The sequence below is a fragment of the Phytoamicus setariae genome (assembly GCF_016722925.1).
Classification (GTDB): Bacteria; Pseudomonadota; Alphaproteobacteria; order Rhizobiales; family Rhizobiaceae; genus Rhizobium_E; species Rhizobium_E setariae.
Genome location: NZ_JAEQNC010000009.1, coordinates 173015 through 260192, shown reverse-complemented (window position 1 = coordinate 260192; position 87178 = coordinate 173015). Strand labels below are relative to the sequence as shown.

General features: G+C 59.6%; 72 protein-coding genes and 3 pseudogenes (1 of these 75 only partly in view). 31 read left to right on the top strand and 44 right to left on the bottom strand.

Features of this window, described 5'->3' with window-relative positions; all coding sequences use genetic code 11:
• Window positions 1-175 precede the first annotated feature (175 nt).
• Complete coding sequence (locus JJB09_RS17495; protein WP_201660933.1) at window positions 176-1579, bottom strand: efflux transporter outer membrane subunit; 1404 nt, start codon at window positions 1577-1579, stop codon at window positions 176-178.
• Between the two features lie 448 nt (window positions 1580-2027).
• Window positions 2028-2777 (bottom strand): helix-turn-helix domain-containing protein, encoded by a 750-nt coding sequence (locus JJB09_RS17490; RefSeq protein ID WP_425523739.1) that lies wholly within the window; start codon window positions 2775-2777, stop codon window positions 2028-2030.
• A gap of 517 nt (window positions 2778-3294) precedes the next feature.
• On the opposite strand from JJB09_RS17490, the gene JJB09_RS17485 reads away from it, so the two are divergent.
• Together JJB09_RS17485 and JJB09_RS17480 are read left to right on the top strand one after the other, a co-directional pair.
• On the top strand, window positions 3295-4617 hold the full coding sequence (locus JJB09_RS17485) for a polysaccharide biosynthesis/export family protein (protein WP_201660930.1): 1323 nt from the start codon (window positions 3295-3297) through the stop codon (window positions 4615-4617).
• Window positions 4618-4738: 121 nt separating this feature from the next.
• Window positions 4739-6247 carry an O-antigen translocase gene (locus tag JJB09_RS17480; RefSeq protein WP_201660927.1) on the top strand — a complete coding sequence of 503 codons (1509 nt, stop codon included), beginning with the start codon at window positions 4739-4741 and terminating at the stop codon, window positions 6245-6247.
• Here the strand turns inward: JJB09_RS17480 and JJB09_RS17475 are convergent.
• From JJB09_RS17475 to JJB09_RS17450, 6 genes are read right to left on the bottom strand one after another with little or no spacing between them, the layout of a single operon-like run.
• Window positions 6163-7449 (bottom strand): DegT/DnrJ/EryC1/StrS family aminotransferase, encoded by a 1287-nt coding sequence (locus tag JJB09_RS17475; RefSeq protein ID WP_201660924.1) that lies wholly within the window; start codon window positions 7447-7449, stop codon window positions 6163-6165. The two genes, JJB09_RS17480 and JJB09_RS17475, sit on opposite strands and share 85 nt — an antisense overlap.
• Window positions 7446-8417 (bottom strand): NAD-dependent epimerase/dehydratase family protein, encoded by a 972-nt coding sequence (locus tag JJB09_RS17470; protein WP_201660921.1) that lies wholly within the window; start codon window positions 8415-8417, stop codon window positions 7446-7448. The genes JJB09_RS17475 and JJB09_RS17470 overlap by 4 nt, the downstream gene beginning before the upstream one ends.
• Before the next feature lie 16 nt (window positions 8418-8433).
• Window positions 8434-9129, bottom strand: coding sequence for an acyltransferase (locus JJB09_RS17465; protein WP_201660918.1), 696 nt, complete (start codon window positions 9127-9129; stop codon window positions 8434-8436).
• Window positions 9119-10225: a DegT/DnrJ/EryC1/StrS family aminotransferase gene (locus JJB09_RS17460; RefSeq protein ID WP_201660915.1), complete on the bottom strand. Its 1107-nt coding sequence runs from the start codon at window positions 10223-10225 to the stop codon at window positions 9119-9121. The genes JJB09_RS17465 and JJB09_RS17460 overlap by 11 nt, the downstream gene beginning before the upstream one ends.
• Window positions 10222-11259 (bottom strand): Gfo/Idh/MocA family protein, encoded by a 1038-nt coding sequence (locus JJB09_RS17455; RefSeq protein WP_201660912.1) that lies wholly within the window; start codon window positions 11257-11259, stop codon window positions 10222-10224. Before JJB09_RS17455 ends, JJB09_RS17460 begins: the two co-directional genes overlap by 4 nt.
• On the bottom strand, window positions 11256-11762 hold the full coding sequence (locus tag JJB09_RS17450; RefSeq protein ID WP_201660910.1) for an acyltransferase: 507 nt from the start codon (window positions 11760-11762) through the stop codon (window positions 11256-11258). The genes JJB09_RS17455 and JJB09_RS17450 overlap by 4 nt, the downstream gene beginning before the upstream one ends.
• Before the next feature lie 481 nt (window positions 11763-12243).
• Between JJB09_RS17450 and JJB09_RS17445 the strand changes: the two are divergent.
• A pseudogene (locus JJB09_RS17445) lies at window positions 12244-12429 on the top strand (IS3 family transposase); the annotation flags it as partial.
• Between the two features lie 201 nt (window positions 12430-12630).
• Here JJB09_RS17445 and JJB09_RS17440 read toward each other — a convergent pair.
• From JJB09_RS17440 to JJB09_RS17420, 5 genes are all read right to left on the bottom strand, one after another.
• Window positions 12631-13617, bottom strand: a complete 987-nt coding sequence (locus JJB09_RS17440) for a glycosyltransferase family 2 protein (RefSeq protein ID WP_201660907.1) — start codon at window positions 13615-13617, stop codon at window positions 12631-12633.
• Window positions 13618-13809: 192 nt separating this feature from the next.
• Window positions 13810-14619, bottom strand: coding sequence for a glycosyltransferase family 2 protein (locus JJB09_RS17435; protein WP_201660904.1), 810 nt, complete (start codon window positions 14617-14619; stop codon window positions 13810-13812).
• 130 nt (window positions 14620-14749) lie between these two features.
• Window positions 14750-15790, bottom strand: coding sequence for a UDP-glucuronic acid decarboxylase family protein (locus JJB09_RS17430; RefSeq protein ID WP_201660901.1), 1041 nt, complete (start codon window positions 15788-15790; stop codon window positions 14750-14752).
• A gap of 42 nt (window positions 15791-15832) precedes the next feature.
• On the bottom strand, window positions 15833-17332 hold the full coding sequence (locus tag JJB09_RS17425; RefSeq protein WP_201660899.1) for a sugar transferase: 1500 nt from the start codon (window positions 17330-17332) through the stop codon (window positions 15833-15835).
• A gap of 15 nt (window positions 17333-17347) precedes the next feature.
• A complete protein-coding gene (locus tag JJB09_RS17420) occupies window positions 17348-18205 on the bottom strand; it encodes a WecB/TagA/CpsF family glycosyltransferase (RefSeq protein ID WP_201660896.1) in 858 nt (285 codons plus the stop codon).
• 499 nt (window positions 18206-18704) lie between these two features.
• On the opposite strand from JJB09_RS17420, the gene JJB09_RS17415 reads away from it, so the two are divergent.
• The 10 genes from JJB09_RS17415 (at window position 18705) to JJB09_RS27140 (ending at window position 27714) form a co-directional block, all read left to right on the top strand.
• Window positions 18705-19106, top strand: a complete 402-nt coding sequence (locus JJB09_RS17415) for a hypothetical protein (RefSeq protein WP_201660893.1) — start codon at window positions 18705-18707, stop codon at window positions 19104-19106.
• Between the two features lie 759 nt (window positions 19107-19865).
• Window positions 19866-20561: a class I SAM-dependent methyltransferase gene (locus JJB09_RS17410; protein ID WP_201660890.1), complete on the top strand. Its 696-nt coding sequence runs from the start codon at window positions 19866-19868 to the stop codon at window positions 20559-20561.
• A gap of 484 nt (window positions 20562-21045) precedes the next feature.
• Window positions 21046-21642 carry a polysaccharide biosynthesis/export family protein gene (locus JJB09_RS17405; protein ID WP_201660887.1) on the top strand — a complete coding sequence of 199 codons (597 nt, stop codon included), beginning with the start codon at window positions 21046-21048 and terminating at the stop codon, window positions 21640-21642.
• Window positions 21643-21748: 106 nt separating this feature from the next.
• The gene (locus tag JJB09_RS17400) at window positions 21749-22699 is read left to right on the top strand and encodes a glycosyltransferase family 2 protein (RefSeq protein ID WP_201660990.1); all 951 of its coding nucleotides are present in this window, start codon (window positions 21749-21751) and stop codon (window positions 22697-22699) included.
• Window positions 22696-23799: a glycosyltransferase family 4 protein gene (locus JJB09_RS17395; protein WP_201660884.1), complete on the top strand. Its 1104-nt coding sequence runs from the start codon at window positions 22696-22698 to the stop codon at window positions 23797-23799. Before JJB09_RS17400 ends, JJB09_RS17395 begins: the two co-directional genes overlap by 4 nt.
• Entirely contained in the window at window positions 23790-24932 is a 1143-nt protein-coding gene (locus JJB09_RS17390; protein WP_201660880.1) for a glycosyltransferase family 4 protein, read from the top strand. Before JJB09_RS17395 ends, JJB09_RS17390 begins: the two co-directional genes overlap by 10 nt.
• Window positions 24929-27139 (top strand): GumC family protein, encoded by a 2211-nt coding sequence (locus tag JJB09_RS17385; protein WP_201660876.1) that lies wholly within the window; start codon window positions 24929-24931, stop codon window positions 27137-27139. The genes JJB09_RS17390 and JJB09_RS17385 overlap by 4 nt, the downstream gene beginning before the upstream one ends.
• Before the next feature lie 132 nt (window positions 27140-27271).
• Complete coding sequence (locus JJB09_RS26945) at window positions 27272-27394, top strand: hypothetical protein (RefSeq protein WP_281431839.1); 123 nt, start codon at window positions 27272-27274, stop codon at window positions 27392-27394.
• The gene (locus tag JJB09_RS17380; protein WP_201660873.1) at window positions 27391-27582 is read left to right on the top strand and encodes a hypothetical protein; all 192 of its coding nucleotides are present in this window, start codon (window positions 27391-27393) and stop codon (window positions 27580-27582) included. Before JJB09_RS26945 ends, JJB09_RS17380 begins: the two co-directional genes overlap by 4 nt.
• 6 nt (window positions 27583-27588) lie before the next feature.
• Window positions 27589-27714, top strand: a complete 126-nt coding sequence (locus JJB09_RS27140; RefSeq protein ID WP_201660987.1) for a right-handed parallel beta-helix repeat-containing protein — start codon at window positions 27589-27591, stop codon at window positions 27712-27714.
• 81 nt (window positions 27715-27795) lie between these two features.
• Here JJB09_RS27140 and JJB09_RS27135 read toward each other — a convergent pair whose 3' ends face one another.
• From JJB09_RS27135 to JJB09_RS17360, 3 genes are all read right to left on the bottom strand, one after another.
• Window positions 27796-28158 (bottom strand): GtrA family protein, encoded by a 363-nt coding sequence (locus JJB09_RS27135; RefSeq protein ID WP_201660870.1) that lies wholly within the window; start codon window positions 28156-28158, stop codon window positions 27796-27798.
• Window positions 28151-28882: a class I SAM-dependent methyltransferase gene (locus tag JJB09_RS17365; protein ID WP_201660867.1), complete on the bottom strand. Its 732-nt coding sequence runs from the start codon at window positions 28880-28882 to the stop codon at window positions 28151-28153. Before JJB09_RS17365 ends, JJB09_RS27135 begins: the two co-directional genes overlap by 8 nt.
• Window positions 28883-28952: 70 nt before the next feature.
• Window positions 28953-30545 (bottom strand): hypothetical protein, encoded by a 1593-nt coding sequence (locus JJB09_RS17360; protein ID WP_201660864.1) that lies wholly within the window; start codon window positions 30543-30545, stop codon window positions 28953-28955.
• A gap of 666 nt (window positions 30546-31211) precedes the next feature.
• On the opposite strand from JJB09_RS17360, the gene JJB09_RS17355 reads away from it, so the two are divergent.
• The 3 genes and pseudogenes from JJB09_RS17355 to JJB09_RS17350 all read left to right on the top strand — a co-directional run.
• Complete coding sequence (locus tag JJB09_RS17355; RefSeq protein WP_246748764.1) at window positions 31212-32306, top strand: glycosyltransferase family 2 protein; 1095 nt, start codon at window positions 31212-31214, stop codon at window positions 32304-32306.
• Between the two features lies 1 nt (window position 32307).
• A pseudogene (locus tag JJB09_RS27045) lies at window positions 32308-33351 on the top strand (O-antigen ligase family protein); the annotation flags it as partial.
• A gap of 198 nt (window positions 33352-33549) precedes the next feature.
• Window positions 33550-35685, top strand: a pseudogene (locus JJB09_RS17350) (GumC family protein); the annotation flags it as partial.
• A 539-nt stretch (window positions 35686-36224) separates the two neighbouring features.
• On the opposite strand, the gene JJB09_RS17345 reads toward JJB09_RS17350, so the two are convergent.
• From JJB09_RS17345 to JJB09_RS17305, 9 genes are all read right to left on the bottom strand, one after another.
• A complete protein-coding gene (locus tag JJB09_RS17345; RefSeq protein WP_201660855.1) occupies window positions 36225-37025 on the bottom strand; it encodes a response regulator transcription factor in 801 nt (266 codons plus the stop codon).
• Between the two features lie 660 nt (window positions 37026-37685).
• Entirely contained in the window at window positions 37686-39191 is a 1506-nt protein-coding gene (locus tag JJB09_RS17340; protein ID WP_201660852.1) for an aldehyde dehydrogenase, read from the bottom strand.
• A gap of 18 nt (window positions 39192-39209) precedes the next feature.
• Window positions 39210-39995: an ABC transporter permease gene (locus tag JJB09_RS17335; protein WP_201660850.1), complete on the bottom strand. Its 786-nt coding sequence runs from the start codon at window positions 39993-39995 to the stop codon at window positions 39210-39212.
• Window positions 39996-40007: 12 nt separating this feature from the next.
• Entirely contained in the window at window positions 40008-40877 is an 870-nt protein-coding gene (locus JJB09_RS17330; RefSeq protein ID WP_201660847.1) for an ABC transporter permease, read from the bottom strand.
• Entirely contained in the window at window positions 40874-41986 is a 1113-nt protein-coding gene (locus JJB09_RS17325) for an ABC transporter ATP-binding protein (protein WP_201660844.1), read from the bottom strand. The genes JJB09_RS17330 and JJB09_RS17325 overlap by 4 nt, the downstream gene beginning before the upstream one ends.
• A 79-nt stretch (window positions 41987-42065) precedes the next feature.
• Window positions 42066-43124: an ABC transporter substrate-binding protein gene (locus tag JJB09_RS17320; protein ID WP_201660841.1), complete on the bottom strand. Its 1059-nt coding sequence runs from the start codon at window positions 43122-43124 to the stop codon at window positions 42066-42068.
• Between the two features lie 29 nt (window positions 43125-43153).
• The gene (locus tag JJB09_RS17315; RefSeq protein WP_201660837.1) at window positions 43154-44566 is read right to left on the bottom strand and encodes a sigma 54-interacting transcriptional regulator; all 1413 of its coding nucleotides are present in this window, start codon (window positions 44564-44566) and stop codon (window positions 43154-43156) included.
• Complete coding sequence (locus tag JJB09_RS17310; protein ID WP_201660834.1) at window positions 44563-45744, bottom strand: PAS domain-containing protein; 1182 nt, start codon at window positions 45742-45744, stop codon at window positions 44563-44565. Before JJB09_RS17310 ends, JJB09_RS17315 begins: the two co-directional genes overlap by 4 nt.
• A gap of 392 nt (window positions 45745-46136) precedes the next feature.
• Window positions 46137-46763, bottom strand: a complete 627-nt coding sequence (locus JJB09_RS17305) for a TetR family transcriptional regulator C-terminal domain-containing protein (protein WP_201660830.1) — start codon at window positions 46761-46763, stop codon at window positions 46137-46139.
• A gap of 259 nt (window positions 46764-47022) precedes the next feature.
• Here JJB09_RS17305 and JJB09_RS17300 point away from each other — a divergent pair, with 259 nt between their 5' ends.
• From JJB09_RS17300 to JJB09_RS17255, 10 genes are all read left to right on the top strand, one after another.
• Window positions 47023-47850, top strand: a complete 828-nt coding sequence (locus tag JJB09_RS17300; RefSeq protein WP_201660984.1) for a uracil-DNA glycosylase family protein — start codon at window positions 47023-47025, stop codon at window positions 47848-47850.
• A gap of 2 nt (window positions 47851-47852) precedes the next feature.
• Window positions 47853-49475, top strand: a complete 1623-nt coding sequence (locus tag JJB09_RS17295) for a GMC family oxidoreductase (protein WP_201660828.1) — start codon at window positions 47853-47855, stop codon at window positions 49473-49475.
• Between the two features lie 12 nt (window positions 49476-49487).
• Window positions 49488-49808, top strand: coding sequence for an NIPSNAP family protein (locus JJB09_RS17290; protein WP_201660826.1), 321 nt, complete (start codon window positions 49488-49490; stop codon window positions 49806-49808).
• Window positions 49809-49936: 128 nt separating this feature from the next.
• Window positions 49937-50959: a BMP family ABC transporter substrate-binding protein gene (locus tag JJB09_RS17285; RefSeq protein ID WP_201660981.1), complete on the top strand. Its 1023-nt coding sequence runs from the start codon at window positions 49937-49939 to the stop codon at window positions 50957-50959.
• 159 nt (window positions 50960-51118) lie between these two features.
• Window positions 51119-52726, top strand: coding sequence for an ABC transporter ATP-binding protein (locus JJB09_RS17280; protein ID WP_201660824.1), 1608 nt, complete (start codon window positions 51119-51121; stop codon window positions 52724-52726).
• Window positions 52723-53760, top strand: a complete 1038-nt coding sequence (locus JJB09_RS17275; RefSeq protein ID WP_201660822.1) for an ABC transporter permease — start codon at window positions 52723-52725, stop codon at window positions 53758-53760. The genes JJB09_RS17280 and JJB09_RS17275 overlap by 4 nt, the downstream gene beginning before the upstream one ends.
• On the top strand, window positions 53757-54650 hold the full coding sequence (locus JJB09_RS17270) for an ABC transporter permease (RefSeq protein WP_201660820.1): 894 nt from the start codon (window positions 53757-53759) through the stop codon (window positions 54648-54650). The genes JJB09_RS17275 and JJB09_RS17270 overlap by 4 nt, the downstream gene beginning before the upstream one ends.
• Before the next feature lie 18 nt (window positions 54651-54668).
• Window positions 54669-55103: a VOC family protein gene (locus tag JJB09_RS17265; protein WP_201660817.1), complete on the top strand. Its 435-nt coding sequence runs from the start codon at window positions 54669-54671 to the stop codon at window positions 55101-55103.
• Window positions 55100-56041: a nucleoside hydrolase gene (locus tag JJB09_RS17260; RefSeq protein ID WP_201660814.1), complete on the top strand. Its 942-nt coding sequence runs from the start codon at window positions 55100-55102 to the stop codon at window positions 56039-56041. Before JJB09_RS17265 ends, JJB09_RS17260 begins: the two co-directional genes overlap by 4 nt.
• Window positions 56038-57564: an amidohydrolase gene (locus JJB09_RS17255; protein ID WP_201660811.1), complete on the top strand. Its 1527-nt coding sequence runs from the start codon at window positions 56038-56040 to the stop codon at window positions 57562-57564. Before JJB09_RS17260 ends, JJB09_RS17255 begins: the two co-directional genes overlap by 4 nt.
• Window positions 57565-57614: 50 nt before the next feature.
• Here the strand turns inward: JJB09_RS17255 and putA are convergent, their stop codons facing one another.
• Window positions 57615-61298, bottom strand: coding sequence for a trifunctional transcriptional regulator/proline dehydrogenase/L-glutamate gamma-semialdehyde dehydrogenase (putA, locus tag JJB09_RS17250; protein WP_201660808.1), 3684 nt, complete (start codon window positions 61296-61298; stop codon window positions 57615-57617).
• 233 nt (window positions 61299-61531) lie between these two features.
• On the opposite strand from putA, the gene JJB09_RS17245 reads away from it, so the two are divergent.
• Window positions 61532-62011 (top strand): Lrp/AsnC family transcriptional regulator, encoded by a 480-nt coding sequence (locus JJB09_RS17245; protein WP_201660978.1) that lies wholly within the window; start codon window positions 61532-61534, stop codon window positions 62009-62011.
• Window positions 62012-62031: 20 nt separating this feature from the next.
• On the opposite strand, the gene JJB09_RS17240 is transcribed toward JJB09_RS17245, so the two are convergent.
• The 3 genes from JJB09_RS17240 to JJB09_RS17230 all read right to left on the bottom strand — a co-directional run bounded on the left by JJB09_RS17240 (window position 62032) and on the right by JJB09_RS17230 (window position 67661).
• Entirely contained in the window at window positions 62032-62805 is a 774-nt protein-coding gene (locus tag JJB09_RS17240; protein WP_201660805.1) for an alpha/beta fold hydrolase, read from the bottom strand.
• Between the two features lie 99 nt (window positions 62806-62904).
• The gene (locus JJB09_RS17235; RefSeq protein ID WP_201660802.1) at window positions 62905-66396 is read right to left on the bottom strand and encodes an AAA family ATPase; all 3492 of its coding nucleotides are present in this window, start codon (window positions 66394-66396) and stop codon (window positions 62905-62907) included.
• Window positions 66396-67661: a metallophosphoesterase family protein gene (locus JJB09_RS17230; RefSeq protein WP_201660799.1), complete on the bottom strand. Its 1266-nt coding sequence runs from the start codon at window positions 67659-67661 to the stop codon at window positions 66396-66398. The genes JJB09_RS17235 and JJB09_RS17230 overlap by 1 nt, the downstream gene beginning before the upstream one ends.
• Window positions 67662-67777: 116 nt before the next feature.
• On the opposite strand from JJB09_RS17230, the gene JJB09_RS17225 reads away from it, so the two are divergent.
• Window positions 67778-68890: an RHE_PE00001 family protein gene (locus JJB09_RS17225; RefSeq protein WP_201660796.1), complete on the top strand. Its 1113-nt coding sequence runs from the start codon at window positions 67778-67780 to the stop codon at window positions 68888-68890.
• Window positions 68891-68902: 12 nt separating this feature from the next.
• Here JJB09_RS17225 and JJB09_RS17220 read toward each other — a convergent pair whose 3' ends face one another.
• The 5 genes from JJB09_RS17220 to JJB09_RS17200 all read right to left on the bottom strand — a co-directional run bounded on the left by JJB09_RS17220 (window position 68903) and on the right by JJB09_RS17200 (window position 73808).
• Window positions 68903-69664, bottom strand: coding sequence for an SDR family NAD(P)-dependent oxidoreductase (locus tag JJB09_RS17220; RefSeq protein WP_201660794.1), 762 nt, complete (start codon window positions 69662-69664; stop codon window positions 68903-68905).
• 1 nt (window position 69665) lies between these two features.
• A complete protein-coding gene (locus tag JJB09_RS17215; RefSeq protein ID WP_201660791.1) occupies window positions 69666-70490 on the bottom strand; it encodes an ABC transporter permease in 825 nt (274 codons plus the stop codon).
• The gene (locus tag JJB09_RS17210; protein WP_201660788.1) at window positions 70490-71359 is read right to left on the bottom strand and encodes an ABC transporter permease; all 870 of its coding nucleotides are present in this window, start codon (window positions 71357-71359) and stop codon (window positions 70490-70492) included. The genes JJB09_RS17215 and JJB09_RS17210 overlap by 1 nt, the downstream gene beginning before the upstream one ends.
• Window positions 71360-71518: 159 nt before the next feature.
• Complete coding sequence (locus JJB09_RS17205) at window positions 71519-72676, bottom strand: ABC transporter substrate-binding protein (protein ID WP_201660785.1); 1158 nt, start codon at window positions 72674-72676, stop codon at window positions 71519-71521.
• Between the two features lie 31 nt (window positions 72677-72707).
• Window positions 72708-73808, bottom strand: coding sequence for an ABC transporter ATP-binding protein (locus JJB09_RS17200; protein ID WP_425523737.1), 1101 nt, complete (start codon window positions 73806-73808; stop codon window positions 72708-72710).
• Between the two features lie 170 nt (window positions 73809-73978).
• Here JJB09_RS17200 and JJB09_RS17195 point away from each other — a divergent pair, with 170 nt between their 5' ends.
• A complete protein-coding gene (locus JJB09_RS17195; RefSeq protein WP_201660779.1) occupies window positions 73979-74782 on the top strand; it encodes a helix-turn-helix domain-containing protein in 804 nt (267 codons plus the stop codon).
• On the opposite strand, the gene JJB09_RS17190 is transcribed toward JJB09_RS17195, so the two are convergent.
• The 8 genes from JJB09_RS17190 to JJB09_RS17155 form a co-directional block, all read right to left on the bottom strand.
• Window positions 74779-75786, bottom strand: a complete 1008-nt coding sequence (locus JJB09_RS17190) for an Ldh family oxidoreductase (RefSeq protein WP_201660777.1) — start codon at window positions 75784-75786, stop codon at window positions 74779-74781. The two genes, JJB09_RS17195 and JJB09_RS17190, sit on opposite strands and share 4 nt — an antisense overlap.
• On the bottom strand, window positions 75786-77804 hold the full coding sequence (locus JJB09_RS17185; RefSeq protein WP_201660773.1) for an ABC transporter ATP-binding protein: 2019 nt from the start codon (window positions 77802-77804) through the stop codon (window positions 75786-75788). Before JJB09_RS17185 ends, JJB09_RS17190 begins: the two co-directional genes overlap by 1 nt.
• Window positions 77797-78663, bottom strand: a complete 867-nt coding sequence (locus tag JJB09_RS17180; protein WP_201660770.1) for an ABC transporter permease — start codon at window positions 78661-78663, stop codon at window positions 77797-77799. The genes JJB09_RS17185 and JJB09_RS17180 overlap by 8 nt, the downstream gene beginning before the upstream one ends.
• Window positions 78660-79613, bottom strand: a complete 954-nt coding sequence (locus JJB09_RS17175) for an ABC transporter permease (RefSeq protein WP_343229044.1) — start codon at window positions 79611-79613, stop codon at window positions 78660-78662. Before JJB09_RS17175 ends, JJB09_RS17180 begins: the two co-directional genes overlap by 4 nt.
• 77 nt (window positions 79614-79690) lie before the next feature.
• Window positions 79691-81352, bottom strand: coding sequence for an ABC transporter substrate-binding protein (locus tag JJB09_RS17170; protein ID WP_201660764.1), 1662 nt, complete (start codon window positions 81350-81352; stop codon window positions 79691-79693).
• A 179-nt stretch (window positions 81353-81531) separates the two neighbouring features.
• On the bottom strand, window positions 81532-82716 hold the full coding sequence (locus JJB09_RS17165; RefSeq protein ID WP_201660761.1) for a mandelate racemase/muconate lactonizing enzyme family protein: 1185 nt from the start codon (window positions 82714-82716) through the stop codon (window positions 81532-81534).
• A gap of 3 nt (window positions 82717-82719) precedes the next feature.
• Entirely contained in the window at window positions 82720-83826 is a 1107-nt protein-coding gene (locus tag JJB09_RS17160; RefSeq protein ID WP_201660758.1) for a mandelate racemase/muconate lactonizing enzyme family protein, read from the bottom strand.
• Window positions 83823-84512: a GntR family transcriptional regulator gene (locus tag JJB09_RS17155; RefSeq protein ID WP_201660755.1), complete on the bottom strand. Its 690-nt coding sequence runs from the start codon at window positions 84510-84512 to the stop codon at window positions 83823-83825. The genes JJB09_RS17160 and JJB09_RS17155 overlap by 4 nt, the downstream gene beginning before the upstream one ends.
• A 160-nt stretch (window positions 84513-84672) precedes the next feature.
• Here JJB09_RS17155 and JJB09_RS17150 point away from each other — a divergent pair, with 160 nt between their 5' ends.
• Both JJB09_RS17150 and JJB09_RS17145 read left to right on the top strand, forming a co-directional pair.
• Window positions 84673-85380: a TenA family protein gene (locus tag JJB09_RS17150; protein WP_201660753.1), complete on the top strand. Its 708-nt coding sequence runs from the start codon at window positions 84673-84675 to the stop codon at window positions 85378-85380.
• A 216-nt stretch (window positions 85381-85596) separates the two neighbouring features.
• Window positions 85597-85935 (top strand): hypothetical protein, encoded by a 339-nt coding sequence (locus tag JJB09_RS17145; protein WP_201660750.1) that lies wholly within the window; start codon window positions 85597-85599, stop codon window positions 85933-85935.
• A gap of 51 nt (window positions 85936-85986) precedes the next feature.
• Here JJB09_RS17145 and JJB09_RS17140 read toward each other — a convergent pair whose 3' ends face one another.
• Together JJB09_RS17140 and JJB09_RS17135 are read right to left on the bottom strand one after the other, a co-directional pair.
• Entirely contained in the window at window positions 85987-86694 is a 708-nt protein-coding gene (locus JJB09_RS17140) for a response regulator (protein ID WP_201660748.1), read from the bottom strand.
• Window positions 86694-87178, bottom strand: partial view of a PAS domain S-box protein gene (locus JJB09_RS17135; protein ID WP_201660745.1) — the 3' portion only. It continues 3088 nt past the right edge of the window; 485 of the gene's 3573 nt are visible here — the last part of the coding sequence; its start codon lies off the right edge, out of view — the gene reads right to left on this strand; the stop codon is at window positions 86694-86696. The genes JJB09_RS17140 and JJB09_RS17135 overlap by 1 nt, the downstream gene beginning before the upstream one ends.

Here is an 87178-nt window from a genome sequence, read left to right as displayed (position 1 = left end):
AGGTCGACAAAGCTTCCGACTTTGCCGACCTCTTTAATCGTAGCTACTAATCTATAGCAAAACCGCTTCTAGCGGTTCAAGCGCAGCGTTTCAAACCTCCACCTTTGGTGGAGGTCATGACTTTGGTGAGTATAAGTCAACGAAGTTCATAAGTCGGGTTATCCCGCCTGGAACTTCACTGGGTCTTGATCGGGCTGCCGATGTCGGAGCCGCCGCCGATTGCGACATTGAGCGCAATGTAGTCGCGGGCAAGGTTCCTGATGGACGTTGCGAGCGTCAAACGGCCGTTGGCAACATTCCGTTCGGCATCGAGAATGTCCAGCACGGTTGCAGTGCCGCCCTTGTAGCTTTCACGCGCCAGCGACAAGGCCTCTTCATAGGAAACGACGAGCCGGCGAAGTGCATAGACGGTCTGGTAGTCGCGATGCAATGCAATCTGGGCGTCCTCGACTTCCTCGATTGCATTGAGTACGACCTGTTTCCAGGCAATATACTGCTGTCTGGCAACGGAGTTAGCAATGTCCACTTCCGCCTTCAGAGCGCCGCCGTTGAAGATCGGCACGACCACTGTAGGTCCAAAAGACCAGGACAAAAGCCCGCCTGAGCCAACGCGTGTGGAAAAGCGCGAGCCGTCGATCGAGCCGCCAAGCGAAATGCTGGGATAAAGTTGCGATTCGGCTACGCCGATGCTTGCCGTTGACGCTGCAAGCAGGCGTTCAGCCTGGCGGATATCCGGACGATTGCGGATAAGATCTGCTGGAATGCCGGTCTTAGTGGCATTACGAGGCATCGGCTGGCCACTACCACGCGCAAAGCTCGCAGTCATCGTCGCCGCCGGCACCGCAAGCAGGGTCGCGATGTGGTTTGCTGCCAGATGGTAGCCGGTTTCCAGCGTCGGAATTTCCGCAAGTGTCTGGTTAACCAGGCCCTCTGCCTGAACGACGTCAAGACGCGAAGCGGAGCCCGCTTCCTTGATGTCGTTGATCAGTTTCAATGTCACCCGGCGGGAAGCCAGGTTCTCGCGGGTAAGCGCAAGGGATTCCTGATAGTAGCGCAAGTCGACATATGTCACGGCCAGATCGGAAAAATAGGCAAGCCGGGCGACATTGACGTTATCGTAGGCGGCATCGAGCGAGTAGTTGGCCGCTTCGGTGGAGCGCTTGTACTGTCCGAAGAAATCGAGCAGCCAAGAAGCCGTCAAACCGGCTGATGCAGTCTTGTTGGTGGTATGCTTGGCATTTGTCGAGTTTTCGCCATTGATGATGGCGCCAGCTGAACCATTGACCTGCGGCAGTGCACCCGCACCTGCCGCAACGACATTGGCCTGCGCTTCGACAATGCGTTCCAGCGAGCCCAATACGCTGAGATTCTCATTCATGCCTTCTGCGACAAGTGCATTGAGGCGCTTGTCTTTGAAGCGTTCCCACCAGGGATTAAGGCGCACGTTCTCAGCGGACTTGTCTTTCGCTTCCGAGTACTTGGCAGGCAATTCCGCGATCGGTGGCTTGTAGTTAGGGCCAACGACACAACCTGAGAGGATCAGCGCTATTGTGGGCGCGAGTAAAGTCTTTTGTCTCATCGTGTTCCTTGATCGCCTGTCAGTCTAGTGATTTGCTGCTTTGGGATTCGTCAATCACGCCAAACTGCCACGCCGACACAATTGCTTTGCGCTACGCATCCTCAAAAACTCAAATTCACACATTTCTAGTTCATCCCGCTCGCGTATCTGGGTGCCCTGATGCGGTCGGACTTCGCTTAGTTTGTCAGACTAGGTGTGGAATCACTGATTTGTCTAGCTAAGATTTGAGGTTGCATCCGCTAAGATATGATAAAAGTATTAACTGTTACATATTTCTCATAGCCTGCCGGGCAGCTTTTATCATCTCCCGTACAGATCCCAGGAGGTCGTCTGATACCGAGGAGTTTCGGGCGGAACCTGCCGGCGAGTGGTAGGGAAGTGAACCCCGGCGCCTGACCGCGCACGCCGCTATAAGGCAAGGCGGCTGGCTCTTCGACGAGCTTTTCGGCTATAAAGCGCCAGCGGTGGCCGTGAAGTTGCGGAACCTGGCCGCGGCTTCAGTTCGATTGTGGACGCCGAGCTTTCGGATGATGTTGTGCAGATGAACCTTGACGGTGTGCTCCGACAACCCGAATTCGACAGCAATCAGTTTGTTTTGCAAGCCGCGAGCCACCATTTCGAGGATCTGTGTCTCGCGCATGGTCAACTCCGCCATATTGCGTTCACGTTGAACGGGTGACGCATAACGGTGGTATGTTGAAAGGGTGTCGTCGTTGTTGTTGCCCCTGGATTGCAGAGGGGTCCCTGGCGGGAAATACTCGCCACCGCAAAGCATGAGGCGGATGATCGACAGCCAGATATCCAGTCTGAAATCCATCGGTAAAACGCTGCGAAACAGCGGCGAGGCAGCGACTGCGGCGAGAGGTGCGGCCAGAACCTTGTCATTGGGCTGAATCACCGCAGCCAGCGCATTTGGATGGCTTCGCAGGATCCTGCCGGAAGCTTCCTCCGCTTCCTTCACCAATGCGATATCGACGAGGATCAAGGCGACGGGATGTTGAAATGTGGTACACGCAGCCGCAACGCGATCGACCTGTTCGACGACGATCCAGGGAAATTCCCGTTCGACCGCATCGATCAACCGATCCGACACGCTTCCTGAACTGGTCACGATCACCAAGACGCGTTGAGGTTCAAGCCGTCGTTTGGCGCCGCCTGTCCCCGCAGTGATTTCGCTACACTCGTTCCCGTCCAACAAAGCCGTGTCCTCTATCCGGGAGATACAGCCGATCGGTAACACTCACCGTTGGCCGCAAGCCACTCCACCCCATCACCGCCGCGACTTTACCGTACGTCGGCAGCGTCCGCGACGGCGTAAAACGGTTGATGTACGGATCGAAGGTCAACGACCGTGGAGGCGACATGCACCTGCTTATCCACCGAATGAACGATGTGCCAAGTGGATTCTCCTTCCAAATGAGGATGCGGGCTAGAGTTACTCTCCTCCCTAAACTGGCAGCAACCATCCATCGGGCGGGAGAATCACGGCAGTCGGCATGGATTTTCCTGCCGTGTAAGCATGCTTATTCCCATATCACCCATATTGATGAGGTGGCTCTCCGACCGTTCCTCTTTCTCTATCGGTCAATAATTTGCAAACTGCGATCGGTGTCCAGTGTTGAACCGAGCCAGAGCAGGGCAAGCCGCGGTATTCCAGTGTCGCCGAACTTGCGTCGCCTGAAACAATGCCTGGGGTATCAGGTCCGGAGAATTACATGCTCGCCGCTGTACGTTCCAAACGCAAATCAATCCCCACGACCATTATCACTTTGGCATTCGTCGTATTTGTCAGTCTGTGGCCGGGAACGTCTGCTTTTGCCGAGACGACACCGCTGCCGCCGCACACGAAAATCAGGCTGACGATTGTGCTCTGGATGCCCACCAAGGGCGCTTATGACAAATGGGACGCGCTGGGCGGCGATTTCGAAGTTTCTGACAGAGGTATCCTGTCGCTTCCGGTCGCTGGAGAGCTTACGGTCGGCAATCTCGACGCCACCCGGCTTTCCATTGAGATTGCCGGCCGGCTGAAGGCAAAGATCGGGCTTGTGGAAATGCCGGAGGTCACCGTCGCGATCGTCGAATATCCTCCGGTCTATGTCGTCGGAGATGTCGCAACACCGGGTGAATACAAGTTCCACGTCGGACTGACCGTGTTGCAGTCACTGGCGATGAGTGGTGGCCGGCTTCGCTCCGAGAGTGGGAAGAGTCAGGAAAAGCTGGCTGTTGTCGGCACGTTAAGGGGACTTGAGAACTCCATCCTGCGTAGCGAGGTCAAAATCGCACGGCTTTTGGCGGAAATGTCTGGCGCAACGGAGATCCCCGCCGGCTCGTGGGTTGGACGCGACGATAAGCTTGCAGCTGCGGTCTATGGGCAGGAGAAGGAAATATTCGTCGCGCGTGCGAACCTCCTGAAGCGGCAGGTGAAGTCTTACACGGAATTGCGCGACCTACTGTCCACGGAAATCACGAACCTGGACAAAAAGGCCGCCGGCTCGGATGCGGACATCGCATCCGTGGAAGGGGAAATGCGCAACATGAAATCAATGGTCGAAAAAGGCATAGCGCTTCCGTCTCGTCTGGCAGAACTTGAACGATTGCAGAGAGGATACTACGCGGGGCGGCTGGACCTGTCGACGGCAGCCATGCGAGCCCGTCAGGGCCTGGCTGAAGCGTCGCGCAACATAGAAGGCCTTTACGACAGGCGGCGAACGGACGTCGCTACGGAATTGCAGGCCGAGCAGGCCAGCCTGGATCAACTCAAGCTGAAACGCGATATTACGCAGAGGCAATTGCTGGATACGCTCGCCCAAAGCCCTGATGTGGAGGGCTCTGATGACGCGGATGCTCTTGTGTTTACGGTCGACCGACTGGCCAACGGCAGCGTCCAGCAGTTGCCTGCATCCGAAAATACACTCCTGCAACCCGGCGATGTCGTGCGCGTCGTCCGCAGGTCCAGCCAGCAGGTGCCGGAGACATCGGCTGCTGCCACGGTGTTGCCAGACAAAGCGGATCCGCAAACTGAGCAAACCGGCCAATGAGCACAAGCAACTACCGAGCCCGACGGTCTGGCAATCGGCAGCGGGTGCCCGACCGATCTGATGCCTGCAGCGATAAGATTCAGTGCCACAAGCGGATCGCCGGCACTAAATTGGGTGCCAAATGAAGCGAGACGAAACCCCGGCGGACGGGCACTCCATCGCCCAAATCCTCAAGTCGACGCTGCTTATCGGTGGCTCATCGGTCGTCAATGTTGCGTTCTCAATCTTCCGCAACAAGGCGGTAGCGGTGATGCTGGGGCCGGAAGGCATAGGCCTAATGGGCCTCTACAATTCCGTGATCGATATCGCGCAAACGCTGGCTGGCCTTGGCGTTCAGTCGAGCGGCGTGCGCCAGATTGCCGAGGCGACCGGAACGGGGGAGCCTGACAGGATTGCGCGCACTGCCAGAATTGTCGGTCGGCTTTCCATTGTTCTCGCTGTCCTGGGTACGCTACTTCTTGCTGCGCTTGCTGTTCCGGTTGCAACTCTGACATTTGGCGATCATCAGCATGCGGTGGGGGTTATCCTGCTATCGGTCGCAGTCTTCTTTCGGTTGGCAGCGGGGGGCCAGCAGGCGCTGATCCAGGGGATGCGCGATATTTCCAGTCTCGCGCGCATCAATGTGCTTTCAGCGCTCTTCAGTACCGTGCTGACGATCCCTCTGGTTTACTTCTTCGGTACTGGGGGCATTGTGCCCTCCATCGTCGCTGTCGCGGCCGCCATGCTGCTTGTGTCCTGGTGGTACGGCAGGAAGATCGGCCTCACCGATCCGGCGAACGCGACAGGCCTGTACGGTCCGGAAGCTGTGGCTCTGCTTAGGCTTGGCTTCGTGTTCATGGTCAGCGGTGTTCTGACCTTCGGAAGCGCCTATGCTATCCGCATCATCATAATGCACGCGAACGGCGTGGTGGCCGCAGGGCTCTACCAGGCGGCTTGGGCACTCGGCGGGCTTTATGCCGGATTCATCCTGCAGGCCATGGGCACGGACTTTTATCCGCGTCTGACGGCTATTTCGCGGGACAACACTGCGTGCAACCAATTGGTCAACGAGCAGGCGCAGATCAGTATGCTGCTCGCTGGTCCTGGCGTGCTTGCGACATTGACCTTTGCGCCCCTAGCGATGTGGCTGTTCTATTCCCCGGAATTCCACCCGGCAGTCAACCTGTTGCGCTGGATCAGCCTTGGCATGATGCTCAGAATCATTTCGTGGCCGATGGGTTTTATCGTGCTGGCGAAGGGCGCAAATTGGACATTCTTCTGGACGGACATCGCAGCAACAGTCGTGCATGTCGGGTTGGCGTGGCTGTTGGTGGACAGGTTCGGCGCAATTGGAGCCGGAGCCGCGTTTTTTGGGCTCTACGTCTGGCACAGCATTCTGATCTACATTCTCGTGCGGCGTCTTAGCGGATTTCGCTGGTCTCTGGCCAATCGCAACCTCTGTCTGATCTTCCTGACATTGTCCGCGTTGATCTTTTGCGCGACCCAGTTCCTGCCGCTTTGGCTGGCAACGGTACTGGGTTCGCTCGCCGTGCTCGGCACGGGGCTCTACTCACTGAAGATGTTGGCTGGGCTTGTGCCGCTAGCGTCCCTGCCGGCGCCTATCCGGACGTGGATATCACGGTTTGCCTGAAGGACAGTCCATGCTTTGCCGTCAGGCCATCTTGGCTGGTGCGATGCAACGTCGTGCAAGGCGTCGACCACGTCCGAAAGGTCTTCGTCGGTCATTTGCGCATAGAGGGGCAGGATGATCGTTTCTTCCTGTGCCGCGACGCTGTGGCCAAGACTCGATGCGACAAGATGTGTGTCACTACTTGCGTAAGCTTGTTCGCGGTGGATATTCATCACGCCCCGCCGGGTCGAGATTCCACGATCCAGCAGCGTTTGCATCACGGTTCGTTGGTCAAGCCAGTCGGGCAGCCTGACGCAGTAGCTCTGCCAGTTGCTGCGTGCCCAGGCGGGTTCGAGTGGCGCCTCCAGACCGGAGATTTCTGACAGACGTTGCCGATAGAGCTCGGCGAGTGCTCTGCGTCGCATGACAAGTTCGGGAAGCCGGCGCAGTTGCACCCGCCCGAGCGCTGCCTGAAGGTCTGTCATGCGGTAATTGTAGCCGATTTCGGGGTAGCTTTCGTAAATCACTTGCTTCGAGCCGTGACGCACCGTGTCGGCTACGCTCATGGCATGCTGACGCCACAGGCGTAACTTCTTGTCGTATTCGGCATTGGCCGTGGTCAGCATTCCGCCGTCGCCTGTCGTGACGACCTTGCGGGGATGGAAAGAAAAGCAAGCGATATCCCCATGCGGTTTGCCGATCTTCTGCCATTCGCCTTGCCAGAGGATTTCGCTGCCAGAAGCGCAGGCGGCGTCTTCAATGACCGGAATGGCGTGCCGGCGTCCGATATCCATGATGGCACGGAGATCACATGGCATGCCCAGCTGGTGCACACATAATATTGCCCGGGTGCATGGGGTAATAGCCGCCTCGATCAGTGCTGGATCGATGTTGAACCCATGCGCTTCTATGTCGATGAAAACCGGAACCGCCCCGCAATAGCGGATGGCATTTGCGGTGGCGATGAACGAGTGGCTGACCGTGATCACCTCGTCGCCGCTGCTGACGCCGATCGCTCTCAGCGCAAGGTGGAGCGCAGTGGTGCAGTTGGAGACTGCGCAGGCATGCGGCGCACCGACGAACGCGGCAAACTCGCTTTCGAACGCGGCTACCTCTGGTCCCTGGGTAACCCAGCCCGACAAGATGACGCGCCGTACGGCATCGACTTCCTCTTCATCAAGGACGGGTTTGGCGACCGGGATCTGGCGAAGGGGCGTGCTCATGCTGCCTGTCCCCCCACCGCCTTCTCCTGCCTCCACCAGGCGACGAGATCTCGGAGCCCCTGTTCGAGCGTCACTTCGGTCCGGAAACCCAGAAGGCGCTCTGCCTTGGCCATCGACGCGAGCCTGCGGGACACGGCGTTGACCTTGCGTGCCGGGGCGTATTCCGGCTCCAGCGACGATCCCATGATGCCAGACAAAAGGCGGGCGAGTTCGTTGAGGCTGGTTTCCGTGCCGCTGGCGACATTGAACACTTCGTCCGTGACTTCGGATTTGGCGGCGAGCAGATTGATGCGCGCGATGTCGTGAATATGGACGAAATCCAGGGTCTGGGTACCGTCGCCCTGGATGATCGGCGGCTGCCCGGCCGCGATCCGTTCCATCCACCGGATCAACACTTCGGTGTAGACCCCGTGCACATCCATTCTCGGACCGTAGACGTTGAAATACCTGAGGGCGACATATTTCAGCCCGTACATTTCCGCAAAGCTGCGCAGCAGCCCCTCGTTGAACGTCTTGGCTGCACCGTAGATGGTGCGGTTGTTGTAGGGGTGGTGCTCCTCTGTGGTCGGAAAACTGTCGGCCTGCCCGAGTACCGAAGCAGAGGATGCCGCGACGACCTTCGAGACGCCTGCTTTGACCGCAGCCTCCAGCACATCGAAGGTACCGCCGGCCAGCACATCGAAGGCAAGCCTCGGTTCCTCTGCACATTGCGTGATGCGGATGGCGGCCTGGTGGAAGACGACGTCCACACCCTCGAAGCATTTCGCCAGCAGCGCGCGATCACGGATGTCTCCTTCGATGATCGTCACCGGTGCGGCGCCTGTGGCCTGGATCAGGTTTTCCCGACGGCCGCGGACGAAATTGTCGAGGATCAGGATTTCGCGCGGCCGTTCCTGTGCCACGAGATCTGCGATATGCGAGCCAACCAGGCCTGCGCCGCCGGTAATCAGAATGCGCTTGTTTTTCATGGCCTATCACCGTTCACTAGGTTGCCGGGGTGGGTTCGTCCCGCCACCGCAAGAATTTCGCCGGTACGCCGGCGACCACCGAGAAAGGTTCGACATCGGCGATGACGACCGCGCCCGCACCGACGATCGCACCCTTGCCGATCGAAACACCCGGAAGGATCGTCGCGTTGGTGCCGATATCGGCCCATGCGCCCACGCGGACGGGCTTGATTTCCAGATCGGTTCGGATGATCGGCACATCCACGGGCAGGGCAGTGTGGCTAGAACCCAGGACCTTGGCGCCCGGTCCCCAGCCGACATGGTCCTCCAGGATCAGGTCGCGCGCATCGAAATAAGCCTGCGGCCCGATCCAGACATTGTCGCCGATCCGGCAGGTCCCATCATAGCGGCCCTGTATGTAGGCCTGCGCGCCGATGAAAACCCCGCTGCCGATCTCGAATGTCTCGGGGTGTTTGAAGCCCGCGCCGCTACCGACCTGCAGTCCAGGCCCGCAACGACGCGCGATGGCCTGCCAGATCGTCTTGCGCATCAAGCCATCGATGAACCCGTCGCCGGTCGCAAAGCGACCGTAGAGCTCCATCAGGCCGCCATTGCCGTAGGCACAACGCAATTCCTCGACAAGCCCACTCTGATAATCTGGATCAGTCGGACTTTGCCTACGACCATGCACCGCTTGCACAATTCTGGTGATGGGGCTTGCTTCAAGCGACATAGGCATCCTGCTCCACCGAGGCTGCGACCTGCTCGACCTGCCGTGCCGTCATTTCCGGGTAGATCGGCAGCGAGAGGACTTCCCGCGCCGCCCGTTCCGCCGCCGGGAAATCACCGGATTGATAGCCGAGGTCGGCATGGGCTTTCTGGAGATGCACGGGAATCGGGTAGTGCAGGCCGGTCTGTATGCCCGCGCTGTGCAACGTTCGCGCCAAGCTGTCGCGGTCTCGGCTTCTGACGGCGTAGACATGATAGACATGACGTCGGCCCGGAGCTTCGACAGGGGGCACCAGATCGACCAATCCCTTCAGCAGGTGAGAGTATCGCGCGGCATGCGCACGACGGGCATTTGTCCAGTCCTCCAGATGTCTGAGCTTGACCCTGAGGATCGCTCCCTGGATTCCATCCATGCGATAGTTGAACCCTTTCAGGACGTGGTGATATCGCTGTTCCTGGCCCCAGTCGCGCAGTATCCGCAGCATCGTTGCGTGGTCGTCATTGTCGGTGACTGCGATGCCGCCCTCGCCGCAAGCGCCAAGATTCTTGCCGGGGTAGAAACTGAAGCAGCCGAGAGCGCCAATGCTACCCGCCCGCTGCCCGCGATATTCCGCACCGTGCGCCTGGCAGGCATCCTCTATGACCGGGATGCCGTGGCGGGCGGCAATCGCTGCGATCTCGCCCATGTCTGCCATCTGCCCATAAAGGTGGACAGGCACGATCGCCTTCGTGCGTGGCGTAATCGCCGCCTCCAGCTTTTCAGGGGCCATGGTCAGCGTTATCGGCTCGACATCGACAAATACAGGGCGCGCTCCAACATAGCAGACCGCCGAGGCAGTGGCCACGAATGTGAATGGAACCGTAATAACCTCGTCGCCCGGCCCGACGCCGGCGGCAATCAGTGCCAGATGCAGCGCACTCGTGCCTGTATTGACGGCAACGGCGTGCTTCGTTCCGCAATAGGCGGCAAATTCCCGTTCGAATTCGGCAACCTCCTCGCCAAGCACATATTGCGCAGAGGCGAGCACGCCCAGCACCGCCGCATCCACTTCATCCTTTATCGAAGCGTATTGAGCCTTGAGGTCGAGAAACGGGATCATGCTATCCGCCTTGCCTGTTCGAGCTCGACGACACGCCCGCGCTGTGCAAGCGACTGCGTTGCGGCTTCGAGGATTCGCACGACCCGTAGGCCCGCATGCCCATCGGCGATCGGCTGCGTACTGGACTCAACGCAGTCGATGAACTGCCGCAACTCCCGGCCCAATGCCTCTGTCATGTCCAACTGCGGGGCATACATGTCGCCGGTGCGGTAGCCGACCAGCATCTGATAGACCTTCTCGCCGTTCTTTTGCGGATTACCGTTGAGCGTGATGCCCTTGTCGTAGACCTTGATTTTCTCGCTGGGTTCCAGATCGTCATAGACGATCATCTTGCTGCTGCCGCCGATCAGCGTGCGGCGTACCTTGACCGGTGCCAGCCAGTTGACATGAATATGCGCGATCAACTTGCTTTCGAAAAACAGGGTGAGATAGGCGATGTTCTCCGGTTCACCCATGACATGGCTCATCCCGGTTGCGGAAACTGCGACCGGCTTTTCCGGCAGGACATAATCCATGATCGACAGATCATGCACGGCAAGATCCCAGATGACGCTGACATCATGCTGGAACAGGCCGAGATTGACCCGCACTGAGTCATAGTAATACATCTCGCCGAGGCCGTTTTCGACGATCTCGCGCATCTTGCGGACAGCGCCGGTGTGAATGAAGGTGTGATCGACCGCGAGTACGAGCCGGCGGCGTGCGGCTTCGTCCACCATGCGCCGGGCTTCTTCGGCCGTTGACGCCATCGGCTTTTCGACGAACACGTGCTTGCCGGCCATCATGGCCTTCATTGCGAGACTGAAATGGGCGGAAACCGGTGTCGCTATGGCGATGGCATCGACCCTTGGGTCGCGCAGAACTTCGTCAAAGTCGTCGGTGATGTCAACGGCCGGATAGCGCGCCTTGACGCTGGCCAGCCTTTCCATCTTCAGATCGCAAACGGAAACCAGCCTGGCGCCCGAGATTTCCGCGATGTTTCGAACCAGGTTCGGACCCCAGTAGCCATACCCGATGACGGCGATCCCGATCATTGCGTTCTCCCGGAAAATAAGGGTTCAGCAGGCGTGTCCTTGGTGCGCCCGACGATCCGCGCCGGAACGCCGGCCACGACCGCATGGTTCGGGACATCCCGTGTCACCACGGCCCCAGCCCCCACCTGCGCACCTTCGCCGATGATGACGCCTGGCAGTATGGTGGCGTTGCTGCCGATCGAGGCATGGCGCTTGACGCGCGTCGGCATCATCTGCCAGTCGCTGTCGGATTGCAGGCTGCCGTCGGCGTTGACGGCGCGTGGATACATGTCGTTGGTGAACATCACGCCATGGCCGATGAATACGCCGTCCTCGATCGTCACGCCCTCGCAGATGAACGAATGACTGGAGATCTTGCAATTCCGCCCGATGATCGCGTTTCGCTGTATCTCCACGAAAGTGCCGATCCGAGTACCGCCGCCCACCGTGCAACCGTACAGATTGACCAGATCCGGGTGGTGGATAACGACGCCGTCATCCAGTTTGACGCTCGTTGCGATCATGTCGCGAAGTCCTCTGTTTTTGGTCGTCGCAGTTTTGGGATCAGCCTGTCGTTATGCGCATCCCTGTTGATTGTACTGTCAGGACTTCACAGCAATTCTTCAGTACTTAAGGGAACTCTTTTCGCTCGCTCCGTAAAGGAAACAAAATGTAGTACCGCGTGCATCGAAAGGCGTATGTTCTTGCGCGGTATCAATGTTTCCCTCCTGCGAATACCGTTCCGGTTGGCGGATCGCGGTATTGCTTCGGGGAAAAGATGTTGTTCAACTGGCTTTCTGGTGGCTTTGCTGGGTCGATAGTTGTGCAGCCAGCGCACCTTCGCTCCGCCTCACCATGCCCCGGGGCAAATCCCGGTGTCGTCGCATCGACACGCGAGCGGAGCTTCCGTATTGGTCAACCGGTGCCCCCGAGGGCGCCGATGCGTCGGCTGTGAACTGCACCGGGTTTGCCGGAGGCTCCGACTCGTGAGAAAGTAGAGCTGAGATGAGCAAGACGACCACCCCAGAAGTCAGCGAGCGCGCTATGCGGATGGTTCTGGACCACCAAGCCGAACATCCCTCTCGTTGGGCTTAGGTCTCCTCGATAGCCGCCAAGATCGGCTGCTCAGCGCACACGCTCAATGAATGGGTGAAGAAGGCCGAAGTGTATAGCGACCATGGCGGCGGCCTTGTCCATTATTCCGATCGCGGCAGTCAAGGCAGTTTCAAACGGTCGTCGCAACACTATAGAAATGGAGGTTGCAATGACGGTTCACAAGCGCGCTTCGGATCGGTGCACTCGAGAAAGGCTGCGTTCGCCCGGGCGGGCGGCCGCCTGGCAGCATAACCTAAACCAGACGACCTCTAGCAAATGCGGGCCGGTTCAGTCACTTTACCCAGCAGATCGTCGACAGATAGAATTCAAGGCATACCAACATTTTGGCCCGATGGCTTGCTTGAAAACTAACTTGATCCAAGGCAATGAATTTCGTACTTCGGGGGAGACCTCCAGCGCAAAGCGCTGAATTGCCTCGGCTGCCGCAATGTCGAATTTGTTGAACGCCACGCTGGCCTGTCGAAGTGCCTCTCTTCCGAGATCTTCTGTAAGAAAGCGTCGTAACTTCTCATCCTCTTTGAGATTATCCGCGCCGTGGCGAAACAGAATCTCGAAAGCCTTTTTTCTTTGCTGGAGGTCCGGAAGAATGCTTTCTGTATAGTAGTCTAGCGACATGTTCGATGCATGCCGGCGGTATATAGCTTGATCTTCACTGATAAAGCCTACTCCCGCATGTGATGCGAGCCGCAGCCACATTTCCATGTCGCCAGCATGTGGCAGTTCTATATGGTAGCCACCTACCTGTTTCTGTAGCGCCGTTCTCACGACGGCCGTCGGTGTCGGAACTATGTTGGTCGCCCCGCTCAATCGAATGAATTCTGAACCGGGCAGAACTTGCAAATGGGGCACATTGCCACCGAGAGGATTGAAGCGCCGGGTCGTGCCATCCGGCTCAGCTATAAGCGCGTTGCCGAAAGTGAATCCCAAATTCGGCATTCTACGCATCAACTGCGACGACCTACTTAACGCGCCCGGCAAAAGATAATCGTCCGCGGATAGAAGAAGGAACAAGTCGCCGCTCGCCCACTCAATACCCTCGTTATAGGTGGCGATGTGGCCCTTGTTTGCCTCGTGACGCCGGTACGCGACTCTCGCATCCCGAGATGCCAAGGCCGTTCCGATTTCCGGTGTATTATCTGGCGAAGCATCGTCCAGAATGAGCACTCGTACATCGACATCCGCTTGCGAAAGAACGCTTTCAACACATTCTTGCAGGAAATGAGCATATTTGTAGCAGGGGATCACGACATCGATACGCTGCAAGTTTGTTCCTCCGCAGGCTACCGCACAATTCAGGGGCACCTCATACATTTTCCGCACACCGCATCGCATTGCCCGTCCGTGGCATTACCTGTCGTCCCATCGAGCTAACCGGCCGAGTAGTGAAGGAAATATCCTTCGTCTCTGCGGATTGATGGGGATGTTAAATCGTATCTGTGGCATGGCTTTCGGTATTCATGTTTTGGCGCTGAGATAAGAGTAGGGCGAAAGCCTTGACAGCGCATATTGGACGACCAGCTTTGCCACCGTGCGCCGCCTGAGCGGAAAGCCGAAATCCTGCCAGATACGCCAGCGATCCCGAGCCGGGAGCGATTTGAACCAGTAGTATGGCTGGTCGGTGAACGCGAGGGGCTTGCTGCCGGCGGGGACAGGTTCCCCCATTCGCTTGTAGTCGGATTCCCAAGTCGTACGGTAGCATACCGTCGCTGTCGGCTCATGAGAGCACGATAGCCGAGAGGCCCGTATCGAACTCCAATAGACAGAATCTCCCACCGGATAGAGTTCCCGCGGCATGTAAGCCCAGCGCGCGATGATCGGCAGGGACGGTCGCGTGAGAAACAAGCAATTCGTATCCACGTGGGTGCGGCCGTCGCTCTTTGAGTCGTCGAACATGTAGCTGCCGTCCGTGCGGTGCATCGAGCGTCTCGATGTGCAAACCGCAGCACCGGTACGGCCTTGAAGCTCAAGCAGGCGCTGGATGTGGTCGGATCGGTACCAGTTGTCCGCATCGAGAAACGCCACGGCATCATAGCCCTGGGTAAAGGCGCTGAGGCTGCCGATCACGCGAGCCATGTTGCCCGCGTCGCCGTGGGCATTAGGCAGGATGAAATGCTTCGCGTGCCAGCGACCGACGGCAGCATTCGGAAACCCGTCGGCAACAAAGACATGGTCGCATGCAAAGGTTTGGTCGAGAACGCTCGCGTGGCACTGCTCAAGGAACTCGCTGGGTTCCTTGTAGTACGGTGTAATAACGGCAACGCGCATGATCCATGTCCTCAATTTTTTTGGTGGTGATCTGCACGTCCCACGGTAGCCGCCTTCTTTGCAAATCTCGATTTGGGCTTGCGGTCCATTGAAAAAGCGAGATTCGAGACGCGATGGTTGATGTAGCTAGTCATGCCCCTATCTTGGGAGCCAGGCCGAGATTCGACGCCGTCACATGCGGATAAGGCGCCTGAGTGGACCTGGCGTTGATCAAGTTCCTGACGCCGCCGGAAAGCGCCCACTCGAAATAGGCGATCGTTTTCGCGAGCCCTTCACGCAGGCCCACCGTCGGCTGCCAGCCCAGTTCATGTTTTGCACGGCTGATATCCGGCTTCCGCTGTGTCGGGTCGTCGGCCGGGAGGGGCTTGAAGACGATGCCCGATCTCGATCCCGTCATTTCGATCACCATTTCGGCCAGTTCACCGACCTGGAATTCGCCGGGGTTGCCGAGGTTGATTGGGCCAGTAACGCCAGAAGGTGCACCCATGAGGCGGATAAAGCCGTCGATCAGGTCGTCCACGTAGCAGAACGATCGCGTTTGCGTGCCGTTGCCGAAAATGGTGATCGGCTCGTTCCGAAGCGACTGAACGATGAAGTTGGAGACGACCCGGCCGTCGTTGGGATGCATGCGCGGCCCGTAGGTGTTGAAGATCCGCGCCACCCGGATGTCTACGCCATATTGACGGTGGTAATCGAAGAACAGCGTTTCGGCGCATCGCTTGCCTTCGTCATAGCACGCCCGCGGGCCAATCGGGTTGACGCTGCCTCGATACTCCTCGGGTTGAGGATGGACTGCGGGATCGCCGTAGACTTCGCTCGTCGATGCCTGGAAGATCTTCGCCCTGGTTCGTTTGGCCAAGCCGAGCATGTTGATGGCCCCGTGCACATTGGTCTTCACGGTCTGCACCGGGTCGACCTGGTAGTGGACCGGTGATGCCGGGCAGGCGAGATTGTAGATCTCGTCGATCTCAACATAAAGCGGGAAAGTGATGTCGTGACGAATGATCTCGAAATGGGGATCGTCAAGAAGCTGCATCACGTTGTCGCGCGAACCGGTATAGTAATTGTCCACGCAGAGGACGTCATTGCCTTCTCTCAGAAGCCTTTCGCACAGGAAGGACCCCAGGAACCCGGCGCCACCGGTAACCATAACTCGCTTATGTCCGTGCATTATGAACTCCGTTGTTGATGCTGCCGCAGAACGCGCAACAGGCTAGTAAGCTCCATTGCGCTTGAAGGCCGCTGGAATTGTGCTCAGGAGGATATGCCAGTCGAACCACAATGACCTGTTGTCGATGTAGAACTCGTCAAGTTGTTGCTGCAGGCAGATATCCGCATCGCTTCGTTCGGATATCTGCCAGAGGCCTGTAAGTCCCGGCGTCACCGAACGCCGCTTGTCGCGAAACTCGCCATCCATCGCCAGGAGGTGGTATTCCGGAAAAGGGCGCGGTCCGACGATTGCCATTTCCCCCGCTATGATGTTCGCCAATTGCGGGAGTTCGTCGAAACTTGTCGAACGAAGAAGATTCCCGATCACAGGCAGGACGCGCGGATCCTGCCGAAGCTTGAAGTGCGTGGTCCACTCGTTCTGTATGGCCGGATTTTCCCGGAACAACGCTTCGAGGCGCTGTTCCGCATCCCTGTACATTGTTCTCAGTTTCAGGACGTGGACCGGCTTGCCCGCCAAACCTTCCCTGGCATGCCTGAAGAAAACGGGACCGGGATCGATGGCATAGATCGCGGCTGCCGCAACAAGAATAAATGGTGTAGCCAGTAGCGTCGCAGGGATCGCGATCGCGAGATCGACGGCCCGTCGTACCATGTTCGAGTTTGTCGAGCTCCTGCTTGCGGCCAAGCGAATGCCGATCTCTCCGCCTACGTCCGCAGGCCGCAATCCGGTTATTTTGAAGTTCGGCGTGTCGCACAGAAGAATGACTTCGGCGAACTTTTGACGCATTGTCGCCAACTCGGCGCTTAGAGGCCCCGTATCCCCGGCTATCAAGGCAATCGATGCCGGGTTTTCTGAGGATATTTCCCGAGCATCGGGTGAAAAGGGTTCTGGCCGAATGCCGTACTGCCAGTGCTCGGTGAAATATGTCATGAGCGCGGGGATGCGATTGCGACGCGCTATGATTACCGCCCGTTCTCCCCAGATTCCAAGTTTCCGGCACAGGCCCCGTGCAACCCAATGCATGACGGGCTGAATAATCAGTCCCAGGGCAAGGAAGGCAACAGTGGCAAGCAGCAGCCCAGACGCTTCCGGCAGGAAAACCACAACAAGCACTGCAAGGGCCGCCACTTTGACGGAAGCTATCGTGCGCCGGCGCAAGTGCTCGTGATTGTGAAGCCTGTATCCTGGATAGAGCGCTTTCGATGCATAAAGAAACAAGGCAGCCACTGCCGCGAGGGCGAAAACACGCACCATAACCGTGCTGTCCCCTCCGACCGGAAGAATATGCAGGAGAAGGAAATAAGCCGCCAAATAGGCAATGATGTCGCCGGCAATCAAGAGTGACGACGTAGCCAGCCGCGAGAAGTGGCGTTTTAGTAGGCCCGATATCCTCAGTTCCTGCTGCTCGCTGAGCTTGGCGGTTGGTTCCGGAGGGGTCAAAGGTGGGACCGAGTTTGGCGGAATCGTCCGCGCCGACACACCATTTGAGGCGCTGGCCTTTGACCGGCCGGATTTTACTGCTGACGGCGCGAATGAAGCCATGCTGGGTTTGCTCCTCTACGGACTTTGCCTCGACGCGCTCGATTCAAAACGCTCGTCTTCGATCGGAAATTTCCGCAGACCCAGTCTCTGTAGTGCAGTCAGTGAGATGTAGGTCGGTACGACATATGCATATCGTCGCCACAGCCGTCGCGGCTCGCACATAAGGCGAAACGCCCATTCGAAGCCGCTTCTCTGGATTAACCTCGGAGCCTGGCGCTTGAGGCCGGCATGGAAGTCGACCGCCGCCCCGACGCCGATGAGCATCGAAGCCTCCAGACGATCGCGCATCCGCGCCATCCAGAGCTCCTGTTTTGGGCTGCTCAGTCCGACCCACACGATATCGGCGCCAGACCGATTGATCCGGTCGGCAATATCCGCTTCTTCCTGCGACGACAGTTCATGAAAGGGCGGTGCATAGGATCCGACTATCTTCGCTTCCGGGAATTTTCCAAGAAGTCTGGCCTGCAACAACTCCAGCGTCTTGGTCGTTGCACCATAAAGGAAGTGACGTAAGCCTTTGGATCTGCCAGCCTCGAAAACAGACAGCATCAAGTCAGGTCCGTAGACCCTGTCGCTTTCCGGGTGACCATCATGCTTCAATGCCCATACCAACGGCATGCCGTCGGGGGTCACGAGGAAGGCGCGGTTGTGTATGGATCGAAGCTCGGGATCCTTTTGACATCGGACGACGCCATGGGCATCGCGAACGCACACATATCCCCTCTTGCCACCTTCAATCGCCGCTTGAATAAGTCCGGTCGCGCTTTTGAGATTGACTGCCGAGACGCGTACACCAAGGACATTGGTCCATTCCAAGGAGCCTATCGGATGGAGAGCCAAAGTTTGGCTGCTGTCTGCTGGTGGCTTTCTCATGACCTGCGCTTTCGCGATCTGAACAAGTTGTCAGTATATGCCGGCAGGCCAATTGCCTCCATACTTGTCGTTCAAGCTATTGGGCGTAGAAGAGACTTCATGTTTTTACTTCTCGCACCGAGATGACTTACCATGTTTGAAGTAAGCCAATGTGCCTCAGTGCTTGCACGTTGCTCTTATTGATGAGCGCTACCCCGAAAAAGCAGTTTGACCTTTTGCAGAGCGGCAGAAAATCGTCGCTTTAGCGCTGATTAGGCTGGGGAGAGGGGCGTGGTGAACGGCGAGATGGCGGCGTCGGCTGGCGAGCCTTCAGATGAGACCGGCAGAACCAACCAGTTGCAAAGAGATTTGAGCTCCAATGGCTACATCGTCATCAGGGGAGTGCTGCCCCCCGAGCAGGGTCTGCAAGATCGCGTTCTACCTGCAGGATCAGGACGAAAACTCGCGAGGGACATTGAAGGTTCGACCAAGATCTCACCTCAAGGCCCTGGTCCACAGCATGCCAGAGCAGAAAATTGCCATACGGGCGGGCGATGCCATCGTTTTCGACGTGCGTATCGAACATGCCGGACAAATGCCGACACTGGTAGATAGGGATGCACGCAGGCTCTTTGAGCGGATCGGGCCGCGTCTTCGCCTGGACGTTCAAAAGACTTTCACCTTGACGCGATCGATCATTCGATGGCTCGGCAGGACATCCGACCGCGCCGCGATTTTCATGACCTTTGGTCCGTCTGAAGCATGGACCTATTCCTATATTGAGGAAGGCCGCAATCGCCATCCTGGAGTTCGGGGCACGCTCAGTGCGGAGGTGCTGACACAGTTCGTTGCCAACAACGTTGCCCCGCCCCTGATCGGGACGCCGACTTTACCCCACCAAACCTATGGGGCCGGACTTTGATGCATATACTTGTGTCAGCCTATATGCTCTCCTTGTCGGTCCCGACTGGCTTGGGCAGATAAGAGCGTGTTGATCGCGCCAATTTGGAAAGACATATGTCCCCTTTCGTGGCTGCGCTGTTGTGCCGAGAAACGATTATCCGCACATCCGCAGTCAACTAGAGCATTTTCATTGAATTCTGAGTCGAAAGGATTCCCCGCGAGGTCGGGGTCGGATTCACTGTCCTGATGATTTGCCAGGAGGGTGAGATGTCGCACAGCTTGAGTTCGGACCTTCGTGGTGGAGTGATTTCGGCGATTGAAGCGGGCCTCTCGACGCGGGAGGCAAGTCCGCTCTAACACAAATGAAGGTGGGGGCTACTTCTAACGCGCGTACGCACCATCCAAGGACGTTTAAGCACTCGGGAGACACTTCCCCCAAAGGATTGGTGCTAGGGTCTCAGGGATTGCCCGTAAGAGCAGGTGTTGCGCGTGTCCATTCACCGGTAGCTTGGCGATGGATGCAGTCCGCAAAGGACATCGCGCTGGGCCGCAATTGGCACCTTGAAGGGTAAGGTTTCGCATGGTTCAACTTCACCATCCTGGTTCTGCTCGCATAAGCGAGACCTACCTCCGGCATCGAGACGACGAGGATAACTACGCATCCGAAAGCCATCTCCCTTCTCGCTACGCTGCCCCGGACACAATCGACTGCCTGCATCATGATCGAATGTATTCTTCGCTGCATGCGCTCCTTCGACACGCCGCGAACTCAACGTGGATGACGGTCGGCGATGGTCGCTTCGGGACTGATGCAAATTTCCTAAGACCGCACGTTCGGTCCGTTCTTGCGACCAGCATATCTTCGTCAACGCTTAAAATTGCAAAGCATCGGAATTGGATTGACGAGTACTCCGAGGAGAACGCCGAGAGGATATCCTTCGGTGACGAGCAATTTGACTTTGTATTGTGCAAGGAGGCCTATCATCACTTCCCAAGACCGGCTGTCGGCTTATATGAGATGCTGCGCGTTGCTCGTGTAGGCGTCGTTCTCATCGAGCCATTTGACAGCCCATGGTCGCCACTTGGCAGTATCAAGAGAATTGTTAAACGCACCTTACGTGGTGAGCATGCTTACGATCAATTCGAGCCCGTTGGGAATTTCATCTTCCGGCTGTCGAGAACAGAAACGTCTAAAGCCATGACTGCTCTCGGATACTATGGAATTGCATGGAGGCCTATGAATGGGTTCTCGTGGGGGCCACTTATCAGGGCAAATAGAACGAAAATTTCCCTGCAACTCGCGTCGTATTGGTTCGGTGTGTACGCACAGGACTTCGCTTGTCGCATGCGGTTGCTGTCTCCAGGACTTGTGACCATGGTCTGCCTGAAAAAACCGCCTACTCCCGAACTTCTGCGCGACCTCAAGCGGCATGGCTTTCGGATCGATATTTCGCCCTTAAATCCATACACGTGAATAATGTAGGTAGCGTGTGACCTTATCCAGTTTGGGTTGCGCGACAGCAAGGTCCGTTATCACAGATCGAGGGCATCGACGTCGCTGGCGGCGGCGGAAACTCGATCGTCGTCGATGGCTTGCGCCATGGCAGGATCAAGGGGGCGCAGTTGTGCCGAGAAACGATTATCCGGACATCCGCAGTACAACAAGCAATAGAAGGCGGGGTTACTTCTAACGCGCCTACCACCATCAAATGACGTTGTCGTATCTAAGTCGTTGGGGGCGCCCCCCCAAAGAGCGGGTAGTCGGGTCTACAGGATTGCCCATAAGAGCAGGTATTTCGCGTGTCCGTTAGGCGGTAAAGTAACGTGAATTGTATGCCGCGTGGAATGCACACCGCGAAGGACGTCACGCTGACCGTAGGTGCTTTCCGCTGAAATTGATAATGGCTCCAGCGCAGGCTGATTGTCCGTAGTTGACGCTTGGAAGGGGTAGGATTTCTATGGTTCCACTTCATCGTGCGGGTTCCGCACGCATCATGACGGGGACGTCACTGGTTGTGGCCTGGTTGGCTGTGACCACACCAGCGCTAGGGGAGACGCTGATCGAGCGAGGGGATACATTGCATAACGCCATCACGGAGGCTCCAAAGCTCGGTGGCGACAGCAAGGTCGATCTGGCGGGCAATATCGTGTTGCCGCACCTTAGCAGCATCCGGGTTGCCGGACTGCAGCTCGATACGGTGCGCGCGCGCGTCCAGGAAAAACTCATCAAACACGATATCCTCAAGTCGCCGACAGTTCTGGTCCAAATCGCCAAGTACCGGCCGGGCGTGGTCGAATATGAGCCTGGCCTCACCGTTCGCCATGCACTTCTGCTCGCCGGAGGCGCTGGCCTGGCCGAGGAACTGGGTGCTCTGTCGGCGGAGATTCCGAATGCTGGTGCTTCTGTCCAGGCGGTCGGCAAGTTGGCTGAGCCGGTCGCCGTGATCTACCGATCGGTGGCTGGCCGCGAAGAGACGACAAAACCGAACATGAAAACGGAAATTCTGCCCGGAGATATCCTCGATGTTTCGCTCTTCATCGACCCCGCAGGTTGATGCCAGTCTGCATCGGGTTCCCCTCGGCATTTCGCACCGAACGTGCGCGCGTTGGGCAATGCGGCCGCACCAAAAGTATAGCGCAACGCCCCACTTGAGAGGTGTCATGGAGCGACCCGCCATCAGCGTCCTTATCAACAATCACAATTACGGCCATTTCGTCGGTCATGCGATTGACAGCGTCCTGAGCCAGAAGACACCGGACGTCGAGATAATTGTCGTCGACGACGGCTCCAGCGACCATTCGCGCGCTGTTCTGGAGGCCTACGGCAACCGGGTGAAGGCGCACTTCCAGGACAACCAGGGACAGGCCGCCGCGATAAATGCCGCTGTGCGAATGAGCAGCGGAGACATCCTCTGTTTCCTGGATGCCGATGACTGGTGGGCGCCGGGCAAACTATCGGCAATGGCAACGGCTTTCCGCTCGAACCTTCAAGTTTCGCTTGTCTACCACCGGCTTCAGCCAACACTGGTCGATAGGTCTCCAACCCTCAAGCCTATCCCTCGAACCCTATGTTCCGGAGATTTGTCGCAGCGGCTCACGAAATCGGCAGGGTGGTGGCCTTTCCCGTTGACGTCCGCCATCGCGGTAAGACGCAGTGCGTGGGACGCGGCGGGGGATATTCCCGAGCAATTCCGAATATCCGCCGATGTGTGGCTCGCCGGGATATATCCGTTTCTGGGGGGCGTTGCCGCTTTGCCGGATGCGCTCGGCTACTACCGGATCCACAACAACAACTGGTATCGCCCGGTCGATGACGCCCCCATGTTGCGAAAGCGGATGGCTCATTGGCAGGCCACGGTTGAAGTAACGAACCGGTTTCTTTCAGACCACGATATGCCGGGAAGGCTGCGTCTGGCTGATCACTATCCTTACCGGGTAGCATCAGCAAGGTTAGACGGAGCTGATACCCGCACCCGACTCAAACTTGCGGTCGAAGGGCTCTTCTTTGCCGGAGAGCCAAACCTGCTAAGGCGTACGCGCGATGCGTTGCGTTCGGCCCGCGACCTCCCGCGCCACGGTCTGGATGGCGTCTTGTCGGGGCCAGCGAAATGAAGGCGCTGCTGCTGGTTTCCGATCTGGAAGACTACACCATTTCATTCGCCAGCGGCGTTGCTCAACACATGCAGGTCGTTCTTGGCGTTCCGCGCCGGCGCTACGGGCACCTTGCTTCCTACGTCGATCCGGCAGTCGATCTGCACCTCCTAGACTGGCCACGGCACCGCTCGCTTTATAATCCTTGGTTCCTGTATCAGCTCACGCGGCTCATCCGGCACGAGCAGCCGACCATCATTCACCTTCTGAGCAACAACACCCTGTGGTTGAATTTTGCCGCGCCGTTTTGGCGCCCGATCCCGCTTTTGACAACCATCCATGATGTGGAATTGCATCCCGGCGATGTCGAAACCCGCGTTCTGCCCACCTGGGCCACTGAATTGATGGTAAGGCAATCACGGCATGTGGTCGTGCATGGCGAGGGGCTGAAACGGATAGCCCTCGGCCAATATTCAAAGTCGCCCGATTGCGTTCATGTCCTGTCGCATCCCGCTATTCACCGCTACGCGGAACTTGCTCGGCGGCAGAAAATGGCGAGGCGCCGAGAAGATGGAACATTCCGCGTGCTGCTCTTCGGGCGGATTTTTGCCTACAAGGGGTTGGAATATCTCGTTCGTGCTGAGGCGATGCTCAAGGATGCGCTCCCCAATCTACGCATCACGGTCGCAGGTCGCGGCGACGATCCAGGGGTGTTTCAGCCTCTTATGGGAGATGCCGGTCGCTATGATATTCGCAACCGTTTTATCGAAGATGCGGAGGTCGCCCAGCTTTTCCTGGACGCTGATATTGTTGTCCTTCCCTATACGGAAGCTTCCCAGAGCGGTGTGCTCAACCTTGCCGTAGCGTTTGGCAAACCAGTTATCGTGACTGATGTCGGCGAATTGCGATCCACCGTTCAATCCAACGGACTGGGAATGGTGGTTCCGCCCCGCGATGTCGAGGAGCTTGCGACAGCCATTCGGATGTTGGCGGAAAGCAGCGCGCTCAGAACAGAATTTGGAACCAACGCGTTCGCATGGGCGACGGGACCGAATTCGCCTGAAAAGGTCGGAGCACAGGCCGCAGCTGTTTATCGAGAGGTGGTCCGGGCATGCGCATAAAGGCGTTCATGGATGGAGATCGGATAGCGACGCAGAACGTAGCAACCGTCCGCCACTATGTCCCGGGCGGTTGTGAGAATGGTGGCGGTATTGGCAGGTTGGTCGGCTATATAACAAGCACGGCAAAGGCGGCTGGCCGGAAACACCTCGTCACCGACACCAGAGGACCTCGATGGTTCGTGCCGACATCCCTTGTGCGCCTGCTGGGATCCGTTTTGGCAATGGCAATGGATCGGATCGTTGCGCCCGAACGCATTCACCATATCCATATCGCGGGTCGCGGCAGCACCGCACGAAAGCTGATCTTGACGAAGGTTGCCCGCGTCCTTGGCTGCCACCACATCTTGCACCTGCACGATTATGACTATGCAAGCGACTTTGCTGCACGCTCGCCACGTCAACAAATGCTTATACGCCGGATGTTTCAGCATGCCGACTGCGTCGTGGCGCTGGGTCAGCGCGATCGCACGACGCTAACGACGCTTCTGGGCGTGGACGAGCGTCGGATCGTCGTCGTCCACAATTGCGTGCCCGATCCCGGTTTGCGCGACGTTCCTGCCGGCGGGACGCCGTTGATCGTCTTTCTCGGTCGTCTGAGCGAACGCAAAGGCGTAACAGAACTTCTGCTCGCGCTAAGCCATCCGATCATGAAAGTGCTCCAGTGGCGCGCCGTACTGGCGGGCGACGGACCTGTAGAGGATTACCAACGCCAGGCTGCAGCCATGGCTCTTTCCGATCTGGTGGAGATGCCGGGCTGGCTCGACGCGGATGCGGCGCGAGCCTTGTGTGCTAGCGCAGATATCCTGGTCTTGCCTTCACATGCCGAAGGCATGGCAATGGCGGTGATCGAAGGTCTTTCCCATGGACTCGCGGTCGTTACCACCCGCGTTGGCGCGCATGAGGAAGCCATTTCCGACGGCGAAACCGGTCTCTTCGTACCAGTCGGAGACAAAGATGCTCTGGCGGCAGCGTTGGCGAAACTGGTCAGCGATCCGGAAATCCGGAACCGCCTCTCGGCCAAAGGCCGCGCCCACTATCTCAACCATTTCAGTATGAAGGCATACATGCGATCGCTGGAAAAGCTCTACGAAGCCGTCTCCGCGCAACCTCAAGCGACGGAGAGTACACCATGACAATTTCAACTGTTCCTCCAGACCGCAACGTCTCGCTCTCGCCGATACGCTATGAACCACGGTTTCAGATAGAGGCTAAATCGGACGACCTTGATCTGTCATCCGGCTTGCGCCTCATCTGGCGAAGGATCGGCATGATCGTGGTTCTCACCATGCTGCTTATGGCGCCTGCGATTGCGGTGATTTCGGGATTCAAGCCGACCTATCATGCCGCGTCGCGGCTGATGATCCACAGGCCTCTGGCGACCACGCTCAGCGCGGAGGATCCCGGCGGCAATGGTTCGCTGGACATCGGATCGGAGATTGAGCGGCTTCGTTCCAGAAGCGTCGCAGAGCGGGTAATCCGCGACCTGCGGTTCGATGAACGGCCGGAATTCAATCCGGCACTGCGGAAAGCCTCGCTTGTCGACAAGGCCCGAGACATGCTGCGCGGCCTGATCAGCGGTCAAAAGCCGTCCTCGCCGATCCGAAGCAGCGTCGAGCCGATATTCCCGGAGTATTACAAGGCGCTTAGCGTGTGGCGCGACGGCCAGGGTGGCGTCATTCAGATAGGATTCGATGCAAGTGATCCCGAACTGGCAGCGGCGGTCCCGAACCGGCTGCTCGACATCTACCTTGAAGAGCGCAAGGACAGTATCCGTGGCAGTGTGGACGCAGCGGAAGCATGGATCAGGCAGCGCATCGCCGAACAGCAGGATCGCACGAATGCCGCGCGCGATGCTGCCGACACCTATCAGGAAACAATGCGCGTCGTCCCAGATGATGACGCTCAGGGCAAACAGATCAAGTCGATCACGGAGCTGAACGACCGGCAAACAAAAATCGAACAAAGCCGGGCTGACGTCAAGGAAACGATTTCTGCTCTGGAAGCGGCGGATGACGCTTCGCTTGCCGCTCAGAGCAAGTTCATTCCCGACAGCATTGGCGCGATGGAACGCGACCTTCGTGTCCAGCAGCAAGATCTCGACCGTCTTCTTGAGATCTACGGCAACGACGCCGAAGCAGTGGTCGACTTGCGCGCAAAGATCGATAAGTCCCGCACCGATCTCGGCCTTGCGGTCGATCGATATCTCCAATCAATGCGTGCCAGGTTTGCGGCGCTTGATCGTGAAGACGGCACAGTCCGCTCCGCGCTGTCGGCCGCCTATGAGCAGCGTTCTCGCTCTGCGCTGGCAAAAATCGAGTTGGCGCGACTACAGCGCATCGTTGACAAAGAGCAAACGGCGCTGGACAAGCTCGAGGCGCAGCGCCGGACGCTGGCTGGGCAAGCCCTGCTGCCGGGAGCGGAAGTGGAGGTTCTGTCCCCGGCTGCGGTGCCGCTCGGACCACAGGGGCGCGGACGGCTTTTCTATCTGATTGGTGCGCTGGTGGGCTCGATTGCGATCGCGGTAACGGCCGCTTTCGTGGTTGAGATGTTTGACAAGACGATCCGTAGCTTCGACCAGATGGCGGGAATAGCACGCATCGTGCCCGCCGGGTTCATCCCGCGCCTGAGAAGAAAAGACCGGAGAAATCCGTCGCTGCTCTTCGGGCGCAGTCAAGGCGGGATGTTTGAGGAAGCGATACGCACCGTCATGATTTCGCTCAAGCAATCCAATGGCGGAAAGTTGCCCACCAGTATTGTCGTCACGTCGGCGCACTGCGGAGAAGGCAAGTCGCTTGTCGCCGGATCGCTGGCCATCGAACTCGCTGCCAACGGAAGCCCGGTGCTGCTTGTCGATGGCGACCTTCGGCGCGGACATCTCGACTTGCTTTTCAAGTCCGGGCTGAAGCATGGGTTGAACGAAGTGCTGGGTGGACAGGTTGGCATCGAGGACGTCATCCATCACCATCCGAGCGGTATCGATTTCATCCCGGCCGGCAATCCCAGTCTCCATCGGCGCGCCCGTTTGACTGATGTGGCTGACATCATCGAGATGGCCCGCGCCAGGGGCCAAATCGTTATCTTCGACAGCGCGCCTGTGCTCGCCTCGGCGGATACGATGCATCTGACTGCGCTGGCAGAACGAACGCTGATGGTCGTACAATGGGCAAAGACGAGCCGCCGTGCCGTCGAACTCAGCCTGCAGCATCTGAAAAGCGCACGCAGCGCGGAAATTCCGATCGCTATCAATAATGTTAAACCGAAAAGACACGCCAAATATAGCTTCAGCGACTCTGAACTATTTTCGAAGTCAATGATGAAGTACCACGATATTAAAAAATGATACTGAAGAATACGAGAGATTTGATACTTTTGATCGGCTTATTGCTGCTATTATTAGATAGCGTTGAGCCTGATCCATCATTGAAACCGGTACACGCGACGGATTAGTAGACTGCATGGCAGGAAAAGAGTGATGGCCGAGTACTATGTTGCCATCGACGGGAGCGACATCGCCAATGGTAGCTCGTCGACGCCCTGGAAGACGATCAGCCGCGCCATGCAAGTGCAACTCAGCCCGGCGATGAGGTCGTGGTGAAGTCGGGAACGTACCGCGAGCAGATCGTGGTGAGCAAGGACTGGGCCGCGGACAACTACATCACGATCCGTTCCGAATTGTCAGGTGGCGCGATGCTCCGGCCGGCTTCTTCGGACACCTACAGTACGCTTAATGTGCGAGCGGACTACGTCAAAATCGAAGGCTTCGAAGTCGTTGGCGGCGACTGACATGCGATCGACATTGACGGCTCACACCACGTCACGATCAAGGGCAACATTGCGCACGACAGCGGCGGCTCGGGTATTTTCACCATGAAGTCGGATTGGCTGACGATCGAAGGCAACCAGGTTTACGGCTGAGCTCGGTGGCGCGCTGCTGGCGGCATCTTGAAGATCGGCGAAGGCGACGTGGTCTTCATTCCGAGCGATGGGTGCAACTCCTTATTTGTAAGTCCAGTTATTGTGCACAACGAAGGTAATTGCTGGCAGAGCAATGACGACACAGAATATTCCGAGATACCCAGGAAAACCCGCTAAATCTATTGATTTTGCAATGGACATACTAATCAAAAGCATGAAACTCGTTGCTATGGCAAAACGCTTAACATTGGCCCACCCCAAGGAAGCATCGAATGTCCAGAGTGTGTTTGCGACCCAGGAGAAGGACGTGGCTATCAAAAATGCGATACCGTTGGCAAATGCCGGATCTGTGGCGTAGTGTTCGATCAACACCCAAGCTATTACGACATGAATACCAGTCGCACAAGCGCCAGAAATTGTAAACTTTATCAGACGCTTAGGCATAGTTTGAAGCAACCGCCATCAACGAAAGTCCAAAGGGGAGATTAAGCCTGCGCAGCATCGGTGCTTCTGACTTAAAAATGGTTTCGAAGGCGGAATTAACAAATCGTGGCGGTAAGCTGCTTCCTGGCGATCCCTTTTTTCCGAGTGCGTTCCCGACCAACCTCGCAGCTATCGCAGCAGGGAACAGCAATGTATTGAAATTGGTCAGCCGATCCAGCTGAAGCCCCGCGCGATTTATAACGTTGGAGAGGGTTGTTCTCGTATAACGCCGGTGATGGTGTAAAACGGCATCATGATCAGTCCACATCCACGGATATGCGGGAACTGTAATCAGAATGCGACCGCCGGGATTCAATCGTGTGGCAAGCACCTTCAAAGACTCGAAATCCTTCTCTACATGCTCAAGAACATCAAACATGCAGATCAATTGGAAATTATGAGGAAAAGTAGGAAGCGAGTTCGGCAACAAGCCGTACTCGACGCCAACGCCACTGACTTGGGTCGCATAGGCTCTCGCATAGTCATCCATCTCAACAGCGCTGAGATCACCAAATCGCTGAAGCAGCTTGAGATTCCCGCCAGTACCGGCGCCAACTTCGAGGATCTTGGAGTGGGGCGGCAAATTAAAGCTCTTGATAGTGTCCGCGATAATCTTCCTGCGCGCCAGAAACCACCAGTGGGCCTGCTCTGTGGCGGCCATTTCTCGGTAAGCGGTTTGTTCCATTGTCTCTGATCCGTGTAAAATTTGCGTACGATGTAGATGAGTCACTTCGACTCGTTGTAGACGCATCCATTCACTTACCCGGGCTGCAGGGTACAGGGCCCGCCGGTGGCGTGCGCCGCCAGATCTGGAAGGCCTGGAAGGTTTCGGTGATGCGAAAATGCTGGTCGGACAGGAACGCGGCCAGTACCCCGCCCGGATCGTAGATGTCCGGCTTGCTGGTGACGACAAGGGTTGGAGCCTCAAGCGCCGAAGCGAAGCCCGGCTGCGGCTCGTAAACGTACAGGGCACCGGTGCACCCTTGTCCCAGCGGCACTTGGTAAACGAGCGCGCTAAGGGCGTCTGCGCTCCACCAGACGCGGTCACCCTCAGCGAGGGCCGACCGTACGACGGCGGCCGCTGAGCGGTAGTCGTCCTTCGCGTGTCGTGGCGCAAATCTGATGCTCGCGGCAGAGGCCAATGCCATCACCAGAAAGCCAAGCACCAGGAACTTGCCGATAGGCTGACGCCAGAGCAGCGTCACACCAGCCGCCTGCACCGCCAGCACGGGGGCAAGTGCAGGCGCGAGGTGGCGACCGACCACCCGCCAGTGCATCAGGTGTCCGGCGATCAGGATCAATGCAGCGGCAGCCGTGAACGCGATCGCGCAAGCTGTCAGCGTCCGAGGCGTAACATTGCGCACTGTGTGGATCGTGCCGGCCAGCGTCACGGTCCCGACTAAGACGGCGTAGCTGGCCAGCGCGAATAGGTAGGGCGAGAAGACCGCGCTCTCCAGTGCGCGCAGATCTATGCGGCCCGGGCCGAGGCCAGCGAAACCCAGCAGTTCGTAGGCCGAGAACACCAGGTTCTGTGCGTCGGTTGCCGCCACTTTGGTGCCGCCGGCCCCCGCGAGCACTGTCCAGAGATAGTAGAGCCCGAGCGGGGCCAACACGGCCACGAGTAGAATCGCCGGCCCGATGACGTGGCTGGCGGCGAGTAGGCGAGCGCGCCAGGGCACGGCTAACGCTGCGGCCGCAATCGCCGCGCCAGCCCATATCGCTCCGAGCAGGCTGCTTCCCGCAAGGGCAATGAGTCCAAACGCGAGGAGCCAGACCTGGTAGGGGCGAAGGAGCGTATACTCTCCGCCGGGATCACGCGCCGCAACGACTGCACGCTCTAGTAGGCCAAAAACCATCAGGCTCGCCCCGATCTGCATGCCGTACGGCCGTGCCTCATCAAGATAGTACCACAGGAAGGCACTGGTGCCGGCCACAAGAAGGCGGTCCACGCGACCGTTGGCGAAGATGTAGAGGCCCGGAATGAGCCAAAGCAGGTTCATCGCTCTGAGCGCAACCTCGCCGGCACCTACGACTTTTTCCCAGGCCCAGATCGCTATGAGGAACAACGGCATTTGCGCATCAGAGCCAGTCTCCGATACCATACGGCTCACGAACAGTCCGAAGCGCGGCTCCGCCGCGCGCCATGCTGAATTGGCCTCGTCTATCCAGTAGCTCTGCCCGCTGATCGCTGTGCAAAGGGCCACCAAAGTAGCGACCATCGTGAGCCACAGAGAGAAATGCCGCAACAACGGGCGTGACGCCCGCCAGGACGATCCTGGTTCCTTGCCCGGACCCAAGGGCCCTGGCATCTCCGCGCCGAGTGCTAGCTTGAGGTTAGATATACCCATCCGCGTACAAGTCCCAAAACCGTGCCCAACGCCTGGCCGGTGACTAGCCTATCCCGGCATCGACCAGCGCTAAGACTAGCGTGTTCTCCGTTCGAGCAACAACCAGCACAAAGCGGTATGCGTACGTCTTATGGCTCGCTTTCGAGCGGCCAGCATAAAGAATAAAGTTCGTCTCTACAGAGGTTTGCGTGTCATAGCTGACGGAGATGTCGGGGAAGCTCGTTTCGCCTTGGGGCTTGCCAGTTCGGCAGGTTGGATGGAGCCGGGGATGGTCAAGAGTAAAACTATTGTAAGCAGTGATCAGATCGGGCGGCTTCCTCAAACAACGTACGCACGGTGGCCTGGTTGCTGCGGCAAATACGCTAATCGGATTTGGTGCTATTCCGGTTCCGCAGACGCTCGTCGGGCTCGAATGGGTCGGCGCAGTAGCGACCCAGACCATGGCAACGATCGTATACTCCACCGTCTTCTTCGTGTTCTGTCGGGACTACATGCTCGCACACTCGCAGGGACAGCCCGTTTAGCGGTAGCTGGCGCGCGGTCCAGCTTGTTTCGTCGCATTGGGGACATAACATGTTGACCCGTAGCACTGAGTTCCCTCACACTTGGCCACTTGCCACTGCTGACCTGTCGCCCCGCTGCATACCCGGAACGGAAGGCTTAGCGTTGAGTATCGTTGTGCCGGTGTTCAATGAGGAGGAGACGATCGTGCTCTTTCTGGAGGCTCTGGATGCACAGACCGCAGCGATCCACACCGCTCTGGGACCAGGCGGGCGGTTAGAGGTTCTGTTCGTCGACGACGGCAGCAGTGATCGCACTGTGGCGATCATCGGAAGCCTCGTGGCGGAGCGATCGGATATCGGCCTGATTTGTCTGTCGCGGAACTTTGGCAAAGACGCGGCGCTGGCAGCTGGTTTAGCCCATGCTTGCGGCGACGCAATCATACCGATGGACGTTGACCTGCAGGATCCGCCGGAGATCGTTCCGGATATGGTGAGCGCCTGGCTGCGCGGCGCAAAGGTGGTCAATGCTCGCCGGAAGATGCGTCGCAGTGACAATTGGCTCAAGCGCTGGACGGCCACAGCCTTCTACGGTCTCTACAACCGGCTCGCCGACTATCCCATTCAAGACAATGTCGGCGATTTCCGGCTGCTGGATCGGAGCGTCGTTGACGTTCTGAACGGCATGCCAGAGCGTATCCGCTTTATGAAGGGGCTGTTCTCCTGGGTTGGCTTCACTCAGGCGACGGTAGAGTACGACCGGCCAAAACGCATGGCGGGTACCTCGAAGTGGGTATACTGGCGATTGTGGAACTTCGCCTTGGACGGGATCACTGGATCGACGACGATGCCGCTGCGGATCTGGACTTATGTCGGCCTTGTTGTCGTCTTTCTGGCCCAGCTCTATGCAGCCATCATCATTGGGCGTACCCTGATATTCGGAATCGATGCGCCCGGCTACGCGTCAATGATGGTCGTTATCTTAGTGTTCGGCGCGTTCAATATGATCTCCGTGGGGCTTCTCGGCGAGTATGTTGGCCGCATCGCGATCGAGGTCCGGCAACGGCCGTTGTACCTGGTGGAGCGTATAACTGGCCGACCCGCGGCAGGGGCGGCCGGCGACGTCGTTGCCGATCGGGTGCGGCGTGACGCGCCCGCCAGCGCGAGCTCTCTGCGTAGGGCCGGCCTCGTCTCGAGTTCAGCGGTCACGAGCGCACGAGCTCCGGAAAACCAGTTGAGCAGCCAATATCCGGCAGAGTGAAATGATCGAGAAGGCTTGCTATCCGGCAGTCTGCGGTCCCAAAATAGCCTTGCCTTGGCGGTCGCTGGAGTGCATCGGTGTCATTGTCGCATTGCTCCTTCTGAGCGGTTGCGTTTTTCCCCTGATCGATGCCGATGGCTCTTTGGATGCCAGGGAGATGGCGATCCTTCGTCTGCTTGGCATACCAATCTACTCGATTTCGCTCGGACTATTGGCCCGGCGTCCGTCGCAGTTGCTGATCGCCATCCGCCGGAGCTTCCCGCTCGTTGTGCTCCTCCTTCTACCGTTTGTCTCGGTGCTGTGGTCGTCCAGTCCCCCCCTCACTCTCCAGCGGGCGGTAGCGCTGCTTCTCACAATATCGCTTGCATACCTTCTAGCCATCCTGTTCACGCCGCGGCAATTCCTGTTGCTGACGGTTTTGGTTCTCGGGTCCGGCATGCTGTTCAGCCTTCTGATGGCCGCGGCGTTGCCCGGTCGTGCTTTCAGCGTGGGCGATAGCGCCCTCAAGGGTGTCTTTGACAACAAGAACGCGCTCGGGTGGAACGCTGCAATCGCCGCTTACGCTTGCGGCGTGATGGCAGCGGATCGGCGATCCAGGTTGAGAATCGTCAGCATACCGCTGCTGTGCGCTAGTCTCGTCTGCCTCGTCGCTTCCCAATCGATGACCGCCATGACATCTGCAGCCAGCGCTGTAGTGGCCACTGTGTTCTTCCAGGCTCTATCAAAGGCCCGCGGCCTTGGACGGGCGACTCTCGTGTTGGTTTGTCTGCTATTAGTGGCGCTGGTCCTTGTCGGTCTCAGTGAACTGCTCGTACCGCTGCTCGAAGCGATGGGCAAGGACGCGACGCTGAGCGGTCGTGTTCCGCTCTGGCGCGAGGTGGATCGCGCGATCGAAAGCCGCTTGTTGCTCGGTTACGGCTACCAGGCGTTCTGGGCCGACGCCAGCGTCGCCGGCTGGGGCGTCCGAGCGGCGGCGGGATGGCCGGCGCCGCACGCCCACAATGGATTTCGCGACATATTGCTGGGCCTCGGCCTCGTGGGCTTCGTATTCCTGGTCTGGACCATTGTCCGTGCGCTGCGTCAGGGCGCAATGTTGCTGTGTGCAGCTCCTGAGGAAGGTTGGCTGTGGCCGAACGTGCTGGTCATTATGTTCCTGGTGATGAACCTCACGGAAACGATCATCCTGGTTCAGAATAGTCTTCTATTCGTGTTGTTCGCCACTGCCGTGATTATGTTCGCGATCCGGTTCCCCACCGAAACTGAAGATCTGTCATCCGGCTTGCGCTTGATCTGGCGAAGGATCGGCATGATCGTGGTTCTCACTATGCTGCTTATGGCGCCTGCGATTGCGGTGATTTCGGGATTCAAGCCGACCTATCATGCCGCGTCGCGGCTGATGATCCACAGGCCTCTGGCGACCACGCTCAGCGCGGAGGATCCCGGCGGCAATGGTTCGCTGGACATCGGATCGGAGATTGAGCGGCTTCGTTCCAGAAGCGTCGCAGAGCGGGTAATCCGCGACCTGCGGTTCGATGAACGGCCGGAATTCAATCCGGCACTGCGGAAAGCCTCGCTTGTCGACAAGGCCCGAGACATGCTGCGCGGCCTGATCAGCGGTCAAAAGCCGTCCTCGCCGATCCGAAGCAGCGTCGAGCCGATATTCCCGGAGTATTACAAGGCGCTTAGCGTGTGGCGCGACGGCCAGGGTGGCGTCATTCAGATAGGATTCGATGCAAGTGATCCCGAACTGGCAGCGGCGGTCCCGAACCGGCTGCTCGACATCTACCTTGAAGAGCGCAAGGACAGTATCCGTGGCAGTGTGGACGCAGCGGAAGCATGGATCAGGCAGCGCATCGCCGAACAGCAGGATCGCACGAATGCCGCGCGCGATGCTGCCGACACCTATCAGGAAACAATGCGCGTCGTCCCAGATGATGACGCTCAGGGCAAACAGATCAAGTCGATCACGGAGCTGAACGACCGGCAAACAAAAATCGAACAAAGCCGGGCTGACGTCAAGGAAACGATTTCTGCTCTGGAAGCGGCGGATGACGCTTCGCTTGCCGCTCAGAGCAAGTTCATTCCCGACAGCATTGGCGCGATGGAACGCGACCTTCGTGTCCAGCAGCAAGATCTCGACCGTCTTCTTGAGATCTACGGCAACGACGCCGAAGCAGTGGTCGACTTGCGCGCAAAGATCGATAAGTCCCGCACCGATCTCGGCCTTGCGGTCGATCGATATCTCCAATCAATGCGTGCCAGGTTTGCGGCGCTTGATCGTGAAGACGGCACAGTCCGCTCCGCGCTGTCGGCCGCCTATGAGCAGCGTTCTCGCTCTGCGCTGGCAAAAATCGAGTTGGCGCGACTACAGCGCATCGTTGACAAAGAGCAAACGGCGCTGGACAAGCTCGAGGCGCAGCGCCGGACGCTGGCTGGGCAAGCCCTGCTGCCGGGAGCGGAAGTGGAGGTTCTGTCCCCGGCTGCGGTGCCGCTCGGACCACAGGGGCGCGGACGGCTTTTCTATCTGATTGGTGCGCTGGTGGGCTCGATTGCGATCGCGGTAACGGCCGCTTTCGTGGTTGAGATGTTTGACAAGACGATCCGTAGCTTCGACCAGATGGCGGGAATAGCACGCATCGTGCCCGCCGGGTTCATCCCGCGCCTGAGAAGAAAAGACCGGAGAAATCCGTCGCTGCTCTTCGGGCGCAGTCAAGGCGGGATGTTTGAGGAAGCGATACGCACCGTCATGATTTCGCTCAAGCAATCCAATGGCGGAAAGTTGCCCACCAGTATTGTCGTCACGTCGGCGCACTGCGGAGAAGGCAAGTCGCTTGTCGCCGGATCGCTGGCCATCGAACTCGCTGCCAACGGAAGCCCGGTGCTGCTTGTCGATGGCGACCTTCGGCGCGGACATCTCGACTTGCTTTTCAAGTCCGGGCTGAAGCATGGGTTGAACGAAGTGCTGGGTGGACAGGTTGGCATCGAGGACGTCATCCATCACCATCCGAGCGGTATCGATTTCATCCCGGCCGGCAATCCCAGTCTCCATCGGCGCGCCCGTTTGACTGATGTGGCTGACATCATCGAGATGGCCCGCGCCAGGGGCCAAATCGTTATCTTCGACAGCGCGCCTGTGCTCGCCTCGGCGGATACGATGCATCTGACTGCGCTGGCAGAACGAACGCTGATGGTCGTACAATGGGCAAAGACGAGCCGCCGTGCCGTCGAACTCAGCCTGCAGCATCTGAAAAGCGCACGCAGCGCGGAAATTCCGATCGCTATCAATAATGTTAAACCGAAAAGACACGCCAAATATAGCTTCAGCGACTCTGAACTGTTTTCGAGGTCAATGATGAAGTACAGCGACCTTAAAGCATGAATCTGAAGATTTCAGAAAAATTAACTTTGTATTGGCGGAAACTGTATCTGGCAATGCAAAATTGAGTGACTTTAAATTGCCGGCACCGCACGCGAGGACGGACTACCAGTTCGAACGGTTTCCTCGCAAAATTGCATTCGAACTGCTTGGCGAGTGACTGCGTTGATAAGCGACCTCGCCTGTCCCTTGCGCCATCCCTTCTGGTTGATCTGGCGCTGCATGGACCTTCCGCCCTGTTGGTCGAAAATTGGAACCGGGAGAAGTGCTGAGCCTGTCGGGAGCATCTACCACCCCCTCGACAACCCGTGTGCGACGATCGGCACGCGGGGGGATGGAAAATAGACATTTTAAATCAAGCTATTGCAAAGTAGGGCGATGAACTCCCTCTGAGCTTTTCTTCGCTTGTGTATCGGGCTCTCTGTTCTGCGTTGCCGCGAATGTGGATGGCCGGAAGTTCCAATTGGAAGGTGAAAAAAATAACGCACCGGTGGGGGCCGGTGCGCAAGTATGTCTATTTTTAGTCGCAGAATCTATCCCGATCACTGGGGAAGTCTGGCGTGGTTGTCGGTCGAGAAATCAGGCGGGAAGAGATCATTTATCTTATAGGCGACCTCGGTCCGGTTGGTTGCCTTGACCTTCTTCATGATGTTCCGGATATGAACCTTCACCGTGCTTTCGCGCAGATTGAGTTCATAGGCGATAATCTTGTTGGCTTTGCCGCGTCGCAAGGCTTCGACCACTTCCGCCTGCCGAGCCGTGAACATGCTCGCGAGCGGGCGAACCGGCTGGGTACCGGTTTCAAGGACCTGGCGCATGGCAAATACGGAACTGGCCGGTACAAATATACCGCCTGCCAATGAGAGTGCGATTGCCTCGATGCAAACGTCGATGCTGACAGAAGAGGGTATGTAGCCCTTGGCGCCACATTCGAGCGCTTTCATGATTTGATGAAGCTCGTCGTTATCGGCAAGTACAATGACTGGTTCAACAAACTCGGATGAAAGTTTCCTGATCTCCTCGCAGACTGCGGGATCAGCCACCTTCCTGCCCCCGACATTCAGCAATATGGCTGCGAGCGGAGGATAGCCGTCTCGCTTGCGTTTCCACTCTTCCATCGAGCCAAGCGCAAGTACATCCATATCCAATTTCAAGGCCGAAAGGCATTGAGCAAGACATTGGCGATCGAGTGCCCGGTTGTCGATGATTAGCAGGGAGCGTTCCCGAGCCGATGGCTGCTCTGAATAGTTTTTTCTGTTCAACGATCCTGACGAATCGATTGTTATTGGAGAAATAAGGCTGTTTGGTATGCCTGCATTGTTAGTTATCATAGTTGAATTCATGGCACATTTACTCCCCACCAAGACGCGCAGGTTTTGTGTCGCGATGCCGAAGACAATTTGTACGGGCGATGCCCCATATGCTAGGTTCAGCGGCCAAAACTTGGCGTGAATTCATGAATGTTTAGAAGGTAAAGCTACATAAGAGATGTATTATTTACCGGAAAATAACCATCTTGCCTAGCGTTATTGTCGGTACGATTGTCGCATGCTTAATTTTGCGCGCGATAGCCTCCTGCCGCCGAAAGGTTTGGTTGTACCTACTCAGTTGTAATTCGGTCTACTTCTTTGGACGTAAGCGTTTGCGCTGAACCATCTCTTCCACCGGTGTGAGCGCGGAAAGATGCAAAAAGCGGGTCCTTTCGGGCCTTCTAAGCTAAGAAATAGCCATCCTCCAAAAGATGAATACGAATTAAATGATTTTACTTAAATCGCGCAAATTTAAATCGCTTCGTGTGCCAGAATATTACCCTATCAAGGGGATCTGTGTCGTTTTTACACTCATATTAGCATCTCTATTTGTCTTACCTTTGATTATGCCGCGTAGAGCGCCTTGATATTTAAAGTTGTACTTTGGTTGAGTTTGATCCGGATTGGCCTTCCGACAACGGAAAGCGCATGGGCCGGAAAGCCCATGCGCGCCGGCTAAGACAAACTCTCCTGTTATCCGAGATTGACCCAGACTGATTTTGTCTGCGTGTACTGGGTGAGGGCCTCAAGGCACTTGTCGCGGCCGTTGCCGGTCTGCTTGTAGCCGCCCCAGATCGAGGTCATATCGCCGTGGTCGAAGCAATTGACCCAGACCACGCCCGCCTCGATGTCGCGGGCAAACAGATGCGCCTTGCTGATATCGCGCGTCCAGATCGAGGCGGCGAGGCCGTAGATCGTGTCGTTGGCGATCTCGATCGCGTCGTCCATGCCGTCGACCGGGATGATCGTTGCCACCGGCCCGAAGATTTCTTCACGGGCGATCTGCATGGAGTTGTTGACGCCGGTAAACAGCGTCGGCTCGACATAGGCGCCCGCCGGCGCGGATGGCAGTGTGCCTCCGCCGAATTTCAGCGACGCGCCTTCCTTGCGGCCGATATCGATGAAGCTCAGCACGCGCTTCTGGTGCGAGGCAGTCACCAGCGGTCCGATGGTGGTGGAAGGATCGAGCGGATCGCCGAGCACGAAGTTTTCCGCGGTCCGGGCGGTGAAGCGTTCGACGAAATCGTCGTGGATCTTCTTGTCGACGAGAATGCGCGACCCGGCGTTGCAGACTTCGCCCTGGTTGCCGTAGATGCCGTTGACCGCGTAGGTCACCGCTGTGTCGAGGTCGTCCCAGTCGCCGAGCACGATCTGCGGGGTCTTGCCACCGCATTCGGTGGTGACGCGCTTCATGTTCGACTGGCCGGCATAGATCATCAACAGCTTGCCGACTTCGGTCGAGCCGGTAAACGCGATCTTGTCGACGTCGTTGTGCAGCGCCAGTGCCTTGCCGACCTCCTCGCCGAGGCCATGCACGACATTGAGCACGCCCGACGGGCCGCCCGCTTCGATGAACAGCTCCGCCAGCAGGCCGGCTGAAAGCGGCGATTGCTCGGCCGGCTTGAGCACGACCGAATTGCCGGTGGCGAGCGCGGGGCCGAGCTTCCAGGCGGCCATCATCAGCGGATAATTCCAGGGAACAATAATGCCGACCACGCCGAGCGGCTGGCGCAGGATGTAGTGCAGGGCATTGGCTGCGGTGGATGTGACGGCGCCTTCGATCTTGTCGATGGTTTCGGCGAAGAACTTAAGGCTGGTGACGGAGCCCGGGATGTCGATGTTCATCATATCCATCACCGGCTTGCCCATGTCGAGACTGTCGAGGATGGCAAACTCCTCGGCATTGGCCTCGATCAGCGCCGAGAACTTCTCGAGCACCGCCATACGGGCGCGCGGATCCATGCGCGACCAGACTCCGGACTTGAATGTCTTGCGGGCGACGGCGACGGCTCGGTTGACTTCGGCTTCGCCGCCGCGTGCGACCTCGACGATCGTCGCGCCCGTGGCCGGGTTGATCGACGGAAAGGTCCTGCCATCGGCGGATGGCAAATAGGCGCCATCGATGAAATGGTTGACGCGAAACTCCAGCTTACCGGCTTTTGTGTGCCAGAAATCGCGGGTGTAGGTCTGACTATCCATGCTGTTCTCCCTAGTGGATTATTGCTTGCGGTCGCGCAGCAGCGTGACCGACAGGACGATGAGGATGAAGGACACCGCAACGATGACGCTGCCGATGGCATTGATCTCAGGCGTGATCCCGCGCCGGAGAGTGGAATAGATGTAGATCGGCAGTGTCACTTCGCGGCCCGTGAGGAAATAGGTCACGGGGATTTCGTCGAAGGATAGCGTGAAGCACAGCAGCGCCGAGCCGAGGATGGATGTGCGGATATTCGGCAGTGTCACACGCCGGAAGGTTTCGAATGGCGTTGCACCAAGGTCCACCGAGGCTTCGAGCTGCCGCCGGTTGAGCTTCGAAAGCCGCGCCATCACCTGTGAGACGACGACGCCGAGCAGCGCCGTGGAATGGCCGATTACCACCGCCGTCAGACTCTGCGGAATGCCGATCTGCTTGTAAAAGTTCAGCATTGCAATGCCGGTGACGATGCCCGGCAGGCTGAGCGGCAACAGGATGACATTCTGGAAGAGGTGCTTGCCGGGGAAATGGTACTTGTCGAGCGCGAGCGCCGCCGTCACGCCGACGATAACGCTGACCATCGTCGCAAACACCGCGACGATCAGGCTGTTGGCCAGTGCTCTCAGCATCTGCTCGTTCGACAGGAAGGCTTGGTACCAGCGCCAAGTGAAGCCAGCGAGCGGAAAGGAGGTGACCGCGCTGTCGTTGAACGAGAAGATCACCAGGATGACGATCGGGATATAGAGGAAGGCGAGCACGGCGAGGCTGACGCCGACCATGCCTTTCTGCCACCATCGGAGTGCGTGCATGATGTTTCCTCCTCAGCCCAGATCGACACGGCCGGCACGGTCGAGCCGACTGGAAATTTGCAGCAGCACCAGCACCAGTATCAGGACCAGCGTGGCCAGTGCCGAGCCGAGCGGCCAGTTGAGGGCCGCACCGAACTGGGTCTGCAGCAGATTGGCAACCATTGTGCCATCCGGCCCGCCGACGAGCACAGGGGCGACGAAGTCGCCGAAAGACAAGCAGAATGTCATCGTCGCACCAGCGACCACCCCGCCGAGCGACAGCGGGAAGATCACTTTCCAGAAGGTCATGAACGGTCCGACACCCAGATCTTCCGAGGCTTCGATGAAGCGCTTGGGGATGTTGTCTAGTACGGTGAAGATCGGCATGACCATGAACGGCACGAAGATGTAGATCAGCGTGATCACCATCGAGGTCTGATTGTAGAGGAACATCGTCAACGGCTCGTCGATCAGACCGGCGTTTATCAGCAGGGAATTCAGGGCGCCGTCGGTGCCGAGGATGATTTTCCAGGTATAGGCGCGTAGCAGATAGGACACCCACAGCGGCACGATCACTGACATGTAAAGCAGATTGCGCATGCGGTCCGACTTGACGGTGAAGACCAGGAAATAGGCCAGCGGATAGCCAAGCACGAGAGCGCCGAGCGTGACGATTGCGGCGATCTTCAGCGTCCGCAGAATCACAGTCGTGTATTGCGGATCGGAAAAGACCAGCGCGAAATTCCCGAACTGGAAATCCGGGTAGAAGAGCGGGAATTGCCGCGTCCAGAAGCCGACTGAAATCATGATCAGATAGGGCACGATCATGAACACCAGTGCCCAGGCAAAGGGCATCGAGAAGAGTGCCACGAAAGATCCAAAATTCCGCCGGCTGAGCATCATCGGCCTGCCTCCGCCGGAAAGATCATGATGTCGGCCGGGTCGACATGAAGGGAGAGTGTCGAGCCGGGCAGCAGCGATGCGGCTGCTGATGCAGCCGTGCGCGTCACCTCGGTGAAGATCGGCTTGGCCGCGCCTGCCAAGCCAAGTTCCATGCGGACCCGGTCGCCGTGAAACAGCGTTTCCACGACGCATCCTTGCAGGGTGTTTGCGCCCTCGAATGGTCTGGTCTGCAAGCGTTCCGGCCTGATGCCGGCAAGAACGGCCTGCCCGGCGGCAAATGCCCGGTCATTGGATTTGCGCTTGCGGCGAAGTATCGTGCCATCGGCGAGTTTCAGCAGGTCGAAATCGTTGTCAATGCCGGCAAATTGAGCCTCGACGAGATTGCTCGCGCCGATGAAGTCGGCGACGTAGGGCGTCGCCGGTGCGTCATAGAGCTCGGTCGGAGAGCCGATCTGGACGATCCGTCCCTGGTTCATCACTACGATCCGGTCCGAAAGCGCCAGCGCCTCGGTCTGGTCGTGGGTGACCATCAGGAAGGTGATGCCGAGTTCACGGTGCAGCCGTTTCAGTTCCACCTGCATGCCCTCCCGCAGTTTGACATCGAGTGCCGAGAGCGGCTCGTCAAGCAACAGCACGCGAGGGCGGCGGACGATGGCGCGCGCCATGGCGACACGCTGGCGCTGGCCGCCCGAAAGCTCACCCGGGCGCCGGTCGCTCATGCCGGTGAGGCCAACCATTGAGAGGGTATCGGCGACCCGCTTGTTGCGTTCGGCGCGCGGCACGTTGTTGGCTTTGACCGAGAGGCCATAGCCGATATTGTCGGCGACGCTCATATGGGGAAACAGCGCATAGTCCTGGAAGACCGTGTTGACCGGCCGCTGATAGGGCGGCCTGTCCGTCACATCCTGGCCGGCAATCTGGATGCGGCCGCGATTGGCAAACTCGAAGCCGCCGATCAGCCTCAGCGTCGTCGTCTTGCCGCAGCCGGAAGGGCCAAGCAGGGTGACGAACTCGCCTTCGCCGAGCGCGAGGTCGGTTGTGTCGAGGGCCGTAAACGTACCATAGGTCTTTGCGACGCCGTCGAGCGTCACGATTGGTCGCGATGTCATGCGTTCCCCACGCTTGTTTTTGATTTCGAATGTCGGCGGGGCACGAACGGCCGGATGGCCGCTCGTCCCGCAATGCGTGTCAGGGCGCGGCTTTGACCGCGTTCCAGACTTCCAGATACTTGTCGAGGCGCTTCGGCTGCTGCCACATGACGAGGCTCTTGACGAACTCGACGTTGTCGACCTGGCGGTCCTTCTTCATCTCGTCGCTCATGCAGCCGGCGACCGCTTTCGGATTGACCGGGAAATAGCCGGTCGATTCGGCGATGCCGCACTGGCCCTCGGCGGACTGCATGAAGGACATGTACTTGTAGGCGCAGTCCTCGTTGGGCGTGTCCTTGACCAGCATCATCGAGTCCATCCACCCTTCGGCCTTTTCCTTGGGGGTGAATTCGACGACCTCGAAGCCTTTCTTGAGGTTGTTGACATCCTTGCTGGTAAGGCCGGTCCAGGCATTGGAAACGAAGACTTCCTGGTTGGCCATCAGTTCGGTCAGTTCACCGGCCGATGCCCAATATTTGCGGATCAGCGGCTTCTGCTCGATCAGCTTGGCTTTGACGGCCTCCAGCTGTTCGTCGGTGAGATCGAACACATTGTCATAGCCGAGATAGCGCGCCGTCCAGTAAAGCGCCGATTTGTCGTCCCAGAGCGAGATCTTGCCCTTGTTGGCCGGGTCGAACAGCACGGCGATCGAATCCGGCTTGGTGGCGAACTTGTCGGGGCGATAGATCAGCGACACGGAACCCCAGATCAGCGGAACCGCCCAGGTAGCGTCATCGGCGACCACGTCGGCGGCTTTGGAGAATTCGGGATAAATCCCGTCGAAGCCCGCGACCTTGGCGGTGTCGATCGGTGCGACGAATCCGGCCAGCCGCATCATCGGCACGGTGTCGAGCGAAGGCGTGATGATGTCGTAGACACCGCCTCCGGCAGCGAGTTTGGCGGCGAAGTCGTCGTTGGAGCCGACATAGGAAGCCGTGACCTTGCAGCCCGACGCTTCCTCGAACTTGGGAATGAAGCCCTTCGTGGAATAGCCCTCCCAGGTGAGGACATTGAGTTCTCCGGCGGATGCCGCCACGGTCTGCGGCAGTATGGCGACGGTCGCCAAGGCGCAGACCGCCAGTTTCCTGAGTATTTTCATGTTGTTGTTCCCCTTTTGGTTTTGGTGGTTCATCGCTTGCGGTTTGTCTTGCGGACAAGTGTTGCTATGTCGATGCCGAGCGCCTTGGCGGCGCTTCGTTTGCTTCCATTCTCGGCGATGGATTTTTCGAGAACCCAGGTCTCGAATTCCTGAACGAGGTCCCGGAAACTAGCCGGCGTTGCCGGGGTCTCGTCTGTGTTGAGGATTGCAGGCCCGGCCTTCGGGCTGGCCGTTGCCGGCTTGATCGGCGTTACGAAATGTTCAGCCATAGCCAGATCGTCGGCGCATGCAGCGGCATGCTCGAGGATGTTGGAGAGCTCGCGGATGTTGCCGGGGTAATCATATCCGAGCAGCTTTTCCCAGAACTCTTCGGACAGTTTCAGCGTCGGTCGTCGTCCATAGTTGATCCGTTGCAACTGGGCTTCCGCTACGGCTCTGATGAGGTCGCTCTGGCCGCGAAGCGGTGGCAGTATCAGCGAAACGACAGCGAGGCGATAATAGAGGTCTTCGCGGAAGCGCCCGTCGGCCAGCATGTCCGGCAAGGTTCGGTTGGCGGCGGCTATCACCTTGACCTGCACTTGCCGCCGTTGCGCCGAGCCGACGCGGTTGAAGGTCTGCGCCTCGAAAAACGCCACCAGCTTCATCTGGCAGGCCAGCGACAGGTCTGTCACATGATCCAGAAACAGGGTGCCACCGTCGGCTGCCTCGATATAGCCGAGCTTGCCGCGCGTGGACGCATCCATCGTCGAGCCCGGCTCGATGCCGAACATCTCCGCGTCGAACTGGGCGTCGCCCAGCATGCCGCAATTGACATGTACGAAGGGGGCCGCGCCCGGCTCGTTCATTTTGCCGATGCGGCGGGCAAGCTCGGTTTTGCCGGTTCCGCTCTCCCCGGAGAGCAGGATGGCGCTGCCGCGTTCCAGTGCTACCGTGCCCTGTTTGCTGAGCGCGCGCAGGGCTGGCGTCTGTGCATAGCTTGCCGTGACCGGAGCGCCACCCTCTTCCTGGAAGCGGAAGCGTTCAAGACCGGCGTCGGCGGTGCGCGCGGCGCGATTGGGCTCTCGCATGACCAGCAGTGCGCCATAGGCGCCGCCGTCGCCGGTGCGAAGAATGCTGAGGCTGGCAGCGACCTGGCGCTGCGAGTTAAGCGCACCGGATATTTCCAGCCGCTTCAACTGCTGTAGCGCCGTCGATACCTTGTGGATGATCGGTCCCGCCGTCTTGGCGTGGCGGGCGAGTTCCTTGCCGACGAGATCGCCTTTGTTCAGGTTCAGCAGCAGTTCGAGCTTGCTGTTGACGAGCTTGATTGTGCCGTCGGTTTCCAAGAGCGCCGCGCCATCGGGCAGGGCTTCCAGAAATGTGGAGAACATCGGATCGTCGATGAAGGTCGGACGCAGCCGCCGGTGGGCAAGGTTGGCGATGTCGTTGCCATAGAATTTCATGACAGTGCCTCCGCCATTTGGCCGCGGGCGCGGCGCTTCGTTTTCCGCCGTGCGGTCAGCACGTAGCGGCGAAACTCGCCTTCAATATGGGCCACCCTGAAACGCCAGCTTTCCCGGATGTCATCGGCGGCAATGACGATCAGGTCACATTCGCTCTCCGCATCGTCCTCGGCGATGGCCGCCTGCCGCAAGCGGGTCAACGCATTGCGGCTTTCCACGAATTGTTGGATCGACCGGCCGAGGATCTGGTCGGCGGTCCGGCCCCAGGCGAGTTCGGATGCGGGATTTGCCGCGAGCAGCAATCCCTCTTCGGACAGCACGAGGATAGGATCGGGCGCAGCGCTGAGGATATCTTGCATCGAGGCGGCGCGGTCGGTCAGCTGTTGTTCCCTGCGGCGGTGCGGACCGATGTCGCGCGTGGTTCCCCAAAGCCGGATCAACAGGCCGTCATGGATCGCGGCCCTGAAATCGTTTTCCACCAGCATCTCGCTGCCGTCGTGCCGCTGATCGACGGCGGCGGCATGGTCGAGCCGGTAGTTGGAGCGGACGAGGTTGCGCACCATCGCCTTGTTGACCGGGGTTGCGGGAAAATAGCGCGATACCGGCTGGGTGTTGAAATCCAGCCCCTCCGGGACATCGTAGAGCCGCGCCATGGCCTCGTTGCAGGCCCGCCATCTGGACTGGTTGGAAAAAATTCGTTCGACGATCTCGTCTTCGCTCAGCGACACATCGACCGGCTCAAGGAATTCGATGCACCAGCAAGCCTCGGTGGCGGCGCCGATCATCTGGGAGAGGATTTCCACTCGTTCGATCAGCTCGTGGCTTATCCCGAGCGTGGCGGCGCTAAGCGAGAGCTTGAGGATTGCCAATCCGCCTCCGCTTTCGGCGACTGCTGCGGCAACCATGGGGATTTCCTCATAGGAAGACGTGTTCATCCAGACGGGGAAATGTGGAGTCGCCGGCTGCTCGCCTTTCAGCAGAGCACGGATGAACTGCGCGGAGTTGCCACCATAGATACGTTCCAGTGCCTGTCCGACGATCCTGTCCCGATCCAGGCCAAGTTCTCGTGCTTCCTGATCGTTCACCTTGAGGATCCGCCCGTCGGCGTCGATCCAGTCGACGAGCAGGGGGCCGGTCGTCAGCAAATCGGTCAATGTGTCGGCCATCGATGAATTCATTCCCCGCATCCTGCTCCCAAAGAATTCGCATTGCGACGCTGACTGCTGACGATATTCGACGTAATCCAGCCACAAGGCGCAGCAATTGCAATTGCGCGAAGGCATTTGGGCAAAAAAAGATCGATATCACGAGGAAAAAGCGGCAATTCCGCAGCGATTGATGCGAAATTGCGCTCATAGGCGCAATAGTTCAGTCGATTTTACTGGCTGTTGATGGAATTCGATCATCGGAGAGCTCCGAAGCGTGAAGATTTCGCTATTACTGATGCAGGAGGAGTGTAGGGGGGCGATGCCAAATTAGGCCGGCGCAATGGCTATCGCAAAAAGGTGGCTGCCGAGGTTGTGGCCGGCTGATCCATTTGTCCTGTTGTCGAAGGATGGACGGTGGCAGCCTAGACAAGAATGCCGCGCAGCACCGTGTCAGCGATCGTTGTGGCTGCTTTGTCGTAATCTTCAAGTTTCAGCCGGGTCTTGCCAAGCGCATCGGCCGCGAGCGGCTCGAACTGGGCGTAGTACTGGGTCGCAGCCCAGAGCATAATGAACAGGTGGCGCGGGTCGACTGCTATCATTTTGCCGGCGGCGATCCAGTTCTCGACGACTTTGACGCGCACATCGGTAACTTCCCGCATGTGCTCGCGATCCTTCTTCTTCAGGAAGCGCGCGCCCTGGATAATCTCGCTTGCGAACAGGCGTGCCTCAGCGACGTTCTTCCTGGTGTAGTCGAGTTTCGCCCTGATATAGGCGCGGAAGGCATCGGCGGGCTCGCTATCGGGGGATATGTGCTTGAGCGCATCATCCCAGCCGGCGATCAGGTGGGCGATAACGGCGGTGTAGATCTCTTCCTTGGAGGAGAAGTAGTAGTAGACATTGGCTTTCGGCAAACCGGAGGCTTCGGCAATCTCGGCAATCCGGGTGCCGTCGAAGCCCTTGCGCGCGAAAATCTCTATGCCAGCCTTGATGATCAGCCGCATGTTGCGTTCGCGAATTTTCCCTTCCGGATCTTTCGTCGCCTTTGCCATGCGATGCCTCGTTCTCGGTCGTTTTTTGGTTTTCAATAACAATTCAGCGGCGCAAATTCGCTCTCATGCAATTGCGCGTTTCATTTGCGAATGCAAGCGCAAATCCGCCATCAGGAAGTTGACGCTTTGGTCAGAAAAATTTTGACCAAATGGTCATTTTTCTATTTTCAGAAGTTGACACTTTGGTCAGGTTTTGTCTAGTCTCTTCTCAATAAATGAAAACGGGGACGGCACAATGCCGATGAGGTTGAAAGAGGCGATGGCGGAAACGCTCGCCGGCTGGGAGGCCGATCTGCCTGATGTATGGCGGGCATTCCTTGGTCCGGTCGGCGATCATTTCGATCGCGTCGATGCCGATCTGGAATTCGAAGCCTGGGAGCCGATCTTCCCGGTTCGCCGCGGCAGGCATTTTCCCGGACAGCCCAAGGGCATGCACGCGCTTTCCGCCTTCGACGGCATCGCGCCGGATGGTGTTCGCTGCATGATCCTCGGTCAGGACCCGTATCCGGAACCCGGCTTTGCCACGGGGCGTGCTTTCGAGGCTGGCAATGTGGCCTCGTGGGACGAACTCGACAAGATGTTTTCGAAAAGTGTGCGCGCCTATATGCAGCTCATTGTCGCTGCACGGCTGGGCGACGATCGGCTGGGGGCGAGCTTCGACAAGTGGCCCGACGTACGGTCGCTCCTGAATGACCCTTCCAGGCATTTCGAAAAGCCCGATGCGATCGCTGATCGCTGGGTGCGCGAAGGCGCCTTGCTGCTGAATGCGTCTCTGACGCTTTCGCGCTTCAAGGTCGATATCGATCCGCACCAGTCGCGCGGCCATCTGCCATTCTGGCGGCCGCTGATGCTCAGGGTGATCGAGACGCTACTTGAGCGCGATGCGCCGCTAGTTTTCATCGGCTTTGGCGCGGCGGCGGCCGATATTTTCAATGAAATGGGTCTTTCCGAGGGCGTTTCAGGCCGCAGTGCCTGCATCTTGCGCGAACACCCGGCCTTTGCCGATGCCGTGCTCGGCAAGCCCAACCCGTTTCTTCTCTGCAACTCATATCTGGAGGCGATGGGCGGCATGCCCGTCGCATGGTGAAAATGGCCGCGAACGATACGTACGATTTCATCATCGTCGGCGCCGGTTCCGCCGGTTGCGTGCTGGCCAACCGGCTGTCGGCCGATCCTGCCAAAAAGGTTCTGCTGCTCGAAGCCGGTGGCAAGGACCGCAACCCGCTGTTCCGCCTGCCGATGCTGATGGGCAAGCTGTTTCATTCCGGCATCTACAACTGGCACTATCACACCGAGCCCGAGCCCTATCTGAACGACCGGTCGCTCTATTGGCCGCGCGGCAAGGTGCTGGGCGGCACATCGACCATTAACGGCATGATCTATGTCCGTGGCAACAAGCACGACTATGACCGCTGGTCGCAGTTGGGCCTGCCGGGCTGGTCCTATGACGAAGTGTTGCCGGCGTTCCGTCGCTCGGAAGCGCATGTCCAGCGCGACAGCGAATTTCACAATGCAGGTGGCGAGCTGACCGTCTGCCGGGCGCGTGGCCACAATCCGCTGATGGATGTGTTCTGCCAGGCGGGCGCCGAGGCTGGCTATCCCCTTAACGACGATTTCAACGGCGCCACGCAGGAAGGCTTCGGCCGCTACGATTTCACCATCAAGAATGGCAAGCGCTGGTCGACCTCCTGGGCCTTCTTGCGGCCGATTATGGCTCGCAAGAACCTGACGGTGATCACGGCCGCCGAAACCACCCGGGTGGTCATCGACAAGGGCCGCGCCACCGGCGTCGAATATCTGAAAGGCGGTGTGCTTTCCACGGCCAACGCCACCAGCGACATCATCCTCTCCTCGGGCGTGGTCAATTCTCCCAAGACGCTGCTGCTTTCGGGCATCGGTCCGGCCGCCGAGTTGAGGGCGCTCGGCATCGATGTGGCGCATGATCTTCCCGGTGTCGGCAAGAACCTGCAGGACCATGTCGATTGCGTCATGAGCTGGGAATGCAAGGAGCCGATCACGCTCTATTCAGATCTGCGCGCCGATAAGCTGACAGTGTCGATGGTGCAGGGTCTGTTGTTCGGCGAAGGCATCACCACCACATTCCCCTATGAGGCGGGGGCTTTCATTCGCTCCAATGACGGCCTGATCGCGCCCGATATCCAGCTGCATTTCATGCCGGCGCTGGAAAAGACCGCCAACCTGCATTTTCCCAATCCGTTCAGGAAGCAGGCGGTCGAGGCCAATCACGGCTTTACCCTTCGCGTCGGTCCGGTCAACCCGGTCAGCCGTGGCGAGATCACCCTGCGGTCCAGCAATCCGACCGACAAGCCCAAGATCCAGGCCAACTATCTACAGGCCGATTTTGACGTTCGCACCATGATCGACGGCATCCGGCTAACGCGTGATATCATCAACCAGAAGGCGTTCGACAAGTATCGCGGCCAGGAGCTTGCGCCCGGACCGACAGCGATGAGCGACGCGGACCTCACCAAGTGGCTGAGAGCCACGGCGATGACCACGTTCCATCCGGTTGGAACCGCGAAAATGGGCAATGATCCCATGGCGGTCGTTGATGCCAGGCTCAAGGTGCACGGCATTGATGGCCTGCGCGTCGCGGATGCCTCGATCATGCCGATCATATCCAGCGGCAATACCAATGCCCCCGCCATCATGATCGGTGAAAAATGCGCCGAATTCATCCTGAACGCATAAAGGACAAATCCGATGATCCTCGAGCACCGCACTTACACGTTCAAGCCCGGAACCGTCGACAAATGGATGAAGAAATACGAGGCTGACGGCCTGCCGGTGCAGAAACGCCATCTCAACAAGTTTGTCGGCCTTTATATTTCGGAGATCGGTACCTTGCACACCACGGTGCTGATGTGGGCCTATGACAGCCTTGCCGATCGCGAAGCGCGGCGGCAGGCCATGTATGCCGATCCGGATTGGCAGAAATTCATCTCCGAGGTTTGGTCGCTCGACGCGATCCAGAAGCAGGAGGTGATGATCATGAACCCGGCACCCTATTCTCCGCCGCTCTGAGCGACGGGCAACACGCTTGCGGTGGCCGCCAGGCCGCCGCCGGACAATGATGACAGATTGCAAACAACCAGCAACAAGGGAACAAAACCATGACTGACATCAAGACTGGGAAGACCATAAATTCCGGTATCGACCGCCGCTCGTTCCTGCAGGTAAGCGCGGGTGCTGCCGCGCTGGGCTTGGCTGCCAACCTGATGCCGAAACTTGCCCATGCAGCAGGCGGCCTCGTGGCACTGGTTCACACCCAGGCTGCCGGCGACAATGGTCCGGTCGATTCCATGATCTCCAAGCTCAAGCAGCTTGCCGGCGAGCAGGGCTTCGAGTACCGCGCCGTCTACGCGCAGGACCCCGCGACCTATGAGACCGTGTTCCGCACGCTTGGTGATGCCGGCGCCACCATCATCGTCTCGACTTTCAACGAAGTCGCCGAGCCCTTCAAGGCGCTCGCTCCGTCCTATCCCAACACCAAGTGGATCCAGCTGTTCGGCGACCCGATCGAACCGACCCTGCCGAACGTCGTCACCGTGTCCTATGACTACTATCTCGGCTGCTACCTCTCCGGCATGTTCGCGGCCAAGGTGTCGAAAACAGGCAAGATCGGCTACATCGGTGGCGTGTCGCTGCCGCCGCTGAACGCCGATTTCAATGCGCTGAAGGCTGGCGCGCTGGCGGTCAATCCGAACGCCACTGTTACGGCAGCTTTTGCAGGATCCTTCCAGGACCCGGCAAAGGGCCAGGAAATCGCCACGCAGATGTACAATGACGGCATCGACTACATCCAGACGGACTCGGCTGCTACCGACGGCGGCATCATCGCCGCCGCCAACGAGAAGGAAGGCCGCATGGTCAGCGCCATCTCGCCGGCCCAGTACAAGCTCGGCCCGAAATCGGTGATCGCGCTTGTTGCGCTGGATTTCGGCCAGTCGCTCTACAACGAAGTCACCAAGGCGCTTGCCGCCGACTGGAAGGGCGGCCACTTCAACACCGGCCTCGGCACAGGCGTCATCGAGTTCGTCTCGTCGCCGACATTTGCCGAGCAGGGCCCGGCCGATCTTTCCGGCAAGGCCAAGGAAGTCTGGGCCGACATCGAAGCTGCCAAGAAGGGCATTCTTGACGGCTCGGTCAAGGTTCCCTTCAATACGACCCTCTAAGTTGTGTAGCTCCCCGGACCAAATGATCCGGGGAGCTAGCGATGCGCCACCAGAACGAGTTGCGATCCTCCCTTGCAGGGAGGATTGTCGTCGGTTCGCGGCTTCGTCACTAGCCCTGTTCGAAGCCGCGAACCACTGATTTCGGTTGGGAACCAATTCATGTCCAATATCCAAACGCCCGCCCTGACCTGCCAGGACGTCACCGTCAAATATGGTGAGGTGACAGCGTTGTCTGGCGTGTCGGTATCCTTCACGCCCGGTCTCATCCATGCCGTGGTCGGCCAGAATGGCGCCGGAAAAACCACCTTTGCCCGCGTTGCATCCGGGCTCGTCCAGCCGACAACAGGCGCGGTCGAGATTCAGGGCCGCGAAATTCGTACCGGGCATGTCAACGACAGCCGTGAAGCCGGAGTCGAACTGGTACACCAGAGCTTTGCCCTGCCGCCGTCGTTCACGGTCGCCGAGGCTATGGAGTTCGGTGCGCCCGGCAAAGGCGGGATATATTCGCGCAAGAGCTTGCTCGCCAAATGGAATGAACATCTCAGGAGCCTCGACGTTCAGGTCGATATTTCACGACGCATTCGCGACTTGCCAGTCGAAACGCAGCAGGGCATCGAGATTGCCCGCGCGCTGGTGACCGATGCCAGGGTGCTGATCCTGGACGAGCCGACAGCGGTCTTGTCGCCGAGCGGCATCGAGATGCTGTTTGCCCGCGTCCGCCGGCTGAAGGAACGCGGCGTTACCGTTATCCTTATCCTTCACAAGATCCGCGAAGTGCTCGGCATTGCCGATACCGTGACCGTGCTGCGTGGCGGAAAGCTGATCGACGGGCCGATTTCATGTGCCGATATTTCCGCCGACAAGCTGGCCGGCATGATCGTCGGCGAAGCGGCCAGAAACCTCAGCCAGGAGGACAGGGACGCGTTGGTCGGTGCACGCGCCGCGCATGGGGATGACGCCGCCAATGCAGCCCGCAACGGCCTGCCGCCGGTGCTGACTCTGAAGTCTGTTTCCACCCGACCGGATAGCGAGGGTGCACCGCTCGAAGACGTCGACCTGCTGCTGCGCCCCGGTGAAATCCTCGGTGTCGCCGGTGTCGAGGGCAACGGCCAGAAGACGCTGGTGCGTGCAATTGCCAGCCTTGCGGACCTTTCCGCGGGAACGGTGACACTTGCTGGGCAAGAAGTCAGCGGCAAGCCGCTTGCCGCCCGCCGGGCGCTTGGCCTGCGCATCATTCCCTTCGAGCGCAATGTCGAAGGGCTTAGCCTGACCAGCTCACTTTGGGAAAACTGGAGCGCCCGCGAACTGCTGCAGGGACCGCTCCTCAAGATCGTCAATCCGGCGAAAATTCGTGAATTCTGCGACAAGGCGCTGAAGAACTGGAGCGTGCATTACCACTCCTCGGCCCAGAAAGCCGGATCGCTTTCCGGCGGGAACGCCCAGAAGGTCATCCTCGCTCGCGAGGTCGATCCGGACGCCAAGGTTATCATCGCCGCCCAGCCGACACGCGGCCTCGACATCGGGGCAACCGCCTTCGTCTGGCAATCCTTGCGCGCAGCACGTGACCGGGGTGCCGCGATCCTGCTGATTTCGTCGGACCTGGATGAACTTTTCGATATCTCCGACCGGGTCGTCGTCATGCTATCGGGCAAAGTGGCGGGCGAATTCTCCGCCCCCTATGACATCCAATCCGTAGGCGCGGCGATGACCGGAGCCAGAGCAGATATGACCCCGGTCATGCCGGCCATGACGGGAGCCAGACAATGAAAGACCGTATCCTTTCCATCATCCGCAGCCTGATCTTCGTGGCTTTCGCGCTGGTGCTCTGCGCCGCAGTCTTCCAATTCGCCGGATATAACGCGCCGCTGATGCTGGGCTCGATTGCCGATGGCGCATTCCTCAGGCCGGGTGCCATGGAACAGAGCCTGCGCTGGGCGCTGCCGCTGTTTATCACCGCTGTCGGCGTCGGCATTTCCTTCCGGGCCGGCTTCTTCAATATCGGCGCGCAGGGACAGTTCTATGTCGGTGCGATTTTCGCCGCCTTCGCCGCCGAATGGCTGAAGGGCGGACCGGCATTCGTGGTCATTCCGGCCTGCTTTATCGCCGGCATGATCGGCGGCGCGCTCTGGGCCTTGTGGCCAGGTCTGCTGAAGCTGCGGTCAGGTACGGATGAAGTCATCACCACGCTTATGGGCAATTTTCTGGCCAGCCTGCTACTCGTCTATGTAACCTCTGGGCCTCTCAAGGATCCATCCGGTTCCGGCCAGCAGGCATCGAGCCGGCCGCTCGACGCCGCCTACCGCATCTCTAATTCGCTCGGACTGTCGCCAACCATCATCGCCATTGCCGTGGTCGTCGGCATCGTCATGTGGCTACTCGTCAACCGCACCGCATTCGGGGTCCTCGCAAGTCTCGCCGGCCGCAACGGCACGATGGTGCAGTGGCAGGGCGCAAAACTCTGGCAGCTTGGGCTTTCGAGCTTCATCATCTCCGGCGCGCTTGCGGGTCTCGCGGGCACCATCGAACTGATGGGACCGAATGGCCGCATCGCCTCGGGCTTCCTGCCGACGCATGGTTTTACCGCCATCCTGATCGCGCTGGTCGCCAATCTCTCGGTTGTCGGCACAGCTGTCGTCGCGATCTTCTTCGGCGGGCTGGCCTCGGCTGCGCTCTACCTGCCGATCATGGCCGGGCTGCCGGCAGCGGCGATCGACATCATCAATGCGGCGATCGCGCTGTTTATTACCGCGCGCTCCAATTTCGTCGAAAAATTCCTGCGCCTCGGAGGGCGTTCTCAATGAACGACATCATCATCGCCATCCTCCGCTCCGGCACGCCACTGATCTATGTGACGCTTGCAGGCGTCATCGCCCAGCGGGCAGGGGTGTGGAACCTCGGCCTCGAGGGCATCATGATCATTGGCGCCTGCGCCACCATCCTCGGCATCATGATGACCAATTCCTTCGTGATGGCGATCGTGATCGCCATGGCGCTCTGTGTGCTCGCCTCCGTGCTGTTGTGGTTCGTCATCGAAAAGCTCAAGGCCAATCCGATCATTGCCGGCCTCGGGCTGACCGGCCTTGGCATCGGCGGCACCGCGCTGGCCGTAGAAGCAATCTTCGGCAGTCAGGCAACGGTTAGTGCGCCATTCGGCGTGCCGAAACTGGGGCCGGCTTTCGGCTCCTACGGTGTGCTGTCGATCTTTGTCGTTGCCATGCCCTTTGTCGTCTTCGGCATGTGGGTACTGCTGCGGCGCACCCGTTTCGGATTGCAGCTTGCGGCCTGCGGTGAGCACCCCTTCGCGGCCCGCAGCGTTGGCGCCAATCCGGCGCGCATGCGATTGATCGCGCTGGCCATAGGCGGCGTGCTTTGCGCCATCGGCGGGGCGGAGCTGGCAGGTGGCAGCCTGCAGTTCTTCGCCCAGGGCATGACCTCGGGACGCGGCTTCATGGCTTTTGCCGCCGTCATCTTCGGTGCTGCGCATCCGGTCGGCGCGACATTCGCAGCGTTGTTCTTCGCGGTCGTCGGCGCCCTTGGCATTCGCGCGCAGCTGATGTTCGGCGACAAGGTGCCGCACGATCTGCTGCAGGCGCTGCCCTATCTCGCGACAATTTTCGGTGTCTGGCTGAGCGGCAAGCTGCGCGGCGGGGCGAAAGCAGCCGGCACGTTCGCCGAGCTGAAAGACCAGTAAGTTCAGGGAAGAGACATCATGAAATTTGCTCAAGTCCATCCGATCCAGGACGTCTGTATCCTCGTGACCGATCTTGAGGCCTCGATCCGCTTCTATACGGATAAGCTCGGCTTCGAACTCAAGCATCGTGCACCGGGATTTGCCGATTTCACCGGTGCGGGCCTGACACTGGCGCTTTGGGAGCGTGAGCATATCGAAAAGCATGCCGATGTCAGGGTGAAGCCCGGCTCTGCCTCGGCGGTACTGATCGCCGTCAAGCTCGACACGCCGGCCGCCATCGACGCGAGCTATGACGCGCTACGCAAGGAAGGCGTGACTTTCGTCAATCCACCTGCCGACTACCCCTGGAATTCACGCTGTCTGTATTTTTACGGCCCCGATGGCGAGACCTGGGAACTTTATGCCTGGCTCGAAGGTGGCGCGCCGGGCAAAGTTGAAGGAACATCGGCATGACCCAACGCAAGCTGATAATTCTAACCGATCCAGGCCAGGATCAGGCGGCCGCCATCCTGATGATCCTTGGACAGCCCCAGGCTTTCGAGGTGCTGGGGTTGGTGGCTACCGCCGGCAACATCAATCTCGATCACACGATCAACAATTGCCTGAAGCTGATGGAACTGGCAGGCCGGCCGGATATCCCCGTTTTTGCCGGTTGCCCGCACCCGATCGTCCGGCCGCTTGTGATGGCCGAACATGTGCATGGCCCGACCGGTCTGGACGGCCCGGATTTGCCCCAGCCGAAGATCAGGCTGCAGGAGAAGCACGGTGTCGATTTCATCATCGATACCGTCCGTGCCCATCCCGGCGAGATCACCATCTGTTCGCTGTCGCCCATCACCAATCTGGCGGTCGCGCTACGCAAGGCGCCCGACATCGCTGAGAAAATCGCCGAAGTCGTCGCCATGCTGGGAGCCTATTTCGAGGTCGGCAACATCACGTCAACCGCCGAGTTCAATTGCTATGTCGATCCGGAAGCCGCCGATATCGTGCTCAAGGCGGGGATTAAGACCACGATGCTGCCGCTCGACGTGACCCATCAGATGCGCTCGACGCCGGCGCGGCTTCAGGCCATGCGCGCACTTGGCAATAAATGCGGTATCGCCACTGCGGAGATGCTGGAATTTTCCGAGGCGTTCGACCTGAAGAAGTATGGTTGGGAAGGTGCACCGTTGCACGGCCCCTGTGTGCCGGCCTTCATGATGGCACCGGAAATGTTCTCCGGGCGGCAGATCAACGTCTCGGTGGAACTGAACGGCACGCTGACCGCAGGCATGACCGTGGCCGACTGGTGGCAGATCACCGACCGGCCGAAGAACGTCTTCTATGTCAAGGACGGTGACCCGGCTGCCTACTACGACCTGCTGATCCGCTCGCTGGGGAACCTGCCATGACCGAAATCCTGATCCGGGGCGCCAAGATTCTCGCCGTCGATGCCGCCCACGGTACCGAGCCCTTCGATGGCGATATCCTGATCGAAGGCGCCACGATCAGGGCCATTGGCCCACAGCTCTCGGCCGGTCCCGACGCTCAAATCATCGAGGGACGTGGCAAGCTGGTGATGCCGGGTCTGGTGAATTCCCACACCCATTCGAGCGAAACCTTCTTCCGCGGCCGCTATCAGGGCATGCCGCTGGAAATCTGGTTGCTCTATGCCTATCCGCTGCTGATGAACGGTGCGATCGGCGAGCGGCTCCTCTATCTCCGTAGCCTGCTTCTGGCGATGGAGTCGCTGAAGAACGGCGTCACCACTTTCTGCGACGATTTCTTCGATCCTCCCAAGCATGATCTCGATCGCCTCGGCACCGTGTTTCGCGCCTATGACGACGTCGGCATCCGCGCCAATGTCTCAAGTGCGGTGATGAACATTCACACGCTGGATGCACTGCCGTTTGCCCGCGAGGTGATGCCGCAGAACCTGCAGGACCAGCTGGATTTCGGCCCGCCGATCACGGCAGACGCCTATATGGATTACTGCAAGTCGGCATTCTCCAGCCTGCACGGAAAAGCCGGGCGGCTGAATTTCATGATCGCCCCTTCGGCGCCGCAGCGCTGCACCCGCGATCTGCTGCTTGCCTGCTACGATCTTGCCCGCGACAAGGCGGTGCCGTTCCACACCCATGTGCTGGAGACCAAGACGCAAGCCGTCACCGGCCATGAAATCTACGGCAAGAGCCTGATCGCCTACATGGCTGATCTCGGCGTGCTCGGCCGCAACACCACCATTGCCCATTCCGTCTGGGTCAGCGACGACGATATGCGCCTGATGGGCGAGGCGGGCGTCTCCATCGCCCACAACGCCGTCTCCAACCAGAAGCTCGGCGCGGGCATTTCGCCGATCCGCCGACTGCTCGATGCCGGCGTCACCGTCGGCCTTGGCACGGATGGCGTTTGTTCCAACGATACCTCGCGGATCTTCGACGTCATGCGCGTGGCCGGCCTGATCCACAGCGTTTCCGGCCCGGACTATAGCAAATGGGTGACGGCCGACGAGATCGTCCGCATGGCAACGATTGGTGGCGCGCGCAGCGCCATGCTGGAGCAGGTCACCGGTTCGCTCGAGGTCGGTAAGGCGGCGGATCTGTTGATCCTCAATCTGAGGAACTATCCGTTCATGCCGCTCAACAATGTCGCGAAGCACCTGGTCTATTCGGAGAACGGCTCGTCGATCGAGACGGTGATGGTGGCAGGCAGGATCGTTATGCAGGCCGGCAAGCTGACGACGGTCGATGAGGATGCGATCTTCGATGAGATTGCCGAACTTGTGCCGGTCCATCTGGCCGAGCATGCCGAGCTTGAAAAGCGCAATGCCGTTTTCGAGCCTGTGATGGCGGAAATCCATCGGCGTTCGATGCTGCAGGATATCGGGCTCAATCGTTATCAGGGCGATCTGCCGGCCTGGCCGGGTAAAAACTGAGAACCACCCGGCGGACATATCCGCCGGGTGGTTTTTCAAGACTGGCCGTATCAGCCAATCGACATCAGGCTGGCATTGCCGCCGGCCGCTGCCGTGTTGATCGAGGTCGAGACTTCCTCGAGAAGCCAGTTCAGGCAATAGGCCTGACCACCGGCGATTTCGGCTGACGATGCAGATTGCACCAGAACCAGCGGGCCGGGCAGCCCGGCGATCTGCTTGTTGACCGCGCGTACCCGTTCTGCATCGCCTTCGACGAGGGCGCCCGCAAATGGACCGGCAACTGACCAGTCCTTCGCCCAGGAGAGGCGCGCCGCCACTGTCTGCGGCAGACCCTTCAACGACGGTTCCAGACCGGATGCGGCATCGATGACGACGCTGTTGCCGGTGGCCAGTGCTGCTGCGAGTTGCTGGTGAAGGCCGCCCTCTGTTTGCGGAACCAGCAGGATGCGGCCGCGCGGATGAAGCGCGTAGAGGTTTCTTTCGCCGACAGGGCCGGGAAGCTCCGAGATCAGGCCGAGAGCCGAGCTGCTGCCGTAGTCGCGGGCGACCTCTGCTGCAGCCTTGGCGCCCTTGCCGTCGAGCCACAGAGCGAAATCCAGAAGTGCGGCATCGGTATGGACCGAGCTGTGATGCGGCGGCACCGGCGGCACCTGCACCAGACGGCCGAGATAGAGCGGACCGCCCGCCTTTGGTCCTGTGCCGGACAGGCCACGGCCACCGAATGGCTGGACGCCGACGACGGCGCCGATGACGTTGCGGTTGACATAGAGGTTGCCCGCCTTGATGCGGCTGGTCACATGCGCAATCGTATCGTCAAGGCGCGTGTGCAGGCCGAAGGTCAGTCCGTAGCCGGTCGCGTTGATGTCATCGATCAGGCGGTCGACGTTTTCGCGCTTGTAGCGGATCACATGCAGGACCGGGCCGAAGACTTCGCGCTTCAGGTCGGAAAGCTTGTCGAGTTCGATGATCGTCGGCGGCACGAAGGTGCCCTCCTGCGTTTCGCCGGCGAGGACGACCTGCTCGACGGTGCGGCCGAGGCCGCGCATTGCATCGATGTGCTTTTCGATGATGCCCTTGGCCTCGTCGGTGATGACGGGGCCGACGTCAACAGCCAGACGGTCGGTGCGGCCGATGCTTAATTCCTTGAGAGCGCCCTTGAGCATGGTCAGCGTCCGGTCGGCAACATCGTCCTGTAGGCAGAGGACGCGCAGCGCCGAGCAGCGCTGGCCGGCGCTGTCGAAGGCCGAGGCGATCACGTCGCCGACGACCTGTTCGGCAAGCGCAGAGGAATCGACGATCATCGCATTTTGCCCGCCGGTTTCGGCAATCAGCGGGATCGGCCGGCCCGTAGCGGAAAGCCGATCTGAGAGCTGCGCCTGGATGAGGCGCGCCACTTCCGTGGAGCCGGTAAACATCACGCCGGCCGTTTCCGCAGCACCCACCAGCGCTGCGCCAACCCGGCCGTCGCCAGGCAGGAACTGCAGGGCGCTTGCCGGGATGCCGGCTTCATGCAGGATGCGCACAGCTTCCGCGGCGATCAGCGGGGTCTCTTCGGCGGGCTTGGCCAAGACTGGGTTGCCCGCGACGAGCGCTGCCGCAACCTGTCCGGTGAAGATCGCCAGCGGGAAGTTCCACGGGCTGATGCAGACCACCGGGCCGAGCGGCTTGTGAGCCGGGCCGAGCGTGCGGCGGGTCTGTTCGGCATAATAGCGCAGGAAATCCACCGCTTCGCGGACTTCAGCGATTGCATTCGGAGCGGACTTGCCGGCTTCGCGCATGATCAGCCCGAGCAGCGTCTGGATGCGGCCCTGCATGATGTCGGCTGCACGATCGAGGCATGCGGCCCTGTCCCATGGCTGGACACCGGCCCATCCTGCGGTCGCTTCTGCGGCCAACCGCACGGCCTGCTTGGCATCGTCGTCGGAAGCCTCCTCGACGATCCCGACTGTGTCGCGGCGGTCGCCCGGATTGAGCACGGGTCGCGCGGCGCGGGTGACGGGTCCGGTCGCCAACTGTGTGCGTGCATGCCAGTCGATGGTTGTCGAGGCCCTCAACGCCGCGGCAAGATCCTCGAGGGTGACTTCGTTCGACAGGTCGAGGCCCGCCGAATTGGTCCGGTTGGCGCCGAAGATATTGGCCGGAAGCGCGATCTGGTCATGGCCAGCACCCACCACCGGCAGCGCGCGCGCCAGATCGACGGGATCGGCCACCAGTTCGTCGATCGACACCTTGGGATCGGCGATACGATTGACGAAGGACGAGTTCGCGCCGTTTTCCAGCAGGCGGCGGACGAGATAGGCGAGCAACGTTTCATGCGTGCCGACCGGCGCATAGATGCGGCAAGGGCGATCGAGATTTTCCTTGCCGACGACCTCGTCATAGAGCGGTTCGCCCATGCCATGCAGGCATTGGAACTCGTACTTGCCGACCTGGAAATCGTTCCCGGCCAGATGGTAGATTGAGGCGAGCGTCTGGGCATTGTGGGTGGCGAACTGCGGGAAGACGAAGTCGGTCGCGGCGAGCAGCTTCCGGGCGCAGGCTATGTAGGAAATGTCGGTATGGATCTTGCGGGTGAAGACCGGGAAGCTTTCCAGACCGTCGAGCTGGGCGCGCTTGATCTCCGCATCCCAATAGGCGCCCTTGACCAGGCGGACCATGATGCGGCGGTTAGCCCGGCGCGCCAGATCGATGATAAAATCCAGCACGAAGGGGCAGCGCTTGCCATAGGCCTGAACGACGAAGCCGACACCGTTCCAACCAGCCAGATCGCGGTCGAGGCACAGGCTTTCAAGGATATCGAGCGAGATTTCCAGACGGTCGGCTTCTTCGGCATCGATGTTGAGGCCGATGTCGTAGCTCTTGGCGATCTGAGCGAGTGCTTTGACCTTCGGCAGCAATTCGCCCATCACCCGATCGGCCTGCGAGCGCGCGTAGCGGGGATGCAGCGCCGAAAGCTTGATGGAAATGCCCGGTCCTTCATAGATGCCGCGTCCGGCCGATGCCTTGCCGATGGCATGGATGGCGTTCTCGTAGTCCTTGAAATAGCGTTCGGCGTCGGCGGCCGTGGTGGCGGCTTCGCCGAGCATGTCGTATGAATAGCGGAATCCCTTCTGCTCAAGGGCCTTGGAGCGGCGGAGCGCTTCGTCGATGGTCTCGCCGGTGACGAATTGCTCGCCCATCATGCGCATGGCCATGTCGACGCCGCGACGGATGACCGGTTCGCCGGCCCGCGCGATCAGGCGTGTCAGCGCGGCCGACAGGCTGCGGTCGTTGACGGTCGAGGTCAACTTGCCGGTGACCACGAGACCCCAGGTCGCCGCATTGACGAACAGAGACTTGCCGCCGCCGATATGGGACTTCCAGTCACCTTCGGCGATCTTGTCGCGGATCAGCGCGTCGCGGGTTTCGGTGTCGGGAATGCGCAGCAGCGCCTCAGCCAGACACATCAGCGCCACGCCTTCCTGGCTCGACAGGGAGTATTCGTGAACCAGTCCTTCGACGCCCGAGCCCTTGTGCTTGGCGCGCAGCGCCTCGATCAGCTTGCGGGCCGTGCTTGCCGAGGTTTCTCTCAGGCGCGGCGAGACGGTGGCAGCCTCGATCAGCGGCTTGAGGCATTCCGCCTCGTCGCGTCGGTAGGCTGCCGTGATCGTTTGGCGCAGCGCGCTCTGCGCCTGGACTGCAGGCGCGAACGCTGCAAAAAGGTCGGTCCGGGTTTTGTTGGCTTGTGTGTTCATCTCAATTGACCTCTGTGCGGCGATTTCAGAACTGTTGCTGTAAATCCGAGCTTTCGAAGGCAGTTGGCATGCGGCCACGCGGGTTCAATCCTACCAGATCGATGCCGGTTGCGCCTTCCAATATGCAGTCGCGGGGAACCTACCAGAACGCTTTTGGTGTTTCTCACTTGAAATGGGATGAAAACATTCGTACTTTGCAGAAATGTAGAGATACTAAGGTGGAATTCGTCGGTATGGGCGCTGTGGATGGTGAAATAGACTACTTCGATCAGAAGATTCTTGATCTGCTGGTCGAGGACGGGCGGATGTCCATCACCGACATTTCCAGGGCTGTCGGATTGTCCCAGACGCCGTGCAAGCTGCGCATGAACAGGCTGATCGAAGAAGGCTATATCGAAGGTTTTCGCGCCGTGCTCAACCCGCGCAAGCTTGGCGTCGATCACGTCGCCTACGCCGAAGTCAAACTCTCCGATACCAAGGAGAAGGCGCTCAACGAGTTTAATACTGCGGTCAAGAAGATCAAGGAAGTCGAGGAGTGCCACATGATCGCCGGCCGCTTCGATTATCTCCTCAAGGTCCGGACGTCGGATATCCGCAAGTACCGGCAGGTGCTCGGCGAAAAGATCTCCAGCCTGCCGCATGTCGCCAGCACCTCGACATCGGTGGCGATGGAGTCGGTCAAGGAAAGCGGGCGCTCGGTATCTTCCAGATAAGGCCGAAACGGCAGCCCTATCTAGCTGAGAAACGCCGCGACTTTGTCGAGGACATCGTTTTCCTTCTCTCGATGCGGCACGTGTCCGCAATCCGCCAGGATTTCCACCGTCGCAGGCCCGGCGACCGCCGCTGCGATGCGACGCGGATGTTCTATCGAGCCGAATTCGTCCTTGTCGCCGTGGATTGCAAGCACAGGGCACAGCACTGCAGATAGTTCAGCATCAAGGCTCCAGTCCGCAAATTGCGGGGAGAGCCAGGTCTCGGTCCACGCGTTCAGCACCCACTCGGCCTTGTCGCCGTGATACTTTTTCAGGCGATCGATCTGGCCGGGCATGGCAAACGCCCGCTTTGCCTCGCGGATGCCTTCGAGCGTACGATCCTCTACAAAGGCTTGCCCTGATTCCGTCACCAGCGCCTGACACGACGCAGGATGGGAACTTGCCGCAGCGATCGCCATTCCGCCACCGACACTGTGCCCAAAGGCCACAAACCGGTCGAAACCCAACTGGTCCTGCAATGCCGGAATAATCGCCTTCGCCTCTTCCTGGATAAAATCGAGGGTGAGTCTGTCGGAACGCGGGTCGGACTTGCCAAAACCCAGCCGGTCGTAGGCAATCACCTGCCGACTTGTCGCATGGGCAAGATGCCTGGGAAAATCGCGCCAGAGCTGAACGCTACCCAGAGAGTCGTGGAACAGCAGGATTGGAGCGCGGGCGCCGGTTTCGATGCCGGTTCCCCAGCACTTGGCAAACAGCCGTCCTTGCTGAATCTCTATCCACGTTTCTGTCGTCATCGAATCCAAGTCCTTATTTCAGGCCTTTCAATCGATTTCGGCAGGTTCTCTCAAGTGGAAATTTGCAGACGGAGACAAATGAGGCCGTCGGTGGCCTCGTTATCCGTTGATGTCGTGAATTTTCACGCCCGGCACGACTTCGCTGGCAATGTCGCAGAGATGCCGGTGGTGCGTGAGGTAGATGACCTGACCGACTTTCGCCATTTCGCCAAGCAGACGGAACACTTCTTCCGAGCGCGGGTCATCAAAGCTTTCCATGATGTCGTCTGCGATGAACGGTACTGCGGGCCGCACGGCGGCAAATTCCTCGTAACCGGCGAGGCGCAAGGCCAGATAGAGCTGGAACTGCGTTCCCGTTGACATCGCCTCGGCAAGCTTGGAGCCGCCGTCGCGGGCCATGCCGATCAGGATTTCCTTGTCCTTGTCCTTGTCCGGCCGAGCGGCAAGGCCTGTATATTCGCCTCGGGTGATCTGGCGAAATGCTTCGGAGGCCCGCACCATCATCGAGCTGCGGTGTTTCTCGCGATAGGCAAACAGTGCCTGCTCGGCTGCCAGCGTGCCGGTCCTCAGCCTGAGATAGCGGATCGCAAGGTCCTCGATCTCGAGGAAAATCGTCCGGCGCTCGGCCTCGATTGCCGCCACCGAGTTGTCTCCGCCCACGGCCTCCAGCTTGTCAGCAGTTCGCGTCACCTCGGCATAGAGGAGCTTGGTGCGTTCGGTCAGGTCATCGATACGCTGCTCCAGCTCGATCGCGTCTCTTTCGGCGGCAGCGGCATCCATTGCAGCGAGGTGGTCTTGTGCCCGCTGGTATGTCTCGACACGCAGCCCGCTGACGATCTGGTCTTTCAACGTCGATAGCCGATCCTCGAGCTGTTGCCTGCTGCGCACCTGTTCGAGACAGGTATTGACTGCGGTCAACGTGTCTGTGCCGAAGAAATCCGTCAGCTCCGCCTTCCTGGCTTCATGAAGGGCGCGCTCGGATTCGAGCGTGCGCCTTTTCTCAATCTGTCGGCCCAGCTCGGCGCCCTTGTCCGTGCGCATCTGGCGGGCGCGCAGGCTGGCCTCCAGGTCGGCCAGCAACGCGTCGGCGGCGGACCGGGGATCTGTCGGCAAAGCGAGGCGACCGAGTTCGGCGACGATGGCTTCGACATCGGCCTGAAAAGCCGCCTGGTCGCGCTCCATCGTCGTGACGCGTTGCGCCAGCTGGTCGCGCTCGCGGATCGCGCCGGGAAGATCGGCAAGCACATTCAGGATTTCGCGGATCGAAGCGACGGACCCGGCCTTGTCGCTGAACCATGTCTGCCCGAGCGAAGCGTTCCACGCGCCCTGCCATTTATCCATCGCATCGCGTGCTTGTGCATTGTCGCGCTGACGCTCCATCAGGTCACGCTCAAGATTCGCCAGCGTCTTTGCAAAGGCGCCTTGTGCATTATTCACCTTTTCCGCCTCGGCCAGCAGAGCTGCGGCCGCCTCGGCCAGCTCAATGTCCTGAAGCTGGGTCGCATCAGATGATCCAGCGTCTGTCATCGCTGTTTCGAGGACGATGCGGTGGGTCGCGATATCCTGCCGGATCTGCGTGGTCTCGTCTTCGGACTGCTGCAAGGCATGCGAGGCGTCAAGCGCCTGATTGCGGCGACTGGCCCAGCTTTCCAAGTTCGTGAGGATCTCGCCGGCCGTTTTGTCAGCACCGGTAAAGTCGGGCGTCGGCAGATGGCCGCGCATTGTGTCGGTCAAGCAGGTCAATTCGGCGCGCGCTTCGTCCAGCAGTTCCTGATGGCGATCCATCGAATCGGCGGCCATTGTCGCTGCTTGCCTGTACTGGCGCAGCTCGGCCAGATCCCGCGAACAGCTCAGACGTCGTTCCGCAAGCACATCGTCGCGCCGCATCTGCACTTCAAAAGCGCCAGCGCTTTCATCATCGAGCCTCTTGCGATGGTCTTGCCACGCTGTATCGCGTGCCTGGCGTATCTGCAGGGCTTCCGTGTCGTCGATCGGCCCGGCTTCCTCGAGCAGCCCAATTTTCGTTTCGGAAGCCCGTCTTTCCGTCGCCAGGTCGCGCAAACGGTTCTGATGGTCTGCGACGCGCTTGTCGATGGCCGCCGTCGCGATGCGCCAAGTCTCGATCTGACGGGGTTCGGCGGTTTTCGACCCGCGCAGTGCGGCGGCGTCCCCTGTCCATGGTTTCAGCGCTGCGAAGTGGGCCTCGCAGGCCCGCATGAGCTGCTGGCGCGTCCGTTCCTCGACCGCCAGGCGGGACTGAACGAGCGGCAGGTTCCATTGGGCGAGCGCACGACCAATTCGGGCCAGAAGTTCCGGCGCTGGCGCCTTTGTAGAGGCGCAGAGGTGCTTTTCCTCATCAAGATGGCGCTCCAGACTGTCATTTGCCCGCAGGACTTCGCGCTCGGCGCTGGCCAGTTGCGCTTCTATTCCGGATCTCGCTTCGATCAGTTCGCGGATCGCGCCTGTCAACGAGGCAGGTACGAGCAATTGGCTCGGCTCAGGATCGCCCGCGCGTTCGAGCGTGGTGAGAATGGATGAAAGCAATGCCTGTTGTTCGGCAAGAGCGGCCTTGCGCTTGGGAAGGTCGCTCTCGGCCGTACGGTATCGCGCGCGGCCATCCTCCAGAGCCTCGATGCGCCCGGCAAGCGCAAGCAGGCCGTCATCAAGCTGAATTGCTTCTATCTCGTCTTTCAACGTATCGATCGTGCGGTCGGCAGTGTCGACCAGCGTCAGAAGGCGCGTCTCGTCACGGGAAAGTTGGGGCAGCAGCGCGAACCAGTCCGATGGCGGGCGCGGCAGGTCGGCAAAATCGGCAAGCTGTGTTTCAAGCCGGGCTGCTTCCGCTGTCAGCGGCAGCGCATTGAGCAGGCGCGAGATTTCGCCATGTTTGCTGCGGGCTTCGGCAAGTTCGCCCATTGCCTTGTCATACGAGCCCTGAGCCTGGCCGTGGGCACCGACCAGCGCCGCATAGGCGTTGGCGAACGTATCGATTTCGTCACGACGGGATTTCAGGGCGGCGAGGGTGCGCTTGAGTTCGGCAACCCGGGTGCTCGATGAGCGCTTCTTGTAGATCGCGCCGGCATCGTCGCCCGCAGCCGCAAGCGAGCGGCTCAGGCCAGCAAGGCCGGCGCTCGCCGAAAATAGCAATTCGCCGAGATCGCCCTTGCTCTGGATGATGGCGTTGCCGCCCTCCTTGAGGGACTGGTCGTCGAGCGAGAACATCGTCCGGTAGGCGTCGCGGTTGATGCCGCCGAGCGCCGATGCCAGCAGGGCTTCGTTGACCGGCTGGCCGCGTTCGTCGAGCAGGCTGCCGGTGCGCTGCTTGAGCCTGACCAGTTCATGGTCGCCGCTGTTGAACTGCAGCCGTGCGCCGATCTGCATCGTGCTGTACTGGTGCAGGAAATTGTACTGGCTGCGCTCGGGGATGCCGAAGAGAAGATCGAGGAACGCCGAGAACGTGGTGGATTTTCCGGCCTCGTTCAATCCGTAGACGATGTGCAGATCCGGCGATCCGGCGGTCGCCTCACCAAAATCGATCGTAAAATCGGTGAATTTGCCGTAGCGGGTAAGATCGAGGCGACGCAGGCGCATTACGATTGCTCCCGGTCGGTCGCCTTGAGGCGGGCGGTGATGTCCTCGACGCTCTCGCCGAGGAGCGTGTTGACGAACGCCTCGAATTGGGTTTCGTCGCTCCCGGCAAAGCCCCGGCTTTCCTGCGGAATGTCGTCCAGCAGGTCTTTGACCAGCTGGCGCACATCCTCGCGAAAACCTTGACGGGTGATGATATCGCCGCGCATCAGCTCGCCGAGTTCGGCCACCGGGTCGGCATTTGCCGATGTCACGGCTTCTCCCGAACTGACGGCAAGCTCGATCTTCTCGATCCATGTGCGGCCGATGCTTTCGGCGCGTTGTTCGGCTTCGGCCTGCAACAGGTCTCCATCGCGCCGTAGCCGCCACGAGAGCGGTGTCGAGCCGCTCAGGCTGATCCGCGCGACCAGATGGTCGGAGCGGGTCCGTTCTCGCTCGGAATTGAGCTTTGTTTCGATCGCGCCGATGGCATCGCGCCATTCGGAAATGCCTGACAGGTCGACACTTACCCTGCCGAATTGCGCAATGCCGGTCAGGCGTTCCTCCACGGTGACCGAGCGGTCGTCACCAACAGTCACCAGCGTCGCGGTCTTTTCGCCGGCCTCGTTGATGTCGCGCCCCTGCGGCATTCCCGGCATGATGACGGTGGCACTGCCCTTGTGGTTGGTTCGCGCATGAATGTGGCCGAGCGCCCAGTAGTCGAATCCGGAGGCATGCAGATCCGCCACGTTGCACGGCGCATAGGCATCGTGGCCCGGCGCGCCCGCGAGGCTTGTATGCATGATGCCGATGTTGATCGCCTGTGGTACGGGTGGCTTGTATTTTGGCAGCAGGCTTTCGGGAGCCTGTGGCTTGGAAAAGCTCAGGCCATGAATGGCGATATCGAGGCCGCCCTTGGCAAATAGCACCGTTTCGGCGCGGCCGCCGAACACTTTGACGGATGGCGGCAGGATCAGTTCCTGGGTGATCCGAGACAGCGCGTCGTGATTGCCGCGAATGGTGAAGACATCGATGCCTGCCTGATGCAGCCGTTCCATCTGCGAGGCGAGGAAACGGGCAGTCTTCATCGACGTCTGGTCGCCGTCATAGAGATCGCCAGCAATGATCAGCGCGTCCACCGCTTCCTCGATACAGAGATCGACGATGCCGACGAACGCCTGCCGCGTAGCGTTTCCGATCAGGGCCGCGAGGTCGGGATCCCGGAGGGAAAGCGAGCGGAGCGGCGAATCGAGATGAATATCGGCGGTGTGAACGAAACGAAATGCCATGACGGATCATTCGCATGCCCGCTGCACGTGTGACAAGTGCCGGCTCGGACTTTGGCCACGCCGGTGAGTAAGAATACTGGATGCCAATCGCAGACAGGTATGATAGCCAAGAACCAATGCCATACAGTATCGGAAAACTGCCGCTTCATGACCTGCTGCTTCCCGTGACACGGGCAAGTGAGGCGATTGCCCGCCTTGATGAATGCCTGGCGCATTCGCCGATTCGCGACGGATGGATCGAGCGTGCGCATTTTGCCGACGCGGCCGGTTGCCTCTGGCTCGATGGCGAACTGGTGAATCTCGAGGACCTCGTGCTTCACGACGTCCACATGGATGTTAGGGCGCCGACGCATGAACTGGTCATTGCCCATGCAGTGCTCAGGACGCGTCGCCAGATTGCTGCCCGCGAACCGGCATGGGCCCTGAGCTCGAGCGGCCTTGCGGAATTGCGGGGCAGGCGGTCGGAGGAAATGTCCGCACCCGAGCAGAAGGATGTATCAGGACTGAAGCGGGCCGCCGTTCAGTCGCCTGAAGGCAACGACATTGTTGATGCCCTCGATGCGGAACTGGCTGCCATCGATGCGGTGATTGCCAGGAGCCAGGCTGTTCTGGATGGTGCGGCGCGACCCTCGTCTCATCCGAAAGCAACGTCGTCCGAAGACCTGATCTATGATCAGGATTGGGACGAGGACGAACGTTTGGCGGCCTGGCGTCGCGTCGTTGCGGAGACGGAGCGATTGCCGGCCGTGCTGCGCGCCGTACTGGCGCTGGATGCCTGGAACGAGATCGAGGTCGTCCAGCATGATAGTTGGATTGGTCGGCTGTTTGCCGCCGCCATTCTCAGGGAAAGCGGGCTTGCTAGGGCGCACCTTCCAGCCATCAATGTCGGCCTGCGTGCTGTGCGTTTCGAGCGCCGCCGCTCCCGCGATCGCAAGACCCGGTTGCTGGCGCTGCTCGAAGGCATCGAGCGCACCGGGCTTGCTGGGCTTGGCGAGCACGAGCGGCTGGACAATGCGCGTCGCTCTCTCGAACGCAAGGTGGTGGGGCGGCGCTCAAACAGCAAGCTGCCGCAACTGATCGATTTCGTGCTGTCGAGGCCGATGGTTTCGGCGGGCATGATCGCCAAGCAGCTGAAGGTCACGCAGCAGGGTGCGGTCGTTCTTGCCGAGGAACTGGGGCTGCGCGAGATGACCGGGCGCGGCCGCTTCCGGGCATGGGGCGTTATCTGAAACGCATCGCCGTCAGGAAATCGTCTCGCCGCCATCGGCGACCAGAATCTGGCCGGTGATGTAGGACGAGCGATCTGAGACAAGAAACAGGATAGGTTCCGCGATCTCTTGCACATCCGCCCATCGGCCCATCGGCACTTTGGTGTTGATATAGGCTTCGATCGCCTGGCGGCCGCCGATCTGGCGGATGAACGGTTCGTTGAAGGGCGTATCCACCCAGCCCGGGCACAATGCATTTACCCGGATGCCGTGTCTGGCATAGTCGCCGGCCATCTGCCGGGTCATGGCGATCACGGCGTGCTTTGTCGTGGTATAGGCGATCATTTCTCGGTCGTAGAGAACGCCCGAACTCGAAGACGTATTGAGGATGACGCCGCATCGCGCTTGCCGCATATACGGCATGACGGTGCGGGCAGCGAGAAAATGCGACCGGACGTTCAGGTCCCAGGAGCGGTCGAAACCTTCGATGCTGACCTCTTCGAGATTGCCTTCGACCTGCGCGCCGGCATGATTGTGCAAGATGTCGATGCGCCCGTAGCGAGCATGAACGTCGCGAATGGATTTCGTCAGTGCCTCGTCGTCGGTGACGTCGAGGGCGATGCAGTCTGCTTTGCCGCCATCGGAAGCGATCCGGTCGACGGTTTGTTGCCCCGCGCTTTCATCCCGGTCGAGCACGACCACGGTGGCGCCTTCGCGTGCCATGATCTCTGCGCTCGCCCTGCCGATACCGGAGCCGGCGCCGGTGATGATTGCCACTTTGTCTTTGAGGATCATTTCATTCACCATCGGCGGTGCGCGCGGTCTTTTCGCGCATCAGGAAGCGCGCAAGGCCGATCAGGAAGAGGGAGGCCACCAGCACTGACGTGGCGATGGCATTGATTTCCGGCGTCACACCGCGCCGGATCGAGGCGAAGACGTAGATCGGCAGGGTCGTCTGCGATCCGGCCACGAAGAAGGCGATGATGAAGTCGTCGAAGGAGAAGGTGAAGGCCAGCAGGAAGCCGGCGAGTATCGACGGCATGATCTGCGGCAGCACGATCTGGCGGAACGTGGTCAGCGGCGTGGCATTGAGGTCGCTGGATGCCTCGACGATATCGCGGCCCAGGCTCGCGACCCGCGCCTTGACGATCATGGTGACGAGCGCCAACGAAAACAGTCCATGCGCGGCGATGATCGAGCCATAGCCGAGGCCGAGCTTGGGCGCGTTCTCCATCGGCCAGAGGCTTGCCAGCGCCGGATTGATGACGCCGAAGACCGCGACAAGCGCGACAAGCGTCGAGATGCCGATCACCACGCCCGGCACGACGATGGCCGCAGCAAACAGTCCGTCGAACACGGTGCGCGCCTTCGGGCTCATGCGCTCCATGCCGAGCGCCGCCATGGTGCCGAAGACCGCTGCCAGCGTCGCCGAAGTGATGGCGATGATCAGGCTGTTCTGCAGCGCTTCGATGAGGAAACGGTTGGCAAAGGCCTTGCCATACCAGGCAACGGAAAAGCCGGTGAACTCGCTGGCGTTGCGGCCCGCATTGAACGAGAACAGCACGACGAGCGCGATCGGGGCGTAGAGGAAGAGGTAGACTGCCGTGACGAGTGCGCGCATCAGATCAAGTCCACCTGTCTGGTGCCGGCAATCCGCCAGGCAAGCCGCATCGAGATCAGCAGCACGAGAACGACGACGGCGACAAGCGTGACCGCGATGGCCGAGCCGAACGGCCAGTTGCGTGACTGCAGGAAGAGATCCACCAGCGCATTGCCGATGAAGAACACCTTGCCGCCGCCCAGAAGCTGCGGGATCAGGTATTCGCCGAGCAGCAGGATCGTCACCAGCGCGATACCGGTCATCACACCGGGCATCGACAACGGCAGCGTGATCTTGAAGAATGTCGTGACGGGGTGAGCGCCCAGGTCGTTGGAGGCGTCGATCAGGCGTCTGTCGAGTTTTTCGAGGCTGACATAGAGGGGCATGATCATCAGCGGCAGATAGCCGTAGACAATGCCGACCATGACCGCGAACGGCGTGTTGATCAGCCTGACATCTTCAAGCCCGATGATCGACAGCAGGTTCGGGATGCCGCGCGAACCGAGAATATACATCCAGGCATAGGTGCGGACGAGCAGGCTGGTCCAGAACGGCACGACCACCAGCGATACCAGCAGCAGGCGGTAGCGCCGGTCGGCCTTGAGCGCCAGATAGTAGGCGACGGGATAGGCGACCACCAGGCAGATGAAGGCGCCGGCTGGCGCAAGAATCATGGTGTTCCAGAACGCCGTGGCCCGCGAGGGCAGGTTGGCAAACTGGGCAAACGTGAATGCAGCCTGATAACCGCCTTCGGGCGCCCGTTCCCCGAAGGCGAACACGATGATCGCGATAAACGGCAATACCAGGAACACAAGCAGCCACAATGCCGCCGGCGCCATCAGCGCAGCGGTTGTCAGGTTCTTGCGTCTGTCTTGTTGTGCTGTTGTCATTCTTGCCGTCTGTTTCTTCTGTTTGATTGCCCCTCATCCGGCTGCCGCCGCCTTCTCCCTGCAAGGACGGGGAGAAGGGACTCGCAGGCAAGCTCGGAGCAGGTTCCCTCTCCCCGCAAGCGGGGAGAGGGCTAGGGTGAGGGGCAGACGCCAATCACATCATGCCGACTTGAATCTCGCCATGACCTCGGCGCGGTTCGGATCGGTCAGCGTGACCGCTGCGCCAAATTCCAGCGGCGTCAGCGCGGCTTCGTCCGGATAGACGATCAGGTTCGACGTCACGTCCTTGGGCAACAGTGCCATGACGCGGGAATCGGTGGTCGGTGCGCCATTGAAGATGTGTTCCTTCACGGCAACATCAGGCGTCATCAGGAAGTCGAGCAGCGCGTAAGCGGCGGCCTTGTTGGGCGCATCCTTGGGGATCGCGAAGAAATCGCACCAGATCTCGCCGCCGTCCTTGCCGAGCACGAACTTGATATCAGGAAGGTCGCGATTGAGCTGTGCGCCGTCATTGGTCCAGCACATCGTCATCCAGGCATCGCCCGAGCGCATCGAGGGCTGATAGTCGGAATTGATGGCGAACAGGTTCGGCTTGACCTTGATCAGCAGCTCTTCGGCCTTGGCGAGTTCGTCGGTCTTGATCGAGTTGAAGCCGTAGCCAAGTGCGACGAGCGCATTGCCGATCGTCGTCAGCTGGTAGTCGTGAACCATCACTCGGCCGTCAGCCTCGCCTTGCGCCAGATCGAAGAAATCCTTCCAGCTCGTAACCGGGCTCTTGATCTTGGCGGAGTTGAAGGCGATGCCGGTCGTGCCCCAGTTTTTCGGCAGGGCATAGGTCTTGCCGTCGATCGCGCCTTCGTGGGTGAAACGCTGGTTCTGGGTTGCCGGCGAAAAATTCGGCACCTTGGAGAGATCCAGTTCATCGATCAGGCCGAGCTTGTGGTAGGTCGAGATCGTGTAGTTGGTCGGAACGAACAAGTCCCAGCCGGAGGCACCGGCCTGCAGCTTGGCGAGCATTTCCTCGTTCGAGCCGAAGACGTTGACCGCGACGGCAACGCCGGTCTTGGCGGTAAAGGCGTCGAAGGTTGCGGGGTCGTGATAATTCGGCCAAGTGGCGATCGACATTTGCGTGCCGAGATCGCCGGCATAGGCCGGAGAGCCGAAGACGCCCGTCCTGCCGCCGAGCACAGCGGCCGCCAGGCCAAGCCCGGTCACGCCGAGGAAGTGGCGGCGTGTCACCGAGCCTTTCTTGAAACGCATCAGTTCGTCGGCGAACTGGCGCTGGGTCATAGCCTTGCTGTCATTTCCGTTGTTCATCGTTCTGTTCCCTTTGTAATTTTTTGGTGCTTCACGACTGAAAGACATGCGGCGCATCGGGTTTGATGCGTAATTCCACCGCTGTGCCCGGCTCGAAAAGGTCGGCGGGTCCGCCCGCATTCCGGTCAGTGGTGACCAGGATGCCGCCGACGCCAGGCACAGCGATGGAATATTCAACGGACGAGCCGAGGAATATGCGGTGAGTTACCTTGCCGGCGATGGCGCCGGAGACGACGTTTGACCCGACCGCGCCGAGCGCGATCGCTTCCGGTCGGACCGAAAGCACGGACTTGCCGCCGGCAAGGCCTGAATGTTTCACGACCGGAAGCACTGAGCCGTTGTCGAGACGTGCCAGACCCTTGCGGCCGTCGGCGGTGTCGATGGTGGCGTTGAGCTTGTTGGTCTTGCCGACGAAATCAGCCACGAAGATATCGGCGGGATTGTCGTAGATTTCCTGGGGGCTGGCGAACTGGACGATCTTGCCGGCATTCATCACGCAGACGCGGTCGCTCATCGACAGCGCTTCCTCCTGGTCATGGGTGACGAGCAGGAAGGTGATGCCGAGGTCGCGGTGCAGGTTCTGCAGCTCCATCTGCATGGCAGTCCGCAGCTTCTTGTCGAGTGCGGCCAATGGCTCGTCGAGCAACAGCACGCGCGGCTTGTTGACAATGGCGCGTGCCAGCGCCACGCGCTGCTGCTGACCACCGGACATTTCATGGATGCGGCGCTTTCTGAATTTCTCCAGGTGCACCTGCTCCAGCACTTCGCCGACCCGGCGCATGACCTCTGTATCCGAAAGCTTGGGGCGGATCTGGCGCAGGCCGTAGGCGACGTTGGTCTCGACATCGAAATGCGGAAACAGCGCATATTGCTGGAAGACCATGTTGACCGGGCGGCGATAGGCCGGCACGCCTTGCATCGGTGCGCCGCCGATCAGCAGTTCGCCCGATGTTGGCTGCTCGAAGCCTCCGATCATCCGCAGGCAGGTTGTCTTGCCGCAACCGGATGGGCCGAGAAGAGCGACGAAAGCGCCGCGTTCAAGTTTGAGGTCGATATCGGATACGGCGGTCACATTGCCATACAGCTTTGTAACTGCCCGGAATTCCACATCGAATTCGGACATTGCGTTCACTCAGAGTTCCCCGTGGCTTGTTCTTTATCGGCATCGTTCGATGCCATTCTATGCCCCGTCTAGAGCCAGATTACTCAAATACCGCCTTTGGGGTATATACCCCGAAGGTGGTACTGATCTAATAATTGCGAGTTTTAGGGAGTAGAGATCTGTTGCGGAGGGAATGAGCATTGCGGGTTGATTTTGAAGGCCTGTTTCATGCCGCTGCTAAACTGGTCGGGCAGGAGCAACCCACCGACGAGGCATTCGGCCAGTCATGTGTGGAAATGCTGCGCTCCCTCGTCGACTTCGATTACTCGGTGACGTTTGCCTATCGCGGGGACGAACGTCCCATCGATCTCTATTCGACCTTCAACGAGCAGGACTACCACGTTTTCGTCCGGCTTTATCAGCAAGGCGCCTACCTGCTCGATCCGTTCCACAGTGCAGCGACCCTTCCAAAGCCTGGTATCTGGCGCATGCGCGAACTTGCGCCCGACCGGTTTTTCGCCAGCGAGTACTATCGCGGCTATTATGGCCAGACGGGGCTGTCGGAAGAGCTCGGCTACTTCGTTCCTGTCGGCGAAGGGATCACGGTGGTGTTTTCGCTGATGCGCAGCGAAAAGGCCGGCGCGTTCAAGTCGGCCGAATACGAACTCCTTTGCAAGGCATCCGCGTTCGTCCATGCGTTGATCCGCAGTCAGTGGCAGGATCTGTCGAGGCGCTTCGATGCGCGGATTTCGCGCAAGCGGGGGCGCTCGCAAGCCAGTGCGGCACGCCCGTGGGACGATGGCAGGCTCACCCTTCGTGAGCAGGCGATCATCGAACTGGTGCTGCAGGGGCATTCCTCGGAATCGATCGGGCTCCGGCTGGGGGTGACGACGGGGACCGTCAAGGTCCACCGTCGTAACATCTACCGCAAGCTCGGCATATCCTCGCAAACACAGCTGATGTCGCTCTATCTCGACAATCTCAACCGCCGGAAATCGACTTAGCCAGCCGCCTTGGCTTGCAGCACTTCGACGGCGGCCTTGGAGACCACAATGCCTGTCTTGTGGCTGTCGCGTTGCGAAAGGCGTCGGTCGCCCGGCAACCGCACATCTGGCGTTTCGAGCACGGCTGAGAGCATGACTTCCAGCCGATCCGCGAAGGAGGGGCCGGCGAATTTTTCCGGCGAAAGCGCGATGATGAACTGGCCGGTGCGTGGCGGCCCGCCCTCGCAATCTCCGAACGACGACGCCTCGAACGACCAGTGCGAACCGGTCAGGCCGGCGGCGAGAATGTCGACCATCAGTGCAAGACCGAACCCCTTGTAGCCACCGATGGGAAGCAGGCTGCCATCCATGGCGGCGTTGGCGTCATTGGTCGGCTTGCCGTCCTTGTCGATGGCCCAGCCGTCGGGCAGCGGAATGCCGCGTGTCTGTGCATCGATGACGGCGACCTTGGCGACGACGCTGGAGGACTGATCCATGACGAAGGCGGCGCGGTCCTTGCGCGGCGCTGCGAATGCAATCGGGTTGGTGCCGAAGAACGGCGTCTTGCCGCCGAACGGGGCGATGGAGGGCGAGGCATTGGCCACCATGAAGGCGACGAGCCCTTGATCGGCGAGTTCCTCGACGAAATAGCCGAGCGAACCGCAGGCATAGGAATTGCCGACCGCCAGCGCTGCTATGCCCTGAGCCTTGGCCGCTTCGGCAAGCGCCGGCAGACCGAGCGCAATTGCCGGATGGGCAAAGCCTGTGCCGGCATCCACCGCGATCAGCGACGGCGTGCGTTGTTCCAGCTTGGGTTCGGCAAAGCCATCGACCTTGCCGCAGGCGGCGTGGTCGCAATAGACAGGCAGATAGGAGAGGCCGACGATCTTCTGGCCGTCACGTTCGGCGGCAGCGATGGATTGGGCCACGGATTTGGCGTTCTTTGGGCTAACCTTCGAAGCCAGCAGCGCTTTTTCGCCGAGCGCCACGATCTCTTCGAAGGACATTGTCAGTTCATCATGCATCAGGGGGTATTCTCCAGTTCGGGCTTGCCCTGCATCCGGGCGAGTTCGGCAAAAGGTATGTGGCAGCGCAGCGAATGACCGCGGCCGGTTTCGGCAAGGGCCGGTTCCTGTTCTTCGCAGATCCGGCCGATTTTCCGCGGACAGCGGGTCTGGAACACGCAGCCGCTTGGCGGATTGCTGGCGCTGGGGATTTCGCCTTCGAGACGGATACGGCTCGAATGGCTTTCATCCAGTTTGGGCACGGCGGAAAGCAGCGCCTCGGTATAGGGATGGTGCGGGCCGTTGAAGACCTGCTCGGACGGGCCGATCTCCATGATCCGGCCGAGATAGAGCACGGCGATCTTGTCGGAGAGGTAACGCACCACACCCAGGTCATGCGAGATGAACACATAGCTGACCTGCCGTTCAGCCTGCAGGTCGGCCAGCAGGTTGAGGATTGCCGCCTGCACCGAAACGTCGAGCGCCGAGGTCGGCTCATCGCAAACCACCAGCTTCGGCTCGCCGGCAAAAGCCCGGGCGATCGCGACGCGCTGCTTGAGACCGCCGGAAAGCTGGCGCGGTTTCGCCGCAAGGTGCCGCTCGGACAGCCTGACGGACTTGATCAGCTCCAGCAGCCGAGCGTTAAGGGCTTCGCCGCTCAGGCCACCCAAGCGCTTGAGGGCACGGCCGATGACGTGGCGGATGGTGTGGGACCGGTTGAGCGCGGAATCCGGGTTCTGGAAGACGATCTGCATCGCCTTGACCTGCTTGTCCGAGCGGTCCTCGAGCACCGGCGGCAACGCCATCGCATCCAGCGTGATCGCCCCGCCTTCGTCCGGCGGCAGAAGGCCCAGCAGCAGGCGGGCGAAGGTTGTCTTGCCACTGCCGGATTCGCCCACCAGGCCGAGGGTTTCTCCGGCTTCGATGGTCAGCGAAACGTCTTTTACCGCGCGCAGCGCATGACCCGCCTGCTGGAAGGTCTTGTTAAGGTTTTCGATCTTCAGCACTGGCACGGCAGCGGCCTTGTGGGCCGTCAGCTTGATTTCTGCCGGCGTTTCGCGCGGCAGTTCGGCAGCCCGATCGCTGTAATGGCAGCGCGATACGCGGCCACCCAGATCATGCAAAGGTGGCAATTCCCGGTGGCAGCGCTCGTCGGCCAGTGCGCAACGATCGACGAACGGACAGCCTTTGATAACTGCGCCCGGCGCGGGCAGCGATCCGGGGATGGTGTCGAGCCGGGTTTGGTCCTTGCGTTCGCCGGCCTTCGGCAGGCAGCGGAGTAGGGCCACCGTATAGGGGTGACGTGGATCGTTGAACAGCTTTTCGGTCGTGCCTTCTTCGACCAGCATGCCGGCATAGAGCACGCCGACCCGGTCGCACATCTTGGCAACGACGGCGAGGTTGTGGCTGATGAACAGGATCGACGTCGAGAATTCACGCCGCAGATGGGCGATCAGGTCGAGGACCTCAGCCTCCACCGTGGCGTCCAGCCCGGTGGTCGGCTCGTCGAGGATCAGCAGTGTCGGATCGTTGGCGAGCGCCATGGCGATGGCCACGCGCTGCTGCATTCCGCCCGACAGTTGATGCGGGTAGCGATCCATGACCCGTTCGGGATCGGAAATCCGCACACGTTCCAGCATGTCGAGCGACCGCTTGCGGGACTCTTCAGCCGACAGCCCGTCCAGTTCGAAGATTTCGGCGATCTGGCGGCCGATCCGCAGTGTCGGATTGAGTGCCTTGCCGGGGTCCTGATAGACCATCGACACCGTTTTGGCGCGCAGTTGCCGCAATGCGCCACGGTCGAGCTTGACGACGTCGGCCCCGTCGATCTCCACCTTGCCAGCGGTGATCTTGCCGGCGCGCGGCAGGTAGCGGACGGCGGTCAGCGCGACCGTCGATTTTCCGCAGCCGGATTCGCCGACGAGACCATACGCCTCGCCCCGGCCGATCCGGAAGCTGAGATTGCGCAGCACCGCCTTGTCCTTGCCATCAGAGCGGTAGGCGACGGAGAGATTTTCGATCGACAATGCGTCAGTCATCGAGGGCTCCCTGAAAACCGTCTGCAATCATGTTCACGCCGATCACCAGCGAGGCGATGGCGAGTGAATCGAACAGCACCGTCCACCAGAAGCCGCCCGCGATCATGCCGTAGTTGGTCGAAACGCTGAGGCCCCAGTCCGGCGATGGCGGCTGGATGCCGAAGCCCATGAAGCTCAATGTTGCCACCGCAAAGATCGCGTAACCGAGCCGCACTGTCGTCTCGACCAGGATCGGCGGCAGAACGTTGGGCAGGATTTCCACGAACATGATGTGCAGCGCACTCTCGCGGCGCAGCTTGGCAGCAGCGACATAATCGAGTTCGCGTTCGGAAAGCACTGCCGAGCGTACCGTACGGGCGATGATTGGCGCAAAACTCAGCCCTATAACCCCGACCACCGTCCATTTCGATGTGCCGAGCGCGACGATGGCCAGAAGCGCAATGATGACCGAGGGGATCGCCATGAAGGCTTCGAGAACGCGGCTGACCACATCATCGACGATGCCGCGAAAGTAGCCGGTCAGAAGCCCGAGCGCGGTGCCGACAATCGTCGCCGCGATGGTCGCGAGTGGCGCCACTGTCAGAATATCGCGCGAGCCGACGATGACCCGCGAGAAGATGTCGCGACCGAGTTGGTCGGTGCCGAACCAGTGTGCGCTGTCCGGCGGCATCAGTCCGTTGATGATGTCATCGGCCAGAGGGTCGTATGGCACGAAATAACCGCCGAACAGCGCGCAAAAAACCCAGAAAAGCACAATGACCGCACCCGCAAGAAACGTCTTCGAGCGCAACAGTGCGGCAAGGATCTTTGCAATACCGGTCCGGTCGCGGATTGCCGGGGTTGTCTCGATGGCGCTCATTTCTCACCTCCCAGCCGGATCCTTGGATTGAGCAGCGAATAGGCGATGTCGGCTGCGAGAGTGGCGACTGCGTAAATGATGCCGATCGTCAGGATGCCGGCCTCAAGCACCGGAAAGTCCTTGCCGCGCGCGGCCGTCAGGATCAGCGAACCGATACCCTGGTAGCGAAACAGCATTTCCACGACAACAAGTCCGCCGATCAGGTAGCCGGTCTGGGTGGCGATCACGGTGATGGTGGGCGTCAGCGCGTTGCGCAGCACATGCCGCCAGATGACCGTACGCCAGGGCAGGCCCTTCAGCACAGCTGTGCGCGTATAGTCGGAATCCAGCGCCTCGATCATGCCAGCCCGCGCCATGCGCGCGATGTAGCCGAACAGCACCAAAAACAGCGGCAGCGCAGGCAGGATCAGGTGGTGGATCTGGGTGAGGAAGCCGGCACCTTCCGGCCAGGTGGCCGAGATGGGCAGCCATTGCAGCCAGATGCCCAGAATCAGGATCAACACGATGCCGGTGACAAACTCCGGCAGGACGGTCGCCGAGAGGCCGCCGAGGCTGATGATGCGGTCGAGCGGGCGGTTGACATTGAGCGCAGCTATGACGCCGCCAAGAATTCCAATGGGAACCACCATGACGAAAGCGACCGCTGCCAACTTCATCGAATTGATCAACGCGTCAATAACGAAGGGCGCAACAGGGGCGCGAAACGCATAGGACGTTCCCATATCTCCGGTGACGAAGTGGCTTATCCAATCCCAGTACTGGACGAGATAGGGGCGATCGACACCCAGCTGGTGGTTGAGAAGCTGGACGGCTGCCTCATCCGCGAAAGGGCCGAGAATGGAACGCCCGACATTGCCCGGCAGCACCTGGCCGCCGAAGAAAACCATCATGCTGAGCAGGACGAGCGTTACCAGCGATAACGCAACACGCCTCGTAATGAACCTGGAAATGGCCGGATTCCCTCTTTGTTGCCAGGGCGACCGGGTCGAAGCCCGGTCGCTGGCACATAGCCGATGCAGAGATCAGATCACGCCTTGGCGGCGCGGTCGAGGAAGATCTGCGACATGGCTGTCGGATGGACACCCGTGACGCCCTTGCGAGCCGCCGCGAGGTAATCCATGAAGTATCCGAAGATGACCGGCGTCTCTTCAAGCAGCAGACGCTGGATCTTGCCGGCTTCTGCCTTCTGGGATTCGAGATCGAGTGCGGCGATGTAGCCGGCGGCGAGCGTGTCGTAATCCTTGTTCTTGAAGTGCGCGGAGTTCCAGGTGCCTTCGCTCTTCAGCGGTGCCGTGAGGTAGACGTTCGGCACGCCGCGGTGACCATAGTCGGTAATACCCATGGTGGAATCGAGCCACTGCGATTTGCCGAACACGGCGTCACCGTAATAGGCGCCGGAATCCATCACATTCAGCTCCATGTCGACGCCGATTTCCTTCACGGCATTCTGGATGAGCTGGGCGTAATCGGGGATTTCCTGGTAGCGTTGGGTGGTCAGCGTGACTTTCGTGCCCGGCTTCCAGCCTGCCGCCGCCATCAGTTCCTTGGCCTGGGCAATATCCTGCGCGCGCTGCGGCACCGATGTATCGGTGGATGGATAGATTGGGGCGAAAGGACTGTCGTTGCCCAGCACGGCACCGCCCCGGCGAAGACCCTTGACCAGCTTTTCACGGTCGATGGAGAGCGCAATGGCGCGACGGACACGGGCATCCTTGAAGGGATCCATGTCGCAGCGCATGTGCACCTGGTAGTGGGTCGCCGACTTGATGCTCAGCATCTCGATGTTCGGATCGGCGAAGAGGCCGATGGAGCCGAGCGCCGGCAGCTGGTTGACGACGTCGACCTGGCCGCCCTGGAGCGCGAGGATCTGCGGCTGGATGTCGGCGAAGAAGACGAATTCCAGCTTGGCGGGCAGGGCCTTTTCACCCCAGTAATCTTCATTGCGAACGAAGGTCGCGCCGACCTTCGGCGTGTATTTCTCCAGCTTAAACGGGCCGGTGCCGACGAAATTCTTCTCGAAGTCGCCGGCATAGTTGGCCGGCAGGATGATGGCATTGTAATTGTCCGAGGACAGCAGGTATGGGAAATTGCCGTTGGGCGCGTCCAGGTGGAAGGCGACGGTGTGGTCGTCGACCTTCTTGGCGCCGCCAGCCGAAAGCACGCCAGCGAACACCGAAAGTGCATTCGAGGAGTTTTTCGGATCGGCGAGGCGGTTGATGGAGGCAGCGACGTCGTCGGCCTTCATTTCCGCGCCGTTGTGGAATTTCACGCCTTTGCGCAGTTTGAAGGTCCAGACCGTGCCCTTTTCGTCCGGCGACCAGCTTTCGGCCAGCATCGGCTTCAGCACGAGATCCGCTCCGTCCATGCAGAGGAATTCGCCGGTCTGCTGGATCATCACGAGACCGCCGACATCCGGCAGTGTGACAGGATCGATGGCGCCGGTCGGCGCCGAGCAGGCGACCTTGATGGTTGCTCCGGCTGCGCCTTCTGCGCGGGCAAGCGAGGGCGTGGCGCCGAGTCCGGCGGCAAAGCCGATCTGGCTCAGCAGCGGCAGCGAAAGGCCGAGCACGCTGCCGTGACGCAGGAACTCGCGGCGGCTGATACGGCCGTCGACGAGGCCGTCGATCAGGTGGTTTTCGATGGGGTTGCGGTTACGCCGCAACAGGTCGAGTAAGCGGTAGTCTTTCATGGTCTGGTCCTTCCCCTAGTGTCTTCTGACATAGAACTCTTTGAAAGATTTAACTCTTCTTGTGGCCTTACCGCCACTGCTGATCGAGTTGGCCTCGAGCTTTTTTTCTACCAGTATCGCTTCCCACGCCGGTTTAGGTCTTTGGAATATTGTTCTTGTATATACATAATTACCCAAAATTAATTCAGCGGCAAGCGCCTATATGTGCCTGGCTTGCATGGGTCGTGATATTTGTTACATGGGCCGTTGTCGATGAAATCTTGGTGGCAGATAGCGAGCATTTCTTTCGAAAGCGTAACCCCGAGGCCCGGTCCTTCCGGAACGCGGACGACATTGTTCTTCGGCTGGAACGGTCCGCCTTCGACCACGTCCCTGGGCTGCATGCGGAACAGCGACTGGTTCGGTTCCCTGATCCACTCGATTGCAGCGCAGATCTGCAGATAGGCAGAACTGCCGATACCGCTGTCACCACTATAGCACCAGAAATCGATGCCGGCATGTTCGCAGGCACCGACGAAGCGCAACAGCCGACGAATGCCGCCAACCGGCGTCGGATTGCCGACAATCGCATCCGGCACCCTGAGCTCCATGGCGCGAGCGATATCGAGATTATGGGTCGAAAAGGGGATCGAGCAATGCTTCCGCAACTCGCGCATGTCCTCGATCGTCGGCACCGGGTCTTCCCAGTTGCGGATGCCCAGTTCTTCCAGCGGCCGGGCGATCTGGCGCGCGGTTGCCAGGGAGTAGGCCTGGTTGGAATCGATGCGGATCATCACATCGTCGCCAAGTTTCTTGCGGATCAGCTCGATCATCTTCAGCGATGTGCGTGGGTTCTCAGTCGAAAATTTGCCCTCGAACATGGTCGTCCCGTGTTCTTCGTGCATCCGCACGCAATAGTCGGCGACTTCCTCCGGCGTGCCTTCGCCCCGGACATTCGGGCCGTCGCCGCGCAACGAGAAGTAATCGGTAAACGGGATTTCCTTGCGAACCGCGCCGCCCAACAACTGGTAGAGCGGCTGGTTCCAGGCTTTGCCCCTGATGTCCCAGAGCGCCATCTCGACCGCGCCGAAGGCCATGATCCGGGTGCGGTCGTTGATGCTCTGAACACCTGTCCAGTAGGGCAGACAGACATGTTCGGCCCCCGCAAGATCGAAGGCGTCCCGGCCAATCAGCCTTGGCGCCAGGACATCATTGATGATCTGGGCCGCGGCCGGGGTAGGGCACTCGCCCAGCCCGATGATGCCATCCTCGGTTTCCACTTCGACGATGGTGGGCGAAAACCCGTCAAGTTCGCCGAACACCCAGAGATAGGGTGCTTCGAGCTTGAGGTTGATCGGCGTGGCCTTGATGTTGCGGATTTTCATATCTTAGGCCTTCAGCTGCAAGAATGGCTTGCCGATCAGGTCCGGCACCACGTCGATGGCAAGTCCCGGTCCCTTCGGAACGCCCATCTGGCTGCCGACGACAGGCGGCATGTTGGAGGCGGTCCGCACGGTCACCCATTCATGGAAGGCGATGGCATGCAGACGGCGCTCTACCGGCGTCGAAAGCGACAGATGCGCCATTGCAGCCGTGTCGATTTCCGCTCCGCCGGTGTCCTCGACTGTGACCAGCAGGCCGAGATCGACGGCGAGATCGCGCAACTGGCGGGTCTTCGAGACACCGCCAAGGCGAGCAATCTTCAGCGTGACGCCATCGGCCGCACCCCGCCGATGAATCTCCAACAGTGCTTCCAGCGTCTCGACGGATTCGTCGAGCACCATCGGCTTGTCGAGCGAACGGCGGACCGACATGTTGTCATCGATCGTCACGCAGGGCTGTTCGAAGACATAATCGATCGCCCGGGATGCGTCGGCGAACTGCCGCGCCTGAAACGGTGTCCAGCCGGCATTGGCATCGCAGAAGATCACAGTGCCTTTCGGCACAACGCCCGCAACTGCGGCCAGCCGCTCGATGTCTCCGTGCACGTCGCCGCCGACCTTGACTTGGATGCGCTTGTAGCCCTCGGCCATGATCCGTGTTGCATGCGCGGCCATGGAGTCGGGCGTGCCATGGGTGACGACCTTGTAGAGCTCGGCCATGTCACCGTCGCTGCCGCCCAGCATGGTGACGAGCGGTACGTCGGCTGCGCGTGCCGTCAGGTCCCAGGCGGCCATGTCGATGGCCGATTTGATATAGGGATGGCCCTTGAAAACGATGTCCATGCGCCGGTTGAACTGGGTCAGCGCGCGAGGGTCGAGGCCGAGGAGGTGAGGGGCGATCTCCTTGACGCCGGCTTCGGCGCCCGCCGCGAAGGCGGCGGAGTAAAACGTGCCGAGAGGCGCCATCTCGCCCCAGCCGGTCACGCCGTCATCAGACGTCAGGGCAACGATGATCGAATCGAAGGCGTCGGCATGGCGGCCTTTCGACATTTTGTAAGGCCCGTCCACGAAGGGCTGCAGCATGCGGTAGGCTTTGATTTCCTTGATTTTCATTTCTTCTTACCACTTTCTTCGAGGCTTTTCGCGTAGGCGACCAGTTCCTCGAAATCCCAGTCTATATGCTCATGTGCGTATGATTTTGCGGCAGCGATGTCGTCACCGGTGAGCAGCCGCACATAGTCCTCATGCATATCCACCGCGGGCACGGCTTCATCCCGGGCTTGCTGGTGGAGGGCAAAATACATCTGCAGCCGCCCCGCCAGCCTTTGCCATGTGTCGAGCAGCAGGGGGTGATCGACCCACTCATAGATCAGGCTGTGCAACTTGAGGGCAGTCTCGATCTGGCGGGTCAGATCGCCCGCAATCGTCGCCTGTTTCACCGCCTCGTGCCGCATATCGAGTTCCTTCAGAAAGGTCTCGTCGCGAAGCGGCCAGACGCGTTCGATGGCGAATTCCTCCAGCACGTGATGAAGCGAATAGGCATCGGCAATATCCTTGGCAGTGACGTCGATCACAGAAGCGCCGGCATAGGGAACGTTGGTCAGCAGGCCTTCTTGTACGAGCTCCCGGATGGCTTCGCGCAGCGGCGCGCGGCTGACCCGCATCTGTTCGGAAATCCGGAGTTCGTTGACTTTCTGCCCAGGCTGGAACTGGCCGGTCAAGATCGCGCGACGCAGCTTGCCGACGATTTCGGCCCGGCGCGTCGTGTCGGTAATCGGCTCGAATTCAGTCCTGGTCATTTACATTCCGTTTTGAGGATCAGGACTTGAAATCAATCACATTGTCGACAATCTAGCAATTTGAAATTACGCGTGTCGGAGATTTTCTTATTGAGGGGCTCGCGGACAGGTTTCAATTGTCTTGCTGCAAGGCTAGAAAAAGCAACCGAGGGGGACGGATATGATCACTGCGAATTTTGATTTCGGATTGTTCGGCAGGCTCAGGGCTGCGGCAGGTGCTGACTGGACTGATTATGTCAATCATCCCTTCGTCGGGCAGTTGGGACGCGGCACGCTGCCCCAAGCCTGCTTTCGACGTTTCCTGACGCAGGATTACCTCTTCCTCATCCACTACGCGCGGGCCTATGCACTGCTCGCCCACAAGTCCACGACGCTTGCCGACATCCGAATGGCGACCGCTACGCTTGATGCGATCGTGCAGGAACTGCCTTTGCACCTGAAATATTGCGCTGGCTGGGGCCTGACCGAGGCGATGATCGAGGCTGAGCCCGAAGCGCCCGAGACAATGACCTACACGCGCTTCGTGCTGGATGTGGGGCATTCCGGTGATATGCTGGATTTGTGGGTGGCGCTGATGCCTTGCGTTGCCGGCTATGCCGAGATCGGCCAATTGCTGATTTCCGACAAGGCCACCGTCATCGAAGGCAACATGTATGCGGACTGGATCCGCAACTACGAGGGCGAGCACTTTCTCGCCAGCGCGCAGGCGGCCATCGAAAATCTCGATTCACTGGGCAAGCGCCGCGGCGCAGACGCGCGTTTTGCCGAATTATCGAAGATTTTCAACACAGCGACCCGGCTGGAAGCCGCTTTTTGGCAAATGGGTCTGAACGCCGGACACTCGAAAGAGCCCATCGCCGCGGAATAGCCATCTAGGCCTATCGCGCTACAAGATGGCTTGCGGAACTCCTCAGGCGGTAGATTGTTTCAACTTTCAAATTTGTTCGTTTCGTTTCATTTGTTTCACTTGGGTCGCTCAAATTTGAAACAACGACATTCAGATGAAACAAACGAACTTTAGATCTGCATCCATCGATGTAGCCGACGTGTTGTCGTCGCGCTCCGAGATTCAGAGAGCAGATCAATGTCCACTTCCTTGCGCCTCAGTGCTGCCGCAGTGTCTGTCATTGTTATTTCTGCCGTCGTCGGTTTCGAACTCGGCGCGGCGATGCTGCCTGCTATGGAAGTAGCCCGTGCCGAAATCAGCAAGGGACCTGGCATTGCATCTCCCGCGTCCAACAGCCGCGAAAACTTGAAGACGCGGTCCATCGCGGGCCTCCTGGCACTGGATTTTGCTGCACATGGCGTTGCATCGGCGAACGTCGCTGTCGCGAACCCGATCGGCCCGGCACCGAGCGATACGCGGGTGGCCGTGCATGCAATGCGCTCGATCGTATCGGCCTGCCTCATCGCGTCGAACTGAACCGAAAGCGGATCCGTTCAGTTCCACTTGGAGCAATGTGCTCTATCAACTTCACCCTTCGGGTTCGAAAACGTAGCCTTCTCCGCGCACGGTCTTCAGGATTGCCGGCTCCGTCGGATCCTTCTCCAGCTTCTTGCGCAACCGGGCGATACGGATATCAAGGCTGCGGTCGGCCGCGCCCAGGGTACGGCCATGTGCAAGTTCGCACAGACGGTCTCTGGAAAGCACCTGACGCGGATGGCGAGCGAATGCCTCAAGCAGATCGTAATCCATGCTGCTGACTTCGATTTCCAGACCGCCGCCATCGAACAGGCGCCGCCCCGCCACATCGAGGACAAAGGTGCCAAGCGCCAGCTTCTGGCGAGCTTCGGCAGGTTTCTCGGCGGCTGGCGGTAGTCTTCGGAGCACGCTGCGCACCCGCGCCAGCAACTCGCGGACTTCGAAAGGCTTGGCGAGGTAGTCGTCTGCGCCATTCAGCAGTCCCGTCACCTTGCTGTCCTCGTCGGCATTGCCGGTAAGCATGATGATGCCCATCCGTTCGCCGGCATTCCGCAGGCGCCGGACGATGGAGAACCCATCCTCGCCCGGCAAATTGACATCAAGCAAAATAAGGTCGGGAGACCTGGATGCCAAAAGCCGGTCGAGTGCCGCGCCATTTTCGGCGGGCTGCACCGCATAGCCCTGCATCGACAGGTAATCTTCTATCATGCCCCTGAGGCCCGGTTCGTCATCGACCACAACGATGTTGGCTTCGGACATCAGTTCACTCCTCCATGCGCAATGCGGGTGGCTGCCTCTTCGGCGGCAGTCGTCTCTTGGTTCAGCAATGGCCGCAGCGCTGCGCGCAGCAAGGCAAGGTCGATCGGTTTGGTGACCAGTGGCAGGTCGACGCGTTCGGGGCGGTTCTGGGCATTCAGTGCGTCGCCGGTCATCACGACAATACGCCCCTCCAGGTGCGGGCGTTTCTTGAGGATGAAATCGACCAGCTTGCCGCCATCGATGCCCGGCATCCTGAGGTCTGTCAAAATGGCGTCGAAATCCTGCCTCATCACCATTTGCTGTGCTTCGCGGCCGCTGGTAGCGGCGGTGACTTCAACGCCTTCCGCCCCGAGTGCGTCGACCAGGAACTCGCCAATCGCGGCTTCGTCGTCAACCACGAGCAGCTTTCCCGACAGGCGGAAATCAGTGACGGTCTCGGCATCTCCGAACTTGGGCACGTCGAGGCTCATCGGGAACTTGATAC

Bases quoted from the DNA above. Each gene is read 5' to 3' on its own strand.
- JJB09_RS17495 (WP_201660933.1), bottom strand. From the start codon at position 1,579: ATGAGACAAAAGACTTTACTCGCGCCCACAATAGCGCTGATCCTCTCA.
- JJB09_RS17485 (WP_201660930.1), top strand. From the start codon at position 3,295: ATGCTCGCCGCTGTACGTTCCAAACGCAAATCAATCCCCACGACCATT.
- JJB09_RS17480 (WP_201660927.1), top strand. From the start codon at position 4,739: ATGAAGCGAGACGAAACCCCGGCGGACGGGCACTCCATCGCCCAAATC.
- JJB09_RS17475 (WP_201660924.1), bottom strand. From the start codon at position 7,449: ATGAGCACGCCCCTTCGCCAGATCCCGGTCGCCAAACCCGTCCTTGAT.
- JJB09_RS17470 (WP_201660921.1), bottom strand. From the start codon at position 8,417: ATGAAAAACAAGCGCATTCTGATTACCGGCGGCGCAGGCCTGGTTGGC.
- JJB09_RS17465 (WP_201660918.1), bottom strand. From the start codon at position 9,129: ATGTCGCTTGAAGCAAGCCCCATCACCAGAATTGTGCAAGCGGTGCAT.
- JJB09_RS17460 (WP_201660915.1), bottom strand. From the start codon at position 10,225: ATGATCCCGTTTCTCGACCTCAAGGCTCAATACGCTTCGATAAAGGAT.
- JJB09_RS17455 (WP_201660912.1), bottom strand. From the start codon at position 11,259: ATGATCGGGATCGCCGTCATCGGGTATGGCTACTGGGGTCCGAACCTG.
- JJB09_RS17450 (WP_201660910.1), bottom strand. From the start codon at position 11,762: ATGATCGCAACGAGCGTCAAACTGGATGACGGCGTCGTTATCCACCAC.
- JJB09_RS17435 (WP_201660904.1), bottom strand. From the start codon at position 14,619: ATGCGCGTTGCCGTTATTACACCGTACTACAAGGAACCCAGCGAGTTC.
- JJB09_RS17430 (WP_201660901.1), bottom strand. From the start codon at position 15,790: ATGCACGGACATAAGCGAGTTATGGTTACCGGTGGCGCCGGGTTCCTG.
- JJB09_RS17425 (WP_201660899.1), bottom strand. From the start codon at position 17,332: ATGGCTTCATTCGCGCCGTCAGCAGTAAAATCCGGCCGGTCAAAGGCC.
- JJB09_RS17420 (WP_201660896.1), bottom strand. From the start codon at position 18,205: ATGAGAAAGCCACCAGCAGACAGCAGCCAAACTTTGGCTCTCCATCCG.
- JJB09_RS17415 (WP_201660893.1), top strand. From the start codon at position 18,705: ATGCCAGAGCAGAAAATTGCCATACGGGCGGGCGATGCCATCGTTTTC.
- JJB09_RS17410 (WP_201660890.1), top strand. From the start codon at position 19,866: ATGACGGTCGGCGATGGTCGCTTCGGGACTGATGCAAATTTCCTAAGA.
- JJB09_RS17405 (WP_201660887.1), top strand. From the start codon at position 21,046: ATGGTTCCACTTCATCGTGCGGGTTCCGCACGCATCATGACGGGGACG.
- JJB09_RS17400 (WP_201660990.1), top strand. From the start codon at position 21,749: ATGGAGCGACCCGCCATCAGCGTCCTTATCAACAATCACAATTACGGC.
- JJB09_RS17395 (WP_201660884.1), top strand. From the start codon at position 22,696: ATGAAGGCGCTGCTGCTGGTTTCCGATCTGGAAGACTACACCATTTCA.
- JJB09_RS17390 (WP_201660880.1), top strand. From the start codon at position 23,790: ATGCGCATAAAGGCGTTCATGGATGGAGATCGGATAGCGACGCAGAAC.
- JJB09_RS17385 (WP_201660876.1), top strand. From the start codon at position 24,929: ATGACAATTTCAACTGTTCCTCCAGACCGCAACGTCTCGCTCTCGCCG.
- JJB09_RS26945 (WP_281431839.1), top strand. From the start codon at position 27,272: ATGGCCGAGTACTATGTTGCCATCGACGGGAGCGACATCGCCAATGGT.
- JJB09_RS27135 (WP_201660870.1), bottom strand. From the start codon at position 28,158: ATGCCTAAGCGTCTGATAAAGTTTACAATTTCTGGCGCTTGTGCGACT.
- JJB09_RS17365 (WP_201660867.1), bottom strand. From the start codon at position 28,882: ATGGAACAAACCGCTTACCGAGAAATGGCCGCCACAGAGCAGGCCCAC.
- JJB09_RS17360 (WP_201660864.1), bottom strand. From the start codon at position 30,545: ATGGGTATATCTAACCTCAAGCTAGCACTCGGCGCGGAGATGCCAGGG.
- JJB09_RS17345 (WP_201660855.1), bottom strand. From the start codon at position 37,025: ATGAATTCAACTATGATAACTAACAATGCAGGCATACCAAACAGCCTT.
- JJB09_RS17340 (WP_201660852.1), bottom strand. From the start codon at position 39,191: ATGGATAGTCAGACCTACACCCGCGATTTCTGGCACACAAAAGCCGGT.
- JJB09_RS17335 (WP_201660850.1), bottom strand. From the start codon at position 39,995: ATGCACGCACTCCGATGGTGGCAGAAAGGCATGGTCGGCGTCAGCCTC.
- JJB09_RS17330 (WP_201660847.1), bottom strand. From the start codon at position 40,877: ATGATGCTCAGCCGGCGGAATTTTGGATCTTTCGTGGCACTCTTCTCG.
- JJB09_RS17325 (WP_201660844.1), bottom strand. From the start codon at position 41,986: ATGACATCGCGACCAATCGTGACGCTCGACGGCGTCGCAAAGACCTAT.
- JJB09_RS17320 (WP_201660841.1), bottom strand. From the start codon at position 43,124: ATGAAAATACTCAGGAAACTGGCGGTCTGCGCCTTGGCGACCGTCGCC.
- JJB09_RS17315 (WP_201660837.1), bottom strand. From the start codon at position 44,566: ATGAAATTCTATGGCAACGACATCGCCAACCTTGCCCACCGGCGGCTG.
- JJB09_RS17310 (WP_201660834.1), bottom strand. From the start codon at position 45,744: ATGAATTCATCGATGGCCGACACATTGACCGATTTGCTGACGACCGGC.
- JJB09_RS17305 (WP_201660830.1), bottom strand. From the start codon at position 46,763: ATGGCAAAGGCGACGAAAGATCCGGAAGGGAAAATTCGCGAACGCAAC.
- JJB09_RS17300 (WP_201660984.1), top strand. From the start codon at position 47,023: ATGGCGGAAACGCTCGCCGGCTGGGAGGCCGATCTGCCTGATGTATGG.
- JJB09_RS17295 (WP_201660828.1), top strand. From the start codon at position 47,853: ATGGCCGCGAACGATACGTACGATTTCATCATCGTCGGCGCCGGTTCC.
- JJB09_RS17290 (WP_201660826.1), top strand. From the start codon at position 49,488: ATGATCCTCGAGCACCGCACTTACACGTTCAAGCCCGGAACCGTCGAC.
- JJB09_RS17280 (WP_201660824.1), top strand. From the start codon at position 51,119: ATGTCCAATATCCAAACGCCCGCCCTGACCTGCCAGGACGTCACCGTC.
- JJB09_RS17275 (WP_201660822.1), top strand. From the start codon at position 52,723: ATGAAAGACCGTATCCTTTCCATCATCCGCAGCCTGATCTTCGTGGCT.
- JJB09_RS17270 (WP_201660820.1), top strand. From the start codon at position 53,757: ATGAACGACATCATCATCGCCATCCTCCGCTCCGGCACGCCACTGATC.
- JJB09_RS17265 (WP_201660817.1), top strand. From the start codon at position 54,669: ATGAAATTTGCTCAAGTCCATCCGATCCAGGACGTCTGTATCCTCGTG.
- JJB09_RS17260 (WP_201660814.1), top strand. From the start codon at position 55,100: ATGACCCAACGCAAGCTGATAATTCTAACCGATCCAGGCCAGGATCAG.
- JJB09_RS17255 (WP_201660811.1), top strand. From the start codon at position 56,038: ATGACCGAAATCCTGATCCGGGGCGCCAAGATTCTCGCCGTCGATGCC.
- putA (WP_201660808.1), bottom strand. From the start codon at position 61,298: ATGAACACACAAGCCAACAAAACCCGGACCGACCTTTTTGCAGCGTTC.
- JJB09_RS17245 (WP_201660978.1), top strand. From the start codon at position 61,532: ATGGGCGCTGTGGATGGTGAAATAGACTACTTCGATCAGAAGATTCTT.
- JJB09_RS17240 (WP_201660805.1), bottom strand. From the start codon at position 62,805: ATGACGACAGAAACGTGGATAGAGATTCAGCAAGGACGGCTGTTTGCC.
- JJB09_RS17235 (WP_201660802.1), bottom strand. From the start codon at position 66,396: ATGCGCCTGCGTCGCCTCGATCTTACCCGCTACGGCAAATTCACCGAT.
- JJB09_RS17230 (WP_201660799.1), bottom strand. From the start codon at position 67,661: ATGGCATTTCGTTTCGTTCACACCGCCGATATTCATCTCGATTCGCCG.
- JJB09_RS17225 (WP_201660796.1), top strand. From the start codon at position 67,778: ATGCCATACAGTATCGGAAAACTGCCGCTTCATGACCTGCTGCTTCCC.
- JJB09_RS17220 (WP_201660794.1), bottom strand. From the start codon at position 69,664: ATGATCCTCAAAGACAAAGTGGCAATCATCACCGGCGCCGGCTCCGGT.
- JJB09_RS17215 (WP_201660791.1), bottom strand. From the start codon at position 70,490: ATGCGCGCACTCGTCACGGCAGTCTACCTCTTCCTCTACGCCCCGATC.
- JJB09_RS17210 (WP_201660788.1), bottom strand. From the start codon at position 71,359: ATGACAACAGCACAACAAGACAGACGCAAGAACCTGACAACCGCTGCG.
- JJB09_RS17205 (WP_201660785.1), bottom strand. From the start codon at position 72,676: ATGAACAACGGAAATGACAGCAAGGCTATGACCCAGCGCCAGTTCGCC.
- JJB09_RS17190 (WP_201660777.1), bottom strand. From the start codon at position 75,786: ATGCATGATGAACTGACAATGTCCTTCGAAGAGATCGTGGCGCTCGGC.
- JJB09_RS17185 (WP_201660773.1), bottom strand. From the start codon at position 77,804: ATGACTGACGCATTGTCGATCGAAAATCTCTCCGTCGCCTACCGCTCT.
- JJB09_RS17180 (WP_201660770.1), bottom strand. From the start codon at position 78,663: ATGAGCGCCATCGAGACAACCCCGGCAATCCGCGACCGGACCGGTATT.
- JJB09_RS17170 (WP_201660764.1), bottom strand. From the start codon at position 81,352: ATGAAAGACTACCGCTTACTCGACCTGTTGCGGCGTAACCGCAACCCC.
- JJB09_RS17165 (WP_201660761.1), bottom strand. From the start codon at position 82,716: ATGAAAATCCGCAACATCAAGGCCACGCCGATCAACCTCAAGCTCGAA.
- JJB09_RS17160 (WP_201660758.1), bottom strand. From the start codon at position 83,826: ATGAAAATCAAGGAAATCAAAGCCTACCGCATGCTGCAGCCCTTCGTG.
- JJB09_RS17155 (WP_201660755.1), bottom strand. From the start codon at position 84,512: ATGACCAGGACTGAATTCGAGCCGATTACCGACACGACGCGCCGGGCC.
- JJB09_RS17150 (WP_201660753.1), top strand. From the start codon at position 84,673: ATGATCACTGCGAATTTTGATTTCGGATTGTTCGGCAGGCTCAGGGCT.
- JJB09_RS17145 (WP_201660750.1), top strand. From the start codon at position 85,597: ATGTCCACTTCCTTGCGCCTCAGTGCTGCCGCAGTGTCTGTCATTGTT.
- JJB09_RS17140 (WP_201660748.1), bottom strand. From the start codon at position 86,694: ATGTCCGAAGCCAACATCGTTGTGGTCGATGACGAACCGGGCCTCAGG.